The sequence below is a fragment of the Stenotrophomonas nitritireducens genome, from assembly GCF_001700965.1.
Taxonomy (GTDB): domain Bacteria; phylum Pseudomonadota; class Gammaproteobacteria; order Xanthomonadales; family Xanthomonadaceae; genus Stenotrophomonas; species Stenotrophomonas nitritireducens_A.
In genome coordinates, this window is the sequence record NZ_CP016756.1 from 3,133,780 (window position 1) to 3,249,122 (window position 115,343).

The window sequence follows — 115,343 nt, forward strand, 5'->3', positions numbered from 1 at the left end:
CATGGCCGGTGCATTTGGCGGTGACCGGCCGGCGGTGGTGGCGCGCGAACTGACCAAGCTGTTCGAGACCGTGCTTGATGGCAACCTGGACCAACTGCTGGCCAAGGTGTTGGCCGACGACAACCAGCGCAAGGGCGAGTTCGTGGTGATGGTGCAGGGCGCCGGCGATGACGAAGAAGCCAAGATTGCCGAAGGACGGCGCCTGTACGCCAAATTGAACGAGCATCTGCCGCCTTCCACCGCTGCCAAACTGGCGGCTGAACTGAGCGGTGCGCCGCGCAAGGCTTTGTATGGACAGGGCAGCAACGACTGAGGCGGTGTGGGCGGCGGCCGATGCCGCCAGCCTGCGCGCGCAGCTGGACCTGCGCGAGCAACCGTTGGCCGGTGGCTCGGGCGCCGAGATCAAGACCCAGCGCGAGCGCTGGATGATGGTGCGCTGGTTGACCGTCTGGGCCTCGCAGCTGGATTACCCGCTACGGGTGAACAAGCGCGAGAGCCCGGATTTCATGGTCGACACGGGCAGCGGCAGGATCGGACTGGAATGCATGGAAGTGGTGCCGGAGGCCTTCAAGCAATTGCAGGCCAAATTGAACGACATCAATTCCGGCTGGGTGCGGCCGGTGCCGGACCCACGCGGCGGGGAAGTGCGCAACGAATGGGACAGCCCGCTGCTGCGGCAGTTGCTGGCTGACACCTATGAAGGCAGCCCTTGGGCCGGCGACGAGCCGGAACGATTGTGGGTGGAAGTGATGCGCTGGGCGGTGGAGAAAAAACGCCAGGTGCTGCACAAGCCGGCCTATGCCCGCCAGCCGCGCAATGTGTTGTTGCTGTACGACAACTGGCCGTTGCCGGCGGTGGCGTTTGTCGAAGATGCCGACCCGGCCGCATTGCGGGGGTGGGCGTTGGCTGCGCTGGAAGAGCTGTCGCGGCAATTGCGCGACAGCGATGCGCATGCGGACTTCCAGCAGATCGACATTCTGCATGACGGCTGGTTGCTGTCGTTCACCGATGCAGGGGTGCAGCCCTTGCGTTATCGGATGCCTGCGGCTGAATGAAATGTTCGGCCAGTGGCAGGCTGGACGTGCGACAATACGCGCGGCGGAGTCGGCCAGACAGTCGCGTCATTCCTTCGGGAATGCCGAGGAAAGTCCGGGCTCCACAGGGCAAGGTGCCAGGTAACGCCTGGGCGGCGCAAGCCGACGGAAAGTGCAACAGAAAGATACCGCCGAACGGCCTTCGGGCGCGTGGTAAGGGTGAAATGGTGCGGTAAGAGCGCACCGCGAGTCTGGCAACAGACCGGTACGGCAAACCCCACCTGGAGCAAGACCAAATAGGGACCTAATGGCGTGGCCCGCGTCGGGTCCGGGTAGGTTGCTTGAGCGTTACGGTGACGTAGCGCCTAGAGGAATGACTGTCCACGACAAAACCCGGCTTATCGGCCGGCTCCGCCGCTTTTTCTGCCCGCCGGGCAGAAAAAGCCCCAAAGTTTTGCATGGTAAAACTTTGGGCCCCAGGCCTTTAGCCTTCCAATTCCCCGCGCCTGTCGGCGCGCCCCCTTTACTAAAGGGGGCTGTTGCTCTTCGGATTTATTACTTGGCTCGCTGCGCATCGTGGCTGGGAGAGGTGCGGCTGTGGCTTTGGGCTGCGCTTTGGCTTTTGTTGCGCCTTGGCTTTGGCTTTGACTGTGGCCGTGGCTGTGGCCGTGGCCGTGGCTTTGGGTCTTGCTGTGGCTTTGGCTTTGGCCGTGGCTCCTGCCTTGCTGTTCTCTTTCCCTTCTCCCGCTTGCGGGGGAAGGTGCCCGGAGGGCGGATGGGGGGTGATCTTGCTTTGGCTGTCGGCCAAAGCCAAAGCAAGGCCAAAGCCAAAGCAAGGCCAAACTCACCCCTCCCCAACCCTCCCCTTGGCCCTCGGCCAAAGGAAGGGGGTCAGGAGCCAAAGCCTTCTTTTCCAATCTCCACGCGCGTCTCCCCCAGGAAAACACCCTCCGGTCCGAAACGGCGTTCGTGGATGAAGCCGCCGCCGTCATGGTTGATCGCCAGCAGGGTGCTGGCACGGGTGCCGTAGTCGGTGCCGCGTATGAACGCGCTCGACAACCGTCGTTCCAACTCCAGTGGAACGCCGGTAGCAGGCAACTGCGCATCCGCAGCCTGCTGCTCATCAGCCAGTGCCGCCCAAAGTGGCTCCAGGCCGTCATTGCCGGTGGCCAGCCAATCCTCAAGCACGCCCATCAAACGCCGGGTTTTGGGCCAGGGTGCGTCCAGGGCACCGTTGGACATGCCGTGCACGCCTGGCGTCAGCTCGCTGCGGGCCTGCGGGTGGTTGCCCAGGTAGCTGCAGCTCTCCGCGTCCGCGACCAAGAGATTGAACGGTGCAAATGCCGGAGCCCTGCCGCCCAGCTGGTCGGCATAGTCCGTAGCGGACTGTCGGCCAGCCAGGTAGCCGGCGATCAGTTCGCCCCGCGAGGGGCCGCCCGCTGCTGCGGTTGGGTCCCGCACATTGGTCACCACTGCGGCCTGACCGTGAAGATTTACCCCCATCCAGCTGCCGCCCGAGCGCAGGTCGCGGCCGGCGATCAGTTGATCGTGGGGTGCGGGCCAGCGCCCGAGGGGTGCAGTGGGGCGGGCGTGGAACTCGTCACGATTGCCCGCCATGAGCAGGCGCCAATGCGGGTGGGCTTTCCAGGCGATGGCAACCAGACACATGCAGCAAGTGTGCCGTTTTGCGCGCGCGGCGGCCATAAGAGGCTGAATGGCTGCTGGGTTGAGGGCGCATTTTCACGCCACCTCTACACCACTGAATTTCATACAAATCTCAAAATTTGAGACGAAACAGTAACTTGTGGATAAACCTTGAACAACTCTCTAAACATCGGCGCAAACCATTGATGCGACAGGCGATTTTGTGCGCGGAAAGTTGTTGACAACCCTAGGCTCGCTGCTAAGGTGGGCATCAGAGGGAAAACCGGGTTTTTTGTGGTTTTTCGTGGTTCAATGACTTCCCAAGCAAAACGGACGAAAGGGTGCCATAGGCGTGTTCCAGGGTGAGACTGCCATCACGGTTGACGACAAGGGGCGCATGGCGGTGCCAACCGCCTACCGCGACCTTGTTGCGCGTGCCAGTGGCAACCGCCTGGTGCTGACCTACAACCCTTTCGAAGCCGGTTGCCTGTGGTTGTATTCAGAGCAGGAGTGGGAGCGGGTGCGGGACGACGTAATGGCAAAGCCCAATACCCAGCGTGTAGTGCGCACCCTGCAGCAGAAGCTTGTCGGCTCGGCCGCCCATCTGGAACTGGATGGCAATGGCCGTATCAGCCTGCCTTCCAGTCACCGCAGTGCGGTGGGCATCGAGAAGAAAGCAGTGCTGATGGGCATGGGTGAAAAATTCGAATTGTGGAGCGAGCAAGCGCATCGCGCACTGATCCAGCAGACGTTGTCTGACGAGGATCTGGGCGATGGGCTTCTCGATCTGAAGTTGTGAGCCGGGGTGCCCGGGTGCGCGGTGAAGCGCAGGCCGGTCACCCAACGGTGTCGCAGCCGCCGGCGGCTCACCTGCCGGTGCTGTACACCCAGGTCCTTGATGGCCTGAGGGTGATCGAAAACGGTACTTATCTGGATGGCACGTTTGGCCGTGGCGGCCACGCCGGCGGCGTGCTGCGCCAGCTCGGCCCGGACGGCCGTCTGCTGGTCATGGACAAGGACCCCGAAGCCATTGCCGTGGCCGAGCGCGACTTCGCGCCGGATGGCCGTGTCGCCATCTATCGCGGCAGCTTCGCCGATCTGCTGGATTGGGACGCAACCGCCGCCGGGCTGGATGGCGTGCTGTTCGACCTGGGCGTGTCCTCGCCGCAGCTCGACGTGGCCGAGCGTGGTTTCAGCTTCGGCAAGGACGGCCCGCTGGACATGCGCATGGACCCGGACTCGGGCGAGAGCGCTGCACAGTGGTTGAACCGCGCCGACGACCGCGAGATCGCCGACGTGCTGTTCACCTATGGCGACGAGCGGCAGAGCCGCCGTATCGCGCGGGCCATCGTTGCCCGCCGCGACAGCCAGCCGTTCACCCGTACCGCCGAACTGGCCGAACTGATCGCCTCGGTGATGCCGCGTGGCAAGGACAAGATCCATCCGGCCACGCGCAGCTTCCAGGCCATCCGCATCCATATCAACCGCGAACTGGCCGACCTTGAGGCCGGCCTGGACGCGGCGATGGCGCGGCTCAAGCCCGGTGGCCGCTTGGCGGTGATCAGCTTCCATTCGCTGGAAGACCGCATCGTCAAGCAGTTCATGAACCGCCACGCCAAGGCGCCGCCGACCAATCGTCGTCTGCCGGAACTGCAGGCCTTCGTGCCGACGCTGGATCTGATCGGCGGTGCCATCAAGGCCGATGACGACGAGCTGGCAGTCAACCCGCGAGCACGCAGTGCCGTGCTCCGCGTTGCACAGAAGCGCGAGGTGGCCGAATGAGCCGCCTGCTGTTGATCGTCCTGCTGGCGTGCACGATTGCCTCGGCCATCGGCGTGGTGTTCATGCGCCACCGCCACCGCCAGCTGTTTGTCGAACTGTCCAAGCTGGAGCACGCACGCGACGAGCTCAACATCGAATTCGGTCGCCTGCAGCTGGAGCAGGCCACGCTGGCCCAGGCCACGCGCGTGGACCAGGAAGCACGTGGCCGGCTGGGCATGAAGTTCCCCGAAGCCGCTGACATCGTGGTGATCCGGCCATGAGCAAGCCCGGACGCAACCGCACCCGCACGCAGTTCAACCTGCGTAACCGCATGCTGATGGTTGGCGTGGGGCTGGGTCTGTGTGCGTTCACCCTGGTCGGGCGCGCGGCATACGTGCAGCTGATCAACAACGATTTCTACCAGCGCGAAGGCGAAGCCCGCTTCCTGCGCGATGTGCCGATCCCGACCTCGCGCGGCATGATCACCGACCGCAATGGCGAGCCGGTGGCGGTGTCCACGCCGGTGGCCTCGATCTGGGTCAACCCGCAGGAACTGCTGCGTACGCCGGAGCGTATTCCGGAACTGGCGCGCGCGCTGTCGCTGCCGGTGGACGAGCTGACCACCAAGCTGACGCAGAAGGCCGACAAGGAATTCATGTACCTGCGCCGCCGGATCAATCCGGATGTGGCCGAGCAGGTGGTGGCGATGAAGATCCCGGGCGTGTTCTCGCAGCGCGAGTTCCGTCGCTATTACCCGCAGGGTGAGGCGATGGCGCATGTGCTGGGTTTCACCAATATCGATGATCTGGGCCAGGAAGGGCTGGAGCTGGCCTTCGACGAATGGCTGCGCGGCAAGCCCGGTGCCAAGAAGGTCATCCGCGACCGCAAGGGCGCCATCGTCGAGAGCATCGACCTGGTGCGGCCTGCCGAGCCCGGCAAGGACCTGACCCTGAGCATCGACCGCCGCATCCAGTTCCTGGCGATGCGCGAGCTGCGCAATGCGGTCACCACCAACAAGGCCGCCGGCGGTTCCATCGTGATCATGGATGTGGCCACCGGCGAAGTGATGGCCATGGCCAACCTGCCGACCTACAACCCCAATTCGGTCAGCGGTGCCACCCCGGACACCCGTCGCAACCGCGCGGTCACCGATCTGGTCGAGCCTGGTTCGACGATGAAGCCGCTGACTATCGCCACCGCGCTGCAGAACCACGTGGTTACCCCGGATACGGTCATCGACACCAACCCGGGTTACATGTCGCTGGGCCGCTACACCATCCGCGACGTGCCGCGTAACAACGGCGTGCTCAATGTCACCGGCGTGATCACCCGCAGCTCGAACATCGGCGCGGCCAAGATCGTGGCGCGCATTCCGGACCAGACCTTCTACGACTCGGTGCGTGGCTTTGGCTACGGCGTGGCCCCGCACAGCGGCTTCCCGGGCGAATCGGCCGGCGTGGTCGCGCGTCCGGGCAGCCCGAGCTGGTACGGCACCACCAAGACCACCATGTCCTACGGCTACGGCCTGTCGGTGACGCCGCTGCAGATCGCGCAGGCGTATTCGGCGCTGGGCAATGGCGGCCAGGTCATCCAACCAACTTTCATCAAGGGCCAGCGCAATGAAGCGCGTCAGGTCGTTGATCCGGAAGTCGCGCGCGAAGTGGTGCGGATGATGGAAACCGTGGTCACCAACGGCGGCGCCAAGCAGGCGGCGATCCTGGGTTACCACGTCGCCGGCAAGACCGGTACCGCCCGCAAGAACGGCCCCAACGGTTACGAACGCGGCCACTACAACCTGCTGTTCGCCGGCCTGGTGCCGGCCACCGCACCGCGCTATGCCGCGGTGATCGTGGTCAACGATCCGCAGGGCTCGCTGCAGTACGGCGGCCTTGTGTCCGCGCCGGTGTTCCATCATGTGATGGAAGGCACGCTGCGCTTGATGGACGTGCCGCCGGATGACATCCAGTCCTGGCTGGCGGCGCAGGCCGCGGGCAAGGTGGGTGGCAAGCCGGGCAGCAACATGGCGCCGCTGCCGATTCCGCAGGACCCGGACGAGGCACCCAATGCCGCGGCCGAATTTGATGCCGCACTGCCGACGGCCGTCGCTCCGACGCCTGCCGCCACGGAGGTGCGCCAGTGAGTCACACAATGAAGTTGTCACAGCTGCTGCCTGATCTGGCCCTGTCGCAGGACCCGCAGATCGGCGGCCTGGTGTTGGATTCACGGCATGTCCGCGCCGGTGATGCGTTTGTCGCAATCGCCGGTTTTGGCGCGCACGGGCTGGGTTTTGTCGAGCAGGCAAAGGCCGCCGGCGCGGCCGCGATCCTGTTTGATCCGCCGGCACCGGCGGAGCTGCCGGCACCGGCCGATGCCATCGCCGTGCCCGGCCTGCGTTCGCGCATGGGCGCGATGGCCGACCAGTTCCACGGCCAGCCATCGCGGGCGATGACCATGGTTGGCGTCACCGGCACCAACGGCAAGACCTCGACCGTGCAACTGCTCGGCCAGGCCTGGCAGTTGCTGGGCACGGTCAGCGGCTCGATCGGCACGCTGGGCGTTGGCCTGTACGGCGCGGTGGTGCCGACCGGCTTCACCACGCCGCTGGTACTGCAGATGCACGAGGTGCTGGCACAGCTGCGCGATGCCGGCGCCAATGCCGTGGCGATGGAAGTCAGCTCGCATGCCTTGGATCAGGGCCGCGTCGATGCCGTGCATTACGACGTGGCGGTGTTCACCAACCTCACCCGTGATCATCTGGATTATCACGGTGACATGGAGGCCTACGGCGCGGCCAAGGCCAAGCTGTTCCACCGTCCGGGACTGAAGGCAGCGGCGATCAATCTGGACGATGCGTTCGGCCGTGAGCTGATCACCACCCTGGCTGCCGACGTACAGGCCATTGGCCTGAGCTCGACCGGCCAGGTCGGCGCCAGCATCCGCGCCGAGAAACTGGTGCTGGACGGGCAAGGCTTGGGCTTTGACCTGGTCATCGCTGATGAGCGGCATGCGCTGCGTTCGCCGCTGCTGGGCCGCTTCAACGTCGACAACCTGCTGGCCGTGGCCGGTGCGCTGCATGGCCTGGGCGAGTCCAGCGCCAACATCTCCAAGGTGCTGGGCCAGCTGCAGCCGATCCGTGGCCGCATGAACCGCCTCGGCGGCCATGGCGAACCCACCGTGGTAATCGATTACGCGCACACCCCCGACGCGCTGGAACAGGCGCTGCGCAGCCTGCACGGTCACCTCGATGGCCGCCTGCTGTGCGTGTTCGGTTGCGGTGGCGAGCGCGATACCGGCAAGCGCCCGCAGATGGCCGCCATTGCCGAAGAATTGGCCGACGTGGTGTTCGTCACTGACGACAATCCACGCGGCGAGAATGGCGACGTGATCGTCGCCGACATCATGGCTGGCTTCGTGACGCCTGCGCAGGTGAACGTGGTGCGCGATCGCGCCCGCGCCATCGCTGCGGCTGTCGCACAGGCAGGGGCCGGCGACATCGTGTTGATCGCCGGCAAGGGCCATGAGCCCTACCAGGAGATTGCAGGTATCAAACATCCCTTCGATGACACCGATGTGGCATCGCGCGCGCTTCAGGCGCGCCGGTACACGAATGCGGAGGTGCGCCAGTGAAGCGCGCGCCCCTGTCGCTGATCGCCCATTGGGCCGGTGCCGAAATCCACGGCGACGACGTCAGCATCGATGCAGTCAGCAATGACAGCCGCAGCTTGAGCGCCGGCAACCTGTACGTGGCCCTGCGCGGTGAGCGTTTCGACGGCCATGACTTTGCCGCCAACGCGGTCGAGCAGGGCGCCAGCGCCTTGCTGGTCGAGCGCCTGTTGCCGTTGGAAGTGCCGCAGATCGTGGTTGCCAACACCGAGCTGGCGTTGGCAAAGATTGCCGCAGCGATGCAGCAGCAGCGCACCACCCGCGTGTTCGCTATCACCGGCAGCAACGGCAAGACCAGCGTGAAGAACCTGCTGCTGGCCGTCATGCAGCATGCCGCTGCGGTTGCCGGTCAGCACGTGTATGCCACGCCGGGCAACCGCAACAACGAGATCGGCCTGCCGCTGGCGGTGATCGATGCGCCGGAAGATGCCGATTTCGCCATCTACGAGATGGGTACCGGCAAGCCGGGCGACATCGCCTACCTGACCGCCATCGCCGCACCGGACGTATCCATCGTCAACAACGTCGCGCCGGCACATCTGGAACGCATGGGCAGCCTGCTGGAGATCGCCAACACCAAGGCGGCGGTCTATGACGACCTGCGCGATGGCGGTGTTGCGGTGATCAATGCCGACGATGCGTTCTCGCCGTATTTCGCTGCGCGTGCGGGTGACCATCAGTTGATCCGCTTCGGCCTGGAAGTCAGCGCCGACGTCACCGCTACCGGCATCGTGCTGGACGAGGCTGGTTCACGCTTCCAGCTGCGCACGCCGCACGGCGATGCCGAAGTCGCGCTGCAGTTACCGGGCCGTCACAACGTGCTCAACGCATTGGCTGCCGCTTCGATGGCACTGGCGGCCGGTATTGCATTGCCGCTGGTGGTCGAGGGCCTGGCGCAGGCGCGCCCGGTCGCAGGCCGCCAGGTAGCCCATGTGCTGGAAAACGGCGCGGTGTTGATCGACGACAGCTACAACGCCAACCCGGGTTCACTGGCTGCGGCGATCACCGCGCTGGCGGCGGGCAAGGGCGAGGGCTGGTTGGTGCTGGGCGACATGCGCGAGTTGGGCCCGGACGCGCAGGCGCTGCATGCGCAGGCTGGCCTGCGTGCGCGCGAAGCCGGGCTGAAGCGCCTGTACGCGCTGGGCCCGCTGAGTGCAGCGGCAGCGGCAGCCTTCGGCGATGGCGGGCGTCACTTCGACTCGCATGCCGCGCTGGCCGCCGTGTTGCAAACCGAACTTCATGCTGGTGTGCGTTGCCTGGTCAAGGGCTCGCGCGGCAGCGCCATGGACAAGATCGTGACCGCGCTGTTGGCGCGCGGCGAGGACACTACACATGTTGCTTGAATTGGCCCGTTGGCTGCAGCAGTTGGACGGCCTGTTCCGGTTGTTCAACTATATTACTTTCCGCGGCATCCTGGCGGCGCTGACCGCCTTGTCGCTGTCCCTGTGGCTGGGGCCGATGGCGATCCGTCGCCTGGCCCAGCTCAAGGGTGGTCAGCCGATCCGCAAGGATGGCCCGCAGTCGCATTTCTCCAAGGCCGGCACGCCGACCATGGGTGGCGGCTTGATCCTGACCACGGTGCTGGTATCGGTGCTGCTGTGGGGTGACCTGCGCAACCGTTATGTGTGGCTGGTGTTGGTGGTGATGCTGTGCTTTGGCGCCATCGGCTGGTATGACGACTGGTTGAAGATCGCCAAGCGCGACCCGAACGGCCTGAAGTCGCGCTGGAAGTACGCGCTGCAGTCGATCTTCGGCCTGGCCGCTGGCATCTTTCTGTACAAGACCGCGGTGGTGCCGGCCGAGCTCACCTTCTACATCCCGATGTTCAAGTCGATTGCGCTGCCGCTGGCAGGTTTCAGCTTCGTCGCGATTGCCTACTTCTGGATCGTCGGTTTCTCCAACGCGGTCAACCTGACCGATGGCCTGGATGGGCTGGCGATCATGCCGACGGTGCTGGTGGCCTGTGCGCTGGGCGTGTTCGCCTATGCCTCGGGCAATGCGGTGTTCTCCAGTTACCTGCAGATCCCGCAGATTCCCGGTGCCGGTGAACTGGTCATCATCTGCGCGGCGATTGCCGGCGCGGGCCTGGGCTTCCTCTGGTTCAACACCTATCCGGCCATGGTCTTCATGGGCGACGTCGGCGCGCTGGCGCTGGGGGCGGTGCTGGGCACCATCGCGGTGATCGTGCGCCAGGAACTGGTGCTGGTGATCATGGGCGGTGTGTTCGTGATCGAAACCCTGTCGGTGATGATCCAGGTGGCCTCGTTCAAGCTCACCGGCAAGCGTGTGTTCCGCATGGCGCCGATCCATCACCACTTTGAACTGAAGGGCTGGCCGGAGCCGCGCGTGATCGTGCGCTTCTGGATCATCTCGGTGGTGCTGGTGCTGATCGGCCTGGCAACCCTGAAGGTGCGGTGATGGACGATTACTCGCGTCAGGCAACCCGACTTGAAGCCATTGGTGGCAGCTACGACAAGTGGCTGCTCGGTGCCGCCGTGGCGCTGGCTTCGATCGGGATCGTGATGGTGGCTTCCAGCTCCATCGCGCTGACGCAGAGTCCGTTCTATTACCTCACCCGCCACCTGATCTTCATCGCCATTGGCGTGGTTCTCGCGGCGGTGACGATGCGGGTGGAGCTGAAGGAAATCGAGAAGTACAACCAGCTGCTGTTGCTGGGCTGTTTCGCGCTGCTGATCGTGGTGTTCATTCCGGGCCTGGGCAGCAGCGTCAACGGTGCGCAGCGCTGGATCAACCTGGGCTTCTCCAAGTTCCAGACCGTGGAAGCGGTCAAGGTGCTGTACATCGTCTGGTTGTCCAGCTACCTGGTGCGCTTCCGCGACGAGGTCAATGCCACCTGGCAGGCCATGCTCAAGCCGGTCGGCGTGGTCGGCGTGCTGGTCGTGCTGCTGCTGCTGCAGCCTGACTTTGGTTCCTCGATGCTGCTGCTGGGCATCACCACCTGCATGCTGGTGCTGGGCGGCGCGCAGATCACCCGCATCATCCTGCCGGTGCTGCTGTTGCTGCCGGGCCTGATCGCGCTGGTGATCTTCGAACCCTACCGCATGCGCCGCGTCACCTCGTTCATGGATCCGTGGCAGGACCAGCTGGGCTCGGGTTACCAGCTGTCCAACGCGCTGATGGCCATCGGCCGCGGCGAGTGGACCGGTGTGGGCCTGGGGGCTTCGATCCAGAAGCTGAACTATCTGCCCGAATCGCATACCGACTTCATCTTCTCGGTGATTGCCGAGGAACTGGGTTTTCTGGGCGTGTGCGGCATTATCAGCCTGTACGTGCTGCTGGTTGGCCGTGCCTTCTGGCTGGGCATGCGCTGCATCGAGATGCGCCGCCACTTTGCTGGCTACATCGCCTTCGGTATCGCGCTGTGGATCAGCCTGCAGACCTTCGTCTCGATCGGCGTCAATCTGGGCATGCTGCCGACCAAGGGCCTGACCCTGCCGCTGATCTCCTCCGGCGGTTCCAGCGTGATGATGACCTGCGTGGCAATGGGCCTGCTGCTGCGCGTGTCTTATGAATACAACCGCGCGGTGCGCCGCCAGGAAGTGCGCGAGGACCTCGACGGGGCCGAGCTGGATGTGGCCGAAGTACACGAGAACGAACCGGCCGAGCCGCGCAGCGAAACCGCTACCGCAGTTGCCGCCGCCATGCAGAGCAGCGCCGCGCGCGGCACCAGCCGCATGCAACAGCGGGTCGAGCCGACCTTCGGGAGGATCGCCTGATGGCCGGCCCGATCACCAAGCAGGACCTGCGCCCGGTGATGATCATGGCCGGCGGAACCGGCGGGCATATCTTCCCGGGTCTGGCCGTGGCCAAGGTGTTGCGCGAGCGTGGCATCCCGGTCACCTGGCTGGGCGCCGACGGTGCGATGGAAACCCGACTGGTGCCGCAGCACGATATCCATGTCGATACGCTGGCCATCTCCGGCCTGCGCGGCAAGGGCAAGCTGGCCTTGCTGGGTGCACCGATGCGTGTGCTGCGTGCGATCCGGGGCGCGGGCTACGTGTTGCGTGATCGCCAGCCGCGTGCTGTCGTCGCGTTTGGCGGTTTTGCATCCGGTCCGGGCGGCATCGCCGCACGCCTGCACGGCTTGCCGCTGCTGGTGCACGAACAGAACCGCGCGCCGGGCATGACCAACCGCATTCTGTCGCGCTTTGCGCGGCGCGTGCTGAGCGGCTTCCCGGGCAGCTTCGCCGGCGGCAAGGAAGAAGTGGTCGGCAATCCGGTGCGCGCTGAAATCGCCGCATTGGCAGCGCCGGAACAGCGTCTGGCCGGTCGTAGCGGCCCGATGCGGGTGCTGGTGCTGGGCGGCAGCCAGGGCGCACGTGCACTGAACAACGCCATGCCCAAGGCTTTGGCCGCGCTGGGTGACAGCGTCGCCATCGAAGTCTGGCACCAGTGCGGCGAGAAGCTGCACGAAGAAGCACTGCAGGCCTATCGCGCCGCAGGTGTGGAAGGCCGCGTCGACATGTTCATCAAGGACATGGCCGCCGCCTACAGCTGGGCTGATCTGGTGGTGTGCCGTTCCGGCGCGTCGACCCTAGCCGAGTTGTGCGCGGTGGGCATTGGCAGCGTGTTGGTGCCGTTCGCCGCAGCGGTCGACGACCACCAGACCCGCAATGCCGAATATCTGGTTGAACGCGGCGCTGCCGAACTGCTCAAGCAGGACGACGCGCTGGCGATCAACCTGGAAGGCGTGCTGCGCACGCTGGCAAACAATCCCGGCCACCGCATGCAGATGGCGCAAGCCGCGCGTGGGTTGGCCAAGGTCGATGCGGCCGAACGCATCGCAGACATCATTCTTGAGGAAGCAGCATGAACACGGCATCGCGCACCCGCGCCAGCCACACCGGAGGCCAGGCATGATCCGCCGCCTCAACGACACCACCGACCTGGTCCGTGCGTTCCCGCGCGTGCATTTCGTCGGTATCGGCGGCACCGGCATGAGCGGCATCGCCGAAGTGATGCTGACCCTGGGCTATGAAGTCTCTGGTTCTGACAACGCTGACAACGCTGCAACGCGCCGTCTGGCACGGCTGGGTGCGCGCGTCATGCGCGGTCATTCCGCCGCCAACGTGCTGGGCACCGATTGCATCGTGGTTTCCAGCGCCATCCGCGAAGACAACCCTGAGCTGATGGAAGCGCGCAGCCAGCGCATTCCGATCATGCCGCGCGCGGCGATGCTGGCCGAGCTGATGCGTTTCCGTCGCGGCATCGCCGTCGCCGGTACGCATGGCAAGACCACCACCACCTCGCTGACCGCTGCGATCCTGAGCGAAGGCAAGCTGGACCCGACCTTCGTGATCGGCGGACAGTTGCTCGCTGCCGGTGCCAACGCCAAGCTTGGCGGTGGCGAGTGGTTGGTGGCCGAGGCCGACGAAAGTGATGGCAGCTTCCTGCGCCTGAATCCGTTGGTGGCGGTGATCACCAATATCGATGCCGACCATCTGGAAAACTACGGCAACGATTTCGCCCGCGTGCAGGCAGCGTTCGCCGAGTTCCTGCAGCGCCTGCCGTTCTACGGCTTGGCCGTGCTGTGCATTGATGATCCGGAAGTGGCTGCGCTGGCTGCCAAGACCCCGCGTCACGTGATGAGCTACGGCCTGAGCAGCAACGCCGACGTGCGCGCTGAGGACGTGGTGCAGGATGGCCCGCGCATGCGCTTCACTCTGCGTTTGCCGGAAGGCAGCAGCGTGCCGGTGACGCTGGCGCTGCCGGGCAAGCACAACGTGCTCAATGCGCTGGCCGCCGCTGCGGTTGCTTGGCAGCTGGGCGTGGCACCGCAAGACATTGCCGCTGCGCTGGAGAAGTTCGAAGGCGTTGGCCGTCGCTTCAACGACCTGGGCGAAGTCACCACCCACAAGGGCGCCAAGGTGCGCGTGATCGACGATTACGGTCACCACCCGCGCGAACTGGAAGCGGTGTTCGCCGCTGCCCGTGGCGGTTGGCCGGACAAGCGTCTGGTGGTTGCGTTCCAGCCGCACCGTTACAGCCGTACCCGCGATCAGTTCGATGCCTTCGCCGCCGTGTTGTCGGAAGTGGACGCACTGGTGTTGAGCGAGGTCTACCCGGCTGGCGAAGCGCCGATTCCCGGTGCCGATTCCAAGTCGCTGGCACGCGCCATCCGCGCGCGCGGCCGCAGCGAGCCGGTGGTGGTGAGCCATTCGGCCGATCTGGCCTCGGTGCTGCCGGACGTACTGCAGGACGGCGATCTGCTGTTGATGATGGGTGCCGGCGACATCGGCGCCGTTGTCCAGCAGGTGGTCACCGACGGCTTCCAGGAGTCCAAGGGCGAATGATGCTTGCCGCGCTGCCGCTACGCCGTACCCACGCAACCGCACTGCGGGCTGCGGCGGTCGCGTGCGGCTGCGCTGCCGGGGAGGGCGCACGATGAATGCCATCCTGCGCATGCTCGCCTGGCTGCTGGCCATCGCCCTGGTGGTGCTGCCGGTGGTTGCGGTGGTCAATGGCTGGGTCGGTGCCGAGGGCTGGCCGCTGGCCAAGCTGCGTGTGCATGGCGAGTTCAAGCGCGTGCCGGCCGAAGAGTTGCAGAAAGCCTTGCTGCCATATGCACGCTCGGGCTTCTTCGCGGTGAAGTTGCAGGACGCGCAGGCGGCAGTGGAAAAACTGCCATGGGTGGAGAGCGCCCAGGTCCGCAAGCAATGGCCGGATGTGCTGGAAGTGACCATCGTCGAGCACCGCCCGTTCGCACGTTGGGGCAAGGACCGCTTGCTGTCAGAGCAGGGCCGCTTGTTCGCGGTGCCGCACGGGCTGGAGAACGCGCCGCTGCCCGAACTCGATGGCCCCGATGGCATGACCACTGAAGTGGTCGAGCTGTACAACGATTCACGCGCACTGTTCGCACCGGCCGGTGTGGACGTGCAGAAAGTGGCGATGGACGCGCGCGGCAGCTGGTCGCTGGCGTTGGACAACGGCACCGAAGTAGTCATTGGTCGCAACGATGCACGCTCACGCTTGGGCCGCTTCGTGCGCGTATTGCCACAGCTGACCCGTACCCAGGTGCCGATCGTGCGCGCCGACCTCCGCTATACCAATGGTTTCACGCTGAGCTGGGGAACCCCACCGCCGGCAACAAAGCAGACGCAGGACAGGACATGAATCGCAAGGGAGACAAATCACTGATCGTTGGCCTGGACATCGGCACCTCCAAGGTGGTGGCGCTGGTCGGCGAGTATTCGCCGGGCAGCCCGATCGAGGTCATCGGCATCGGCTCGCACGAGTCGCGCGGTCTCAAGCGCGGCGTGGTGGTGGATATCGAATCCACCGTGCAGTCGATCCAGCGCGCCATCGAAGAAGCCGAGCTGATGGCCGGTTGCGAGATCCGCTCGGTGTACGCCTCGATTTCCGGCAACCACGTGCAGTGCCGCAACTCGCAGGGCATCACCCCGATCCGCGAAGGCGAAGTGAGCTGGGGCGATCTGGATCGCGTGCTGGAAGCGGCCAAGGCCGTTGCCATCCCCGCCGACCAGAAGATCCTGCATGCGATCCCGCGCGAATACGTGCTGGACGATTCGCAGGAAGGCATCCGCAACCCGGTCGGCATGACCGGCGTGCGCCTGGAAGTGCATGCCCACCTGGTGGTGTGTGCACAGTCGGCCGCCGCCAACGTCAGCAAGTGCGTGCAGCGCTGCGGCCTGCAGGTGGATGACCTGGTGCTGTCCTCGCTGGCCTCCAGCGTAGCGGTGCTGACCGCCGATGAGCGCGAGCTGGGCGTGGTGATGGTCGACATCGGCGCCGGTACCACCGATATCGCAGTGTTCATCCAGGGCGCCATCTGCCACACCGCTTCGTTGCCGATTGCCGGTGACCACGTCACCAACGACATCGCCCACATGCTGCGCACGCCGACCCCGGAAGCGGAGCAGATCAAGGTGCGTTACGCCTGTGCGCTGGCACAGCTGGCAACGGCCGAAGAAAGCATCCAGGTGCCGTCGGTTGGCGACCGCCCGCCGCGTCGCATGCCGCGTCATTCGCTGGCGCAGGCAGTGCAGGGCCGCTACGAGGAAATTTTCGAGATGGTGCAGGCCGAACTGCGCCGCTCGGGCTTCGAGGAAATGGTCCGCGCCGGGCTGGTGCTCAGCGGCGGTGCTTCGAAGATGGAAGGTGTGGTCGAGCTGGCCGAGGAAATGCTGCAGATGCCGGTACGCGTGGGCATTCCGCAGCACGTCACCGGCCTGGGCGAAGTGGTCGGCAATCCGGTGCATGCCACCGGCGTTGGCCTGCTGCTGATGGGCAGCCAGATCGAACACCCACGGCGTCCGTCGCTGCCCACCGGGCGCGCCGGCAGCATGTTCAACAAGTTGAAGAACTGGTTCCGCGGCGAGTTCTGAGCGCGGTGCCGGTGGTAGAGCAGTGAGGCAGTCAGAACAGCAAGCAGTAAGGCAAGACGAAGTGCAGTAACGCAGTCATTGAAGCAGGCAACAACCACCGTGCAGGGGCAACCCGAAGCGGTATACCTAAAACAACTCGCCGGTGCAGGCGGGCGCAGAAGGAGAAGGATTCTTCCCGGATGCTCGACCCAATCACGGCAATAGAGAGGACATGGACATGGCGCATTTCGAACTGATTGAAAAGATGGCACCGAACGCGGTGATCAAGGTCGTTGGCGTGGGCGGCGGCGGCGGCAACGCCGTGGCGCACATGGTCAACAGCAGCGTGGACGGCGTGGAATTCATCACCGCCAACACCGACTCGCAGGCCATCAAGAATTGTGGTGCCAAGCTGCAGCTGCAGCTGGGCACCAACGTAACCAAGGGTCTGGGCGCAGGCGCAAACCCGGAAGTCGGCCGCCAGGCCGCATTGGAAGACCGTGAGCGCATCATGGACGCCCTGCAGGGTGCGGACATGGTGTTCATCACCGCCGGCATGGGCGGTGGCACCGGTACCGGCGCTGCGCCGGTGGTGGCACAGCTGGCCAAGGAAATGGGCATCCTGACCGTGGCCGTGGTCACCAAGCCGTTCCCGTTCGAAGGCCGTCGCCGCATGCAGGTGGCACTGAAGGGCATCGAAGAACTGAGCCAGCACGTCGATTCGCTGATCACCATCCCGAACGAAAAGCTGATCACCGTGCTCGGCCGCAACGCCACCATGGTGCAGGCTTTCCGCGCTGCCAATGACGTGCTGCAGGGCGCCGTGCAGGGCATCGCCGATCTGATCGTGCGCCCGGGCCTGATCAACGTCGACTTCGCCGACGTGCGCACCGTGATGTCGGAAATGGGCCTGGCCATGATGGGCACCGGCACCGCACGCGGTGATGACCGCGCCCAGGCTGCTGCCGAAGCCGCCATCCAGAACCCGCTGCTGGACGATGTGAACCTGGCCGGCGCCAATGGCGTGCTGGTCAACATCAGCGCCGGCACCGACATCACCATGAGCGAGTTCGACGAAATCGGCCGCACCGTGCACGCTTTCGCTTCGGAAGATGCCACTGTGGTGATCGGTACCGTGATCGATCCGGATCTGGGTGACGAGATCAAGGTGACCGTGGTCGCCACCGGCCTGAACCGTGCCGTTGCCAAGAACGCACAGCGTCCCGGCGAACGCGGCCCGATCAAGCTGGTCCGCAATGCCACCACCGGCCAGGCCGAGTTTGAAGAGTACGAAAGCCCGGCCGATGCCGTGGCCAAGGCCGTGGGCAACACCATGGGCATGGGCCTGCGTCGTCCGAGCTCGGACACCGTGTCTGCTTCCACCTCGTCGGCGTCGCCGGCCGCTGCAGAGCTGCCGAACGACTACCTGGACATCCCGGCGTTCCTGCGCCGCCAGGCTGACTGATGCGTTAGCAGGGGCCGCTCAGGCCCGGTCATCGCGTACGCCGGCGACGGCGCCGTGGTCCGGGCAGGGCAGGCTCCGGATACAGAACCGAGACGCCGGGGCTGTCCACCCCGGTGGGAATACCATGTCCTTTATCGCCGGGCCAAGGCCGGCCCGGCGATATTTTGGTGCTGGACGGTCGCTGACGCGCGGTTTTTGCTGCGCACAGGGCCTGTGTTAACGCGTGTTATTCTTGTTTGTCCCCCTGGCTGCGCCTGCGCGGCCCCTCCGGCCTTACACACATGATCCAGCAACGCACTCTCAAGAACACGATCCGCGCCACCGGCGTCGGCCTGCACAGCGGTGACAAGGTCTACATGACCCTGCGTCCCGCGCCGGTCGACCATGGCATCGTGTTCCGGCGGGTGGATCTGGACCCGGTGGTGGAAGTGCCGGCGCGTGCCGATCTGGTCACCGAAGTCACTTTGTGCACCGGTCTGACCTGTGAAGGCGCCAAGATCCAGACCGTTGAGCACCTGATGTCGGCACTTGCCGGCCTTGGCGTGGACAACGTCATCGTCGAGCTGTCCTCGGCCGAGCTGCCGATCATGGACGGCTCCTCCGGCCCGTTCGTGTTCCTGCTGCAGTCCGCAGGCATCGTCGAGCAGGGCGCGGCCAAGCGCTTCCTGCGCATCCTCAAGACGGTGGAGGTACGCGACGGTGACAAGGTCGCCCGTTTCGAGCCGTACGAGGGCTACAAGCTCGGTTTCACCATCCAGTTCGATCACCCGATGATCCCGGCCAAGCAGTCGCGGGTGGAGATCGAGTTCTCCTCGGCGGCCTATATCAAGGAAATCTCGCGCGCCCGCACCTTCGGCTTCATGCGCGATCTTGAATACATGCGTGAGCGCAACCTGGGCTTGGGCGGCTCGATGGACAATGCCATCGTGCTCGATGAATTCCGTGTGCTGAACGACGACGGCCTGCGCTACACCGACGAGTTCGTGCGCCACAAGATCCTCGACGCCATCGGTGACCTTTATTTGGCCGGCGGCCAGGTGCTGGGTGCCTACGAGGGCTTCAAGTCCGGCCACGCGCTCAACAACAAGTTGGTGCGGGCCCTGCTGGCCGACCAGAGCGCCTGGGAATGGGCCAGCTACGACTCACCGGTGGCTGCCGATCCGGTCCTGTACGGCGTCCCGGCCTACGCCTGAGTTCTGGCCGGGCGGGTCGTAAGAGAATTGGTGCTTGGGACTACGACTAGTCCTAAATGTCATCAATTTGTGAACCCCATCGGGGTTCAAGTCTGAATTTAACGAATAATTAACAAAAGACTAACTCCTTCGCTGCATTCCGCGGCTAGGATTCCTGCGGCCTCCAATTCTGTCCTTGCGGCGTGAAGATGGAGACCGGGGCCGATCAGGTTCCCGGTGGCCTTCAGGATTTTGTGGATTTCACATCCTGCAGGGCTGCCAATGCGTCGCGCAGTCCTTTATGCGTGGCTTCGCTTACTGCGGTACTGCGTTGGTCGTTACGCACTGGGGAGTGCGCGGACGCGGTCGCAGTCTTGACGGTCACTCGGGTGGCCTTCAGCCCGATGGATCGGGCCGCGTCGAGCAGCTGGTCTTCGGCAAGCCTCACTTTGGCGTGCCACACCGGCGATTCGACGAGAAAAACGAGGTGTTCGCCGTCCACATTGGCCAACCGGCAACGGTTAGCCAGCGCCGGCGGCAAATGGGGGCGCAATTGCCGGTCCATCGCATCGAGCCACAAGGCCCGGCGCAGCGGATTTCCTGCTTTGTCCGCCATCGCCGCTTCCAGCGCCTGTTTGGGCGCGGAACGGGAACGAACACTGGATTTCGGCTCTGACATAAGAATTCTTCAATGACATTTAAAAAGATCGTAATCAAAACGCGTGAACAGAAGGCCAAGACGCCCTTTTCCCGCGTTCAGATGTTTTTCGAGGACCGCCCGCAGGCATTGCTGGGTAGCGTACTCGGCGTCGGTTGCCTGATGGGCGTGGCGCTCAGCCTGGCCATCGGCATGGTGGGTGATTCGGCCCTGCAGTCCAAGGTTGATCATCAGCAGCAGGAACTGGCCAAGGTACGCGCTGATGCGCAGACCCAGGTCAACGCCCTGGCCGCCCGCCTCGGCGAGCTGCAGGCGCAGGCCACCCGGCTCAACGCCCTGGGCGAGCGCCTGACCCAGATGGGCAAGCTGGAAGACGGCGAGTTCGACTTCCAGGAAACCCCGGGTATGGGTGAAGGCGAGCCCGGCCCGACCCAGGATATCCCGGTGAGCGCGGTAAACAGCGACTTACAGGTGCTGGAGCAGCGTTTTGCTGCTTCAGGCAAGCAGTTGTCGGTGATGGAATCGCTGCTGTTCGATCACCAGCTCGAGCTGAACGCCGTGCCTTCGCGCATGCCGATCCGCAACACCTACATCACCTCCAACTTCGGCGGCCGCGCCGATCCGTTCGGCCGTGGTGCCGGCAACCACAAGGGCATGGACTTCCACGCCCGCGTCGGTGACCCGGTGCTGGCCGTGGCCGATGGCGTGGTCAGCTTTTCCGGTGTGAAGGGCGGCTACGGCAATGTGGTCGAAATCGACCACGGCAACGGCTACAAGACCCTGTACGCGCACAATTCGCGCCTGACCGTGCGTGAAGGCGGGCTGGTGCGGGCCGGCCAGGAAGTGGCCAAGGCGGGCTCTACTGGCCGTTCCACCGGCGCCCACGTGCACTTCGAGGTCTGGCAGAACGGCATGGTGATGAACCCGCGCAAGTTCCTCGGCGAGGGCGGCAATACGCCGGTCGGCCGTCTCAGCCGTGGCTGATCGGGACCGGCAGGTCAGCTGCGGCTGACTTGTTGCGGGGCGCTTGAAACCCAAGCGTCCGCCCCAAGCTACAATAGGCGTTGCCATCGACAGGGCGCATTGCGCCCTGTTTCGTTTGTGACCGGTGAACCCAGGGGGTGAGCCAGGTCGCACGGCATTTCATTCAAACCGGTTCCTTCAATGATCAACAGCCTGCTTACCCGCGTTTTTGGCAGCCGTAACGAGCGCCAGCTTCGCCAGCTCAACCGTATCGTCGCCAAGATCAATGCCTTGGAACCGGAGATGCAGAAGCTCTCCGATGACCAGCTGAAGGCCAAGACCCCCGAGTTCCGTGAGCGCATCGCCGCCGGCGAAGCCCTGGACAAGGTCCTGCCCGAAGCCTTTGCGGTCTGCCGCGAAGCCTCCCTGCGCGTGCTGGGCATGCGCCACTACGACGTGCAGCTGATCGGCGGCATGGTGCTGCACCTGGGCAAGATCGCCGAAATGCGTACCGGTGAGGGCAAGACCCTGGTGGCTACGCTGCCGGTCTACCTCAACGCGCTGGAAGGCAAGGGCGTGCACGTGGTCACGGTCAATGACTACCTGGCCCGCCGCGATGCCGCGCAGATGGGCAAGCTGTACAACTGGCTGGGCCTGAGCGTGGGCGTGGTCTACCCGGGCATGCCGCACAGCGACAAGCGCGAGGCCTACGGCAGCGACATCACCTACGGCACCAACAACGAATTCGGTTTCGACTACCTGCGCGACAACATGGCGTTGTCCAAGGCTGACCGCTACCAGCGCGGCCTGCACTACGCCATCGTCGACGAAGTCGACTCCATCCTGATCGACGAAGCACGTACGCCGCTGATCATCTCCGGCCCGGCCGACGATTCCCCGGAGCTGTACATCCGCGTCAACCGCGTGGTGCCGAGCCTGATCAAGCAGGAAACCGAGGAAGGCGAGGGCGACTACTGGGTCGACGAAAAGGGCAAGCAGGTCTTCCTGTCCGAAGCGGGCATGGAGCACGCCGAAGAATTGTTGCGCGAAGCCGGCATCATCGGTGCGGACAACGACAACGGCCTGTACGCCGCGCAGAACCTCACCGTCGTCCACCACCTCAACGCCGCACTGCGCGCGCACGCCATCTACCAGCGTGACGTGGACTACATCGTGCGCGACGGCGAAGTGGTCATCGTCGACGAATTCACCGGCCGTACCCTGGCCGGTCGCCGCTGGTCCGACGGCCTGCACCAGGCGGTGGAAGCGAAGGAAGGCGTGCCGGTACAGCGTGAGAACCAGACGCTGGCCAGCATCACCTTCCAGAACCTGTTCCGCATGTACAAGAAGCTGTCCGGCATGACCGGTACGGCCGATACCGAAGCGTTCGAGTTCCAGAGCATCTACGGCCTGGAAGTGCTGGTCATTCCCACCAACAAGCCGACCGTGCGCAAGGACTACCCGGACCAGGTGTTCCTCAACCGCAAGGGCAAGTTCAATGCGGTGCTGGCGGACATTGAAGAATGCGCCAAGCGCGGCCAGCCGGTGCTGGTGGGTACCACCTCGATCGAAACCTCGGAGATGCTCTCCGAGCACCTGCGCAAGGCGGGCGTGAAGCACGAAGTGCTCAACGCCAAGCAGCATGACCGCGAAGCGACCATCGTTGCCAACGCCGGTCGCCCGGGCTCGGTCACCATCGCCACCAACATGGCCGGCCGTGGTACCGATATCGTGCTCGGCGGCTCGCTGGAAACCGAACTGCACGAGCTGGGCGAAGACATCAGCGCCGAGCAGAAGGCTGCGGTCAAGGCGGCATGGCAGGAACGTCACGAAGCGGTCAAGGCTGCTGGCGGCCTGCACATCGTCGGCACCGAGCGCCACGAATCGCGCCGTATCGACAACCAGCTGCGCGGCCGCTCCGGCCGTCAGGGTGACCCGGGTTCGTCCCGCTTCTACCTGTCGCTGGAAGACAACCTGATGCGCATCTTCGCCTCTGACTGGGTGCAGAAGGCGATGCGCATGATGGGCATGAAGGAAGACGACGTCATCGAAGACCGCATGGTCAGCCGTCAGATCGAGAAGGCGCAGCGCAAGGTGGAAGCGCACAACTTCGACATCCGCAAGAACCTGCTCGATTTCGACGACGTCAACAACGATCAGCGCAAGGTGATCTACGGCCAGCGCGATGAACTGCTGGACGCCGAGTCGGTCAAGGAAAACATCGACGGCATCCGCGGCGACGTGATCTACGACCTGGTGACCCGCTTCGTGCCGCCGAACTCGGTGGACGAGCAGTGGGACCTGCAGGGCCTGCAGGCCACGCTGGAAGGCGAGCTGGGCGTGGAGATGGACGTGATCGGCCTGGTCAAGGCACACGAAGAACTCGATGCCGAAGCGATCGCGCAGAAGGTCATGGACCACATGGACGCGCACTTCGCACAGAAGGAGGCGGCCGTTGGCGCCGAGACCATGCGCGCACTGGAAAAGCACGTCATGCTGACCGTGCTCGACCAGAGCTGGAAGGAGCACCTGGCGCGCATGGATTACCTGCGCCAAGGCATCTACCTGCGTGGTTACGCGCAGAAGCAGCCCAAGCAGGAATACAAGAAGGAAGCCTTCGAGCTGTTCTCGGAAATGCTGGAGAACGTCAAGTGCGAAGTGATCACCATGCTGTCGCGCGTGCGCGTGCGCAGCGAGGAAGAAGTGGCGGCGATGGAAGCGCTGGAGCGCCAGCAGGCCGAAGCCCGCCTGCAGATGTCGCAGTTCCAGCACCAGGACAACGGCGGCTACAGCGCCGACGAGGAAGCGGCGGAAGTGCTCGACGAGGCCAACGCGCCCAAGGTCGGCCGCAACGACCCCTGCCCGTGCGGAAGTGGCAAGAAGTACAAGCACTGCCACGGCCAACTGAACTGACCAAAAGCCCCGCCAAGCGCGGGGCTTTTTTTTGGGCCTTTGCCCCGTAGTGCCGAGCCATGCTCGGCAGGGGCATTACCGATAAAGCCTTTGCCGAGCATGGCTCGGCACTACAGGGCCGGGTTTTTGTAGGAGCGGCGTAAGCCGCGAAGCTGATGAGCCTTCCGACGCATCGCTTGTAAATCCCCTGCCGAGCATGGCCCGGCACTAGCTGGTCGGATTTTGTGGGAGCGGCGTCAGCCGCGAAGCTCACAATCCCGCCGAACCGATCATTTACGCACTCCGACGGTGCGCCAGCTTCGCGGCTGACGCCGCTCCCACAAAAGCGGGGTCGCACTGAACGATTGCACCAAGTGCCCTGTTTTCGGCATGCTCAAGCCATGACACCCCCTTCACGCTCAATCCACGTCGTGGCCGCCGTCATCACCGACGCGCGCGGCCGCATCCTGCTCAACCGACGCACCGGCGACAGTGACATGGCTGGCCTGTGGGAATTCCCCGGTGGCAAGCGCGAGCCGGGCGAGACCTCCGAGCAGGCGCTGATACGTGAATTGCGCGAGGAGCTGGGCATCGAGGCCGAGGTGGGCGAATGGCTGATGGACGTGCCGCAGCTTTACCCGGACAAGCGCCTGCGCCTGGAAGTGCGTCGTGTGCAGCATTGGAAAGGCACCGCGCGCGGCCGGGAAGGCCAGGCCATCACCTGGGTGACGCCGGACAAGCTGTCGCGCTACTCGATGCCGCCGGCCGACCTGCCGGTGGTGGCTGCACTGCGCCAACCGTGCCACTACCTGGTCACGCCCGAACCGGGCGAGAACGAGGACGCCTGGTTGGCTTCGCTGGAAGCCGCCATCGCTGGCGGCATCCGCCGTATCCAGCTGCGCACGCCAATGGCGGCGGGGCGCGAAAGCTTGGCCAGAACCGTGGTGGAGCGCTTCGGCAAACACGCTGAAATCCTGCTCAATCGCGATATCGCGCTGGCCCGCGAGCTGGGTGTCGGCGTGCACCTGGGCAGCGAGCAACTGCTGCAGTTGCAGGCACGGCCGCTGCCGGAATCATCGCCGGTGGCCGCATCCTGCCATGACCTGGTGCAGCTGCAGGCGGCACAGCAATTGGGCTGTGATTTCGCCGTGCTGGGGCCGGTCCGGGCCACCGCCAGCCATCCTGATGCCGCCGGCTTGGGCTGGGACGCATTCGTCGCGCTGCGCGAGCGGGTCTCGCTGCCGATCTACGCCATCGGCGGCATGGCCGCTGACGATGTCCAAACCGCACGCCGGCACGGGGCTCTGGGCGTCGCCGCGATCCGTGCGTTATGGCCGCAGCCTTGAGCTGAGCGGCTGTCAGCGTTGCACAACGCGCTTACAGGGTGATCCAGAAGCAGTTGTATTGGCGGCGCAAGCGCAGGATGGTCCGCGTCGGCGTGGCGCTGCGCGGCAGGGTCTGCTCCAGCCGCAACGCAATGGGGCGGCGCGGGCCGCTGGCGACAGGGCTTACTACCTGCGCCTGCGGGTCGGTGGCGTTGCTGCCCACCTGCGTTGCATCGACCGGCGTGCCATCGGTGTAGGTGAACGGCTCGTTGGGTGCCGGCACGTAGGCGGGTTCTTCTGGGAATACCGGTGCGATATCTATCAGCGGCCGCTGCACGATTTCATCCAGCCGGTCCATGACCCGGGTGGCGGCTGCGTTGGAAAGCCCGTTCCACAGATAGATGCCCGATAGACGGTTGGGGTCGCGCGTATCGGCCGCTGACTGGATCTGCGCGACCAGTTCGCTCAGCCGCCGCGCGCAGCTGTCACGGTATAGCCCGCTGCCGCCAGCGCTGCGTGTGTTGGGCAGCAGCCGTGCGCGCGCGCCCATCACTTCGCAGGGTTTGTCGCCGTAGACGGTCTGGCCCTGCGTATTGGTGCAGCGGTTTACCTGCTGCGCGCGCACGTTGAACACCGCCAGGGCGGAGCAGGTAATCAGCAGGAGCAGCAGCAGACGCATCGGCCAAGCGTAGCGGTTGGCCGAGCGCGCAGGAAGGAAAAACTGCTCAGCTGCGGCCGAGGCGTTCGAGCACGGCGTTGGTCGGCTTGGCCAGGTTGAGCGTGTAGAAATGCAGTGCCGGTGCGCCACCGACGATGAGCCGCTCGCATAGCCCGGCAACCACATCGGCACCGAATTCGCGCACCGCCTCGGCGTCATCGCCGTAGGCCTGCATGCGCTTGCTCACCCAGCGCGGGATTTCGGCGCCGCACTGCTCGGAGAACCGCCGCAGCTGGCTGAAGTTGGAGATCGGCATGATGCCGGGGATGATCGGCACTTCCACGCCCAGCTTGCGCACGGCATCGACGAAGTGGAAATACGCATCGGCGTTGTAGAAGTACTGGGTGATGGCGGCATCGGCGCCGGCATCGATCTTGGTCTTGAAGTGCTGCAGATCGGCCAGGGCATCGCTGGCCTGCGGGTGGGTTTCCGGATAGGCACCTACTTCGATGCGGAAGGCGTCGCCGTGTTCGGCGCGGATGAAGGCGATCAGTTCGGAGGCGTAGCGCATGTCACCGGGGAAGCCCATGCCCGAAGGCAGATCGCCACGCAGGGCGACGATGCGCTTCACCCCGATGGCGCGATACAGCTTGAGCAGCTCGCGGATTTCCTCGCGGGTCCCGCCGACGCAGGACAGATGCGGCGCCGCGTGCAGGCCATGGTGCTGGTTGAGGTGACGTACGGTTTCGGAGGTGTAACTCAGCGTCGAGCCACCGGCGCCGAAGGTACATGACACGTATTCGGGCGCATGCGGCTTCAGTTTGACAGCGGTGCGGTCCAGCTGGGCGCGCTGGTCATCGGTCTTGGGCGGGTAGAACTCGAAGCTGATCGCGGTCATCGGAAACGGCCGGCTGTGACGGGTTGCCGGAAATTATATCTCTCCATCAAGATGGATGTGCAATTGTTTCAGGCGAGACTGGAGGCAGGCCGCGGAATGAGGCTCAGTGGGCCACGCTGGCAGGGCGTTGTGGCAGCAGGGCGATGCAGGCAACGATGGCCAGCAGCAGCACTGCAGAGGCGGCATAGCGGCTCAAGGCCAGGCCGCCATGGTCAAGCGGTTTGTCGAGGAAGTCGCCGACCACCGCGCCCAAGGGCCGGGTAAGGATGAAGGCGGACCAGAACAGGGCGGTGCGGGAGATGCGGGTGCGGGCGTACAGCAGGGCCACCAGCGTCAGCAGCCCGGCAAACAGGGCAATACCGCCGGTATAGCCCAGCCCCTGGGTGTCTGCGGCCCAGTCGCCCAGGGCGGTGCCCAGGGTTTGCGAGAAGGTGATGGTCAGCCAGTAGAACAGCTCGCTGCGCGGTGAGTTGATCCGGGTCACCGAGATGCTGCCGGTGCTGCGCTGCCAGACCAGCAGGGTGATCAGCAGCAGGCCCAGCAGCAGGGTGGTGCCGCCGGTGTAGCCAATGCCCAATGAGCGATCAACGTAGTCGGCCAGGGTGGTGCCGACGGTGGTGCTGGCGACTATGGCGAACCAATAGATCCAGGGGCGGAAGCGCGGTGAACGGATCTGGGCGAATACAGCGCCGGCGAAGACCGTGGCAAACAGCACCGTGCCCAGCAGGTAACCCAGGTTCATCGACATGGTGACCGCGTCACCGCCCACCTCACCCAAGGTGGTGGCGAGGATCTTGGTGACCCAGAAGCCCAGCGTGATGGCAGGGACTTTACTGAGGGCTTCGGTGGCAGACATGGCAGCGCTCGTGCGGGTGTGGCCTAACTTTCGATGGACAGTTGTCGGAGGCGCGTCGTAGTCATGTAGGCGGTGAAGCGACGGTTCATTGCCCCGTGCAGCAGATTGCAGCCGGCGCCCCCTCCCTTTCGCGCAGCGAAGGGGAGGGTTGGGGAGGGGTTGGCTTTTGACTTGGTAGAGCCGAGCCATGCTCGGCTAGGGCTCTACCAGGAAAGCCCCCTGCCGAGCATGGCTCGGCACTACCGCTTCGCTCCCTCCCTTTCGCGTAGCGAAGGGGAAGGTTGGGGGGGCTTTTGACTCGGTAGAACCGAGCCATGCTCGGCTAGGGCTCTACCAGGAAAGCCTCTGCCGAGCATGGCTCGGCACTACCGCTTTGCGCCCTCCCTTTCGCATAGCGAAGGGGAGGGTTGGGGAGGGGTTGGCTTTTGACTGGGTAGAGCCGAGCCATGCTCGGCTGGGGCTCTACCAGGAAAGCGTCTGCCGAGCATGGCTCGGCACTACACGGCACCGCGCAGCGAAGATGAGGGAGGCCTGGCTTTGCCGTTGCCGGCATATCAATAAACCGCGGCCATGCGCTACCTGTGCCAGTTCTGGCCGCAACATTTTTCCGCGCAAAACGACGCCTCACTTAACATCCGGTTTGCGATGATCGGCCGCCAGCACCGTACCGGTGTCGCCCTATCTGGAAAGCCACCATGAACGCCTCCAGCGCCATCCGCCGCGACGTCGGCCCCATCGCCCTGATGCTTACCGGCCTGGGCTCGATCATCGGCTCCGGCTGGCTGTTCGGCGCATGGCGCGCGGCGGGCCTGGCCGGGCCGGGGGCGATCTGGGCCTGGGTGCTGGGTGCGGCCATCATCCTCACCATCGCTCTGACTTATGCCGAACTCGGCGCGATGTTCCCCGAATCCGGCGGCATGGTCCGTTACAGCCATTACTCGCACGGCTCACTGGTGGGTTTCATCGCCGCCTGGGCCAACTGGATCGCCATTGTCTCGGTGATCCCGGTCGAAGCCGAAGCCTCGGTGCAATACATGGCGTCATGGCCGTGGCAGTGGGCGCAGAACATGTATGTGCAGCAGCCCGGCGGCATGGGTGAGCTCAGCCACGCGGGGCTGATGATCGCGGCGGTGCTGGTGGTCATCTATTTCCTCATCAACTATTGGAGCGTGAAGCTGTTCGCGCGTTCCAACAGCATCATCACGATGTTCAAGCTGATCGTGCCGACGCTTACCGGTGTGGCGCTGATCGCCAGCGGCTTTCATGCCGAGAATTTCTCGGTCGGACTGAAAGGGGCGGGCACGCCGATACTGGATTTCTCGGCGATCCTCACCGCCATCGCGACGGCCGGCATCGTTTTTAGTTTCAATGGCTTCCAGAGTCCGGTGAACCTGGCGGGTGAAGCGCGCAATCCGGGCCGCAGCATTCCGTTTGCAGTAGTGGGCTCCATCCTGCTGGCAGCGGTGGTTTACGTGCTGCTGCAGGTGGCCTACATCGGCGCGGTGCCGACACAGATGCTGGCCGAGCATGGTTGGCATGGCATCGATTTCCGTTCGCCTTTCGCTCAACTTGCCCTGATCGCTAACCTGCATTGGCTGGCGGTGCTGCTGTATGTGGATGCTTTCGTCAGCCCTAGCGGCACTGGCATGACCTATACCGCCACCACCGCACGCATGATCTACGGCATGCAGCAGAACGGCACCGCGCCCAAGCTGTTGGGCAACATCCATCCGCGCTGGGGCGTACCGCGCCCGGCAATGTGGTTGAACCTGGCGGTGTCGTTCCTGTTCCTGTTCTTCTTCCGTGGCTGGGGCACGTTGGCGGCGGTGATTTCGGTAGCCACGGTGATCTCGTACATGACCGGGCCGATCAGCGTGATGTCGCTGCGTCGCACCGCGCCGAATCTGCATCGCCCGCTGCGGATCATCGGCCTGCCGCTGCTGGCGGGCGTGGCCTTCGTGATGGCCACCGAACTGCTGTACTGGGCGCGCTGGCCGTTGACCGGCGAGATCATCTTATTGATGGTGGTGGCGCTGCCGATCTACATCTATTACCAGCGCAAGATCGGCTGGCATGATTTCTCGCGGCAGCTGAAGGGCGCGCTGTGGTTGATCTGCTATCTGCCGCTGCTGGCGCTGGTGTCTTGGGCGGGCAGCACCGCGTTCGGCGGTGCCGGCTACCTCAGCTACGGCTGGGACCTGCTGCTGGTGGCGGCTATCGGCGTAGTGTTCTACTTGTGGGGCGTCCATTCGGGTTGGCGCACGCCATCGATGGATGTGGCAGAGCGCGAAGCGCGGGCGCATGGCTGATGGGAGATGATCGTGGCTGCGCGGCTACACTGAGACAGGCGCGGCGGTTCCGGTCTTCGTGGTGATCGTCGACAATATCGGCATTCTTTGCTGGAAGCGCTGATGTCCATCTACCTGACGCCGTTTGCACGTACCCGCCTGTTTCCGCGCACTCCGCGTGCCAACACCATCCAGGACAGCAGCGCAGAGGCGTTCGAGCAGTATTTGAACGCACATGCCGCCGACAAGGTGCTCGATGGTTACGCGCCGTTCTGCAAGCTGCATGTCTACCGGAACTGGACCAGCACCCGCTGCCTGACCGTGCCTATTACCGAGCAGAACCGCCATCTGCTGCGCTCCGGCTACGAGGCGCGCAGCCGCGAGGAGTTGCCGGTGCTGGTGCGCTGGTTCGAGGGCGTGGAGCCGGCCGTGGCCGACTACCTGGTGGTCATCCTCTACAGCCGCGAGCAGCTGCAGAAGGAAGGTTCGCCGATCGAGGCAGATTGGGGAGTGGTGGGTTGCCTGTATACCGCCACGCCCGAAGAGATACCAATGGCGCCGATCACCATGATGCGCAACGCGTTGGGCGTGGAAGAGGGCGGCTCCGGTGTGCCGATTGACCGTGCGGCGTATGCGCGTGCGGTGGAGTTCTGGGGTGCCAATGCAAACTGGCGCTGATTCGTTGCTGCATACATCCAGACCGACGCGTCTATTTGGCCTGAGTGGTTGGCACATTTTTTTGGCGATGCTGGTGTTCGCGATTGAAGTGGTGATCGCCACGCGTCTGCCACATGTGTCGTGGGTGCGTGCCTATCTGGGCGATGTGCTGGTAGTGGTGCTGCTGTATGCAATGGTCCGCAGCGTGCTGCGCATCAACGACTACCTGGTGCTGCTGATGGTGTTCGTATTCGCCTGCGGTATCGAGATGGCCCAGTATTTCCACGTCGCCGAGCGTCTGGGCTACGTGCGCGGCGATGTGATGTATACGGTAATCGGCAATACCTTCTCGTGGGGCGACATCATCTGCTATGCAGTGGGTTGCATCGCCACCGGCGTGATCCTGCTGCTGGCGCGCGCTTTGTTGCGCATTCATCGTTGATGTCCAACGCATGACGCGTCTGCCTGACGTGCGGCGGACGCGTCTTTAACAAGCCTTAACGGCTGTTCGCGTAGAATGAGCCGGCTCAGCATCATCCAGCGCTCGCGCTCAGGCAACCTGCCTGTTGATGCTTGGACAGCCGGCACTACGCCTTACCGGGATGATCCCGGTTTTTTCTGTCCCTGACCGTTCCCGTGGCCTTTGTCGCGGGGCATTCCTTCGTGCGCATTACGGCCTGCGCGAGCTCATGCAAGCCATGGCCAAGCACGCAAACCACTCAGTAAGGGGAGGACTGGTCCTGTCATGTCTACAGGTGAATCCACTATCCGCAATGAGCCGATGCAAATCGACGACATCACCGTCATCGATAAGGCGAAAGTAAAGAAAGCAGTCACCGCCGCGGCGTTGGGCAACGCGATGGAATGGTTCGATTTCGGCGTGTACGGCTTTGTCGCCTACGCGTTGGGCAAGGTGTTCTTCCCCGGGGCATCGCCCAGTGTGCAGACCATCGCCGCACTGGCTACGTTCTCGGTACCGTTCCTGGTGCGGCCGTTGGGTGGCGTGTTCTTCGGGGTAATGGGGGACAGATTCGGCCGGCAGAAAGTGCTGTCGGCAACCATCATCCTGATGGCCATCAGTACCTTCTGCATCGGCTTGATTCCTTCCTATGAAAGCATCGGCATCCTTGCGCCGATCCTGCTGCTGTTGTGCAAGCTGGCGCAGGGCTTCTCGGTGGGCGGTGAATACACCGGTGCGGCGGTCTTCGTTGCAGAGTTCTCACCTGACCGGCGGCGCGGCTTTCTGAGCAGTTGGCTGGACTTTGGCTCCATCATTGGTTTTGTCTCCGGTGCCGGTGTGGTGGTGCTGTTGAGCAGCATCGTCGGCGAAGAACAGTTTCTGGAATGGGGCTGGCGTATTCCATTTTTCCTTGCTGCGCCGCTTGGCCTGATCGGCCTGTACCTGCGCCACGCCGCTGAAGAAACCCCGGCATTCACCGAGCAATTGGAGCGCATGGAGAAGGACGACCAGGATGCGGTAGGCAGTGCGCCGCGCATCTCGTTCAAGGAAATCGTCAGCAAATACTGGCGTTCGCTGCTGGTCTGTGTGGGCATCGTGCTGGTCACCAACGTCACCTACTACATGTTGCTGACGTACATGCCTACCTATCTGTCGCACAACCTGCACTATTCGGAAGACCACGGTGTGCTGATCATCATCGTGGTGATGGTGGGCATGTTGTTCGTGCAGCCCTTCGTCGGCATGGCCAGTGACCGCATCGGCCGCCGGCCGTTCATTGCTGCTGGCAGCCTGGGTTTGTTGGTTGCGGCGATACCGGCCTTCCATCTGATCACCAGCGGCAACACCGGTTGGATCTTCGTTGGCCTGTTGCTGTTGGCGGTGCTGTTGAACTGCCTGATCGGCGTGATGGCTTCAACCTTGCCGGCAATGTTTCCGACGCGCGTGCGCTACAGCGCGCTGGCCAGTGCCTTCAACATCTCGGTGATCATTGCTGGTGTGACGCCGACGCTCGCCGCCTGGTTGGTGGAAACCACCGGTGACCTGATGATGCCGGCTTACTACCTGATGGTGGTCGCAGCCATCGGCCTGGTTACCGCGTATTTCATGCACGAAACAGCCAACAAGCCGATGCGCGGTGATACGCCGAATGCGGGTAGCCGCCGCGAGGCGCGCGAGCTGCTGCAGGAGCAATACGACCATATCGAGGCCAGCGTTGATGGCCTGGACGTGGAGATCAACGATATGCAGGACAAGCTCGCTAACCTTGAGCGACGCAAGCAGGCCTTGATCGATCGGCATCCTGATCTGGTGTGATCAGGATGCCGCCCCTTGCACCGAAGGTGCAGGGGAGGGCCGGGGAAACGTTGGCTTTTGCTTGGGTAGAGCCGAGCCATGCTCGGCCAGGGCCTTACGGGAAAGCCTCTGCCGAGCATGGCTCGGCACTACCGCTTCGCCCCCTCCCTTTCGCGCAGCGAAGGGGAGGGTTGGGGAGGGGGTTTGCTTTTGCCCGGGTAGAGCCGAGCCACGCTCGGCCAAGGCCTTACCAGGAAAGCCTCTGCCGAGCATGGCTCGGCACTACCGCTTCGCCCCCTCCCTTTCGCGCAGCGAAGGGGAGGGTTGGGGAGGGGTTGGCTTTTGACTGTGTAGAGCCGAGCCATGCTCGGCTGGGCTCTACTAGGAAAGCCTCTGCCGAGCATGGCTCGGCACTACCACTTCGTTCCTTAGACAGTCTGAAAGATCGCAGGATCATTTCCCCGGGTGCGCTGCGCTTACCCGGGCTATGTGCTTGCGCTATGCCTTCGCAAATCAAACATTGCAACGGAAGCGCAACGCATTGAGCTGCGGGAAGCGCGCGATGATGGCGATGGCTTCCTTCCAATGCGTTTCAAACGCATCTTCCTCCACCGGCAGAAACGTCGGGGCGACATCATCGAAGCGGAACTCGACCCCTTGCTCCGGCAATCGCTGGCGGCTTATCGCAGTGGGCGTGCGGCCGTTGCGCAGGTGCCAGACAAGTTCTTCAATCACGGTGTTCCAGGCATCCACTTCAAGATCATCAATCCACTGCATGTGGCGGGTCCTTGGCTCGGTGGTAGTGCAGGGCAACGCGGGTGGGTGAAGTGCTGGATACGGCTGAATCCGGATGATGGCGAGCCAATCATCGCGCAATTGCGCTTGCACCGCTTGATCTGCGCAGATGCGGTGTCAGAGCATCCGCCGGACATTGGATCGTTCCCTTGTTCGGACATTCGGGACGAATCTCAATTCCATGGCTGATCGTTACCGATATTGCGCGTCAGAAGGCTTATCTGACCGACTCCAGAACATCGGTAACCATTGAAAACAAAAGATTCCATGACTTTACGGCGACTGCCGTAGTGGTGATGGGGCGTTGGCAAGGTACGGTGGCTGCAGTACCGTGCCGTGAAAACCCGCGCCGCTGACTTCTGGTAAATTCCGCGAAAGGAATCCGATTTGTGTCTGCAGATTGCAGACAGTCATCACATCTGGAATAGGCATGGATAAGCTGAATAACCTGATGGTGCAGGTCGCTGTGCTGGGCAATGCACAACGCCAGTACCAACTGCAGTGCGACGACTTTGGCAGCAACGTGGTCGAACGTTGGCGGGGGCGCGATGCTTTGTCCGCACATGCCGTTACCGAGGTGGACATACTTTCCACTGACCAAGGCGTTGATCTGCAGGCACTGATCGCCAAGCCGGCAGTGTTGTTGATGCGCACCGCGCAAGGCGACGAACAACGCCGCAGCGGCCTGATTGCATCGGCTAGCCGCATTGGCAGTGATGGCGGCTTGGTGCGCTACCGTCTGTCATTGCAGTCTTGGACCTGGTGGTTGCAGCACGCGCGGCATAGCCGCGTATTCCAGGACAAGACTGTTCGCCAGATTGTGGACAGCGTGCTCGAGGACTACCCGGATCTGGCCAACTGGCGCTGGGCCGAAGGTTGCGATGACTTCATTGCTTCGCGCGTGCGCAGCTATTGCGTGCAATACCGCGAAAGCGATCTGGCATTCGTGCAACGGCTGCTAGCCGAGGAAGGCTTGGGTTGGCGCCTGTGTCAGGACGAACAAGCACCCTGCGGCAACAGTATTGAGATCTTCGCTGACAGTGTGGCGCTGCCGCAGGACGCGGCCAGTGCCACAGTCGGTGTGCGCTTCCATCGCAGCGATGCCACCGAGTCCAGCGACAGCATCCAGGTGCTGGGGCGGCGGCGTGCGCTGCGCAGTACCCGGATCAGCCTGCTCAGTGACGACTACCGCTCCGTGCGCGGCATCAGCGCGCAGCTGCCGCTGGATGGCGGCGGCGATCAATCCCAGCGTGAAAGCTACGACCCGGTGGGGGCGTACGCCTTCAGCAATGCCGCTGCGGCAGCGTGGTACGCCAAGCTGCAGGCGCAGGCGCATGAAGTGCACGGCCGCACCTGGTTGGGGCAGGGTACGGTGCGTGGCTTCCAATCCGGCACCTGGTTGCAGGTACAGCAGGCGCCGTTTGCTGAAGCACCGGAACTGCTGTTGACCGAAGTGGATCACGCCGGCATCAACAACCTGCCCACCGATGTTCGTCAGGCAATGGACGCGGCGCTGGGCAAGGCGCCCACCGCCGATGCGGATGCCGTGCTATGGCAGCAGGCCGAGAAGGTGGGCTACGCCAACCGCTTCCAGGCGACTGAACGCGCGATGCCGTGGCGGCCAGCACTGGTGGACGGCACCGGCCAGCGGCTCAATCCGCGGCCCACCGCGCCCGGTTACCAGACCGCACGCGTGGTGGCATCGCACGGCTGCAAGGGCCAGGACGTGCACGCGGACAGCATGGGCCGCATCCGCGTCTGCTTCCATTTCCAGAATGGCGAGGCCGATACCACATGGTTGCGCGTTGCCCAGCGTTACGCCGGCCCCGGTGTCGGCGCGCAGTTCCTGCCGCGCATCGGCCAGGAAGTGCTGGTGGGCTTTCTGGACGGCGATATCGACCGGCCCATCGTGTTGGGCGCGCTCTACAACGGCCGCGGTGAGGCCGGCGTTGCGCCGACGCCGGCGGGCGCCAAGGCCGATGCCGAGCGCAGCGCCTACGCACAGGCACGTGATGGCAGCAGCAGTGCGCAGGGCAACCTGAGTGGTGGGCAGGCGCCGGCATGGCACGCCGCTGGCGCGGGTGACGACGCCCACCGCAATGCGGGCGCTGTCTGGGGCATCCGTTCGCGCGAATGGGAGGGCGGCCAAGGCAGCAATCACCTTCTGTTCGACGACAGCGACCAGCAACTGCGCGTGCAGCTGGCCAGCAGCCAGCAGACCTCGCAGCTGAGCCTTGGTCATCTGCGCCACCAGGCCGACAACTTCCTCGGCAGCCTGCGCGGCACCGGCTTTGAACTGCGCAGCGACGCCTGGGGCGCGGTGCGCGCCAGCTCCGGCGCATGGTTCAGCGCCTACGCGCACCGCAGCGACACCCCGGCTGGCGAAGTCGTACAGCCAGCGGCCCTGCTCAACCAACTGCAAAGCCTGAGCACCCGTTTCAGCCAAGCCGCACGCACCCACCTGACCAGTACGCTGGTGATGAAGGAGGGCGCGCGTGGCAAGGAGCGCTCCAGCATCGTGCCGGATCAGGCGCCACTGGCCGCAATGCTGGCCAGCGCCAAGACCACGGTAGCCGGCGCGGCATTCGACGCCGCCAGCGGCGAAGCCGCTCAACGTCAGGCCACAGCAGGCAGCGGCCGCGTCCCGCACAGCGGCGACCCGCTGCTCGGCTTTGCCGCGCCCGCAGGCATCGCACACGTCGCAGGGCAGGCCCTGCACTGGTCGGTGGGCGAAGGCCTGCTGCTGGCCAGCGGTGGCGACAGCGACACCGCGGTGATGGGCAACGCCCGCCTGCACGCTGGGCAGGCCATCGGCATGTTGGCCTGTGCGGTAGAGGGCGGCGCCGAAGGCGGAAGCGCTTTGAGCGTGGTGGCCGGCACCGGCGAGTTGAACGTGCAGGCCCAACACGACGAAGTGCGCCTGCAATCGCGGCAGGCGCTACGCGCAGCCAGCGCGCAGGGCGTGGTGGAGCTTGCTGCAGGCAAGACGATCCACATTGCTACGTCGGGCGGCGCCAGCCTGACCATCGAAGGCGGGAACATCACGTTCAACTGTCCGGGCACGATTACAGTGCATGCGAGCAAGAAGTCGTTTGTTGGGCCGGTGCAGAAGGCCTATCCATTGCCTGCTTTCCGCGAGTCGATTTGTTGGGAGTGCTTGCTGCAGGCAATGAAGAAGGGTCAGGTTTTGGCGGCCAAAAATGGTTGATGGAGTACTCAAATGAATCGTCACTACATCGATCTGTTTTCGTCTTCCGTTGTTGACGACGTGATGGAATTTCTTCCGCAGGATCGTCCAGTTTTCGCATTGCTTGATCTGGCGTTCTGTGGGGCTCGCGAACGGGCGCGGCTGGAGGGGAACTTTCTGACACTTCGCTTGTACGAGCGCTTTGGCAGCGAAGGTCCTGCAGCGGAGCTGACTCCTTCATTGTTGGAGTTGCCGCTGGATCTCGAGCAGCGCCGGAAAGCGTTGGTGGAACTATGTACCTTGTCGAGCGGTTGTCCGATGCTCTCGTTGCTGCTGTTCAACGGAGGATTGGATGAGGCCTATATGCATCTGCAAGCACAAATGGAGGCGCGCGCGGAGGGCGGGAGCTTTTTGGTGAGGCTGGCAGATACGCGGTGCTTACCAACCTGGGTTGCCGCACTATCGACATCGCAGAAGGAACGGTTCCTTGCAGGGGTCGAGAGCTGGTGGTACGTGACTCGGGATGGAAAATTTGCGCGAATCGACGGGCTGGGGCATGCCCGATCTTGGACCGAGGTGCGGCCCTATGATTTGACGATTGAGCAGCGTCGTCGGCTTCAAATTGCGGCTGTTCCGGATATGGTTATCGCCTATCTACATTCGCGGCCTGATGCATTTGGCACCTTGGGACCGTTCCCGGCGCGGATCCATGCTGGCGTTCAAGCGGTGCTTGATGAGTTCGAGGGCGATCCGTTGATGCTGTCCGCGGCAGTCTACCGCTCGATTCTGGAAGCATTACATTCGCAATCACTGCTAGTTCAGCGGGATGATGTCGCTTGAACGCCGCAGGGAAACTCTTCCTTGTAAACGGTATGGTGGGCCGCCTAAGTCGTGGCAGACAACGGTGTTGCAGCAGTACTACATCCCAGTGGAAAACCGTGGATTTCCGAGTCGTTATGCAGGCTCTCGCTCTTTCCATTTTGACTTTGTTCGGCGGCCTGATTGCATGCAAGCGGCAAGAGGTGAGTGCAGAGCAACTGGTGCCGAATGAAATCGGACTCAGCCTTTCAGGCTTGAACTACACGGACATGCCCATTGGGGCAATGTATGTGAATGGGTCTTGGGGCGGTGGAATTCAGGCGTATAACAATGGCAACAGTTCGGCCGGTAGTGTCGCGTTGCCCTATCCATGGCGACCTGGTACGAAGGTCACGGTGAAGTGGAGTGATGATGTTCTATACGAACGCGACAAGAACACGCTTTATTCTGTAGACGTTGAAGTTCCTCCCTATTCGATGATTTACTCGGGCTATCTGTGGGTGGCATTTTTCCCCGATGGGGAGGTGAAGGTTTATGCATCTGGATATTATCCTGGACACGCCAATTTCCCTGCTGGGATGCTGACTCCGGCTGATACTTGCAAACGTACGGTCGGCTGCGTTGAGTGGTATCGCAGTGGCGAACCTCCACGGGAGGGATATTACTGATGTGTGGAATTAAGATGGGCGATATCTATTTGATTGGTTTATGTGCCAGTGGTTAACTTATTTACCGCGTTCTGCGGCATGCCGTTTTCCATTGGTCTTATGCGTGATTTAACCCTTATTAGGAGTGCAAAGTGGGTGGAGTGAATGGGGGTTTCCAGTCGCTACGGTTTTCCAGAAATTGCAATTGATACTCTGTTGCGGAAAAGGCTATTGCTGAAAGAATTGGAGGGTCTATGTACTCGTGGTCGGCTATCTTAAATAGATTTTTGTTCAAGTGGATAGCTCAAGGCAGCGTGAGAGTTTTTGTTCTCCTTGTTATAAGTAGTGGTGTCGTCGCCTGTCAACGCCAAGAAGCCCACGCTACCGGGCCTTTGCCCAAGACGGTCGGCTTAACCTTGTCTGGATTGAACTACACCGACATGCCAATAGGCGCCATGTATGTCAACGGAAGCTGGGGCGGTGCGGTCAATGCCCACAACGGGTGCTGCGGCTTCGCAGGAGGGGTGAGTTTGCCCTACCCATGGAAGCCAGGTACAAAAGTGATGGTTAAATGGAGCGATAACGAATTGTATCGGAAAGATCCTGGGGCTCTGTACTCGGAGGAAGTTGAGGTTCCTCCATATGAGATGATTTACTCAGGATTTTTGTGGGTTGCTTTTCTTCCTGAGAAGAAAGTAAAGGTCTATGTTTCTGATTTTTTACCAGGCCATCCTGATTTTCCAAGCGGGCTGCAAATTCCTTGGAATGAATGTAACGAATCTCCAGAGTGTAAAGCTTGGTATGTCAGTAAGTTGCCGCCGCGAGAGGGGTATTATTGATGGCAAGGAATCAAACGGTTGGCCCTCCATCTTCACATTTGAATGCCCAGCAGCAAGTGGAGTTGCTCGCGTGCGATATGAGTGATCCCGAACAGGATTGCTACGTGGACCTGAAGTGGGGGTTTTTCTTTGATGGGACTAATAACAATCTTGGGCGCGATCGCCCACATTTAGCTCAAAGTAATATAGCTCGTTTGTACGATGTTTTTGATTTGGGTCGTGCCGGGTCGGAGAATATAAAGCAGTACATAGCGGGCGTCGGCACCCCTTTCGAGGAAGAAGTGGGCGATCAAGGTAAAGGGGTTCATCAAGCCGCTGGTCTCTCTGCTGGTTGGGGAGGAGAAGCGCGCATAAATTGGGCGCTTTTGAAAGTGCTGGACAACTTGCACCAATATTATGAAGGCGTCGGGTTGGGCAGAATGTTGGGGGTTTTGGATCCGCAAGCTGTCAAGGGTATGTCCGCGGATATGAATATTCCAATTCATCAGTTAAGAAAGCTGACTGGCGATGAAGTTGAATTGCTTCGGGAAATTGGAATGCCAAAGTCGGTTCGGCTCATTACATCAACCGCCGCGACTTCGCCGAATGACCCAGCTAGACGTGCAACATTGAAGGCTCGTCGGGAAGTTTTGGCCAGCAAGCTTTCCGCTTGGCGACGAACGCGAAAGCCTAGGGTAAGGGTAATTCGTATATCTGTATTCGGTTTTTCGAGAGGGGCTGCCGAGGCGAGAGTATTCAGTAGTTGGCTGAAAGATGCACTTGACCCTGATTTTACCCTGTGTGGGATTCCTGTTCAGGTCGATTTTCTGGGAATCTTTGATACGGTAGCTTCAGTTGGCTTGGCGAATAGCAGTATTGCTTTTGATGGTCATGGTGGTTGGGGTCGTGAACAAGATATGGAGGTTCCTGATTACGTAAAAGAATGTGTGCACATGGTTGCTGCCCTTGAGGTTCGAGCATCTTTTCCGTTAGATGCCTACAGAGGCTTGGCAAAAAGAGCTACCCAGTTAGTGTATCCGGGGGTGCATTCGGATTTAGGCGGCGGCTATATTCCCTCGGAGCAGGGGAAAGGGTACGTAGGGGCCGAGGGCCGGGATGCTGCGAAATTCTCGCAGATTCCGCTACAAGAAATGTACCAGCGGGCGCGGGCTGCTGGCGTTCCATTGAATAAAGACAACGGGATGTTGGCTGAATCCGCCCGAGAGGCAATGGAGGTTGATCAGGCTCTAATAAGTGCTTACTCGGACTACTTTGAGGCCACTGGGGGCGTGTCATACGGCTCGTTGCAACAAATAATGCACGATCACTATGGCCGTTACCTTCAATGGCGGAAGCTACGGCTCGGCGATGACGCTCCAGCAGGCTTGAAGCATCAGCCATTTGTTAGCCGTGCAGGGAAGAAGAGTGGTCAAGATGTTGTTGATCTTGTAATGGCCAACTATGAGCTTAAATGGGAATACGAAGCGCTTTTGAAGGACGAAAGGAGCGATCCTGCGCTGCGAATTCCAAATGGTCTTTCAGACAATATCAGCAAGTTTATCGGGCTGAGGGCACGCAATATTTTTCCCCTTGCTAGTCTGCGCGATGCGGCGGTCAGCTACGTCTGGGGCTACAAGATGAAGTGTTGGCAAGAGATCAAACCGATCTGGGAGGATACCAGCGATGTTGATCCTAGGATTTCTCGCTTGATGGATGACTATATCCACGACTCCAGGGCGTGGTTCAAGCCATTCGGAGCGCCGAATGAAGCCGCTTGGAAACGGCAGCAAGAAGAGAGGATGAAGCTCTTGGAAGCGCAAGATGCGCGATACAAGGAGTGGGAGCGCATCAAGCAGGAAGATGAAAGAATCCTGCGCGAAGGGAATGCGTTGGAGCGCATGGCTGCAGCTCACAGAAGATCTGCGATGAATTCTACCCCGCAGGCTTGGCCAAAGCGTTTGGAAGGCGCTGATCGCAAGGATCTTGATGCTTGGAAGAGCAATAGGCAGTTGCCATATGAAATTGAGGGGCGTGAGAGCTGGTCAATATTTGGCTATTTGCGCTGGCGCATGGTTTACGAGGATGAAGCAAGCTGGCTTCAGCAAGTCGGTGATTTTGCTGGTGCCCAAGCTCGGGCTGTCAAACGAGGGATTAAGGATAAGGTGGATGATGCAGTCGACCGAGCGGCAGAAGCAGCCGGGCGCGCCATCGGGAATGGCGCTAAGAAGGGCGCCGACTATTTGTTGGATAAAGCAAAGGACGCGCTATCCAATGGTGTTCCAAGAACTCGATTGTAGAGGGTTCGGTGGTAATTCGAATGCCTGTTTGTGATCGGCGCCGCTGTGCAAGAAAGAACGCAGTCTGTGCAAGTGGTAAAGGAGAACCGCCGAGAGTTGAAGCTTACAATAGCCCTGTCATTGTAGGTCTTGCGTAAAGAACTGAACTCACCGACTGCCGGGGGCATGGACGCGCGCCGTTACGTTTTGATGGCCCACGAGAAGCGGCTGTGGGCATGGCGCGTATTTCACGTGCCAACGTCTTCGCCCAAGTAAGCGAGGGTAGCAGTTCCTTTCGCGTAGTGAAGGGAGGGCTGGGGAGGAGTGCTTTTGACGTTGCGCACGCATACAGCGATCCCTTTCCAGCCTCGCATGTTACGAGGAGTGAAGTGTTCAGAATTTTGCTAGGTGTTAACGGTTAATTGAATTGCTTGTCTCGCGATACGATTGCCTTGTATTGACGTTCTTGCGCGACTTGCTCCTTATTAGCGGTGGAGAATGAGCAAAGCGGAGGTTCTATGTTCTCTCGCTCGGCAATATTAAATAGTTTGTTGTTCAAGTGGATCGCTCACGGCTGTGCGAGGGCTTTAATTCTTCTTGTTTTATGTAGCGGCACCGCCGCCTGCCAACGCCGAGAGGCCCACGCGACCGGGGCCGTGTCTGGGGAAGTTGGCTTAACCCTGGCCGGATTGAACTACACCGACATGCCAATAGGCGCCATGTATGTCAACGGAAGCTGGGGCGGTGCGATCAATGCACACAACGGGTGTTGCGGCTTTGCAGGAGGGGTGAGTTTGCCTTATCCATGGCAGCCAGGTACGAAAGTGCTGGTTAAATGGAGCGACAACGAATTGTATCGAAAGGACCCTGCCGCTCTGTACTCGGAGGAAGTTGAGGTTCCTCCGTATGAGATGGTTTACTCAGGATTTTTGTGGGTTGCTTTTTATCCCGAGAAAAAAGTAAAGGTCTATGTTTCAGATTTTTTGCCAGGCCACCCTGACTTTCCAAGTGGGCTGCAGATTCCCAGGAAGGAATGTGACGAATCCCCGGATTGTAGGGCGTGGTATGTCAGTAAGTCGCCGCCGCGAGAGGGACATTATTGAAGGTAGAGAGTCCGTGCGTCTTAGCCTATTCAGGTGTGCTGCTGATAACGCTGGCAGATGACGTGCAGCGGCGCGATGTTGTCAAACCGGGTGGAATTCTGGCCGGCGGGTTGAGCTTCGATAGAACCGGTATTGCCATCACCCGCGAGGGAGATACCAAGCGCGATCCCAGTGTGCGCACTTACCAGTTGTATGCAGGCATGCCGGGGATTGAAGGCGTTCAGGCGATGCCGTTCGTTTCGATGACGATGCAGGGTTGGTCGCAACAGACCTATCCGCAGCTGAAGCAGCAACCGCCGCCGCTGGAGGAAAGTGAAAAGCGTTTCGACGCGATCCTACATAACCTGCACCTACGGCACACCACGCCGGAGATGCCGGATTATGAGCGTCTATTGGGCAAGCAGACTGCTTCGCCAGAGTAGGTGGGGCAGCAGCTCTGCTCCCTCCCTTTCGCGTAGCGAAGGGGAGGGCTTGGACCGGTCGCTTGTGACGCATCAACGCGGCCGTTTGCGCCGCACTCCGGGGCTGTGGTTGAAGAGCGCCTGCAGCGGCATATGCCGCGTTTGCAGACAACGAACGATCACGAAAGCGTGATGGCAGTCGCTCAACGCGCTGACTAACCAGTCATTGCACATTTCTGAATAGGCCAAGCGCCTTTATGTTTACCTGTGCCAAACCCAGAAATTCCGGCAGATTTCCCGCTGTTCCCCTCAATCCAGCCCCTCCAACCCGTAACACGGGCTATAGGAAAGTTCTGATAGATTCGGACTGGGGGATCTGATTGCGTCTGCTGAATGGCGGGCGGGAATGGCATTGGGTTGGCATGGATAAGCTGAATAGCCTGATGGCGCAGATTGCTGCGCCGAGTGATGCACAACGGCAGTACCAGTGGCGGTGCTCGGGATTTGAGGAGGGCATGGTTGAACGCTGGTGGGGCCGCGATGGCCTGTCTGCGCATGCGCAGACGGATGTGGATGTGTTGTCCACCGATCAGGGTGTCGCGCTGGACGCGCTGCTGGGTACGCAGGCGGTGCTGCTGATGCGCATGGCCGATGGTGGCGAGCAGCAACGTAGCGGCTTGATCGCGCAGGCGCAGCGGATGGGCAGCGACGGTGGGCTGGTGCGATACCGGCTGTCACTGCGCTCGTGGACCTGGTGGCTGCAGCATGCGCGGCACAGCCGTGTATTCCAGGACAAGAACGTGCGCGAGATCGTCGACACGGTGCTTGCCGACTATCCGGACCTGGCCAACTGGCGTTGGGCCGAGGGCTGTGACGAATTCATTGGCACACGCGTGCGCAGCTACTGCGTGCAGTACCGCGAGAGTGACCTGGACTTCCTGCAGCGGCTATTGGCCGAGGAAGGGCTGGGGTGGCGTTTGTACGCCGAGGAACAGGCGCCCTGCGGTAATGGCATGGAGATCTTTGCCGACAGCCTGGGCCTGCCTGAAGACGGCAGCAGTGCTGCGGTCGGGGTGCGTTTTCATCGCAGCGATGCCACTGAATCGACTGACAGCATCCAGGCCCTGGGCCGGCGCCGCGGCTTGGGCAGCACCAGCCTGAGTCTGCTCAGCGATGATTACCGGCAGGTGCGCAGCATCAGCGCGCAGCTGCCCTTGGATGGCGGCGGCAACGCCTCCAAGCGTGAAAGCTATGACGCGGTGGGCCCGTATGCATTCAACAATGCCAGCGCTGCGGATTGGTATGCGCGCCTGCAGGCGCAGGCGCATGAGGTGCATGCCCGCAGTTGGCAGGGGCAGGGCACAGTACGGGGCTTCCGCTCCGGCACTTGGCTTGAAGTGCAGCAGGCGCCGTTTGAAAGCGCACCCGAGCTGTTGTTGGTGGAGGTGGAACACGCCGGCATCAACAACCTGCCGACCGACGTACGTCAGGCCATGGATGATGCGCTCGGCGTTGCCGCGATGACGGACGGCGATGCCGGGCTTTGGCAACAGGCGGAGAAAGTTGGCTACGCAAACCGTTTCAAGGCGACCGAACGGTCTTTGCCGTGGCGCCCGGCCTTGGAGGATGGCAACGGCCATCGTTTGAATCCGCGGCCCACCGTGCCCGGTTACCAGACGGCGGTGGTTGTCGCAGGGCAGGGCGGCAACAGCCAGGATGTGCACGCAGACAGCCTGGGCCGGGTTCGGGTGCGTTTCCATTTCCAGGACGAACAGGGCGACACCACGTGGTTGCGGGTGGCCCAGCGCTATGCCGGCCCGGGTGTCGGTGCGCAGTTCCTGCCGCGTATCGGCCAGGAAGTGCTGGTCGGTTTTCTCGATGGCGATATTGACAGGCCCATCGTGTTGGGCGCGCTCTACAACGGCCGTGGCGAAGCGGGCGTTGCGCCCACGCCCGCCGGCGCCAGCGCCGATGCCGACAACAGCGCGTATGCGCAGGCACGCGATGGCACGCCCAGCGCACAAGCCAATTTGAGCGGTGGCCACGCGCCGGCATGGCATGCGGCGGGCGCGGGTGATGATGCGCATCGCAACGCAGGCGCCGTGTGGGGCGTCCGCTCACGCGAGTGGGAGGGCGGCGAAGGCAGTAACCACCTCTTGTTCGATGACAGCGACCAGCAGCTGCGCGTGGAGTTGGCCAGCAGCCAGCAGACCTCGCAGTTGAGCCTTGGCCATCTGCGCCATCAAGCGGACAACTTCCTCGGCAGCCTGCGTGGGACCGGTTTCGAGCTGCGCAGTGATGCTTGGGGGGCGGTGCGCGCAACGTCGGGTGGCTGGTTCAGTGCCTATGCGCATCGTGCCGATAGTCCCGCCGGTGAAGCGGTGCAGCCAGCGGCGCTGCTCAATCAGCTGCAGGGCCTGGGCACGCGTTTCAGCCAGGCCGCGCGCACGCATCTGACCAGTGCCTTGGCGATGAAGGAAGGCGCACGCGGCAAGGATCGCTCCGCCATCGTGCCGGATCAGGCGCCGTTGGCAGCAATGTTGGCCAGCACCAAGACCACGGTGGCCGGCGCGGATTATCAAGCTGCCAGCAGCGAGGCGGGGCAACGGCAAGCGTCTGCAGGCGACGGTCGGGTGCCGCATAGCGGTGATCCGCTGCTGGGCTTCGCCGCACCCGCCGGCATCGTCCACGTGGCCGGGCAAGCCCTGCACTGGTCGGTGGGCGAAGGCCTGTTGCTGGCCAGCGGCGGCGACAGCGATACCGCGGTGATGGGCGATGCACGTCTGCATTCGGGCCAGGCCATCGGCCTGTTGGCCAGTACGGTGGAAGGCGGTGCTGAAGGTGGCAATGCCTTGAGCGTGGTGGCCGGCACTGATGAGTTGAACGTGCAGGCTCAGCACGACGAGGTGCGCCTGCAATCACGGCAGGCGCTGCGCGCTGCCAGTGCGCAGGGCGTGGTGGAGCTGACGGCGGGCAAGACCGTGCATATCGCCACCACCGGTGGCGCCAGCGTCACCATCGAAGGCGGCAACATCAGCTTCAACTGCCCGGGCAAGATCACCGTGCATGCAAGCAAGAAAAGCTTTCTCGGTGCCACCCACCTGTCCACTGAAATGAACAGTTGGCCCGAGGCGCAGTTCGATGATGTGTACGTGGTGCGGCACCGGGCCACTGGCGAACCCATGCCCAATACGCGGGTGCAGATAACCCGCGGCGATGGTGGGCGCAGCGAGGCCGTTACCGATGCGCAGGGGCGTCTGCCACGGCAGCGTGGGCAGGGCATCGATGAGGTGCTCATCAAGATTCTGGGGAAGGTCTGACGCATGGAAGAGAAACAGGACGTTGTACTGCCCAGCGGAGACTGGGACGAGGATGGGCGGCCGGTCGCGCGTGCACGCTTGACCCAGGTCAAGGACAAGCGCGACAAGGTGGTAGAGGCCGATACCGATGCGGTGATCCCGGTCATCTTCCTACCCGGCATCATGGGTACCAACCTGAAGTCCAAGATCACCGGCGATCCGGTGTGGCGGCCACCGAATACCGATGGCGTGGGTGCGGTGCTTGGCGCGATCGGGCAGATGTTCGTGTTCCTGTTCCGTGGCGCGGCCACGCGGCAACGGCTGTTGAACCCGTTGACCTCGGAGGTTGATGACCGCGGCCCGCTGGATGCGGAAGACGTGATTCCCGAGGCGCTGGCGCGCGAGCGCGGCTGGGGCCAGTTGATGCGCTCGGCCTACAACCCGGTCATGGCCGAGATGCACCGAAAGCTCAATGACCTGATGTCGGCCGGCAAGCTGCAACCGTGGTGGGCTGAAGACGGCGCGCGTGCGCCGGCCGAGTATGGCGAGATGGTTGGCGGCAACCCAGCGCTGACATTGGAGCAGGCCAAGCATGCGGCGCACTACCGTTTCGAGGTGTGGTCCGGCGGCTACAACTGGCTGCAGAGCAATCGCAGTTCCGCGCAGGACATCATCGAGCGCATCGACAAGGTGGTGCTGCCGTATTACGCCGCGCGCGGCATCCGCGCGGAAAAAGTGGTGCTGGTGACCCATTCCATGGGCGGGCTGGTGTCACGTGCGGTGTCGCAGCTGCACAACTACGGCAAGTTGCTGGGCATCTCGCATGGCGTGATGCCCGCGACGGGCGCGGCAGCCACTTACCATCATTGCCGCGCCGGTTATACCGGTGCATCCAGCATCATTCTTGGCCGCAACGCCGGCGAGGTGGTGGCGATCCTGGCCAAGTCGCCGGGCGGGCTGGAGCTGTTGCCTGCGGCGGACTACAACGAAGGCAAGGCGTGGCTGCAACTGGGTGACGAGGGCGCGCGGCTGCCTGTTGGGGGCGATCCTTACAACGAGATCTACCTCAACACCAAATGGTATGGGCTGGTTCCCGAGGGCAATACCGAGTTGCTCGATCCGAGCGCACCAACGGCCGCGGCGGCTTCGGCGCGCGAAGAAGAGGATGGGCCTGCGCTCACGCCGCGCACCGGTTTCCAGATCAATATCGAAGGCGTGCGGGATTTCCACAAGGACATCATGCGCAAGTACCACAAGCCGACCTTCGCGCATTACGGCGATGATGCCAAGCAGCTTGCTTGGGGCTCGCTGGGCTGGAGCGGCGGCCGCATGACGGGCGCGGATTCAGTGACGCCGGTGTCGGACAACCGCAACGGCAAGATCAAACTGCAGGACCCGGTTGGGGTGATCAAGCTGGAGATCGCCGATCCTGCCGATCCCGGTGATGGCACAGTCCCGGCGTGTTCAGGTGCGGCCCCCAAAGCTGAGGTCACAGGATGTTTCCGCCAAGGCAGTTTCGGCACCGGGCAGTACGCGCTGAAAGGAAAAAAAGGCTATGACCACCAAGGCAGCTACAACGACGAGCGCACCCGCTGGGCAACCCTCTACGCCGCCGTGCGGTTCGCCCAGGGCGCGGACTGGGCGTGAGGTGTTGCACGCGATGACGCGCCGGCCGCTGTTGCATGGCTTGCTGGCTGCAGTACTACTGACCTTTGCCTCGGGCGGCGTTGCCGGCGCGGCACCGAAACGACAGGGAAGCGAAATGAAGACTTTGTGCGTTGGGCGATTCCTGCTGGATGTCCCTGCTGCGACCGCGATCCAGCCCGGCTATGTATATGCACGCAAGAAGGTGGAGACGAGCACCGGCGTATCTGCGGAGGCCTTCCGTCAGCGTGTGGCTGCGCGTGTGGCCACGCTGAAGGCCGCACGGCACCGCGCTGGCGAGTCCATGTCGGTCAGCGAAACGCGTTTCGACGATGATGCGGTACTGGTGACGTCATGGCTCAGCGAGAGCAGTCGCGCCGGTCATCGCCAGGAACTGTATGTGCTGGATCCAACGCACAATGTGCAATACCTGGTCAGTGGCGAGACCGAAGCGGCGAAGCTGCCCGCTGCGATCGAGAACTACCGCGCCCTGCGTCCACGCATCAGCTACCGTGATCCCAACAGCATTCCGACCACGGCGGGGTTCTGCATCGATTCGGGTTTCATTGCCGGCAACCGCATCAACAGCGAGGAAATGACCATAGGCCTGCGTCCGCGCGCCTATCCGGGTGTACGCATGACGTTGATGTCCTATGTCACCGGCAAGCCGGACCAGCCGCTGTTGCAGCGTGCGTCCGACCTGCCGCCGGAATATGCCGCCGCCGCAGCGCGGATGCGTAATCTGCGCCGTGGCGAACGCAACGTCGGGTCAATCCAGGGGCAGGAGATACTGGCGGGTGCGGAAGAAGGCGGGCGCAGGATGTACGCGTTCCTGTGGGAATCGCAGGGCCGTGCGGAGTCTTTGCAGTTCCCGTTCCTGTCGCTGCAGTTGCTGACCGAAGAGAAGGCCGATGCACCGGCATTCCGCGATGACGCACAGGCGCTTGGGTTGTGGGACCAGGTGTTGGGTAGCCTGCGTCTAAGGCCGGGCGCGATCTAAGCGATTCGTGTTGTGGGAGCGGTGTGAACCGCGAAGCTGGTGTTGTTGAGGGTCTGGGATTTTTTGCGATCTGATGGAGCATCTGCTTCGCGGCTGACGCTGCTCCCACAGAAAATTAATTGTCGTGGTAAGGCGCGATGCCGCTTTTGTAGGAGCGGCGTAAGCCGCGAAGCCGGTGTTGCTGAAGCCATGGATATCCTTGCGATCTGACGATGTGTCAGCTTCGCGGCTTACGCCGCTCCCACAACAACCTTGATGCCTGGCATTGCGGTTTGTTTAAGCGCAGCGCAGTCAGGCTGCGTTTGCGACTAGGCGCAATCTGCTTTTGTAGGAGCGGCGTAAGCCGCGAAGAATATGGTGCTGAAGCCACGATTATTTTGCGATCTGACGATGTGACGGCTTCGCGGCTTACGCCGCTCCTACAGCCACCGTGCGGCCTCAGGCATCGTGGCAAAGCCTCAAAGCTCCTGGCCGAACATGATTCCGTGGCCGTCGATCGTGTGCACGCCGAACTCGCGCATGTCACCTCCTGCGGCGTGAAGCCGGTCATCGTGCATTGCGTCCTGAGGCGGTGCCGGCTTATCGGCTTTGTTGTCCGAATCTGGCGGGCACCGATGCGGTGGTGGGCGCAGCATGCAGCTTCTTTCGTTGATTGGAGCTTACATGAAGCAGTTGCAGGAAAAGGTTGTGATCATCACCGGTGCCAGTTCCGGCATCGGCCGTGCCGCCGCATTGATGTTTGCCGCCGAAGGTGCGGCGCTTGTGCTGGGCGCGCGCCGTGCGGCTGAACTGGAAGCGCTTGTTGTGGAGATTGCAGGCAGTGGCGGAAGCGCGGTCTGCCTGCCGGGTGATGTCTGCGAAGAAGGCTATGCAAAGGCCTTGGTACAGCTGGCATTGGACCAATACGGCCGGCTGGATGTGGCTTTCAACAACGCGGGTACGATGGGGCCATTGGGGCCAACGCCGCAGCTGGAGCTGGCTGATTGGCAGCGCACGCAGGACACCAATCTCACCGCGATGTTCCTGGCGGCCAAGTACCAGGTGCCGGCGATGCTGCGCGGTGGAGCCGGCAGCCTGATATTCACCTCAACCTTCGTCGGCCACACGGTGGGCTTCGCCGGTGCTGCCGCGTATGCGGCCAGCAAGTCCGGCATCATCGGGCTGACCCAGGCGTTGGCTTCGGAGTTCGGGCCTCAAGGGCTGCGGGTGAATGCTTTGTTGCCTGGCGGCACCGATACCCCGATGGCGCGTGAAATGAATGGCTCGCCGGAAGCGATGGCGCAGGTGGCGCAGTTGCATGCACTGAAGCGTATTGCTGATCCACGCGAGATGGCTGCGGCGGCGATGTTCCTGGCCTCGGACCAGTCTTCATTCATGACCGGCACGGCGATGCTGGTGGACGGCGGTGTCTCCATTCATCGCGGCTGACGTTGGCGCACACGAAGCGGGCACCGTGCGGCGTCCGCTTCGCTTTTGCTCAGACGAACTGCGGTAGCTGCTGAAGGGCGCTACTCCGCGACAGGAGTTCGCGTGCAAGCTGCCTGCGTTGCCATCCTCGCCTTCGCGGAAGAGGGTTTCCATGCCGAAGACGGTAAAGGTTTGGCGCTCGAACAGGGGGGGGCTGCATGTTGGAGCCTCTTGTCTCGGAGAGGCTTGCGTGTAGCGAGAGTTCTGCCGTGTTGGGCGCTTGATGATTGCTTGTCAGCCGCCGTTCTGCGCGCGTTGGTAAGCGACCAACGCGTTGGCATGGCCGTGGCCGATCTTGTGTTGTTCCTTGAGGAAGGCCACCTGTTCCATGTGCTTCCTGTCCTTGACCGTATCCAGCAGCTGCAGCCAGTGCTTCACCGGCTTGCCATAGGTCTTCTCGATGGACGGGAAGTACGAAGCGGGGCCCTGGACTTTTTCGCTGCTGGTCATATGCGTTTCCGGGAAGGAGAGAGGCAGGGCAATGATGCGGCAAAGGCCGGGCGTTGGCGACTCAGTGGGTGCTTGGCGGCAGCATCTCAGTGATGCGTGCCTTGGCTGCGTGGATGAAAGCGGCCAATGGCGCAGCCGGCCAAGGCAGTGTGCTGCCGGTCGGTGCGAGATACTCCTGCCGTGCCCGGCTGACGATGGCCTGATGCTGCGCCGGCAGATGCTGCAGCAGCCAATCAGCGGCGACATCCTTCGGCGCAATGTTTCCCGTCTGCGCGCTGTACCAGATGCGCGCCAGGGTGAGCACGATGTTGGCTTCTTCACCGTGCCAGTCCTCTACGGTATTCCACAGCTTCAAGGTGTCGGCCAGGGCCTGCTGGAAGTCGTGCTCGGGCACTGCTGGAAGCAGCTCGGTGATGTCCGGGCCGTGCAGGGCGATGCTTTGCTGGCGTGCCTTGGTCAGGAGAATGGCGAGATCCGGGTCGTATGTTGGCGGCTCCAGGATGCCGGCCAGGATGTCCTGCCGCAGCCATTCACCGAACTGCAGTTCGCGGCGTGCTGGATGGCGCCAAGGCGTCACTTCGGCGTGTGCGATTACCGTCGCTTCCAATGCACGCAGTGTTGCGTGCTGGCCGGGTGGGGCCGAGATGGCCAGCAGGTCGCGTTGCAGATAACGCAGCGTGGCGGCGTCGGGATGCGTGGCCACGATCACCAGTAGATCGATATCGCTGTGTGGTTTTAGGCCGCCATCCAGGGCCGAGCCATAGAGATGGATGGCAAGCAGGTTGGCCGCCAGATGGCGCTGGATCGCTTCGCAGGCGAGGGCGAGCTGGGTGGTGATGGCTTCGGGGATGGGGGCTGTCATGGCGGCGGCAGGTAATCGTGTAGGGCCGATTGTGCCGTAAACAGAACGGGCGCCTTGCGGCGCCCGTTCTTTGCATCTTGCCTTTGCTCCAATCCTTCCCGCGTGCGCGGGGGCTTGTAGTGCCGAGCCATGCTCGGCAGGGGCTTTACCGGCTAAAGCTGCCCTCACCCCAACCCCTCTCCCGCGGGCGGGAGAGGGGCTTGAGCAAAGGCTTTGCCGATCAGTAGCGGTAATGGTCCGGCTTGAACGGGCCGTCGACCGGCACGCCGATGTAGTCGGCCTGTTCCTGGCTAAGGGTAGTCAGCTTGACGCCGATCTTTTCCAGGTGCAGGCGGGCGACTTCTTCGTCCAGCTTCTTCGGCAGCAGGTACACCTTGTTCTCGTAGCTGTCCTTGTTCGCCCACAGGTCGATCTGTGCGAGCGTCTGGTTGGCGAACGAGTTGGACATCACGAAGCTCGGGTGGCCGGTGGCGCAGCCCAGGTTGACCAGGCGGCCTTCGGCCAGCAGGAAGATCGCGTTGCCGTTCGGGAAGATGTACTTGTCCACCTGCGGCTTGATGTTGACGTGCTGCACGCCCTTGTAGCCCACCAGTGCATCGACCTGGATCTCATTGTCGAAGTGACCGATGTTGCAGACGATGGCCTGGTCCTTCATCGCGCTCAGGTGCTCGATGCGGATGATGTCCTTGTTGCCGGTGGTGGTGACGTACAGGTCAGCGCGACCCAGAGTGGATTCGATGGTGTTGACTTCGAAACCTTCCATCGCCGCCTGCAGGGCGCAGATCGGGTCGATTTCGGTGACCACCACGCGTGCGCCATAGGCACGCAGCGAAGCCGCGCAGCCCTTGCCCACGTCGCCGTAGCCGCAGACCACGGCAACCTTGCCGGCCAGCATCACGTCCATTGCGCGCTTCAGGCCATCGGCCAGCGATTCGCGGCAGCCGTACAGGTTGTCGAACTTGCTCTTGGTGACCGAGTCGTTGACGTTGATGGCCGGGATCAGCAGGGTGCCGGCCTGGGCCAGCTGGTACAGGCGGTGCACGCCGGTGGTGGTCTCTTCGGAGACGCCCTTCCAATCCTTGACCACGCGCGCCCAGTAACCCGGGCGCTCGGTTGCAACGCGCTTGAGCAGGTTCTTGATGACCTGTTCTTCGTGCGAGGAAGCCGGCTCGTTGACCCAGTTGCTGCCGTTCTCCAGCTCGTAGCCCTTGTGGATCAGCAGGGTGACGTCGCCGCCGTCATCGACCACCAGCTCCGGACCGGTCAGGGTGCCGTCGGCCAGGGTGAAGGTCAGCGCGTCCAGGGTGCAGTCCCAGTACTCTTCCAGCGACTCGCCCTTCCAGGCGAACACCGGCGTGCCGGTGGCGGCAATCGCGGCGGCTGCGTGGTCCTGGGTGGAGAAGATGTTGCACGAGGCCCAGCGCACATTGGCGCCGATGTCCTTCAGGGTCTCGATCAGCACCGCGGTCTGGATGGTCATGTGCAGCGAACCGGTCACGCGCACGCCCTTCAGCGGCAGCTCGGCCTGGTACTTGCGGCGGATCGACATCAGGCCCGGCATTTCGTGCTCGGCGATGTCCAGTTCCTTGCGGCCCCAATCGGACAGCGAGATATCGCGGATCTTGTAATCACCTTCCTGCGAGAAGGTAGAGGCAACAGCGTTCATTTAGAGCTCCGGTGTGGTGCGAGCAGGCTCGCGTTCGCCGGGCGCCGTTGTTGCGTGAAAGCCGTCCGAGCCTGGCCGTTTGGGAAGTCCGTGCAAGAACACGGGCTGTAGTGGACGGGTCCACCCAACGGTCGCAGCGCCCCTCGGAACGGGCCGGCCATTATATCGCGCCGGCGGGCCTGCACTGCCGGCCCAACCAAAGGCAGGGGCCACGGGCGATGGGGATTGTTAAGTTGGGCGATTGTTTCCGTCCAAGAGGATTGCGCCATGAACCTGTCTTCCCGCCGCCCACGCCGCGCTTCCGCGGCCCTGGTGCTGTGCGCCGGCCTGCTGCTGGCCGTCCCGCCGGTCATGGCGCTGGCCCCGCCGGTGCAGAAGGGGGCGCAGCAGGGCGAGGGTTACCGGCTGCCGTCAGCGGCCCTGCAGGCGGTAGTTGACGCCCCGCGCGCACCCAGCCTGTACCTGTCCCCCAAGCGCGACCTGACCGCGCTGCTGCAGACCCCGGCGCTGCCCTCCATCGCCCAGGTGGCGGCCCCCGAGCTGAAGCTGGCCGGGCTGCGCATCAACCCCAAGACCGTCTCCGACAGCCGTTTCTCGTTCGGCAGCAAGCTGTGTTTGGCGTCCACCGTTGATGGCAAGGAGCGCCAGATCAGCGGCTTGCCGCAGCCCTTGTCGGTGGCGTCGCTGGCCTGGTCACCGGACCAGAAGTACCTGGCCTTCAACCAGTTGGACCCGGCCACGGGCAGCAACGAGCTGTGGCTGGTGGATGTGCAGAGCGGCAATGCACGGCGCATCGCCGAGCGGCTGAACAGCATCGTGGGCAATGGCTACAGCTGGCTGCCGGGCAGCGACGCGCTGCTGGTGCTGCAGCGTCCGGCCGGGCAGGGCGAGCCGCCGCAGAGCGACGGCATTCCCACCGGGCCGGCCGTGCAGCAGACCGAAGCCGGGCAGGGTGTGCGTTCGGTGCGGACCTACCAGGATCTGCTCAAGAACGAAGACGACGCGCGCCTGTTCGCCTACTACATGCAGGCACAACCAGTACGGGTGTCGATCAGCGGTGACAGCAAACCGGTCGGCGCTGCGGGCATCTACCTCGGCTTGTCGGCCTCGCCGGATGGCAGCTACCTGCTGAGCCAGCGCGTGCAGCGGCCGTTCTCGTATGCGGTGCCGGTCAGCCGCTTCCCGCGCCATATCGAGGTGCTGGATGCGCAGGGCAAGCTGGTGCATACGGTGGCACGCCTGCCGCTGGTGGATGGCCTGCCCACCGGCAACGACGCAGTGCCCACAGGCGTGCGTTCGATCAGCTGGCGTGCCGATGCACCGGCAACCCTGGTATGGGCCGAAGCGCAGGACGGCGGCGACCCGTCGCGCGAGGCCAAGGTGCGCGATGCGGTGCTGATGCAGGCCGCGCCATTTGAAAAGCCACCGGTGACGCTGGCGCAGCTGGGCTCGCGTTATGCCGGTGCTACCTGGGCCAACGGCGAGTTGGCGCTGCTGGATGAGTACTGGTGGAAGAACCGCCAGATGAAGCAATGGAAGATCGCGCCGGACCATCTCGACCAGGCCGCGACGCTGCTGGTGCAGCGTTCGGAAGACGACCGCTACAGCGACCCGGGCGAACCGTTGCTGCAGATGGACGATGGTGGCCGCTCGCGTCTGCAGCTCACTGCCGATGGCGGTGGCTTCTACCGCATTGGCGACGGTGCATCGGCCGAAGGCGATCGCCCGTTCCTTGACCGCGTCGATCTGGCCAGTGGCAAGAGCGAGCGCCTGTTCCATTCGCAGGCGCCGTATTACGAAATGCCGTTGGGCATCATCGAAGGCGAGGCTGGCCGCATCCTGACGTACCGCGAATCCAACGACGTGCCAGCCAACCTGTTTGCCCGCGGTTTGGCGGCGGATGCGCAGCCGGTTGAACTGACCCACTTTGCTCATCCGCTGCCGCAGCTGAAGGGCGTGAAGAAGGAGCAGATCCGCTACAAGCGCAACGATGGTGTTGAACTCACCGCCGACCTGTTGCTGCCACCGGGCTACGACCCCAAGAAGGATGGCCCGCGCCCGCTGCTGATGTGGGCATACCCGGCCGAGTTCAAATCTGCTGCCGATGCCAGCCAGGTCAGCGGCTCGCAGTACCGCTTCAACGCCATCAGCTATTGGGGCCCGCAGGCGTTCCTGGCCAAGGGCTATGTGGTGTTGAACAACCCGACCATGCCGATCATCGGCGAGGGCGACACCGAGCCGAATGACACCTATGTGCAGCAGCTGGTTGCCAGTGCGCAGGCAGCGGTGGACGAAGTGGTCAAGCGCGGTGTTGGTGACCGTGAGCGCATTGCCGTGGGTGGCCATTCCTATGGTGCTTTCATGACCGCCAACCTGCTGGCGCATACGCGTCTGTTCAAGGCCGGTATCGCGCGGTCAGGTGCTTACAACCGCACGCTGACGCCGTTCGGCTTCCAGGCCGAGGAGCGCAACTACTGGCAGGCGCAGGACGTGTACCAGAAGATGTCGCCGTTCAATTATGCAGACAAGATCAAGGATCCGATCCTGTTCATCCATGGCGTGGACGACAACAACTCCGGCACCTTCCCGATCCAGAGCGAGCGCATGTTCGCAGCGGTGAAGGGTTTGGGCGGCACCGCGCGGCTGGTGATGCTGCCGAACGAATCGCATGGTTACCGCGCACGCGAATCGATCATGACGATGCTGGCCGAAAGTGAGGACTGGCTCGACCGTTGGTTGGGTGCGGAAGCTGGCAAGAAGCGCTGACGTATTGCCCGCCCTTGCGCCTCCGGCGCAAGGGCGGGTGTAGTGCCGAGCCATGCTCGGCACGGGCATTACCGGTAACGCCTCTGCCGAGCATGGCTCGGCACTACAGGTCCGCGAATGACCTATCCAGCACGTATTCCTGTCCAAAAGGACAGCTGCCAGACAACATTCAAATGCAACTGTTTCAGGTTTGGTGCACTGCAAAACTATGCCGATTTTTGCGGTAGGCTTGACGGGTTTCCGCTCTCCAGGCTCTCCGTCTTAGATGAACGAGTACCGCAGCAGCGTTGTCTTCGCCACCCCCGATCTGCCCCTGCGCGACGATGTGCGCCGCCTTGGTGCGCTGGTCGGTGATCTGATTTCCGAACAGGTATCGCCCGCCTTCCTCGATGAGGTGGAAGATGTGCGTACCGCCGCCATCGCCCGTCGCGAAAGCCAGGCACCGTTGGCGCCGCTGAACACGCAGTTGGCCGGCCGTTCGCCGCGCGATGCCGAAGCGTTGGTGCGTGCCTTCAGCACCTACTTCCAGGTGGTCAATATCGCCGAGCGTGTGCACCGCATCCGCCGTCGCCGTGATTACCAGCGTGCAGGCACCAAGCGGCCGCAGCCCGACGGCCTGCATGACGCGCTGCTTGCGCTCAAGGCGCAGGGCGTGACCCCGGAAGAACTGGCGCAATGGCTGCCGCAGATCGATATCGAGCCGGTGTTCACCGCGCATCCCACCGAGGCCGTGCGCCGTGCCTTGCTGGAAAAAGAACAGTTGATGGTTGCCGCCCTGGTCGACAACCTCGACGGTCAGCGCACGCCGGGCGAGCAGGCAGCCGATGCTGCGCGTTTCCGCATGGCGCTGACCGCGTCCTGGCAGACCGCCGATTCCTCGCCGGTACGCCCCACCGTGGATGACGAGCGCGAGCACGTAGGCTTCTACCTCACCCGCGTGTTGTACCGGGTGATCCCGGTGTTCTACGAATCGCTGGAACAGGCCCTGCGCGACACCTGGGGCCGAACCCTGCCACTGCCGCGCCTGCTGCGCTTCGGCACCTGGGTGGGCGGCGACATGGATGGCAATCCCAATGTCGATGCCGGGACCATCACCGCAACCTTGAATGCGCAACGCAGCGCCGTACTCGGCCTGTACCTGAAAGACATGGTCGCGTTGGCGAGCCTGCTCAGCCAATCGACCGAACTTGTCGGTGTCAGCGATGCGGTGAAGGCGCGCTTGCAGGAATACCAGCAGCTGCTGCCGCAGGTGAAGTCGCGCCCGCGTCATGCCGACATGCCCTATCGCCTGCTCAACGACCGCATGCGCGCGCGCCTGCAGGCCACGCTGGAAGATGCGCCGGGCGCCTATGCATCACCGGAAGAATTCATCCACGACATCCAGCTGATCCTGGACAGCCTTGAGGCCAACAAGGGCAAGCACGCCGGTTGGTTCTCGGTACGCCGCCTGCTGTGGCGCGTGCGCACCTTCGGCTTTCACCTGGCGCGCCTGGACGTGCGCCAGGAATCCAGTGTGCACTCACGCGCGCTGGCCGAAGTGCTGGGCGGGCAGGAGGCATTCGATGCGCTCGACGATGCCGCCCGCGCGCAGCTGTTGTCGCCGTATGCGGCAGGCACCGAAGTACTGGCGCAAGGTGAGGATGAAGCCGGCCAGCGTCTGGACAAGGTATTCGCCGCGCTGGCCGATGCGCGCCGCCGCCACGGCGCCGATGCGCTGGGCAGCTACATCATTTCGATGGCGCATGATCGTGGCGATGTACTGGCCGTGCTGGCCTTGGCACGACGTGGTGGCCTGGTGGATGCCGACAACGCGGTGCCGCTGGATATCGCACCGCTGTTCGAAACCGTTGACGATCTGCAGCGCGGCACTACAACGCTGCACGACCTGCTGGCCGACCCGGTCTATCGCGCGCATCTGGCTGCACGCAACGATGTGCAGATGGTGATGCTGGGCTATTCGGACAGTGGCAAGGATGGCGGCATCGCCGCCTCGCGTTGGGGCCTGCAGCATGCGCAGGTCGAACTGCTGGACGCTGCTGCCGAGTACGGCGTCAAGCTGACCTTCTTCCACGGCCGCGGCGGCTCGATCAGCCGCGGTGGCACCAAAACCACACATGCGGTCAACGCATCGCCACGCGGCAGCATCGGTGGCCGCCTGCGCGTTACCGAGCAGGGCGAGGTGATCCACCGCAAGTACGGCATCCGCGCATTAGCGCTGCGCTCGCTGGAGCAATCGGCCGGTGCGGTGTTGCGCGCCAGCTTGCGCCCGCGCGCCAGCGAGCCGCGCGAAGAACAGTGGAAGCCGGTGATGGCGCTGGTGGCCGAGCAGAGCTCGGCGGCCTATCGCACGTTTGTCGGCGACGCGCAGTTCATGAACTACTTCCGCAAGGCCACGCCGATCGATGTGATCGAGCGCATGACGCTGGGTTCACGCCCCTCGCGGCGGCTGGGCCAGGACGCGGCGCTGACCAATCTGCGTGCGATCCCCTGGGTATTTGCCTGGAGCCAGGCACGCGCGGTGATCCCTGGTTGGTTCGGCGTGGGCAGTGGCCTGCAGGCCGCTGCCGATGCCGGGCATGAACAGACGCTGCGCGAGATGGCGCACGATTGGCCGTTCTTCGAAACCTTCCTCGACGACATGTCGATGGTGCTCAGCAAGGGCGACATTCATATCGCCGAACAATTCTCCAAGCTGGCCGGCCCGCTGCACGAGCACTTCTTCCCGTTGATCCGCGAAGAGCTGGCGCTCACCGCGCATTGGGTGAAGCGCTTGAGCGGCCAGCAGGAGCTGCTGGAACAGGACCCACGGCTGGCCCTGTCCATCCGCCTGCGCAACCCCTACATCGACCCGATCAGCATCCTGCAGGTGGATCTGTTGCAGCGTTGGCGGGCAAGTGATCGCCAGGACGAAGGCCTGCTGCGCGCCCTTGTAGCCTGCGTGAACGGCGTATCGCAAGGCGTACAGAACACCGGCTAAGCCCCCTCCGTAGTGCCGCGCCATGCTCGGCAGAGGCATCACCAGCAATCCAAAACGGTAGTGCCGAGCCATGCTCGGCAGGGGCATTCCCCAGCAATCTCAAACCGTAGTGCCGAGTCGCGCTCGGCAGAGGCATTCACTAGTAAAGCCTCTGCCGAGCATGGCTCGGCACTACATGTCACCGGACGCACCGCCAGCTTCGCGGCTTACGCCGCTCCCACAAAAACCTAGGCCGAAGGCAACGAAAGGTCCGCCTCACCCGAAGGATTGCTCTTGAGCAGTTCCAGATGCCGCTGCTCCATTTCCTGGCGCAACTGGCGGCGGATCTGGGCGGCGGCAAAGCGGCGCTTCTCGTCGCTGTTTGCCGGCTCCAGAGCCGGCACCGGTGTCGGCCGGCCGTTGTCATCCACCGCCACCATGGTGAAGAAGCAGCTGTTGGCGTGGCGTACCGCGTTCTTGCGGATGTCCTCGGCCACCACCTTGATGCCGACCTCCATCGAGGAGTTGCCGGTGAAGTTCACCGAGGCCAGGAAAGTAACCAGTTCGCCTACAGCAATCGGCTGGCGGAATGTCACCTGGTCCACCGACAAGGTCACCACGTAGTTGCCGGCATAGCGGCTGGCACAGGCATAGGCAACCTGGTCAAGCAGGCGCAGGATCGCGCCGCCGTGAACCTTGCCGGAGAAATTGGCCATCTCCGGGGACATCAACACGGACATCGATAGCTGGTGGGCTTTATGGTCGTTCATGGGACTTGCTGCCACTGCGGGAAGAGCAGGCTACTCCAGCCGGCGTGCAGACGGTAGGCACACCGGTGCTGTGATGCAGAGCCGAGCCATGCTCGGCTGGAGCCCTACCGGTAAAGCCTCTGCCGAGCATGGCTCGGCACTACAGGAACCTGGCATTTGTAGAGCCGAGCCATGCTCGGCTGGAGCGTTACCGGTAGAGCCTCTGCCGAGCATGGCTCGGCACTGCAGGAGCCTGGCATTTGTAGAGCCGAGCCATGCTCGGCTGGAGCCCTACCGGTAAAGCCTCTGCCGAGCATGGCTCGGCACTACAGGGATCCGGCATTTGTAGGGCCGAACCGTCGTGGGCTTACTGGAAGTTGTAGCGCACCACGTGGAAGAACACCGGCGCGGAGAACACCACCGAATCCAGACGGTCGAGGATGCCGCCGTGGCCTTCGATCATTTCACCCCAGTCCTTGGCGCCCAGGCTGCGTTTGACCGCTGACAACGCCAGTCCGCCGAGGAAGCCGCAGACCACGATCAGCAGCGACAGGTACGCGGACTGCAGCGGCGAGAACGGGGTGATCCAGTACAGCGCGGCGCCGACGCCAGTCGCCGCCAAGCCGCCACCGACCAGGCCTTCAACCGTCTTGGACGGGCTGACCAGCGGGGCCAGCAGATGCTTGCCGAACAGCTTGCCGAACACGTACTGCAGCACGTCGCTGAGCTGTACCACCAGCAGCAGGTAGAACAGCAACATCAGGTTCTGGCCTTCGTAGCCGGGGATGCGCAGCAGCATCAGCGCCGGTGCATGGCTGAGGCAGAACACGGTGAGCATCACGCCCCACTGGATCTTGGTGTTGCGTTCCAGGAAATTCTCGGTGTCGCCGGACAAGGCCGATATCGCCGGCAAGGCCAGGAAGCCGTACACGGGAATGCACATGACGAACAGGCCATACCAGTCGATGCCGATCAGCCAGTACTGCAGCGGTATCGCGATGTAGAAGCAAAGACACAGCGCCAGGTGATCGCCGCGCCGTGTTGGCGTCAGCGAAATGAATTCACGCAGGGCGAAGAACGACAGCAGGCCGAAGAACACCAGCGTGGCGATTTTGCCGAGCAGGAAGCAGAACAGCAGCACCCCGGCCATCACCCACCACGCGCGAATGCGTGCGTTGAGGTTGTCCACCACCGAGCCGGGCTTGATCCGGCCGAGGATGAAGCCAATCAGGCTGGCCAGCACCAGTACCCCGATCACGCCGCCGATCATCCACCAGAAACTGGCCGGCGCGCGCTCGATGGCCTGCTGCACGAAGCTGCCCAGCGGCAGTTGTTGGAAGACGTTGTTCATGCCAGCTCCACCACGGCGTTGCGGGCGCGTTCGAGAAACTGCGCCTTGTCCTCATCGGCGATGCGGTTGAGCGGCGCACCGAAGCGCGCCGTGCATACCAGCGGCACAGGTACCAGACTGCCCTTGGGCAGCGCGCGTCGTGCGTTGTCCAGGTACACCGGTACCAGCTCCACATGCGGGTAGTGCTGTGCCAGGTGGAACAGGCCTGCCTTGAACGGCTGCGGCAAGGGGTCGTGGTTGCGCGTACCTTCCGGAAACAGGATCAACGAGTCACCGGCATCCAGCGCGTCATGCAGCGGTTGCAGAGGATCACCAACGCATTTGTTGCGGTCGCGTTCGATCAACACCGCATTGAAACCCTTGTCGGCGATGAGCTTGCGTACGCCCTTGCTCCAGTAGTCGCGCGCGGCGACCGGGCGGGTGTGCTCGCGCAGTGCCGGCGGCAGTGCCGACCACAGCGCCACCGTATCCAGGTGACTGGAGTGGTTGGCGAAGTAGATGCGCTGGGTGTCGTTGGGGCGGCTGCCAACCCAACGCGGGTAGGCACCAATGAAAACCTTGACGGCGGCGACCAGCAGGCTTGAAAGCATCAGGTGCTTGCCTTGAGTTGCGCGGCGATGGCGCGGGTGCGGGTAATGCAGGTCAGCAGCGAGCCGGCGGCGATGATGATGGCCGCAGCGGGCAGGACGTAGGCGGTATTGCCGATCAGCTGTTCGATGATGGCCAGAACACAGGCGGCGGTAAGCGCGAACATGCGGTGCTGTTTGGCCATTGGCCCGCGAAAATCCTGCGGCAGGCCGAGGCTGGCACCGGACAGGCGTACGTAGGCGGTGAGTGCTGCCAGCAGGGCACCAAGCCAACCCAGCCAAGGCATGCCGGCGGCGTAGCCGAGGGCGATGATCAGCAGTGAGTCGGCAATGCGGTCGGGGTATTCGTTGTAGAGCGCGCCGGTAGGAGTCTGCTTGCCGCCTTCCATTGCGACCATGCCGTCGAGCAGGTTGCAGACAAGGCGGAGCTGGATGCAGATGGCGCAGGTCAGCAGGCCGATCAGGTTCGGGGCTGCCAGCAGTCCTACCGCAGCGATGGCGGCGAAGAACACGCTGAGCACGGAGATCTGGTTGGGTGTGATGGAAGAACGTGCCAGCGCGGCGCTCAGGCGTTGGGCCCAGCCGGCGGAACGGGCGGCAATTGGTCTACGGTCATTTTTCCCCATGGGCCGATGGTAGTGCATTGCTGGTGAGGGCGGGCAGGGTGAGTGGCAGAAGGTGGTAACAGTGGTCTTGCCGGAGATGCTGCTTGAGCCTTCGCCTTCGCCTTCGCCTTCGCCTTCGCCTTCGGCGGAGGCTTTGCCTTGGCCTTGGCCTTGGCCTTTGCTTTTGCTTTTGCCGTGGCCGTAGTCGTAGCCGTAGCCGGAGCTTTGGCTCTGGTCTTGGCTCTGGTCTTGGCTCTGGCTCTGGCTTTGGCTTTGGCTGTTGCTTGGCTGTCCCTTCTCCCGCTTGCGGGAGAAGGTGCCCGAAGGGCGGATGAGGGGGTTTTAGATTTCTAGCCGTTGCTTTTGCTGAAGCCAGATCCAGGCCCAAAGCCAAAGCCACAAAGCTAAAGCTGCCCTCATCCCAACCCTTCTCCCGCAGGCGGGAGAAGGGCTAAATCAACGGCTCAGCCAAAGCCAAGCCGAAGCCAAAGCCAAAGCCAAAGCCAAGCCGAAGCCAAAGCCAAAGCCAAAGCCGAAGCCAAAACCAAAACCAAAACCAAAACCAAGCCGAAGCCGAAGCCGAAGCCGAAGCCAAAAAAGAAGCCGAAGCCAAAAAAGAAGCCGAAGCCAAAAAAGAAGCCGAAGCCAAAAAAGAAGGCCGCCCTTGCGGGCGGCCTTCTCTGTTCAAACTGTGTTGCTGCCGGACTCCGGCCCTGCAGCCTTATTTCAGCTTCGCAGCCTTGCGCAGGGCTTCGGCACGGTCGGTGTTTTCCCAGGAGAACGCAGTTGCGTTCTGGGTCTTGCCGTCGCCGTCGACGTACGAGAAGTCCTTCGGCTTGCGGCCGAAGTGGCCGTAGGCAGCGGTCTGCTGGTACATCGGGTGGATCAGGTCCAGCATCTTGATGATGCCGTACGGACGCAGGTCGAAGTGGGCGCGGATCAGCTTCTCGATCTGTGCGTCCGGAATCTTGCCGGTGCCGAAGGTGGTGACCGAAATCGAGGTCGGCTCAGCCACGCCGATGGCGTAGGAGACCTGCACTTCGCACTTGTCGGCCAGGCCAGCGGCAACCACGTTCTTGGCGACGTAACGGGCAGCGTAAGCGGCCGAACGGTCAACCTTGGACGGGTCCTTGCCGGAGAACGCACCGCCACCGTGACGGGCCATGCCGCCGTAGGTGTCGACGATGATCTTGCGACCGGTCAGGCCGCAATCGCCCACCGGGCCGCCGATCACGAAGATGCCGGTCGGGTTGATGTGCACCTTGTTCTTCGCCAGCTTGTCCAGCCACGCCTTCGGCAGCACCGGCTTGAGGATGTGCTCGCGCACGGCCTCGACCAGGTCCTTCTGCTTCACGCCCGGATCATGCTGGGTCGACAGCACCACGGCATCAAGACCTTCGATCTTGCCGTCCTGGCCGTAACGCAGGGTCACCTGGCTCTTGGCGTCCGGGCGCAGCCACGGCAACGGCGAGTTCTTCTTCTTGCGGACCTTGGCCTGCTGCTCGACCAGACGGTGCGAGTAGTAGATCGGCGCCGGCATGAATTCCGGGGCTTCATTGCAGGCATAGCCGAACATCAGGCCCTGGTCGCCAGCGCCTTGCTCTTCCGGCTTCTTGGCCTTCTTGTTGGTGCCGTCAACGCCGGCAGCAATATCAGGCGACTGCTTGCCCAGCATGTTGATGATGGCGCAGGTGTGGCCGTCGAAGCCGACATCGGAGTTGTTGTAGCCGATCTCGTTGATGACGTTGCGGGTCAGTTCTTCGATATCGACCCACGCCGAGGTGGTCACTTCGCCGGCGACGATTGCCGCACCGGTCTTGACCAGGGTTTCGCAGGCCACGCGGGCGCGTTTGTCCTGGGTCAGGATCGCGTCCAGCACCGCATCGGAGATCTGGTCGGCAATCTTGTCCGGATGGCCTTCGGAGACCGATTCGGAGGTGAACAGGTAGCTGGACATCGGGCTATATATCCCTTGATTCGGATGGAAAGATGGTCGCGAATGATACACGCTCGGCACCTTGACGGAATAGTGCCGATGCGTTTGTTGCCATACGGTTAAGGCGGGGTCACCGAATTGCCGCAAAACCGCCATCGGCCTGCCTTCTGGCGGGCGCAGGCTCCCGGCCAATGGGCCGTCAGGGAGACTTCACCATGCACCAGATCGCGTACCGCCTGCAGCAGCGTTACCCGCAGTGGTTCCACGGCCCGCGCGGGCATCTGGCCCGGCCGCTGTTGCGCACAGTGGGACGACTATCTCGTTTCGAGAAGCTGGATGCCTTCCTGCGGCGCAGCGCCGGGCTACAGGGTTTCGCCTTTGTCAGCGCCGCGCTCGGCTTCCTGGACGCCGACTACACGGTCGATGCTGCGGCCTTGGCACGGGTACCGGCCAGCGGCCGCCTGCTGATAGTCGCCAACCATCCCTCCGGGGCATTGGATGCGCTGGCCTTGCTGGATGCGGTGGGCAAAGTGCGCAGCGATGTGCGGATCATCGCCAACGACCTGCTGCTGGAGCTGGAACCGCTGCGCGAGCTGCTGCTGCCGGTGCGCATCCTCGGCGGCCGTGCCCAGCGGGCCAGCCTTCAGGCGGTGGAGCAGGCGCTGCAGGCCGAGCAGTGCGTGATCGTGTTCCCTGCCGGCGAGGTCTCGCGCTTGTCGCTGCAGGGCATCCGCGATGGCCGCTGGAACCGCGGTTTTGTCCGCTTTGCCCGCGCCTGTGCGGCGCCGGTGCTGCCGGTGCGGGTGCAGGCGCGCAACTCGGCCTTGTTCTATGGCGCCTCGGCGCTGTTCAAGCCGGCCGGGACTGCCTTGCTGGCGCGCGAGATGTTCGCCCGTGGCAAACGGCCGCTGCGCTTGCAGGTTGGCGAACTGATGCAGTTGGACACGCAGCAGGAACCAACCCAGCAGCTGCAGGCGGTACGCGATGCGCTTTATGCCTTGGGCGGGCAGCGGCAGGGGGGCGAGACGCAGGGCAGCGGCCCGCAACCTCTTGCTGAACCGATTGCCGCCGCCCAGCTTGCCGCCGCCATTGCGGAGGCTGAACTGCTTGGTCAGACCGGCGACGGCAAGCAGATCCGGCTGGCCCGATGCAGTGCCAAATCGCCGCTGCTGCTGGAACTGGGCCGGCTGCGCGAGCTGACCTTCCGCGAGGTGGGCGAGGGCACCGGCCGCAGCCGCGACCTGGACGACTTCGATCCGCTCTACCAGCACATCGTGGTCTGGGATGCGCCGGCCCAGCGCATTGCCGGTGCCTACCGGGTCATGCGCGGCGCCCCGGCGCTGGCGCGCAGTGGCCTGCAGGGGCTGTATACCGCCGGCCTGTTCCGCTATTCGGACGATGCCATTCCGCGCATCGCCGAAGGCATGGAGCTGGGCCGCAGCTTCGTGGTGCCCGACTACTGGGGCAGCCGCAGCCTGGATTATCTGTGGCAGGGCATTGGTGCCTACCTGGCCAGCCAGCCGGGCATCCGTTATCTGTTTGGTGCGGTGTCGATCAGTGCCGCGCTGCCACGTGCGGCGCGTGAACAGTTGGTGGCCTATTACCAGCAGTACTACGGTGCCGGCCGCAGCCTGGCCGAGTCGAACCGGCCGTTCCAGTACTTCGCCGCGCCGCCGAGTTTTGGTGCCCTGGATGCAGCGGCTGCATTCGACGTGCTCAAGGCCAATCTGGCAACGCTGGGCACCAGCGTGCCGACGTTGTACCGGCAGTACACCGAACTGTGCGAACCCGGCGGTGCGCGCTTCCTTGCATTCGGCGTGGATCCGGATTTCAGCGATTCCATCGACGGACTGATCGAAGTGGACCTGCAGGCCATCCGCCCGCACAAGCGCAAACGCTATCTGCGCGATGCCGGAGCGCTGGCATGAGCACGGTGCCGGTGCTGCCGCCATACCGGCGTGCGGTGTTCATCTCCGACACGCATCTGGGCGCGCGGCATTGCCATGCCGCCGAGCTTGCACGCTTCCTCGGTAGCCTGCGCTGCGAGCGTTTGTACCTGGTGGGCGATATCGTTGATCTATGGTGGCTTTCGCATAAGCGCGCCACCTGGCAACAGGCACACAACGAGGTGATCGAAGCGCTGCAGGCCCTGCGCCGTGCCGGCACCGAGATCATCTACATCCCCGGCAACCACGATGCACCGCTGCGGCGCACCTGTGGCTTGATGCTGCCGGCCATGCAGGTGCGTCGCCGCGCCATCCATACCACCGCTGATGGCCGCCGCCTGCTGGTGGTGCATGGCGATGACTACGACGCCGCCACCCATTTCGGCGGGCTGCAGGAGCGCTTCGGGGATTGGCTCTACTACCGCATCCTTGGCGGCAACCGTCTGCTCAATGCTGCCCGGCGTCGGCTCGGCATGCGTTACTGGTCGTTGTCGGAGTTCCTCAAACGGCAGAGCGGTGCGGCTGAGCGCTACATCGAACGTTTCGTGCAGGCGGGCCTGGCTGACGTGCGCCGGCGCGGCCTTGATGGCATCGTCTGCGGCCATATCCACCGTGCCGCGTTGATCGAGCGCGATGGCCTGATCTACGCCAACGACGGTGATTGGGTGGAAAGCCTGACCGCTCTGGCCGAAGACCCGGATGGCAGCCTGCGCCTGCTCGACCATGGCGGGCGCACGCTGGCCTGCCTGGCCGGCGTCCAGCCGCTGGCACGGGCGGCCTGATCTGACGGCCTGACTTCTTCCTCACTGCCGGGGCCGCTATGCTGGGGCCGGCCGACGAGCAGGGAGTATCGGGTGGCAGCCAAGCAGCCAGGCACGATGACGATATGGGCAGGTGCACTGTGGGTGCTGCTGGCCCCGGCTGCGGTGGCCGCCGAGGCGGTGCCGGCGCTGAGCTACGAGCAGGCCCGGCAACGCCTGGAGCAGGTCTCCGATGCATTGGCCGCAGCCGATGCCGGGGTGCGCAACAAGCAGGACCTGCAGGACGCCAGCCGCTATCTGCGGTTGCCGGAAATCACCGCCGATGTGCGCCGCATGCAGTTCCAGAAAACCCTGAGCCTGCCGCTGGGCTCGTTGGCGCCGGTGGCCGAGGCCTTCGGCATCGAGTCGCCGCTGGAGTTCGGCGAGCGTGACTGGCGCACCCGCCCCATCGTCACCGCCAGCGTGCCTTTGTACAGCGGTGGCTTGATACCCGCCGCGCAAGGGGCTGCGGAGGCCGCCACCGAGCTGGCCCAGGCCGAACGCGAAGTACAGCGGCAGTCATTGTCGCTGCAGCTGGTGCAGGCCTACTTCGGCCAGCAGCTGGCCGAGCAGGCACTGCAGGTGCGGCGCGAAGTGCGTGACGGCCTGCAGCGTCACCTTGAAGATGCCCAGAAGCTTGAGCGCGAGGGCTTCGCCACCAAGGCGCAGCGCTTGCAGGCCAATGTGGCCCGGGACAAGGCCGAGCGCGAATACCAGAAAGCGGTCAACGATCTGTCCACCCTGCAGCAGGCGCTGGCCACCCTGCTGCGCAGCGGTGGCACGGTCGGCACCACTTCGCCGCTGTTCGTGATCAGCGGCCCGGTCGGGGCGCGCGAGGAATTCGAACGCAGCGCGCAGCAGCGGCATCCGCAGATCGGTCGGTTGCGCGCGCTGACCGCGCAGGCCGAGCAGGGCGTGCGTGCCCAGCAGGCCAAGCTCAAGCCGCAGATCTACCTGTTCGGCCAATACGACCTGCGCCGCCGCGATGCGTTGCTGACCGATGCCGACTGGGCGTTTGGCATCGGCGTGCGTTACACCTTCCTCTCGCCCACGGCGCGGCCCTTGCAGGTCAGTGCGGCGCGGGCGCAGCTGGAACAGGCGCAGTCGGGCCTGGACGAGGTGGAAAACCAGTTGCAGCTGGGCGTGGGAAAGGCGTGGAATGAACTGGAGACCGCACGCGCACAGTTCCAGCTGCTGGACAGCAGCATCGCCCAGGCCGAGGAGAACCAGCGGCTGCAGGAATTGTCATTCCGCGAAGGGCAATCCACCTCGCTGGACGTGATCGACGCGCGTCTGGCGCTGGGTGCCGCACAGGTGGAACGTGCGCAGGCCGCCTACCAGTTCGACGTGGCCTTGGCGCAGTTGCTGGAAGTGAGTGGGCAACTGCAACGTTTTGATGACTACCGCCAACGCGCGGACAAGGTGCTGGAATGAGCGATTCGCTGCAGGTGGAAACCAGCCCGCGGCAGCGCCGCGTGTTTCTGATTGCCGGCGTGGTGCTGCTGGTGCTGGTGGGGGTCGGCCTGTGGTTGGGGCTGCGCAGCCCGCAGGACCAGATACAGGGCATGGCCGATGCCGACAACGTCAATGTCGCCGCCAAGGTCACCGCGCGCCTGCGCCAGCTGCATGTACGCGAAGGTGACCGGGTGAGTGCCGGGCAGGTGCTGTTTGAACTGGACAGCCCGGAAGTGGCCGCCAAGGAGCGCCAGGCCGACGCGGTGGTGGCGGCGGCCAAGGCGATGGCGGCCAAGGCCGAGGATGGCGCGCGCAGCGAGGACATCCGTGCCGCCGAGGCCAACTGGAAGCGCGCGGTGGCGGGTGCGGAACTTGCCACCAGTACTTTCCGGCGGCTCGACAACCTGTATGCCGAGGGCGTGGTGAGCCGGCAGAAGCGCGACGAGGCGCAGGCCCAGGCGCGCAGTTCCAATGAACTGGCGCGCGCGGCGCGGGCGCAGTACGACCAGGCCCTGGCCGGCGCGCGGGTCGAGGACAAGGAGGCAGCGCAGGCGCAGGTACGGCAGGCCGAAGGCGCCAAGGCAGAGGTTGACGCGGCCCGCCAGGAAACCGAGGGTCGCGCACCGTTGGCAGGCGAGGTGGGCAAGCGCATGGCCGACATCGGCGAACTGGTGCCGGCCGGCTACCCGGTGTTCACCCTGGTCGACATCGACCATCTGTGGGTGGCGCTGAACCTGCGCGAGGACCAGATGAACGGGCTCAAGCCCGGCGCGCGCCTGCGCGGCACCATTCCGGCGCTGCAGGGTCGCGATGCCACCTTCGAGGTCTACTTCATCAGCCCGGCCGGTGACTACGCCACCTGGCGCAGCACCCGCCAGTCGTCCGGCTACGACGTGCGCAGCTTCGAGGTGCGGGCGCGGCCGCAGCAGCCGATCGAGGGTTTCCGGCCGGGCATGAGCGTGCTGTTTGCATGGCCGCAGGGCTGACACCGGGCAAGGCCTTCGCCGGCTCAGTGCGGCGTGAGCTGCGGCATTGGCGCAGCGACCGCTGGGAGCTGGCGCTGGTGACGGTGCTGCCGCTGCTGCTGATGGGGCTGATGATGTGGTTGTTCTCCGGCTCGGTGCTGCGGCAGGTGCCGATCGCCGTGGTCGACCTGGACCACAGCCCGATCAGTCGCGGCCTGGCCCGTGCGCTTGATGACAGCCCGGGGTTGCGGGTGGCGACCGAGCCGGTCTCGCTGCAACAGGCGCAGGCGCAGCTGCGCGCGCTGGATGTGTTTGCCATCGTGCTGTTGCCGCGCGACCTCAGCCGGCGTGCGCTGCGTGCTGAACCGGCGCCGGTCTATGCTTTCTACAACGCCACCTACATGGCCACCGGGCAATCGGCCGGGCGCGATATCGCCGATGCGGTGAGTGCCTACAACGCGCAGCTGCTGAAGGGACAGATCGGCCTGCAGGTTGGCCCGGCAAAACTGCGCGGTGCACCGGTGACGGTGCAGGCCACAGTGTTGTACAACCCGGCGCGTAGCTACGAGTTGTTCCTGTTGCCACTGATTTTGCCGGCGATACTGTCCTTGTTGGCGGCGCTGGCAGCCGGTGCCGCGTTCGGTCGCGAGCAGCGCGACGGCCTGCTTGCGGGCTGGCTGCAGCAGCGGCCGTGGGCGGCGATGGCCGGCAAGCTCTTTCCCTATGTGGCGCTGTTTTCGCTGTACGGCACGTTGGGGCTGATGTACGTGGCCTACGTGCGTGGCGACGGCGTGGCAGGCAGCCTGTGGCTGATGTTGTTGGCACAACCGCTGTTCTATCTGGCCAGCTGCAGTTTTGCCGTGCTGTTCATCGCGGTGACCCGCGACATGTGCACCGGGCTGTCGGCGGTGGGTCTGACCATCGGCACCGCGCTGGCGTTTTCCGGCGCGACTTTCCCGGTGATCGAAGCACCGTTGTTCACCCGTCTCTGGAACGCGCTGCTACCGCTCACCGCCTATGTGCAGGTGCAGATGCAGCAGTTGTTCATGGGCTCACCTTGGCAGCTGTCGCTGCGCCCACTGGTGATCCTGCTGTTGATGACGCTATTGGCGGGCGGACTCGGCGCAGCCTTGCTGCTGCGCTTGTCACGGCAACCGCAGGTGCGCGCATGAGTGCTTTCACCGCCAGCTTCCGGCGCACGCTGCAGGCGATGTTCGCCGACCCGGCGGCGCGCGCGGTGATGATAGGTGCGGTGCTGCTGTATTCGTTCTTCTACCCGGCGGCCTACCGTCACCAGGTTGCCAGCGACCTGCCGATCGCGGTGGTGGATGACGACCACAGCGCGACCAGCCGCGATCTGATCCGCCACGTGGATGCGCTGCGTGCGGTGCGCGTGGTCAGCCAGCCAACCGATCTGGGCCAGGCCCGGCAGCAATTGCTGGCTGGCGAGGTGGATGGCATCGTGCTGATCCCGCAGCGGCTGGAGCGCGACATTCTGCGCGGTGGCAGCGGCCAACTGGTCTTGCTGGGCAACGGCGCCTACCTGAGCCGGGCCAGCGCCATCCTCAGTGGTCTTGCCGAAGGCATCACCGCTTTCGGTGGCGAGCAGGCGCGGCGCCAGGCCGCCTTCATGGGTGCACCGCAGGCGCCACCGCTGCAACTGGTGCAGCGGCCGCTCTACAACACCCGTGAAGGCTATGGCAGCAGCGTGGTGCCGGGGGTATCGGAACTGATCGTGCACCAGACCCTGCTGCTCGGCATCGGCGTTCTCTTAGGCAGTCGCCGTGCGCAGTTGGGCCGGCGCCTGCACTTCGACCTGCCGACCCTGTCAGGTATGGCCGTGGCGTTCGCGATGGTGGCACTGTGCGGGCTGCTGTACTACGTCGGTTTCACCGCCTGGGCGCAGGATTATCCGCGTGGCGGCAACATCCCCGGCCTGTTGTTGGCCGTGCTGTTGTTCGCGCTGGCGACGGTGCCGTTCGGGATGTTCATCGCCAGCTTCTTCGATACCCGTGAGCGCGCCTTCCAATACATCACGGCGGTGTCGATCCCGCTGTTCTTCCTGTCCAACCTGTCGTGGCCGGCCTTGGCGTCGCCACCGGCCCTGGTGGCGCTGGCCAAGTTGTTGCCCACCACCGCCGGCATCAATGCCATCGTCCGCACCCAGCAACTGGGTGCGCGCGTGCCGGAAATTGGCGGCGAGCTGCTCAATCTGCTGTTGCTGGCAGTGCTGTACAGCGGCCTGATGCTGTGGCGGCTGGCTGGCAGGCGGCAGCACTGAACGCAGCGGCGGCTGCTAGCATCGGCGCATGGATTCCCTCAGCCAGATCGTTCTCGGCGGCGCCATTGCCGCCGCCATCACTCCCGCCGGCCATCGCCGCGCGGCCCTGCTCGCCGGCGCAGGGCTGGCCACTTTGCCGGATCTGGACGGGCTGCTGATCATGGCCTTCACCGACAACCCGGTGAGCCTGATGACCGTGCATCGCAGCTTCAGCCATTCGCTGTTCGTGCTGCCCTTGCTGGGCACGCTGATCTGGTGGCTGTACAAGCGCTTCGGCCATGGCCGGGTTGCGCAGGCGCCCGCGCGCTGGTGGTGGGCGATGGTGCTGGCCTTGGTCACGCATCCGCTGCTGGATGCCTTCACCGTTTACGGCACACAGTTGTGGTGGCCGCTGACGCCGCCACCGACGATGTGGTCAAGCGTCTTCATCATCGATCCGCTGTATACGATCTGGCTGCTGCTCGCCTGCGTGATCGCCTGGTTCGCCCGCGCCCGGCCATTGGCGCAACGCGCGCTGGTGGCGGGATTGGTGTTGAGCACGGGTTATCTGGGCTGGTCATTGATTGCCAAGGCGCAGGTCGACCGCGTTGCCGCACAGTCGTTGGCACATATGGGGCTGGCCGATGCGCCACGCTTCTCGGTGCCGATGCCGTTCAATACCTTGCTGTGGCGGGTGGTGGCGATGACTCCGCAGGGTTATGTGGTCGGTGATCGTTCGCTATGGGCCGATCACGGGCCGATGCAGTTCCAGGGCTATCCGTCGAACGTGCAGGCCTTGCGCCAGGCCGGCGAGGTGCCGGCCGTGCAACGCCTGGATTGGTTCAATCACGGCTTCATGCGCGCGCAGGTAGTGGATGGCGAGCTGGTGCTCAGCGATCTGCGCATGGGGCTGGAGCCGGATTACAACTTCAACTTCGCCGTCGCCACCGAACGCGATGGCCAGTGGCAGGCGATGCCGCCACGGCAAGTGCAGCCTGCGTATCGGCAGGCCGGCAATCGCGACGTGCTCAAACAGCGCCTGGCGCAAATGTGGCAACGCATCTGGCGGGCACCGGCGAGCACCGGTGCCGCCAGCACTCAGTAGACCGTGGCGCGGGCCTGCACGAAGGAATAGAAGAACACCGCATTGGGGTCGTTCTGTACCTGGGTGAATTCGCTGCGCATGCCTTCGACGGTGGCCTGGTCAACCTTGCCAGCCTCCAGCAGCTGCTCGGCCGCTGACAGCAGCAGTTCTTCCCATAGCGCGAACATCACCTTGCGCCGCGCCGGCTCGCGGTTGTCCAGATGCACGGTCTTGGTCTGGGTCTGCACATCACGGAAGCCGCCGGCCAGCAGCAGGTTGCCGAGCTTCGCGCCGACAAACGGATCGCCACCGCTGTCGATCTGGAAATCGTTGAAGGCCATCCAGTAGCGCCACAGGTTGGGCGAGTAGGGATCCAGCAGGAAGGATGCATTCATCACCTCGGTGACGAATACCGGCGAACCGGGACTCAACACCCGCCGCACTTCGGCCAGGGCGCGGGCAGGCGAGGGCACGTGCTCCAGCACCCAGCACAGGAAGGCGCCGTCGAAGCTGCGCGGCTCGAACGGCAGGTCGGTGGCATTGGCGCGCTGGAACTCGACGCGTTCGCGCAGCCACGGCATTTCCGCCAGATGGGCATTGGCGGCGGCGAGCTGACGTTCGTTCAGATCGATGCCGGTGACCCGCAGGTCGGGGAAGCGGCGCAGCAGGATTTCGGTCTGCGCACCGACGCCACTGCCCACTTCAAGGATATGCCGGGCATTGCGGAAATCGATGTCGTGGAAGATGGCTGGCTCGAACAGGCGCGCCTGTTTACGCAGCCGGGTCTGTTCGGTTGCGGAGAAGCCATGCAGGTAGGGGAAGTCGTTGAGGGTCATAAAACGGTGTCATGCAGTGATCGCACAAGTATCGCCAGCAGGTGTTACTGCGGCGCATGCGTAACGGAACCCAGTATTGCGGTGCCGCAGGCAATGTCGCTGCGCTGCGGGTTTGCGGGCAGCCGCTGCTGATCACGATTGCTTATGGAAATTGACGATTTTGGAATAAGGGTTTGGCGCGACTCTGCATCGGGTTTGTCCTGGCAGGTCGCGGCTTGGTGCACATTTGTTCCGAAATTGAAACGATTTATTGAAATATAAGTAATTGTTCTAAATTTGATGGCAAATACAATGGGCGCCATCAAGCAAAAACCGGCGCTGTTGCCGGCCTGCTTTCTCTTCAGGAAACGCCCATGAACAGCCAAGTCATCTCCCTGTACAAGAAACGCCGATCCCAGTACGCCCTGGGCAAGCAGCTGCCGATCAGCCAGGACGACACCAGCAACCTGATCAAGCAGGCCATGCGCGAAGCGCCGTCGGCCTTCAATGCCCAGTCCTCGCGCGCGCTGATCCTGTTCGGTGACCACAGCCAGAAGTTCTGGGAGCTGACCAAGGAAGAACTGCGCAAGATCGTTTCCGCCGAGGGCTTTGCCGCCACCGAGGCCAAGCTCAACAGCTTTGCCGCCGGCGCCGGCACGGTGCTGTACTTCGTTGATACCGACGTGGTGAAGGGCCTGCAGGAGCAGTTCGCCCTGTATGCAGACAATTTCCCGGTGTGGGCCGAGCAGTCCAACGGCATGGCCCAGTTCGCGGTGTGGACCGCGCTGGCCGATGCCGGCGTAGGCGCCAGCCTGCAGCACTACAACCCGCTGGTCGACGAAATGGTGCGCAAGCACTGGGGCGTGAACAGCAACTGGCAGCTGCGCGCGCAGATGCCGTTCGGTTCCAATGAAGCGGCCCCGGGCGAAAAGACCTTCATGGAAGACGAAGCACGTTTCAAGGTTTTCGGCTGATCCACGCCGGCGCGGTTCTCTCCCCCGCGCGCCGATGGCAGTCGAACGGGCCCACCGGCTAACGCCGGTGGGCCTTTTTTGTAGTGCCGAGCCTTGCTCGGCAGGGGCTTCATGCACAGTCCGGACGTTGTCGGTAAGGCTCCAGCCGAGCATGGCTCGGCTCTACAGACGCGGGATTGGGTAGTGCCGAGCCATGCTCGGCAGGGGCTTCATGCACAAATCCCGACGTTGCTGGTAACGCCCCAGCCGAGCATGGCTCGGCTCTACAGAAGCTGGGTTGCGTAGTGCCGAGCCATGCTCGGCAGAGGCCTCATGCACAAATCCAGATGCTGCCGGTAACGCCCCAGCCGAGCATGGCTCGGCTCTACAGAAACTTGGATTGCGTAGTGCCGAGCCATGCTCGGCAGAGGCTTCATGCACAGTCCGGACGTTGCCGGTAAGGCTCCAGCCGAGCATGGCTCGGCGCTACAAAAGCTGGATTTCAGGCCGTTTGCTGCATGCCTGCGGTTTCACCGGCTATCAGTGCGTCGAAATAATCGCGGGTCAGGCGTATCTGCGCGTCTGCGCTTTCCGCTGCATTGACCACCACGCGGAAGGCGGCGTTCTCGGGCCGGTCTTTGGCGTACCAGCCGAGGTGCTTGCGGGCGATGCGTACGCCCTGCGGCTCGCCGTAGAAGGCGTGCAGGTCGTTGAGATGGCCGAGCAGAATGTCGCGCACTTCCTCCACCGAGGGCGGTGGCAGCTCCTCGCCGGTGGCCAGGTAGTGGGCGATTTCGCGGAAGATCCACGGCCGGCCCTGCGCGGCACGGCCTACCATCACCGCATCGGCGCCGGTGAGCTTGAGGACATGTTCGGCCTTGCGCGGTGAATCCACATCGCCATTGGCCAATACCGGAATCTTCAGCATCGCCTTGATCGCGGCGATGGTCTCGTATTCGGCTACACCGGTGTAGTGCTGGTCGCGGGTGCGGCCATGGATGGCCAGCGCGGCGATGCCACTGTCCTCGGCGATGCGGGCGATGCTGGGCGCATTGCGCACATCGGCGCACCAGCCGGTGCGGATCTTCAGCGTGACCGGCACCTCGACGGCGTTGACCACCGCTTCCAGGATGCGTGCCACCAGGGCTTCGTCACGCATCAAGGCCGAGCCGGCCCAGGCATTGCACACCTTCTTGGCAGGGCAACCCATATTGATGTCGATGATCTGCGCGCCGTTGTCGACGTTGTAGCGCGCGGCCTCGGCCAGCTGCTGCGGTTCGGTGCCGGCAATCTGCACGCTGATCGGTGCCGGTTCGCCGGCATGGTCCATGCGATGAAGCGATTTGCGGGTATTCCAGAAGCGCGGGTCGCTGATGGTCATTTCCGAGGCGGCCAAGCCCGCGCCCAGCCGTTTGCACAGCTGACGGAAGGGCTTGTCGGTGACGCCGGCCATGGGCGCGAGCACCACATTGGGTGCAATGGTGTAGGGGCCGATCTGCATGGGCGGTATTGTACGGCGCTGGCTGCAACCCAGGCTGTAGGAGCAGCGTCAGCCGCGAAGCTGGGAGTGCTTGAAAGGCCTCAGAGCCTACCCCTCCCCAACCCTCCCCTGCTGCGCAAGGGAGGGAGCAAAGCCGTGAAGTCGGGAGTACTTGAAAGGCCGTAGGCCTACTCATCCCCAACCCTCCCCTGCTGCGCAAGGGAGGGAGCAAAGCCGTGAAGCCGGGAGTACTTGAAAGGCCGTAGGCCTACTCATCCCCAACCTCCCTTGCTGCGCAAGGGAGGGGGCAAAGCCGAGCCTCAGGCGTCGGCCGGGGTCATCTTCGGCATCGACAAGGCGGCGCCTTCGCTCTCGGTGGAGCGGGCGGCGTACTGGTTGGCGAAGCGCACGTGCTTGATGAACGAAGCCTCCGGTGCCTGCGCCAGTGAGGCGGCCAGGGCGCCGTTGAAGGCATCGCCGGCGCCGGTGGTGTCCACCACCTGCACCGATTCGGCGGCCACCCGGTAGTACGGCTGGCTGTCGCTGCGCAGCTTGTCTTCATCGTGCGAGACAAACACGCCGACCGCGCCCAGCGTCACCACCACGGTGTTGCCGGACAGCTTGCGGCACAGCGCGTGCAGGCTGGCGCCATCCAGCGTTGCCACATCGTCGGCCTCGATGCGCTCGCCGACATGACGGCCCAGCAGGGCGGCAAACTCGGTTTCGTTCGGGGTCAGTACATCGGCCAGCTTGAGCAGGCTGATGGTGGATGGGGCATTGGCCGGGGCGGCGTTGAGCATGGTCAGCACGCCGGCCTCGCGGGCCTGCGCCAAGGTTGCTTCGATGGTTTCCACCGGCGATTCCAGCTGTGCCAGCAGCACCTTGGCGCCGCTGATCAGCGCAGCGTTGGCGGCGACGAAATCGGTGCTCAGCGAGGCGTTGGCGCCGGCGCCGATCACGATTGAGTTGCGGCCGCGGCCATCGACGTAGATGCCGGCAGTGCCGGTGGGTTCGTCGCTGGCTTCGGCCACCAGCGCGATGCCGTCGGCAGCAGCCAGCTGGCGGGCGAGGTCGCCGCCGGCATCAGAACCCAGCGCGCAGACAAAACTGGTCTGCGCACCGGCGCGCTGTGCGGCCACGGCCTGGTTGAAGCCCTTACCGCCGGGGCCGGTGCTGTAACGGCCAGCAATGGTCGCTCCCGGTGCGGGCAGGGCGTCGCAGCGCCAGACGTGATCGACATTGAAGGAACCAGCAACGACAACAGAACTCATGGAATCTACGTCTCTAAGGTGGCGATGAAGCAGTAACGGCGATGAACGCGCCGAATTGAATCAACAGGAGTGGTTCTACAGCGTGGATCAACCGAAATGGGTCAGTACGCCGGCGATGGTGGCGGTCATCAAGGTGGCAATCGTGCCGCCCAGGACTGCGCGCAGGCCGAACTTTGCCAGATCCTGGCGACGGTCAGGGGCGAGCCCGCCGATGCCGCCGATCTGGATGGCGATGGAGCTGAAGTTCGCGAAACCGCACAGGGCGTAGGTGGCGATCAGGCGGCCTTCTTCACTCAGGCTGACGCCCGGGACGTTGCCCTTGATGATCTCCGACAGGTCCATGTAAGCGACAAATTCGTTGATCACGACTTTCTGGCCAATCAGCGAACCGACAGTGGTGGCGTCAGCCCACGGCGTGCCGATCACCCAGGCGATCGGGGCCAGCACGTAGCCGAAGATGGTGGCCAGGTTGGTCGGCTTGCCGATGGCGGCAGCCAGGCCGGTGATGTCACCGATCCAGGTCAGCGGCGCATTGAGCAGGGCGATCAGGGCGATGAAGGCCAGCAGCATGGCGCCGATGTTCAGCGCAAGGCGCAGGCCGTCAGCGGCGCCACCAGCGGCGGCGTCGATGATGTTGGAGGAGGTCTTTTCCACTTCCATCTTGACCGTGCCGCGCGTCAGCGGGGTACCGGTTTCCGGTACCAGCAGCTTGGCGACCACCAGCGTGGCCGGCGCGGCCATGATCGAGGCGGCCAGCAGATGCTTGGCGTAGAAGGCCTGCGAGGCCGGATCACCACCGCCGAGCATGCCGACGTAAGCGGCCAATACGCCGCCAGCGATATGCGCCATGCCGCCGATCATCATCGTGATCAGTTCGGACTGGGTCATCTTGGAGATATACGGGCGCACGGTCAGCGGCGCCTCGGTCTGGCCGATGAAGACGCTGGCACAGACGCTGGTGGTTTCAGCACCGGACACTCGCATCACCTTGGTGATGGCCGCAGCCATGACCCGCACGATGGCCTGCATCACGCCCAGGTGGTACATCACGCCCATCAGCGCCGAGAAGAAGATGATGGTCGGCAGCACCTGGAAGGCGAAGATGAAGCCGTACTTGGGAATGTCCATCAGGCTGCCGAAAATGAAGTTGGAACCTTCATTGACGAAGCTCAGGATCTTGACGAAACCCTTGCCCAGCCAGTCGAACACGTCACGACCGCCCGGTACCAGCAGCACCAGCGCGGCAAAAGCGATCTGCAGGGTGATACCCGTGGCAACCAGCTTCCAGTCAACGGCTTTCTTGTTGTTGGAGAACAGCCAGGTGATGCCCAAAAGCACCGCCAGGCCGAACAGGCCGAAGCCGATTCTGCCCAAACCTTCGAACATGAGTAATCCCCGGGCGTGCCCGCAAAAGACGCAAGCCTAGAGCAGCGGCTGATGCCGGGCAAGAATATAGATGGCATGAGCCAGCAATTACGGCGAATGCGCCGGTATCGGCAAGGTCCGCGGGGCGGCCCAATGCGCAGTCAGGGTTACACTGGCGGCCAATCTGCGCGAGTGGCGCGCAGGGTCCTATGTTGGAGCCAGCCATGCAATACCGTCGTCTCGGGTCGTCCGGCCTGCAGCTGTCCGCCTTGTCGTTTGGTGCCTGGGTGACCTTTGGCAGCCAGATCGGGCGGGACGAATCGCGCAATCTGATTGCGGCGGCCTGGGACAACGGGGTCAACTTCTTTGACAACGCCGAGGGCTATGCAAAAGGCCGCGCCGAAGAGGTGATGGGCGACGTGATTGCCGACCTGCGCCTGCCGCGCGACGGCTACTGCGTGTCGTCCAAGGTGTTCTTCGGCTCGGCTGAAGACCCGGCGCCGACCCAGCGCGGGCTGTCGCGCAAGCATGTCACCGATGCCTGCCACGCCGCGCTCAAGCGCCTGCGGGTGGATTATCTGGACCTGTACTACTGCCATCGCCCGGATGCCGAGACGCCGATCAGCGAGACTGTGCTGGCCATGGACACCCTGGTCCGCCAGGGCAAGGTCCTGTACTGGGGCACCTCGGAGTGGTCGGGCGCGCAGATCGCCGAAGCGGTGACCTTTGCCCGTGCCAACCATCTGTACGCGCCGAGCATGGAGCAGCCGCAGTACAACCTGCTGCACCGCAGCCGGGTGGAGCGCGAGTACGCGCCGCTATATGCCGACGCAGGCCTGGGCACCACCATCTGGTCGCCGCTGGCCTCGGGTCTGTTGACCGGCAAGTACAACGACGGCATCGCTGAAGATTCGCGTCTGGGCCAGTCTTCGCTGGGCTGGCTGCAGGCCTCGGTGCTGGGCGAACCGGCGGATGATCGGCTGGGCAAGGTGCGTCGTTTCACCGCGTTGGCGGCCGAGCTGGGCGAATCGCCGGCGCAGCTGGCCATTGCCTGGTGCCTGCGCAATCCACAGGTATCCAGCGTGATCTTGGGTGCAAGCCGGGTGTCGCAGCTGGAAGAGAACCTGCGCGCGCTCGACGTGCTGGCACGGGTGGAAGAGGGCGCCTGGCAGCAGATCGAGGCGATTTTCGCCTGAGTTTTGGCTGTAGGAGCGGCGTGAGCCGCGAAGCCGGTGTCGCACCGGTGCACGCTTGCGGGTGATTTCAGCAGGCTGTACCGGTGCTTGCAGGGCGCTGGTAGAGCCCCTGCCGAGCATGGCTCGGCACTACAGTGCCGCTGTGCTTTTGGTGGGAGCGGCGTGAGCCGCGAAGCTCATGCGCCATCAGTGCGCGTACATGCCTGTGATTTCAACGCAGTTGGCGGCCTTTGGTTTTGCGGGTTTGCCAACGCTGGAAGGGCCACTGGTAGAGCCCCTGCCGAGCATGGCTCGGCACTACAGGGCTGATGGGCTTATGCGGTTTTGTAGGAGCGGCGTCAGCCGCGAAGCCGGTGCGGCGGGTAGAAGATGCAAATAGTTCTTGCATCGTTGTTGAGAATCATTATCATCAACTCCGTCCCCAGCACGGAATCACGATGATGTCGGCCAACCCCGTTCTGCTTCGCCCGCGTACCCTCCACCTGCCGCAGCGCTCGGTCCAGTTGTTGCCGGTTGATGGCGTTATCGATAGCGGTGCCTTGCTCAAGGGGCAGCGCGAAATCGTCATCCAGCACGGCGACAAGTTCTATCGCCTGCGCCATACCAGCAACGACAAGCTGATCCTTACCAAGTAGTCGCAACACCCCGCATTCCCGGCAGCATTCGCCGCCAGCCGGCGCGTTCCCGCGCCAAGCACGCCTGAATCGCACAGTTCTCTCCCCCCTTGGCTACAGCCGGGTCGCCCGCGCGGCCCGGCTGCCTGCCAGGGGCTCTGTTCACTCGATGATTCCAGGCTTCCATGATCCGTCCAACTGTCTTGAGCGCTGCCCTGTGGGCGGTGCTGTCACCCGCGCATGCGGAAAACGCTGCGCCTGCCGTCGCGCAGGAATTTGATCGCGTCCAGGTCACCGCCACCCGCACCGAACGCGCACTTGGCGACGTCGCTGCCACCGTCGATGTGATCGATCGCGAGCAGTTGGACAAGCAGTTGGCCAACGACATCGCCGACCTGGTGCGCTACGAACCGGGTGTGTCGGTCACCCGCAGTGCCACGCGCTTCGGTTTGGGCGGTTTCCGCATCCGTGGCCTGGACGCCAACCGCGTGCTGATCCAGACCGATGGCATCACCATGCCGAAGAGTTTCGCCATCGGCAGCTTCGCCAACAGCAACCGCAACTTCACCGATCTGGAAACGCTCAAGCGGGTGGAGATCGTGCGCGGCCCGGCCAGTTCCCTGTATGGCTCCGATGCATTGGGCGGCGTGGTGGCCTTCGTCACCAAGGACCCTGCGGATTATCTGAAGGACGGCAAGGACAGCTATGTCGGCCTGAAATTCGGCTACGACGGCGACTGGAAAGGGCTGCTGGGCAGCGTGACCACGGCCTTTGGCGGGGAGCACTGGAGTGGCATGGTCAACGTCAACCATCACCAGGGCCAGGAAACGGTCAACAAGGGTGATGTGCGCACGCAGGACTACACCCGCACCGCGCCCAATCCGCAGGAGCGCGATGGCCGCAGTGTGCTGGCCAAGCTGGTCTATGCGCCAGACGAAAGCCAGCGCTTTCGCTTGACAGTGGAAGGCAACGAGGACAGCACCGATACCGACGTGTATTCGGCGGTCAATGCCGGCCATCCAGTGGCGGCGTCGCGTACCACTACCGACATGACCGCACATGACACGCAGAGCCGCACGCGGCTGTCCTTCGCCCATGAAATGGATGCGCTGGACGCTGCCTTTGCCGATAGCCTGAACTGGCAGATCTACAGCCAGAACAGTGAAACCACCCAGGTCACCAACGAAGGCCGCACCAATGGCAGCCGTCGTCATCGCGCCTTCCATTTCGACCAGCGCGTCAACGGCGCACAACTGCAGTTCAACAAGCGCCTGCAGTCGGGCAGCGTCGAACACGCGCTGACCTGGGGCTTCGATGGCGCACTGACCGATATCCGCCAGAAGCGCGATGGCTACCAGGTGCTGGCCAACGGCAATATCAGTTCCAATATCTCGCCGGACAATTTCCCGGTGCGCGATTTCCCGATCAGCAAGACCACCGAACTCGGCCTGTACGTGCAGGATGAAATGCGCCTGGCCGATGGCCGGTTGTCGCTGGTGCCGGGGCTGCGCGTTGACCATTACCGTCTCAAGCCTGAGCTCGACAGTATCTTCCGCGACGACAACCCGGACATGGCGGTGGCCTCGCTGACCAAGACCAGCGTCTCGCCCAAGCTGGGCATGGTGTGGCGCTTCGATGCGCAATGGTCGCTGTTTGCCGGCTACGCACACGGTTTCCGTTCGCCGCCGTACAACGACGTCAATCTGGGTTTCACCAATCTGATGTTCGGCTACACCGCCATTCCCAACCCGGACCTGAAGCCGGAAACCAGCAATGGCCTGGAACTGGGCGTGCGCTACGTCAGCCCGGTGGCCTACATGAGTGTCAGCGGCTATTGGAACGACTACCGCGACTTCATCGAATCGCAGCGCTATGTGGGTGTCAATGCGCAGGGCCTGATGGTGTTCCAGTCGCAGAACATCGCCGATGCGCGCATCTACGGCGCCGAGTTGAAGGCCGGTGTTGATTTCGGCCAGCTCAGCGATGCCTTGCAGGGCTGGGGCCTGCGTGGCGCCGTGGCTTGGGCGCATGGGCAGAACCGCACAGAGGATGTACCGCTGGATTCGGTGGATCCGCTGCGCGGCACTGTCGGCCTGATGTATGACCGCGACGACTGGGGTGTGGAGCTGGCCGGTACCTTTGCCCGCCGCAAGGACCGTGTCGCTGCTGCCACCGCCTACCGTCCGGCGGGTTATGGCGTACTGGATCTGATGGCGCATTGGCAGTTCGCGCCGGGCGCCAAGTTCAATGTGGGCGTGTTCAACCTGGCGGACTGCAACTACATCGACTGGTCCAGCATCACCTCCACGCTGGCGTCCAACAGCAGCGTGATCGATCGCTACAGCAACCCGGGCCGCACCGTATCGGCGAGCGTCTCGGTGTCCTGGTAAGCGGCAACGTTAGCGGTTCCTCCAGGAGCCGGCGATGGAACGCAGAACCGGCCATGGATGGCCACCCTTTCACACGTTCAAGGAAATCCCATGAAGCTGCTTTATGCCAGCCTGCCACTGCTGTTGCTTGCCAGCACCGCCACCGCTGCCGATGTCGCCCGTGACCACGACAGCATCCTGAAGATGCAAGGCGAGTACACGGTGGATTTCGCCTTCGACGAGACCGTGCTGCTCAAGCCCGGCTACGAGCGTGCAGCGGCGATGCGGAGCGGCGGTGACGAAGTGGTCATCGTGGTTGAAGACACGCCGCGCCGCATCGTGCTGCAACACCTGCTGGTCGATACCAAAAGCGGCCATGTCACCAAGCATTGGCGGCAGGACTGGGTCTATGAAGCGGCGCAACGTTTCGAGTTCAGCGCTGACCAGACCTGGACGGTGCGCGCCATCCCGGCTGCGCTCAATCAGGGCGCCTGGACGCAATGCGTCTACGAAGTCAGCGACGCCCCGCGTTACTGTGGCACCGGCCGCTGGAGCTACAACAACAACGTACCGACCTGGACCAGCGACCTGAGCTGGCGGCCGCTGCCGCGCCGTGAATACACCCGCCGCAGCGATTACAACGCGCTGGCGGTGGTGAACCAGCACACGCTCACGCCGAACGGTTGGACCCACGAGCAGTTCAATACCAAGGTGCAGCGCAATGCCGACGGCAGCCAGGTGGAGATTGCACGCGAGTTCGGTTTCAACGATTACATCAAGACCACGGACGTGGATTTCACGCGGGCCCGTACTTACTGGGCGGCCACCGCGCCGTTCTGGGCGCAGGTGCGCCAGCGTTGGCAGGGCTTCCTCGGCCAGGCGCCGGGCGTGCACCTGAAGACCAAGCTCGATGGCATGGCGATGATCATGCCGCTGTTCCAGCAGGCCGAAGAAATTCAAGGCGGCGCAGCGCTGGATACCGGCAAGATCGACGCGGTGTTCGCGCAGTTCGTGGAGCCGGCCAAATAAATTGGCGCCTGTTTGAGCTTGCGGGATTTATGTAGGAGCGGCGTCAGCCGCGAAGCTGATGATCGATCAGGTCGCCGATAGAGCCGCGACTTCATTGATGCCGGCTTCGCGGCTGATGCCGCTCCCACATCCGTCGTGGGAAGACGCGCCGGCCTTACTCCTTGAACATCAGCAGGGCGGCCAGCAGGATCAGCGCGAACGCCGCCCAGTGGTTCCACTTCAGCGGTTGCCCCAGATAGGTGGCAGAAAACACTGCGAACACCACCAGGGTAATCACTTCCTGCATGCCCTTGAGCTGCGGCGCCGAGTACACCGCGCTGCCCATGCGGTTGCCCGGCACCTGCAGGCAATATTCGAAGAACGCGATGCCCCAGCTGACCAGGATCACCGTCATCAGTGGCGCGGTCTTGAACTTCAGGTGGCCATACCAGGCCACGGTCATGAACACATTGCTGGCAACCAGCAGCAGTACCGGGTACAGATAGGCGGTAAAGGACGGGGCGACCATAGCCAGATTCATCGATGCGGGCCGTTAGCATAGGCCCGGCGCTGCGGAACCTGCAGGGCTGAAAACAAGTTGCAGATGAAACCGTTGTGATGAGGGTACGCGTCTTCACACGGAGTCCACCAGGAGTACGGCATCTTTCACAAAGCTGAAGACTAAGGAGGCTCCATGCGACAGACAAAGGAATCGTCCGGATTGGTACTGGTCGTCGAGGACAACCGCAATATTTCCGAGATGATTGGCGAATATCTGGAAGGCAAGGGGTTCGAGGTGGATTACGCAGCCGATGGCCTTGACGGCTACCGGCTCGCCGCCGAGAACAGTTACGACGTTGTGGTGCTGGACCTGATGCTGCCGCGGTTGGACGGCATCGAGGTGTGCCGGCGCCTGCGCAACGAAGCCCGCAAATCCACCCCGGTGCTGATGCTCACCGCGCGCGACACCCTGGACGACAAGCTCACCGGCTTGGGCTACGGTGCCGATGACTACCTGACCAAGCCGTTCGCGATCCAGGAACTGGAGGCGCGCCTGCGTGCCCTGATCCGACGCGAGCGCCGCCAGGTGGGTGCCGAGGTGCTGAAGGTGGCCGATCTGGTGCTGGACCCGGTAAGCATGCGCGCCACCCGCGCCGGCAGCGAGCTGCAGCTCTCGCCGATTGGCCTGCGCCTGCTCACCATCCTGATGCGCGAATCGCCACGCGTGGTGACCCGGCAGGAGATCGAGCGCGAGATCTGGGGCAATGGCCTGCCCGATTCGGACACCTTGCGCAGCCACCTGTACAACCTGCGCAAGATCATCGACAAGCCATTTGATCGGCCGTTGCTGCACACCGTGCAGAGTGCGGGCTACCGGATCGCCGACATCGGCCAGTCAATGGGCTGAGCGGCGGCCGCGTGTTGGGTAGCTGGACTGGAAAAACCGCCGCAGGACATGGGTCGCGGCGGTTTTTTTTCCTGCCAGGTATTGCTGCGGCAGCGTCGGTTCAGTCCCTATAATCACGCGGGCTTCGAGGGGGGCGCATGCCGTACGGTTTACCGCGCAAGATCAGGAAGGCATTCATCGTGCAGGCGCTGCTGGCGAGTCTGGCCGTGCTGCTGGGCGGCTATCTGATGGCGCTGGTGCTCAAGTACGGTTTGCTCAATGCCGTTCTGCACAATGAAGCGCAGTACTACTGGCAGCAACGCGCGCTGAGCCCGGGCCTGGCCCCCCCCAATACCTACAACATCCGCGGCTATCTGCAGCCGGCCGGGCAGGGGCAGGACGCGCTTCCCGAGCCCCTGCGCGTGCTGCAACCGGGTTTCCATGAACTGCTGGCCTTCGATCAACTGGTGCTGGTCGACCAGCAGGCCGGCGAACGTCTGTATCTGGTGTTCCAGCGCGTACCGCTGTATCGGGTGGTGTTCTGGTCCGGCGTGCTGCTGGTGCTGTTGACCATCCACGCGGTGTCCTGGATGACCTACCGTGCCTCCTGGCGGCTGGTTGCGCCGGTGAGTTGGCTGGCACGGAAGGTGTCGCTGTGGGACCCACGTCATCCCGACGCCTCCGAGCTGGCGCCGGACCGCCTGCCGCCCGAGGTACAGGGCGAGACCCGGCAATTGGCGCTGGCGCTGCATCGCATGGCCGGAAAGGTCACCGCGCATGTCGCCCGCGAACGCGATTTCACCCGGGACGCCAGCCATGAGCTGCGCACCCCGCTGACCGTGATCCGCATGGCCAGTGACATGGCCTTGACCGATTCCGGCCTGACTCCGCGGCTGCAACGCAGCCTGCAGCGCATCCAGCGGGCCGGGCGCGACATGGAGGCGGTCATCGACGCTTTTCTGTTGCTGGCCCGGGAAGTGGACGTGGAGCCACAGTCGGAGCTGTTCGATGTGGGCGAGGTGGTGCGCTACGAGGCGGCCAACGTCGAGGAGCTGCTGCAGGGCAAGCCGGTGCAGCTGCGGGTGCGGATCGAAGGCGGCCAGATGCTGATGGCGCCGCCGCGGGTGATGCATGTGGTGGTGGCCAACCTGCTGCGCAACGCCTGCCTGTACACCGATGCCGGCGAGGTGGAGGTACAGGTGACGGCCGGCCGGGTGGTGGTCCGCGATACCGGCATCGGCATGAGCCGCGAAGCGCTGGCGCGTATTTTCGAACCGTTCTACCGCGCCGAGGGCGGCCGTGAGCAGGGCGTGGGGCTGGGCCTGCCGATCGTCCGCCGGCTGTGCGAACGTTGCGGCTGGCGGATCGAGCTGGACAGCCATGAAGGGCAGGGCACCACCGCGACCCTGCACTACCGCTGAGGCCCGGGTCCAGGCCGGGCTGGCGGTAAGCAACGGCCAGATGTGGCAAAATTGGCGGCTAATTCCACGCTACCGGTGTCATTCCATGAGGGGTTATTCAGGCTCCACGCTGTCGTTCGGCCGTGATCGCGCAGCTGGCAAGGTGTCCCATGGCTGACGAAATCGGGCATATGCCGCGCGGTCCGGCGCGCATCCTCAAGGCCGCCAAATGGTCCTGGCAGGGCCTGTGCGCGGCCTGGCTGCATGAATCCTCGTTCCGGCTGGAAGTGTGCCTGTTTGTGCTGCTGGCGCCGGTGGCGCTATGGCTGGGCCACGGCCCGGTGGAGCAGGTGCTGCTGATCGGCTCGATGCTGCTGGTGATCGCCATGGAGCTGGCCAATTCGGCCATTGAAGCGGTGATCGAACGCTATGGCCCGGAGTACCACGTGCTGGCCGGCCGCGCCAAGGACATGGGCTCGGCGGCGGTATTCGTGCTGATGATGAACGTGTTGCTGTGCTGGAGCCTGATCCTGCTGCCGCGTGTTTTTTGACAAGTCAGCCGCCGGTTGGCGGTGACGTAATGGTTTTATTGAAGGATTGATCGCATGTCTTTTGAGTTTCTTGCCGACCCGAACGTCTGGCTCACCCTGTTCATGCTCAGCGCACTGGAAATCGTGCTCGGTATCGACAACCTGGTCTTCATCTCCATCGCGGTAGGCCGCCTGCCGGAAGAAAATCGCCCGATGGCGCGTCGGGTCGGCATCGCGGTGGCCTGTATCACCCGCATCATGCTGCTGATCTCGCTGGCCTACCTGGCGCACATGGAGAACAACCTGTTCACCGTGGCCGGCATGGGTATTTCCATCCGTGACATGGTGCTGGTGGTGGGCGGTTTGTTCCTGCTCTACAAGGGCATCAAGGAAATCCGTGAGCTGGTCAGTGGTGGCGAAGACGCCGACCCGACCACCACCAAGGCGACCGCCAGCTTCGGCATGGTGATCGCGCAGATCGCGGTGATCGACATCGTGTTCTCGCTGGACTCGGTGATCACCGCCGTCGGCATTGCCGACCACGTGCCGGTGATGGTCTGTGCGGTGCTGCTGTCGGTGGCGGTGATGCTGCTGGCGGCCAACCCGCTGGGCCGCTTCATCGATGCCAACCCGACCGTGAAGCTGCTGGCGCTGGCCTTCATCCTGCTGGTCGGTGCGGTGCTGGTGCTGGACGGCCTGGACGTGCACGTGCCCAAGCCCTACATCTATGCGGCGATGGGTTTCTCGGTGCTGGTGGAGTGGCTGAACCTGCTGATGCGCCGCAACGCCAAGGCGCACCACGTTCCGGGTTCGGACAACTGGTAAGCGTCCAGTGGGCCGGCATTGTCGGCCGCTGACAGGACCCGAAGGGCCGGCTCTGCCGGCCCTTCGTCTTTTTGTCCTTTGTCTTTTGTAGGAGCGGCGTCAGCTGCGAAGCCGGTGCAGCTGTAGTTGCGGGATGCCTCCAACCTGACGGATGGCCGGCTTCGCGGCTGACGCCGTTCCCACAACCGCCTGGTCCAGGAACTTTGGCGGTTCACCGGTCTTTGCATACCTTGAACAGGCAACGTGGCATGCTCGGCATTCCCGCCATCCAGGGTCCGACCCATGCGCCAGTACCTTCGCCTGATGTTGCTTGTCATTGCGGTGATTTCCATTTCCGGCTGTGGCTACAACGCCATCCAGCAGAAGGACGAGGCGGTCAAGGCCGGTTGGTCCGAGGTGGTCAACCAGTACAAGCGCCGCGCCGATCTGATCCCCAACCTGGTCAATACCGTGCAGGGCTACGCCCAGCAGGAGCGGCAGGTGCTGACCGAGGTCACCAACGCTCGTTCCAAGGTCGGGCAGATCCAGGTCAACGCCGACGATGCCGATTCGCTCAAGCAGTTCCAGCAGGCCCAAGGCGAGCTGGGCAGTGCGCTGTCGCGCTTGCTGGTGGTCAGCGAGAACTACCCGACGCTGAAGTCGGACCAGAACTTCCGTGACCTGCAGGCGCAGCTGGAAGGCACCGAGAACCGCATCACCGTGGCCCGCGGCCGCTACATCCAGCTGGTGCAGGACTACAACACCTACATCCGCTCGTTCCCGCAGGTGATCACCGCCAAGATGTTCGGCTATGCGGCCAAGCCCAACTTCACCGTCGACAACGAGGCGCAGATCGCCCAGCCGCCGACCGTGAGCTTTGGTACCCAGCCGGCCGTGCCGCAGCAGACGCCGCCGCAGCCCGCACCGGCACAGTGAGCAGCGCGCGATGAGCGCGATGCTGCAGCGCTTTGGCCTGTTGCTGTGCCTGCTCGGCCTGGGCTGGGCGGGCGAGTTGCAGGCTCAACAACTGGCGCCGATTCCGCCGCTGGATTCGCCGGTGGTCGATACCACCGGCACCCTCGGTGCGGCGCAGAAGCAGGCGCTGGAACAACAGGCGCTGGCCCTGCAGCAGCGCAAGGGTGCTCAGCTGCAGGTGCTGATCGTGCCGACCACCCAGCCCGAGGACATCGCCCAGTACAGCACGCGGGTCTTCGACCAGTGGGCGATCGGCCGCAAGGGCGTTGATGACGGCGTGCTGCTGCTGGTGGCCAAGGATGACCGACGGGTGCGGATCGAGCCCGGTTACGGTCTGGAAGGTGCCATCCCCGATGCCATCGCCAACCGGGTGATCCAGGAATACCTGGTGCCGCATTTCCGCCAGAACGATTACGCCGGTGGCATCACCGCCGCCAGCGGGGTGCTGGTCAGGATCATCGATGGCGAGGAGCTGCCGGCGCCGGTCAGCAGCAACCGTGATGGTGGTGGCAGCGGCGGCGGGGATTCGATCTTCATGTTCGCGATCATGATTGGTGTGGTTGCCGCCACCTTCATGCGCGTGTTGCTGGCCAAGCTGCCACGGCCGATACGTGGTCTGGTCGCCGGGCTGGTTGCCGGTGCCGGCGGTTGGTTGCTGTTGTCTGTGTTCGGTGGCGGCCTGGCTGCGCTGGTGGCGTTCGTGTTTTCCTTCGCCAGGGGCTCCAGCGGTGGTTTTGCCAGCGGCGGTGGCTGGGGCGGCGGAGGCGGCTTCGGAGGCGGAGGCGGAGGTTTTGGCGGAGGCGGTGGAGGCTTCGGCGGAGGCGGTGGTTGGGGCGGTGGTGGTGGGCGTTCGGGAGGCGGTGGCGCCTCGGGGAGCTGGTGATGCGCTGGTTACGACATTTCTTTGCTCCCTCCGCGCATACCGCATTCCCGGAACCCAGCCTGGACCGGATCGCCCACGCCATTGCCGACGGCGAGCGCCTGCACGGCGGGCAGGTGATGTTCGCGGTGGAATCCGATCTGCCGCTGACCTTGCTGTGGAAGGGCACCACCGCACGCGCCAGAGCCGAACATGCATTCGCCTTGCTGCGTACCTGGGATACCGAAGCCAACAACGGGGTGCTGATCTACCTGTTGCTGGCCGACCATGCCATCGAAATCGTGGCCGACCGAGGCCTGCAGGCGCGCGTGGATGCCGCGCAATGGCAACTTATCTGCGACCACCTGCGTCAGCAGCTGAACGGAAACAGCCAGGAGGCGGCGGTATTGGCGGCAGTGGAAGAGGTCTCACAGTTGCTGGCCATGCACTTTCCGCCTGATCCGGCGGGGCGTCAGCGCAACGAGCTGCCTGACCGCCCGCAGGTCTTCGGCTGAACCATGGGTTGAGTGGCAAGGGCTGCTACCCCGAGAATAGGGACTGGTTCGCCTGACAGTGCACACATGCTCTTTCTACATGACATAGATCCCATCGCTTTCTCGCTGGGGCCGATCGATGTGCACTGGTACGGCATCATGTACCTGCTCGGCTTCGCCGCCGCCTGGTGGTTGGGCCGCTCGCGCATTCTTGCCGGGCGCCTGCCGGGCGTGGACATGAACGGCTTCTCCGACCTGCTGTTCTACGCGATGCTGGGCGTGGTGCTGGGCGGACGCATCGGCTACATGCTGTTCTACGCCACTGCCGATTTCCTCAACAATCCGCTGATCCTGCTGCGGGTCTGGGAAGGCGGCATGAGTTTCCACGGTGGCCTGCTCGGTGTGCTGATCGCCGGCGCTTGGTGGACGCGCAAGTACAAACTGCATTTCTTCGACACCATCGACTTCGTCGCGCCGCTGGTGCCGCTGGGCCTGGGCTTCGGCCGCCTTGGCAACTTCATTGGTGGTGAGCTGTATGGCAAGTTCACCAATGGCGGTTGGGGCGTGGTGTTCCCGCATTCGCCGCTGAAGGACATCCCGGCCGGCTTGCCGGCGATGGAGCAGCTGCTGTCCGCTGCGCAGATCCAGCAGGATTACGCTGCCGGCCTGCTCACCCAATACGCACGCCACCCCTCGCAGCTGTATGAAGCGCTGCTGGAAGGCCTGGTGATGTTCCTGGTGCTGTGGTTCTACTCGATGAAGCCGCGCCCGCGTTATGCGGTGTCCGGCCTGTTCGCGCTGATGTACGGTTGTTTCCGCTTCCTGGTCGAGTTCGTGCGCATGCCCGACAACGGCATCTATGTCGCGTTCGACTGGTTGACCCGTGGCCAGATCCTGAGCCTGCCGTTGATCGTGCTGGGCTTGGTGCTGCTGGCAATGTCGCGGCGTGCGCCGGTATTGCAGCCGGTGCTCCCACTGGAAGAGAAGAAGGCATGAAGCAATATCTGGATCTGCTGCAGCATGTGATGGAGCACGGTACCGAGAAATCGGACCGCACCGGCACCGGCACGCGCAGCGTGTTTGGTTGGCAGATGCGCTTCGACCTCAACCAGGGTTTCCCGCTGGTCACCACCAAGAAGCTGCACCTGCGCTCGATCATCCATGAGCTGTTGTGGTTCCTGAAGGGCGATACCAATATCGCCTACCTGAAGGACAACAAGGTCAACATCTGGGACGAGTGGGCCGATGCCAATGGCGATCTCGGCCCGGTGTATGGCAAGCAATGGCGCAGCTGGGCTACCGCCGATGGCCGCGAAATCGACCAGATGCAGTGGCTGGTGGAAGAAATCAAGCGCAATCCCGATTCGCGGCGGCTGGTGGTCAGCGCCTGGAACGTGGGCGAGCTGTCGCAGATGGCGTTGATGCCCTGCCACAACCTGTTCCAGTTCTATGTGGTCGACGGCAAGCTCAGCTGCCAGTTGTACCAGCGCAGCGGTGACATCTTCCTCGGCGTGCCGTTCAACATCGCCAGCTATGCCTTGTTGACGCACATGGTGGCGCAGGCCACGGGCCTGGGCGTGGGTGATTTCGTGCACACGCTGGGCGATGCGCACATCTATTCCAACCACTACGAACAGGCACGCGAACAGCTGTCACGCACGCCGCGCGCGCTGCCCAAACTGTGGTTGAACCCGGACGTGACCGACCTGTTCGGCTTCCAGTTCGATGACATCCGCATCGATGGCTACGATCCGCATCCGGCCATCAAGGCGCCGGTGGCGGTGTGAGCGGGAAAATGAAGCTGTCGATGATCGCCGCACTGGATCGTAATCACGGCATTGGCCATGACAATGCGATGCCGTGGCATCTGCCGGATGACTTCAAGCACTTCAAGGCGCTGACCTTGGGCAAGCCCATTGTGATGGGGCGCAAGACCGCGCAGTCGCTGGGACGCGCGCTGCCGGGGCGGGCCAACCTGGTGTTGACCCGCAGCGGCCAGGTGCCGTTTGCCGGCATGCAGGCGGTGGCTTCGCTGGATGAGGCGCGCGCGATTGCCGGCGGCGAAGGTGCTGATGAGTTGTGCGTGATCGGCGGCGGCGAGATCTATCGCCTGCTGATGGATCAGGCCACCGATCTGTACCTGACCTTGGTGGATACCGAGGTGGTGGCCGATACGCATTTCCCGGAGGTTGATCCGGCGTTGTGGCGCGAAGTGGATAGTCAGGTGCATGCAGCCGATGAGCGGCATGCGTTCTCTTTCCGGTTCGTGCATTACGTGCGGCGCTGAGCCGGTTTCGAGCTGAAGCTCAAAGCTTACCCCTCCCCAGCCCGTCCGGCCCGAAGGCTATGCCTTCGGGCCGGACGGGCTGGGGAGGGGTAGCTTGTAGCTTGTAGCTCGTTGCTCTCAGCTCCCAGCGCTTCACTGAACCCCAACCCCAACAATCATCCCGGCATCCGGTAATGCCCAATGATCGTGTGCCGGAACAGCAGGTCCTGCTCCTGCGTGCCCTGCACAATATTGTGCAGTACCAGCGGCGTGCCGTCGGCCAGTCGCCGATCCGAGACGATGCCCACGTGCAGCAGGCCGTTGCCATTGAGCTTCCAGGCCACGATGTCCCCGGCGGCGTAGTCGTCTGCGCGGGTGCTGATAGGTAGCTCCCAGCCTTGGCGCTGGAACCAGCGCATCTGGTTGGGGACGCGGCGGTGGTCGATGTTCCGGTCTGGCCGCGACAGGCCCCATAACTGCGGATAGGCAGCGAAATCCCCACGCATGTCTTCGTGGATGCGCTGCTGCAGATCCAGCTGCTGCGTGCGCAGGGCGCGGATCACCACATCGGTGCAGACGCCGCGATCCGATGGCGGGTCGCCATTGGGATAGCGCAGGGAAAAGTACGCCGGGTCGTAGCGGGTGGTGATTCCGATCTGTGTGCGGGCGGCCGCAACCAGCGGCGGCGAAGCGCGCGGCGCAGTGGCCGGTTCGGGCTGGGATTGTGCTTGCGGAGCAGTATCGCTGCCTTCGCTTTGCGGACGGCAGCCAGCAAGCAATGCGCTGGCCATCAGCAGCAAGGCTGATGGCCAGCGAGTCATGCGGCCGGCCCGTTGTTGTCGGGCGTGGGCGTGCTGTTGTTGCCGTTCCTGCCGCGCGGGCGGTGGCGACGCGGGCGACGGCGTTGCTCGCCGCTGCGGGTTTCGGGTTTGGGCTCTGGCTTGGCTTCCGTTTTTGCTTCGGTCCGTGGCCTGCGCGGTGGGTGCTGGCCCGGCACCGGTGCCGGCACATCGCGGCCCGGAACCTGCACCACGCGCAGGTCTTCACTGTCCAACTGCAGGGCGGTGAGCTTGCCGCCCCAGACTGCACCGGTATCGATGGCGTGCACGCCCTGGGTGATGGTCAGGCCCAGCGCCGACCAATGGCCGCAGACCATCTTCAGTTCGCGCTCGACCCGCCCCGGTACTTCAAACCAGGGGTACATGCCCTGCGGCTGGGTGCCGGGCGTGCCCTTGTCTTCCATGCCGATACGCCCACTCGGGGTGCAGTAACGCATGCGGGTGAAGATGTTGATGATGGCGCGCGAGCGGTCATAGCCACTCAGGCCCGGCGACCAGGCCGGCTTGTCGCCGTACATGTTGCGGAACAGTTTGCGGTAGCCGTTGCCATGCAGCTGCTGTTCGACTTCGCGGGCATGCTTTTCGGCCAGCGCCACGGTCCACTTGGGGGCCAGACCGGCATGGAACATCATCCAGCCCAGTTCGCGGTCCACGTGCACCAGCTTCTGCAGGCGCAGCCAATCCAGCAGTACGTCGCGGTCCTCGGCCAGCACGATGCGCTGCAGGTCCGGGTTGACCTTGCGCTGTTCCTCTTCGCTGCGCGCACCGATGGCCAGCAACGACAGGTCGTGGTTGCCGAGCACGGTAACGCTGTGCTCGCGCAGTGAATGCACCAGCCGCAGCGTCTCCAGCGATTGCCCGCCACGGTTGACCAGGTCACCGGCAAACCACAGTTTGTCCGCAGCCGGGTCGAAGTTGATTTTCTCCAGCAGCCGCTGGGTGACGTCGTAGCAGCCCTGCAGGTCGCCGATTGCCCAGGTCGCCATCAGTGCAGCGTCCTGGGAATGGCCAGCACGAACGGCGCGATCGGCGCGGCAAACTCGGTGCCGTCGTCGGCGATCATGTCGTAGTGCCCTTGCATGGTGCCGCGCTCGGTGCCGAGCATCACCCCGGAGGTGTAACGGAATTCTTCGCCGGGGCGCAGCCGTGGTTGCTCGCCCACCACGCCTTCGCCATCAACGTGCTCGACCCGGCCTTCACCGTCGGTGATGCGCCAGTGGCGGCTGATCAGCCGGGCCGGCATGGTGCCGCGGTTGTGGATGCGGATCGTGTAGGCGAACGCAAAGCGCCCGTCTTCAGGGGCCGACTGGTCGTCGATGAAACGAGGCGAGACCTCGATCTCGATCGCATAGTGGCGGGTGTCTTCCATGGGGGGAGTGTAAGCAAAAGCGGGTGATCGGTTTGCGTGTGTGCTGCGCTTATTCGTGCGGCAGGTTGGCAAGCCTGATGAAATCGGCAACTTCCAGCTGTTCGGCGCGGGCATCGCTGCGTACGCCGGCAGCTTCGAACTGTGCCTGGTCGATGACGCCGTTGAGCGCATTGCGCAGCGTCTTGCGGCGCTGGCCGAAGGCGGCCCTGACCACGTCGGCAAAGCGCTTGCGGTCGTTGATGCCCACCGTGGCCGGATCACGCGGCACCAGCCGCACCACGGCCGAATCCACCTTCGGCGGCGGCCGGAACGCGCCCGGCGGCACCACGAACAGTGCGCGTACCTCGCAGAACGCCTGCAGCATCACGCTCAGGCGGCCGTAGACCTTGCTGCCCGGGCCGGCGGCCATGCGGTCGACCACTTCCTTCTGCAGCATGAAGGTCATGTCCGAGATCGCGGCGGCGTGGTCCAGTGCATGGAACAGGATCGGCGAGGAGATGTTGTAGGGCAGGTTGCCTACCAGGCGGATGGTGCCGCCGGCGGCCAGCTCGGTGAAGTTCACCCGCAGCACGTCGCTGTGGACGATGGTCAGCTCGCCCAGCGGGGCGGCGGCTTCGGTCAGCGGCGCGATCAGGTCGCGATCGAACTCGATCACGGTCAGCCTGGGGTGGCGGCGCAGCAGCGGGAACGTGATGGCGCCCTGACCCGGGCCGATCTCGACCAGACGGTCGTCGCCCTTGGGGTCAACCGCCAGCACGATCTTCTCGACGTAGTACTTGTCCGCCAGAAAGTGCTGGCCCAGCTGCTTCTTGGCCGGGGCGGTGAAGCCGGTGCGCGGGGAATAATCTGAATTCATGCGGTGATTTTACGTTGTGCAGCCAGCTGCGCGCATAAAGCGGTGGCAGCCAGCAGGCTGGAAGGGTCGGCCAAGCCCTTGCCGGCCAGGTCCAGGGCGGTGCCATGGTCTACCGCGACGCGCGGGTAGGGCAGGCCCAGGGTGATGTTTGTGGCCTGCTCGAAGCCGCTGTATTTGAGCACCGGCAGGCCTTGGTCGTGGTACATCGCCAGCACCGCGTCGAATCCGGCCAGTTTGGCCGGCAGGAAGGCGGTATCGGCCGGGAGCGGCCCGATCAGATCCAGGCCTTCGCCGCGCAGCTGCTCGAGCAGCGGGATGATCAGGTCCAGCTCTTCGCGGCCCAGATGCCCGTCTTCACCGGCATGCGGGTTCAGCCCGAGCACGGCAATGCGCGGCGCGGCCAGACCGAAGTCGCGGCGCAGGGCGCTGTGGATGGTGTAGATGACCTTGCGTAGGCTGTCGGCGCTGATGGCATCGGCAACCTCGCGCAGCGGCAGGTGGGTGGTGGCCAGCGCGACGCGCACGATGTCATTGGCCAGCATCATCACCACCTCGACACCGGCCTGGTTGGCCAGCAGCTCGGTGGTGCCGCTATAGGCGATGCCGCCCTGGTTGATCACCGCCTTGTGCACCGGGCCGGTGACCACGCCGTCGAGGCTGCCATCCAGGCAGGCCTGGCCGGCGCCGAGCAGGGCATCGATCACCGCCCGCGCGTTGCGGGGGTCGGCCTGGCCGAACCGGGAGGGCGTGGCGTTGCGGACTTCACGCAGACGCAGGTCGCCGGGGTGGCGGGCGTGTGCGTGTTCAGGCAGCAGCTGCAGCGGCAGATTCAGCGCGCGGGCGGCGGCCTGCAGGGTATCGGGGTCCGCAAACGCCAACAGCCGGCAGTCACTGCGCGGCTGTTGGGCAAGACGTATGCAAAGTTCCGGGCCGATCCCGGAGGGCTCGCCCGGAACCAGAGCGAGCTGGGCAGCCATGGATCAGGGCTTGGCCGGTTCAGCCGGCGTGCTGGCTGGCGTACTTGCCGGAGTACTGGCTGAATCTGCGTTGCCTTCGGCACGGTCACCGCTGCGGAAGCTGACGTAGGCTTCGCCACGCAGCTCCTGCAGGAAGCGGTTGTACTCGTCGTCCAGCTTGCGGCGGCCGATCTGTTCACGGATCTGCGCACGCTTGTTGTTGTCGCTGACGTCGGTCTGGCGCGAACCCACGCGCTGCACGATGTGCCAGCCGGCGTCGGTGCGGAACGGGGTGCCTACGCCGTTGTCGGCCAGGCCTTCAACCTGCTTGCCGAACTCCGGACCAAACGCATCGGCCGGGAACCAGCCCAGGTCACCGCCCTGGCCACGGCTGTTGGTGTCGTCGGAGGACTCCTTGGCCACGGCCTGGAAGTCGGCACCGCCGTTGATGCGTGCACGCAGGGTCTCGATCTTGGCCTTGGCGGCGGCATCATCGACCTGGTCGGTGACCCGCACCAGGATGTGGCGGGCGTGGTATTCGGTGACCTTCTGGCCGTCGCCGCCGGCGTTGCCGTCACGCACTTCCACCAGCTTGAGCAGCTGGAAGCCGCTCGGGCCACGGATCGGGCCAAGCACGTCGCCGGCCTTCATGGTCTTGATCTGGTTGGCGAACGCATTGGGGATTTCGTCGGCACTGCGCCAGCCCAGGTCGCCGCCTTCCAGCGCGTTGGGGCTGTCCGAGTAGCGGACGGCGGCAGCGGAGAAGTCCAGCTCGCCCTTGTCCAGCAGGCCCTTGACGCCGTCGACCTTGCTCTGGCCGGTGGCGATCTGCTCGGCGCTGGCGCCTTCCGGCAGTGCGATCAGGATATGTGCCAGATGGAACTGGGCACCGCCGGCGTTCTGCTGGGCCAGTGCGGCATCCACTTCACCTTCGCTGACGCTGATGCGGCTCTGCGCGAAGCTCTGACGCAGGCGCTGGGTGATGATTTCCTCGCGCACCGAGTTGCGGAAGTCGGAGAAACCGATGCCGTCCTGGGTCAGGCGCTGGCGCAGGCCATCGACCGTGGTGCCGTTCTGCTGGGCGATGCTGCTGATGGCGTGGTTCAGTTCCTCGTCGCTGACGCGGATGCCACTGCCGTCGGCGCGTGCCACCTGCAGCTTGACCAGCACCAGGCGCTCGAGCACCTGCCGTTCCAGCACCGCGTCAGGCGGCAACTGGGCCTCGCGGCCGGCGTACTGGCTCTTGATGTTGGCAACCGCACGCTGCAGTTCGCTCTGCAGGATCACGCCCTCGTCAACGACGGCGGCGATGCGATCCAGCGGTTGCGTCTGCTGTGCAACAGCCGGGGCGGCAACGCCGGAGAACGCCAGCAAGGTGGCGAGAACTGCAGGAAGGGTCTTGGTCATGGAATCTGGTTGGGATCGTAGTCGTCGTCGTTCGCTTCGATGTTGCTTGGCGGAACGAGGTAGAGGTCGTCTCGGTTGTAGCCGAGAATAGCACGGCGCAAGGTGCGGTCCGTGTCCTGTCCAACCGAGCTCAGGCCCTTGAGCACGAACTCGATCTGGAACGAATTGTTGAGGTCACCTTCGCGGTTTTTGACGTAACGGCGGGCCAGTGCGCGCACGGCCAGGCAGCAGCTGTCCCACTGCACGCCACCAATGATTTCCAGCGGCTTGCTGTCGAGCATGGAGTAGTAATAGCGGCCGACGATGCTCCAGCGCGGGTTGATCGGGTACAGGAAGGAGAAGTCCGCCTGCTTGAGCTGTTCCTGGCCGGTGGTCGGGTTGCCGCGGTAGCGGTAGCTCAGGTTGATCACGCCGTCGTCGGGCAGCAGGTAGCGCGCACGCACGCTGGCCAGGTCTTCCTTGCGGAACTTGGGATTCCACTGGTAGGTGGAGCCGAGGGTCCAGCGGTCGGTCAGCGCCCAGTTGAGGTCGGCCACCCAGGCGGACTTGCTTTCGGCAACCACCGGGTCGCCGGGGTTGACGGTGACCCGGGAGTCTTCGAAATAGGTGATCTGGCCAATGCTGGCGGAGAGCTTTTCGCGGCCATCGGCCTGGCGGATCAGGCGCGTGGTCAGCGCCGCGGTCAGCTGGTTGGCATCGTTCTGGCGGTCGGCGCCGGTGAAGCGCGAGTCGCGGAACAGCTGGCCCCAGCTGAAGGTGAAGGCGCGGGTGTCGAACAGCGGCAGATCCGACTGGTCGCGATACGGCGTGTTCAGGTAGAACAGGCGCGGCTCCAGCGTGTTCAGGTAAGACTTGCCCCCCAGCGTGGTCTCGCGGTCGAAGAACAGGCCCATGTCGAGGCTGGCGATGGGCATGCTGCGGGTCGGCGAGGTATTGCCGCGCAGCTGCTCCGGAGTGGCGGTGGCCGGGTCGATGCCGGCGGCCCGCAGCTGCTGGGCGCGGATGTCATCGGCCAGTCCGCGTTCCAGGTCATAGGCGGTGTAGCGCCAGGCCAGGGTCGGGGTGATGTACCAGGACGCGCCGCCCAGCGGCATCGAGATGTAGGGCTTGATGTCCAGGCGGGAACCACCGTACACCTTGGCAACATCGCCGGTCCGGATGTATTCGCCATCGGCATCCTGCGTCTTGTAGCGGATATCATCGTGGGTGAAACGCACCGCTTCGGCATATACGCCGGCTTCAAACCAGCGGCCGAAGGTCTCGTCCCAGGTGGCGAATAGACGCGGTTGGCGGCTGTAAGGCAGCGACGCTTCGGTCAGCGTGTAATCGGTCAGCTGCCACTCGTCGGCCATGATGCCGGCGGTCCAGGCGCGGCCGGTGCCGTACAGGCCAGCAGTGCTCTGCATGTTGGAGGCGGTGATGCCGTTGAGGCGGTTGGCGAAGTCCTCGACGTAACGTTCGTCGCTGACCCAGGCCAGGTTGGCGCGCGCCTGCCAGTGCTTGTCGATGTTGTGGTAGCCGTTGAACGACAGGCTGCTGCGATCGCGATCGCGCAGCGAGTCGTTCGGCAGGTAACTGGTGTCGAGCTGGCCACGGCCGCCGGAGTACAGGTAGCGGAACTCGTTGTTGAGCATCAGCCCGCGCTTGCTCATGTAACGCGGGGTCAGGGTGTCGTCGTAGTTCGGCGCCAGATTGAAATAGATCGGCTGCGCGTAGTCGAACCCGTTGCGCCCGGACATGCTCAGCTTGGGATAGAGCAGGCCGGTCATGCGGCGGTCGTCGATCGGGAACTTGAAGTAGGGCGCATACAGCACCGGCACCTTGCCGATGCGCAGCACCGCGTTGCGCGCGGTGCCGAAGCCTTCGTCGTTGTCGACGTCGATCTGCGGCGCCACCAGCTTCCAGATCGGCTGCGAGGGATCGCAGGTGGTGTAGCTGGAGTGGTGCATCTGCCCGGTCGAACCCTGCAGGTCCACCGAGTCGGCCGAGCCATTGCCGCGGCGGGATACCAGCTGGTAGCGGATATCGCTGATCTTGTGCGAATCGGTTTCCTGGTTGCCCTCGGCGCGCTCGGCCACCATGCGGATCGATGAATCCGAATAACGGACATTGCCTTCGGCGATGTAGTTGCCGGTTTCGGTGTCCATGCGCAGGGTGTCGGCGCCCATGAACTGGTCGCCACGCTTGAGCAGCACGTTGCCCTGGTATTGCGGCACGGTGCTGGTGCCGGTGAGCTCGTTGCCTTCGATATCGGTCGGCAGCTGCTCGCGGTTGGCGGCCGCCGCGGGATCGACAGGTGGTGCCTCGTCAAAGGCCGGCAAGGTGTCGGTGGCCGGGCATAGGCCCCAGTTCACCGGCTTCTCGTCAGCCCAGGCGGGCAGGCAGATGGCAATGCCCAAGGGCAGGGGAAGCAGGCGGAGAGCTCGGCGCACGCGGTTCGCATTCGGGGGAAAACGGCCGCTAGCTTGCCGCATCGACTGCATGGGGGCAATGAAAGCCTGCCGGGCGGGCCGGGCAGGGTTCATCCATCAAGGGGTTGCGAGCAGTTCCTGGACGTGGGCGACGCTGCATTCGCGCAGCGCCTGCAGGTCGTAGCCGCCTTCCAGCATGGACACCACGCGGCCGCCGCAATGGCGTTCGGCAAGCTTGGCCAGTTCGGCGGTCAGCCAGCCGAAATCCTCGGTTTCGACCATCAGGTCGGCCTGGGGGTCGCGCATGTGGGCGTCGAAGCCGGCCGAAATGAACAGCAGTTGCGGCCGGAAGGCCTCGATCTGCGGCAGCATTTCATCGGCCCAGGTGTTGCGGAAGCGGAAGCCGCCGCTGCCCGGTGGCAGCAGGATGTTGCAGATGTTGCCGACCCCACGCTCGCGCATGGTGCCCGAGAACGGGAACAGGCCGGACTGGTGGGTGCTGTAGTAGGCGACGTTCGGGTCGGCCTCGAAGATGGCCTGGGTGCCGTTGCCGTGGTGCACGTCGAAATCGACGATTGCCACCCGCTCCAGGCCGTACTTGTCGCGGGCGTAGGCGGCGGCCACGGCGATGTTGTTGAACAGGCAGAAGCCCATCGCGGTATCGGCGGTGGCGTGATGACCGGGCGGGCGCACCGCGCAGAACACGTGCCGATTGCCTGGCTCCAGCATCACTGCATCCACCGCGGCCACGCCGGCGCCGGCCGCATGCAGGGCGGCACTGGCCGAGCCCGGCGAGGTGAAGGTGTCCAGGTCCACGCGCCGCAGCGGCGCGGTCTGCACCTGCAGCACGGCGTCGATCAGCTCGCGGGTATGCACCCGCGCCAGCTCGCCGAGCTTGGCCGGCGGGGCATTGCGCCATTCCAGCTGGTCGGGGAACGCCTCGCGCAGGGCCGAAATGACGGCGTGCAGGCGCTCCGGCGACTCGGGGTGGTCGATGCCGGGGTCGTGTTCAAGGCAGGCGGGGTGGGTGAATACCAGCATGGCCGCACTGTAACCGGCGCCGCCGCGCAGGCGCGGCGGCGTCTAGGAGGGAGGGATCAGCCGTGACGGCGCTCGTGGTTCCACAGCACCTCGCCCTGGCCATCGGCCCGGGCAAGCACGCGGGACAGCACGAACAGCAGATCCGACAGGCGGTTCAGATAGCGCACCGCCTCGGCCCGGATGTCCTCGACCCGGGCCAGGGCCACGGTTTCACGCTCGGCCCGGCGCACGATGGTGCGGGCCAGGTGGCAGCGCGCGGCACCTTCGCCGCCGGCCGGCAGGATGAAATCCTTCAGCGGCGGCAGGTCGTCGTTGTAGCGGTCCAGGTGCTGCTCCAGCGCGTCGATATCGGCGGCATGGATGGCGGCGTGGCCGGGGATGCACAGCTCGCCGCCCAGGTCGAACAACTGGTGCTGGATGATGGTCAGCAGGTCGCGCACGTCCTGCGGCAGCGTGACGGCCAGCAGCACGCCGATGGCCGAGTTGGCCTCATCGACGGTGCCGTAGGCGTTGACGCGCAGCGAGTCCTTGCCGGTACGGCTGCCATCGCCCAGGCCGGTGCTGCCATCGTCACCGGTGCGGGTGTAGATCTTGGAGAGGCGGTTACCCATTGCTCAGCGCCGCCTTAGTGGGCAATGCGGCCAGCGGCCGACTGCTTGTGGGTGGCTTCAACGGCAACCTGTACCAGCGCGGCGGCACCGATGTACATGGCGGCACTCTGCATGTACGGCAGCAGCCAGTCGCTGTAGTTCTTGGCCCAACCGGCGAAGCTCGGCTCGGCGACCGAGGCGCTGATCCAGTAGAAGCTGCCCTGCGCGATCAGGTGGCACAGTGCCACCGAACCGATCACGGTGACCGCCAGCAGGCCCAGCGACTTGAGGCTGGCGCCGCTGTAGCAGCGGCGCAGCAACAGGCCACCGGCCCACATCGCGAAATAGGCCGGGATCAGCATCCAGTAGGCGGCCGAGACGCAGTAGTGCTGCCAGAAGTTCATGCCCTGGCTGGAAATCACCGCCCAGTCGACCACCACGGCCAGACCCATCAACAGCGGGAACGCCCAACGGGTCCAGTTGCGCAGGTAGAAGCCGCCGATGAAGAACACCGCCCACGACGCGTCCGGGACCGGTGCAAAGTGGTTGATGCGGGTGCCAGCCATCAGCAGCACGAGCAGGGACAGGATGAAGGCGCGTTGGACGTTGGCGGTCATGGGTGGCGGTTTCCGTTAATCAGACCACCATTCTAGCCGCAGTGGCGGTGAACCTGCGGTTGCGCTGCGGCATGGGCCCACGCAACCGCAACAGTGATCCCCGTATCATTGGCCCATGAGCAAGAACCATGACGTAGTGATCGTCGGTGGCGGACTGGTCGGTGCCAGTCTGGCCATCGCACTGGACCGGCTGGGGCTGGACGTGGGTCTGGTCGAGGCCACCCCGGGCGGGGTGATGCCGGCGGTATTCGACCAGCGCAACCTCAGCTTTGCCGCGGCCACGGTCAATGCCCTGACCGCGCTGGGGGTGATGCAGAAGCTGGCCAACCCGCCCGGCCCGATCCGCCGCATCCATGTCAGCCGCGCCGGTGATTTCGGCCGGATGGTGATGCAGGCCAGCGATTACGGACGAGAGGCCTTCGGCCAGGTGGTGGTGGCGCGTGACTTCGGCGAGGCGCTGGAAGCCCGGCTGGCCGAGCTGCAGCACCTGACCCGCTACCGCCCGGCCCGCTTCGTCGGCCTGGGTGCGAGCAGCGCTGGCCGTCGCGAGCTGATCCTCGCCGACGAGTCCGGCGAACAACGCCTGCAGGCGCGGCTGGTGGTCGGCGCCGATGGCACCCGCAGCGCGGTACGCCAGGCACTGGGCATTGACGTCAGCGAACACGATTACCAGCAGACCTTGTTTGTGGCGCGGGTGCGCGCGGCCAAGGCACCGGATGGCAGCGCCTATGAGCGCTTCACCGATACCGGCCCAACCGCTCTACTGCCGCGTGGCGACCGTCACTACGGCGTAGTGCACGGTGTGGCCCGCGACCAGGCCGATGCGGTGATGGCACTGGACGACGCGGCGTGGCTGGCGCGGCTGCAGGGCGCAGTGGGCTGGCGTGCCGGGCGGCTGCTGGAAAGCGGCCCGCGCAGCGCCTACCCGTTGATCCAGGTGCTGGCACAGAAGCTGGTGGGAGAGCGCGCGCTGTTGCTGGGCAATGCCGCGCAGACGATCCATCCGCTGGGTGCGCAGGGCTTCAACCTGGGCCTGCGCGATGCGCTGACCCTGGCTGAGTTGATTGAAGATGGCGCACAGGATGCGGGCAGTGATGCACTGCTGCATGCCTATGTGGCGCGGCGTGGCCCGGACCGCGAGCAGACGCTGGCGTTCTCCGACGGGCTTGCGCGTTTGACCAGCAATGCCACATCGCTGATACGCCCGCTGCGCAGCCTGGGCTTCGTCGCTGCGGCGCAGGCCCCGGCGCTGCAGTCCTTCCTGGTCGGCGGAGCAATGGGCTTCCGTGGTCAGGTGCCCGAACTGTGCAGGAGCGAAGCGCGATGAGCCGACGTGGGCAATGGGATGCGGTGATCGTTGGCGGTGGCGTGGTGGGCGCAGCCTGCGCGCTGGCGTTGGCCCAGGAAGGCCAGCAGGTGGCGCTGGTGGAAGGCCGCGAGCCGCCGCCGTGGTCGCCGCACAAGCCGGACCTGCGGGTGTTCGCCTTTGCCGCGGACAACGCTGCTCTGCTGGACACCCTGGGCGTATGGAAACAGGTGGACCAGTCCCGCGCGCACGCTTATCGGCGCATGCGGGTATGGGATGCCGCTGGCGGGGATGATCTGACCTTTGACGCCGATACACTCGGTCGCCGCGAGCTGGGCTGGATCGTCGAGAACGGCCTGCTGGTGGACCGTCTGTGGGCGGCCTTGCCGGCGGCGGGGGTACAGCTGTACTGCCCGGCGCGGGTGGAGGCGATGGAACAGGATGCGCAAGGCGTGCGCCTGCGCCTGGACGATGGTCGCCGCGTCGAAGCTTCCATCGCGATTGCCGCCGACGGCAGTGAATCCACCCTGCGTACCCTGGCCGGTCTGGATGTCAGCCGGCATGACTACGGCCAGCGCGGCGTGGTTGCCTACGTGGACAGTGCCTTGCCGAACGAAGACACCGCTTGGCAGCGTTTCCTCGCTACCGGCCCGCTGGCGGTGCTGCCGTTTGCCCGCAACCGCAGTTCCATCGTCTGGACCTTGCCGGATGCAGAAGCCGAGCGCGTGCTGGCACTGGACGAGGACAGCTTCAACCGCGAACTGACCAATGCCTTTGCCGGGCGTCTGGGCGAAATGCGGCTGGCGTCGGCGCGGGCGGCATTCCCCTTGCGTCGGCAGCTGGCCAAGGCCTACGTCGCCGGCCGTGTGCTGACCCTGGGTGATGCCGCGCATGTGGTGCATCCACTGGCCGGGCAGGGCGTGAACCTGGGCCTGCGCGATGTGGCCGGCCTGCGTGATCTGGTACGCGCGGCAAAACAGCGGCGTCAGGAGTGGAGTGCTCCGCACCGGCTGCAACGCTGGGCGCGGATGCGCCGCAGTGAGAACACCGTGGCCGCCTACAGTTTCGATGCGATCAACAAGGTGTTCTCCAATGACGAGATGCACCTGACCCTGGCGCGCGGTGCGCTGTTGGGCTTGGCAGGGAAGATGCCGCCGTTGGTGTCGCTGTTCTGGAAACGCGCGTCGGGGCTATAACCGGCCGCGGAGCACCGCGATTCCTGTAGTGCCGAGCCATGCTCGGCAGAGGCTTTGCCGGTGCACCGTGATGTAGTGCCGAGCCATGCTCGGCAGAGGCTTTACCGGTGCACTGTGACGTAGTGCCGAGCCATGCTCGGCAGAGGCTTTACCGGTAATGCCCCAGCCGAGCATGGCTCGGCTCTACACGGTTTGGATGTATTGCCGGCTTCGCGGCTTACGCCGCTCCCACAATCCACACCCGCGTCAGCGTAGCCAACCGGCCAACTGCGCGCGCGACAGCTTGCCGCGACGGCCGCTATCCAAGGCATTGAACTCATCTGCCAGGGCCGGATTGGCCTGCGCTTCTTCGCGGCTGATGAAGCCATCGCCGTCCACATCCATTGCGTCGAAATCGATGCGGTAATTGCCGATCACGCTGTCGGGCTGGATCGAACGCACGGTGACTTGCGCTTGGTCGCTCGGCATCAGGATCTGTGTCGCGTGGGTGACCTTGCCGGTGGACAATGGTTGCTCGCGCACATGCACCGGCACATCCACCAGCGGGGCGGTGACCGCGCCTTGTGGGGGCGCGGTCTGCGCATGCAGCGTGGTGAATGGCAGGGCGGCACACAACAGCAGGGCAAGGCGTGGGGCGGTGGACACGGGGCACCTCTGGGTCAGGGGAATTGCCAGCTTGGCACCGCACCCGCCGCTTACTTCTTCAGCCAGCCTTCCAGTTGGGCCTTGCTCAGGCGGCCGCTGTGCTGGGTGTCGATGGCATCGAATTCGCGTTCCAGGGTTGGGTCGGCCTTGGCTTCCGCACGGCTGATATAGCCGTCGTGGTTGCGGTCCAGCTTGGCGAAGTCGATATGGTAATCGCCTTTGATCGAGTTCGGTTCCTCGGAAGTCACGGTGACCGGGGTGCCGTTTTCATCCAATGTGACCTTGCCGGTCTGCTGTGCAAATGCAGGGACGGCGGCGACGCAAAACAGCAGTGTGGGCAGCAGGCGGAGCATGTTCATGATGAATGTCCTTCCTCGCGGTGACGGCATGTCACCGCGCCGATGCTGGTCCCTGCAAAGTTAATTGCCGCTCAAAATTACATGCGTCTAATGCGGCCCGTTGCTGAAGGTTCAGCCCGGAATGAAGGGAAAAACCAGCTTCAGCAAGCCTTTCAGGCCGCCTTCGGCGGTGGAGCTGATGGCCTTTGCGCCCAGGCTGTTGAGCGCACGGCGCAGATCGTCCCAACGCAGTTGGGTGACATCCTTCTTCAACAGATCGGCGACTTCCTCCGAGGCCGGTGCGAGTTTCTTCAGCGCATCCAGCGTGGCCTGCGGATCGGGCTGAAGGTAGTTCCAGCGTTCGGCGATCTTGAGCAGGGTATCGAAGCGCACCGCCACTACTTCACGGTTGCGCTCGTACACCGGAATGGCCCCGACATCGAGAATGGCCTGTTCGAAGCGCTGCGCATCATCCGGGTGTTCGATGCGGATGGCGAGGAAGCCTTCCTTGCGGCTGCGCTCGGTGACATGTTTGGACCCGGAGCGCAGGTTGGCTTCGGTCAGCACCGCGGCGACGATGCGCTGCAGGGCGGCATCGCCTTCTTCCGGAACCAGGGCGCGCCAGCGCGCATAGCCATCGCGACGCAGGCCCTTGACCTTGGCCGGCGTGACCCGCAGTTGCAGCGCAACGGAGGCATTGGAGTCGCTGCGGTTGATGGCACCATCGCGTTCGATCAGCACGAAGATCAGCAGTTCCAGGTCGCGTTTGGTCAGCGACTGGAAACCCTGCATCAAGGTCAGGCGCAGGAACTCGTTGCCGAAGCTGGCCGGGTCTTTCAGTTCGATGGTGTGCATGGCTTTCCTCCCATGGCTACAGCATGCCTGATATGGATTGCAGCAGCTGAGACTGCAGGCTTCAGGGTTTGCCTGATGGCTGCAGCCCGTATTCACGACCGGGGCGATCCGCCTGGAAGGTCTCCACCGCGCCCCGGTCCTGCAGGGTGACGAAGACCTGGCGGCCATCATTGCCACCGAAGGCGAGGTTGCTGGGCTTGCGGCCTTTGAGCGGAACCTCGCGCAGCAGCGCGCCTTGCGGTGACACCACCGCAATCACCCCAGCGTCGTAGCGGGCGATGTAGAGGTTGCCATCGGCATCGCAGCGCATGCCGTCCATACCGTGCTCGTCGAAGCGGATCAGCAGACGCTTGTTGGCGAGGCTGCCGTCGTCGGTGCGGTCGTAGACCCAGACAGTGCGTTGCACGCTTTCGTTGACGTACACGCGCTTGCCGTCGGGGCTGACTTCGATGCCGTTGGTGGTACCCATCCCGGTTTCCAGCAGGTGCACCTTGCCGTCGCGGTCGATGCGCCATAACTGGCCTTCGTCGATCTTGGTCCAGTTCGGATCGCTGGCGTAGAGCGTGCCGTCCGGAGCCAGCGCGATGTCGTTGGGCTGATGCGCGTCCGGCAGGTGGGCGAACAAACTGACGGTGGTGCTGCCCGGCGCGACGCGCAGGATGTTGTGGCGTGCGTAGTCGGCGATATACATCGTGCCATCACGGCCAAAGCGGATGCCGTTGCCGATGCTGCCGTCGGGCAGGGTGAGGAACAGCGTTGCCTTGCCGTCTGCGTCGACGCGGCCGATGGTGCCGTCCTTGCCGATATTGACTACATATAGCGCACCGTCAGGACCGGTGGCCGGGCCTTCGATGCCGCTGGTGAAGATGCCATCGCTGACGTGGTCGCGGGCGATGAAGTCTTCGGCTGCAGTGGCGGCGCTGCTCAGGGTGATGAGCGTGGCGGCGGCGAGGCGGGCAAGGGTGATCTGGCGGGCGATGGCGGCAGCCTCCGTGTTGGTGGAAGCCGGAGTGTGCCAGAGGGTTGGGGTGGAGCGGAGTGTGGTTGCGTGGGCAACCATGGCAGTGGCTTGTTGTTTCCAGGTGTTGCTGCGGCTTTTGCTTCGGCGTTGGCCGTTGGCCGTTGGCCGTTGGCTGTTGCCGTTGCCGTTGCTGTTGCTGTGGCTTTAGCTGTTGCTCTTGTCCCTTCTCCCGCAAGCGGGAGAAGGTGCCCGCAGGGCGGATGAGGGGGCTTTGGCTTTGCTGTTGTCACTGGCTCAAGGGGCCAAAGTCCAAGCAAAAGCTGAAAGCACGAGCAGGAGCTGCCCTCACCCCAACCCCTCTCCCGCTGAGCGGGAGAGGGGCTTCAATCAAAAGCCCTTGGCTCTTGGGGTCACAAACACCGTGATTTCCTCACGGTCGTGATACAGCTGCTTGGCGCGGATGGTCAGCGGCTTGCCGGCCTTGTCGGCGAACAGGTCCAGGCACAGGCGGGTTTCATCCCAGCGCTTCTTCATCGGCAATTTCAGATTGAAGATGGCGTGCTTGCACCAGCCCTCGCGCAGCCAGGTGCCCATGCGCTCGGCAACGCGGCGTGGCTGTTCGACCATGTCGCAGACCATCCAGTCCAGGGGCGTTTCCGGCTGCCAATGGAAACCATCGGCACGCAGATGCTCGACCAGACCGGTATCCAGCACGTGCTGGCGCAACGGGCCGTTGTCGATGCTGCTGACACGCAGGTGTTGGCGGGTCAGTACCCACGTCCAGCCACCGGGTGCCGCGCCCAGATCGGCCGCGCGCATGCCCGGTACCACCAGTGCTTCACGCTCTTCAGGCGTAAGCAGGGTCATGAAGGCTTCTTCCAGCTTCAGGGCCGAACGCGAGGGCGCATCCGGCAGCAGCTTCAAGCGCGGGATACCGAGCAGCCAGGGCGCACTGTCGCGGGTGTCGGCCACGCAGACGAAGGCGTGCGTGCCATCCACAAACACCACATGCAGGCGCGGCAGCTTGCCGTTGGGCTTGTCGGTGAGCAGGCCGGCCTTGCGCAATGCCGGGCGCAGCGCATTGCCGAAGGCGCGGGCTAGCCCGGCCAGCGGCTTGCCGGCGTCCGAATCGGGGTGTTCCACCCACAGATCGCCAAAGCGCTGCTGGCCTTCCAGTGCGGCAAGGATCGGGGTGATGCGGTCGGTGGCATCGAGCTGCGGCAGCTCGGCCAATACCCGCAGCTTCTGGCGGGCGAAGATCAGCTCGCGCCAGGGCAGGCGTTGGTCCAATGCTTCGGCTTCATCGGTGACAAACACCACGTAGCCATCGTTGCGCTGGGTGCGGGCATAGCCGGCAATACCGGCCAGACCTGCACGTTCGTTGAGTTCGCCGGCCAGTTCCGGTTCAAAGCCTTGGCGGCAGTAGCAGAGCAGGCCGGTCATGGAATTCCTTGGTGTATTGCGGGTGGGCTTGCTTCTCCCGGCGGGAGAAGCAAGCCCGTAGGGGCGGATGAGGGTAGGTCAAGCTTGATAGCAGACAGCATGCGGCCTGCCGGACCCTCATCCCAAGCCCTCTCCCGGAGGGAGGGGCTTTGAGAATCAGTAACGTGCGCCGTCGTTCTTGCCGTAGCTGTGCAGTACCGCGCGGGCGTCGTCGCGGTTGATGCCCTGCACGACCTCGATGCCGCGCTTGTTCAGTTCACCGGCCCAGTCTGCGGGCAGCGGGCCTTCGTCGAACGGGGTGAGTTCTTCCACGTCGGCGGCGCTGGCACCGATCAACAGACGGTCGATACCGGCCCAGACGGTGGCGCCGTAGCACTGGCAGCAGGGCTGCGAGGAGGTGGCCAGGGTGATCGGCGACAGCAACGCGTTCAGACGCGGCGTGTTGAGCTTCTGCTGGGCCAGCATATAGGCCATGTTCTCGGCGTGGGCCAAGGAGGTGGCATGCGGCACAACGCGGTTCACCGCAGCAGCAATCACCTTGTGATCCGGACCGAACACCACCGCGCCGAACGGGCCGCCGCTGGCGTGTTCCACGTTCAGGCGCGACAGCTCGATTGCCAGCGCTACCTTGTCCGCATCGCTGGTATAGGCACGGTCGGCATCGACGGCGTCGTGGATCCAGACGGGGAGGGTGAGGTGAACCTGGGCGTGCAGCATGATGATGACCGGCGTTGTGGCAAAAAACGGCGGTCAGTTTAGCGGACTGGGGGGTTGGGGCGGGTTTGCTGGTGGGGGTTGTTCAGGTGGGGAAGCCTGAAACGCCGCTTGAGCGTGAGCGGAGGAGTGCTCAGCTCCTCCCCTTTGGCCTAGCCAAGGGGGAGGTTGGGAGGGGGTGGCTTTTGTCTGTGACTTTCAGGATTGCCTCGAAAAGCACCCCTCCCCAACCCTCCCCTTCGCTTCGCGAAAGGGAGGGGGCAAAGGCTTAAAACTCCGCACCTACCGTCATGAAGATCTGCCGTGGCGCGCTGGCGTGAATCGCGTAACGGGTGCCGTTGGGGTCGGTCGGGGCGAACGAGCTCAGCTGGCCGGCGTAGCGCTTGTTGCTCAGGTTGGTCACGTTCAAGGAGACCTTGACGTTCTGCAGTCCCAGCCCGGGGCCGAAGCTGTAGCCGCCGCCGGCATCGAAGGTGGTCACGCCGGGCACCGACTGGTCGTTGGTATAGGTGTAGTAGCGCTTGCCGGTGTACTTGCCGCGCAGGCTGGCAAACCACCCGTCGCGGTTCCAGCTCAGCTCGCTGGAGGCCATGCGTTGCGGCGTGTCGACGGTGATCTTGCCGGCGACCGGCACTACCGCGCCACCGGAGACATAGTCGTCCTCATAGGTGGTCTTGTTCCACGACAGCGCGTTGTACCACTGCAGGCCATCCACTGGCTTGAAGATGAAGGTCAGCTCCGCGCCCTGGCTTTTCACCGAGCCGACGTTGATGAAACGGGTGATGCATTCTGGGCGCGTGCCTACTTCAATGCTGGTGCAGGGATTGAGCGAGAGCAGGCGGTTGTCGAACTTCACATGGTAGGCCGCCAACGAGGCCTGGTACTTGTCACCGAAGCTGCGGAAGCCGGCCTCGAAGGTCTTGGATTTCTCCGGCTCCAATCCGGCACTGGCGGCAAAGGATTCCGGTGAGACCTGCAGCGGACCACCGCTGCCACCACCGACGAAGGCGGCGATGTTCTCGGCATAGGACGCAAACAGCTCGTTGTTGGCATTGAGCTTGAAGCCAACGCCGAGCTGCGGCAGCAGCGATTCCTTGGCGGTCAGCGTGCCCGAAGCGAGCTTTTGCTCGGTGCCGGGTTTGGCGGTGGCGCGCATGCGGGTGTTCGGGCTCTTGATGCCGACATCCACGGTCAGACGCTGGTCAAGGAAGCGCATGCGGTCCTGCACGTAGAACTGGCGGGTGCGGATATCGAAATCCTGGTCGAACAGGCGACGGTCCGGATTCTTCAGGTAGGTGTCGTCGAGGAAGGGGCCGTCGATGTAATAGAAGTTGCGTTCGACGTTGTGGTCGTTGTGCTCGAACCACAGCCCGGCTTCCAGCTCATGGATGCCGACATTCCACGCCAGCGCCGCGGTGATGCCCTGGCGGTCGATGGTGTAATTGGTGCTGCGGATGGAGATCGGCAGCATGCGATCGGTGCCCGGATAGGACGGTTGGCCCGGCGCCCACCAATGGCCCTGGCCCCGGTTGTCGTGGTGATAGGCCAGCAGCTTCAGGTTGAGTTCGTCACCGAGATGCAGGTTGGCATCGAGCGAATACAGGTTGTCATCGCGCAGCGCACGGCTCTGGTAGTAGGCATCGTCGATGCTGTTGACGCCGCCGGAGAACGCGCAGCGGTCCGCATTGAAGGTGGCGGGGGCGCAATAGGCTGCCGCCACGGCGCGGTCCCAATCCGGCGCGTAGATGTTCCAGTCGTAGCCAAGCCCACGCTGCAGCATGCTCTTGGACAGATAGGCGTAGTTGGCCTGGCTGACACGCGAAGTGGCGACGAAGGCACCGAAGCGATGATCGCCCACGTTCCATACCGCCTTTGCGTTGAACTGGCGCGTGGTCTGGTTCTGGTGGGGTGCGGCCCACATGTCGGCATCCTGGTGCACGCCGGACACATACGCCGAGAAGCCGTTGATGTCGCCGGTATCCACGCGCAGATAACCGCGGCGCTGGTTGTCATCGCCCACCGTTACGCTGGCGCGGCCGCCGAACACGCTGGACGGGTCCTGCGAAAAATACTGGATTGCCCCACCCAGGTTGCTGGTCGATGCCACACCCAGCGAGCCGATACCCTGCGACAGCTCGGCACCGCCCAGGTTCTCGGCGATGATGGCGCGGGCAATGCTCAGACCGTTGTAGTTGCCATAGCTGTTGTCGCCCAGCGGGATGCCATCGAGCGTATAGCCAAGGCGGGTCTTGTCGAAACCGCGCAGGCTGATGGTCTGCGATTCTTCATTGGCGCCGAAGGCATCATTGGACTGCACCGAGACGCCGGGCAGGCGGTCAAGAATCTTCTGGCCGCTGCTGCCCGGCGGCAACACCTGCTTGTCGACCTCGCCGATGCGCTGCACCTGGCGGGTCTGGCCCTGGCCGATCACCGAGATGGTGTCCAGTGTGTGGGCGGTGTTTTCCGCGTTGGCATCTGCTTCGGCAAGGGCCTGGCTGCTGCAAAGGGCGAGGGTGATGGCGAAGCTGAGGCGTTGGACGTTCATTGGTTACCGGATCCATGGAAAGGCCGGCGTGTGCGCCGGTCCAGCAAGGGTGTCCGACGATTGTTAAAGCTAGTTTACGTAACGGCTTATCCACGGCGTTGTGCCGCATCGCGCTGACCTTGTCGTATTGAAAGCGCGACGCGGTCGAGTTTTCTGTCGTGTTGGCATCGTCAAGCTGCGGCTGCAGCGGGCCTGGAACAGCAAACGCCGCGACAAGCGCGGCGTCTGCTGTGACACCCGGCAATCGTGGTGTCAGCCCATGTACAAGCCGCCGTTGACCGGATAGTCGGCACCGGTGACATAGGCCGCATCGTCGCTGGCCAACCAGGCACACAAGGAAGCTACTTCCTCCGGCTTGCCGAGGCGACGGATCGGCACCGAGGCGGCCAGCCGGTCCAATACATCCGGCGGAAAGCTGCTGATCGCCTGGCTGGCGATATAGCCCGGCGAAATGGTGTTGACGGTGACGCCGCGCGCTGCAACCTCCGCAGCCAGGGCGCGGCTAAAGCCGTGCATTGCCGCTTTCGCGGTGGCGTAATTGACCTGGCCGATCTGGCCCTTCTGTGCGCTGACCGAGCCGATGTTGATGATGCGGCCCCAGTTCTGGCTGGTCATGCCATCCACCACCTGCTTGCTCAGGTTGAACAAGGTGTTGAGGTTGGAGGCGATCACCGCGTTCCAGTCTTCACTGGTCATCTGCCGGAACAACATGTCGCGGCTGCCACCGGAGTTGTTGACCAGCACATCCACTTCGCCAACTTCCGCGCGCACCTTGGCAAATGCGGCGGCGGTGGAGTTCCAGTCGGCGGCGTTGCCTTCGGAGGTGATGAAATCGAAGCCGAGTTCGCGCTGTTCGCGGATCCAGTTGGCTTTGCGCGGTGAATCCGGCGCGCAACCGGCCACCACGGTGTGGCCGGCGCGGGCCAGGGTCTGGCAGATGGCAGTGCCTACACTGCCCATGCCACTGGTGACGTAAGCGATACGTAGCGTCATGCTGCTCTCCAATGCGTCAGGTGGTGCCGCTTACGCGGCCAAGGGATACAGGGCGAACAGCAGGCTGCCAGCCATCAGAATCAGTGAAATCAGCACCGCCCACTTCAGGGTGAACTTCTGGTGGTCGGCAAAGTCGACCTTGGCCAGACCGACCAGCAGATAGGTCGAAGGCACCAGCGGACTCAACAGATGCACCGGCTGACCGGACAGCGAGGCGCGCGCCATTTCCACCGGAGTGATGCCGTAGTGGCCGGCGGCTTCGGACAGGATGGGCAGCACGCCGAAGTAGAAGGCGTCGTTGGACATGAAGAAGGTGAACGGCATCGATGCCAAGGCGGTGATCACCGCCAGGTATGGGCCCCAGGCTTCCGGAATCACCGCCAGGAAACCACGCGACATCGCCTCGACCATCCCGGTGTTGGACAGGATGCCGGTGAAGATGCCGGCAGCGAAGATCAACGACACCACCGACAACACATTGCCGGCATGGTTGACCACGCGGCGGCGCTGTTCGGCCAGGTTCGGGTAGTTGATCACCAGCGCGATGGCGAAGCCGACCATGAACAGGATAGGCATCGGCAACAGGCCGATCACCAATGCCGCCATCAGCGCCAGCGTCAGCACCAGGTTGACCCACAGCAGCTTCGGACGCTTGGTGTCCTCGGCATCTTCCACCGTCGGCAGCGCGTCGCTGTCGTCGGAGACGCTCGCGTCCATCCACGAGCCGCCCTGCGGCAGGCTGACCACGCCCAGGCGACGGCGCTCCTTCATGCCCAGATACCAGGCCAGCGCGAGGATGCCGGCGCAGGCCAATACCATTGCTGGAATCAGCGGCACGAAGACATCGGCCGGGTCCACATGCAAAGCGGTGGCCGCACGCGCGGTGGGGCCGCCCCAGGGGGTGAGGTTCATCACGCCGCCGGCGAGGATGGTCACGCAGGTCATGCTCAGCGCGTTCATGCCCAAGCGCCGATACAGCGGCAGCATCGCCGACACGGTGATCATGTAGGTGGTGGAACCATCGCCATCGAGCGAGATCAGCATGGCCAGTACAGCCGTGCCCATCACGATCTTCAGCGGATCGCCCTTGACGATGCGCAGGATGGTGCGTACCAGCGGGTCGAACAGGCCGGCGTCGATCATCACCCCGAAGTAGAGGATGGCGAACATCAGCATCACGCCGGTGGGCGCGATCTTCTTGATGCCATCCAGCATCATTTCATCGAGGCCGGCACCGAAGCCGCCAATCAGGGCGAACACGATGGGCACGGTAATCAGGGCGACCAGCGGCGACAGTCGTTTGCTCATGATGAGATACATGAACGTCAGAACCATGCCGAAGCCGAGGATGGTCAGCATCATCTGCAGACTCCTTGAAAATGAGGAACGGGGAAAAGGGGCTTAGAAATCGAACTGCAGGCGGCCGGTCACCGCGCGGGTGCGATCCAGCGTGGTATCGGCAAGACGGTTGCGGTTGCGGCTGTCGATCAGGTTGAGCATGAAACGCAGGTTGTCGCGCAGGTACCAGTTGCCGGCCAGGGTCCAGGCTTCGGTGCTGCCATTGCGAAGGTCGGCCTGGCCATCCAGATGCTGGCTGCCGCGCATCTGGTCGTAGCGCAGGGCGAGCTCGAACGCGCCAGGCTTGTGGCGGATGTCCTTGATGCGGGCGAAACGGCCGGTCTTGCGGTCGTAGCTGCGCGACTCGCCGGTGACGAACCAGCTGAGCATGCCGTAGGCGGCCATTACTTCGCCGCGCTGTGCGCCATCATCGAAGGTGGCGCCGCTGAACTCGCCCTGCCATGACAGCGGGCCTCGCACCTGCGCGTATTCCAGCGACCATTTGTTGACATCGGTATCGCGGCCGGCCGAGAAGTCGACCAGCGTCAGGCGGCTTTCGTCGGACAGATGCCCGGCCGGGCGTGGGCGGATCCGCAGGGCGGGGACCCCATTCACGCCGGGGTTGTCGTAGGCCTCGCGCGCCAACGACAGGCCCAGGTGCAGCACGTCGCCGGCAGCGGGGCTTGGCGCCCAGGTGACGCGGCCGCCAG

At 63.9% G+C, this 115,343-nt stretch carries 101 protein-coding genes, 1 other RNA gene and 1 riboswitch (2 of these 103 only partly in view); of the genes, 62 read left to right on the plus strand and 40 right to left on the minus strand.

The genetic code is table 11. The features are described from left to right. The 3 genes from rsmI to rnpB all read left to right on the plus strand — a co-directional run. Positions 1–313 carry the final stretch of a 16S rRNA (cytidine(1402)-2'-O)-methyltransferase gene (rsmI, locus tag BCV67_RS13150; RefSeq protein ID WP_062169302.1) on the plus strand. Its footprint begins 524 nt before the window's first position, so only the last 313 of its 837 coding nucleotides appear in the window; the start codon falls outside the window, past its left edge; it ends in the stop codon at positions 311–313. Further along, positions 291–1,055, plus strand: a complete 765-nt coding sequence (locus BCV67_RS13155; RefSeq protein ID WP_156455870.1) for a hypothetical protein — start codon at positions 291–293, stop codon at positions 1,053–1,055. Before rsmI ends, BCV67_RS13155 begins: the two co-directional genes overlap by 23 nt. A gap of 45 nt (positions 1,056–1,100) precedes the next feature. Then, an RNA gene (gene rnpB / locus BCV67_RS13160) (RNase P RNA component class A) lies at positions 1,101–1,451 on the plus strand. 474 nt (positions 1,452–1,925) lie between these two features. Here the strand turns inward: rnpB and BCV67_RS13165 are convergent. Continuing rightward, the gene (locus tag BCV67_RS13165; RefSeq protein WP_062169298.1) at positions 1,926–2,702 is read right to left on the minus strand and encodes an NRDE family protein; all 777 of its coding nucleotides are present in this window, start codon (positions 2,700–2,702) and stop codon (positions 1,926–1,928) included. 328 nt (positions 2,703–3,030) lie between these two features. Between BCV67_RS13165 and mraZ the strand changes: the two genes are divergently transcribed. The 14 genes from mraZ to lpxC all read left to right on the plus strand — a co-directional run bounded on the left by mraZ (position 3,031) and on the right by lpxC (position 19,105). After that, positions 3,031–3,477 carry a division/cell wall cluster transcriptional repressor MraZ gene (gene mraZ, locus BCV67_RS13170; protein WP_057627453.1) on the plus strand — a complete coding sequence of 149 codons (447 nt, stop codon included), beginning with the start codon at positions 3,031–3,033 and terminating at the stop codon, positions 3,475–3,477. 14 nt (positions 3,478–3,491) lie between these two features. Beyond that, positions 3,492–4,460 (plus strand): 16S rRNA (cytosine(1402)-N(4))-methyltransferase RsmH, encoded by a 969-nt coding sequence (gene rsmH, locus BCV67_RS13175; protein ID WP_062169296.1) that lies wholly within the window; start codon positions 3,492–3,494, stop codon positions 4,458–4,460. After that, on the plus strand, positions 4,457–4,720 hold the full coding sequence (ftsL, locus tag BCV67_RS13180; RefSeq protein WP_057633384.1) for a cell division protein FtsL: 264 nt from the start codon (positions 4,457–4,459) through the stop codon (positions 4,718–4,720). Before rsmH ends, ftsL begins: the two co-directional genes overlap by 4 nt. Further along, a complete protein-coding gene (locus BCV67_RS13185) occupies positions 4,717–6,579 on the plus strand; it encodes a peptidoglycan D,D-transpeptidase FtsI family protein (RefSeq protein ID WP_062169294.1) in 1,863 nt (620 codons plus the stop codon). The genes ftsL and BCV67_RS13185 overlap by 4 nt, the downstream gene beginning before the upstream one ends. Positions 6,580–6,587: 8 nt before the next feature. After that, a complete protein-coding gene (locus tag BCV67_RS13190; RefSeq protein ID WP_231732392.1) occupies positions 6,588–8,066 on the plus strand; it encodes a UDP-N-acetylmuramoyl-L-alanyl-D-glutamate--2,6-diaminopimelate ligase in 1,479 nt (492 codons plus the stop codon). Next, a complete protein-coding gene (locus BCV67_RS13195; protein ID WP_062169290.1) occupies positions 8,063–9,445 on the plus strand; it encodes a UDP-N-acetylmuramoyl-tripeptide--D-alanyl-D-alanine ligase in 1,383 nt (460 codons plus the stop codon). The genes BCV67_RS13190 and BCV67_RS13195 overlap by 4 nt, the downstream gene beginning before the upstream one ends. After that, positions 9,435–10,520, plus strand: coding sequence for a phospho-N-acetylmuramoyl-pentapeptide-transferase (gene mraY, locus BCV67_RS13200; RefSeq protein ID WP_062169288.1), 1,086 nt, complete (start codon positions 9,435–9,437; stop codon positions 10,518–10,520). Before BCV67_RS13195 ends, mraY begins: the two co-directional genes overlap by 11 nt. Next, a complete protein-coding gene (gene ftsW / locus BCV67_RS13205) occupies positions 10,520–11,839 on the plus strand; it encodes a putative lipid II flippase FtsW (protein ID WP_062169286.1) in 1,320 nt (439 codons plus the stop codon). Before mraY ends, ftsW begins: the two co-directional genes overlap by 1 nt. Continuing rightward, positions 11,839–12,936 (plus strand): undecaprenyldiphospho-muramoylpentapeptide beta-N-acetylglucosaminyltransferase, encoded by a 1,098-nt coding sequence (gene murG / locus BCV67_RS13210; RefSeq protein WP_062169284.1) that lies wholly within the window; start codon positions 11,839–11,841, stop codon positions 12,934–12,936. The genes ftsW and murG overlap by 1 nt, the downstream gene beginning before the upstream one ends. Before the next feature lie 43 nt (positions 12,937–12,979). Then, a complete protein-coding gene (murC, locus tag BCV67_RS13215) occupies positions 12,980–14,416 on the plus strand; it encodes a UDP-N-acetylmuramate--L-alanine ligase (RefSeq protein WP_062169282.1) in 1,437 nt (478 codons plus the stop codon). Between the two features lie 91 nt (positions 14,417–14,507). After that, the gene (locus BCV67_RS13220) at positions 14,508–15,236 is read left to right on the plus strand and encodes a cell division protein FtsQ/DivIB (protein ID WP_062169280.1); all 729 of its coding nucleotides are present in this window, start codon (positions 14,508–14,510) and stop codon (positions 15,234–15,236) included. Then, the gene (gene ftsA / locus BCV67_RS13225; RefSeq protein ID WP_057627474.1) at positions 15,233–16,468 is read left to right on the plus strand and encodes a cell division protein FtsA; all 1,236 of its coding nucleotides are present in this window, start codon (positions 15,233–15,235) and stop codon (positions 16,466–16,468) included. Before BCV67_RS13220 ends, ftsA begins: the two co-directional genes overlap by 4 nt. A gap of 217 nt (positions 16,469–16,685) precedes the next feature. Beyond that, on the plus strand, positions 16,686–17,912 hold the full coding sequence (gene ftsZ, locus BCV67_RS13230) for a cell division protein FtsZ (protein WP_057627546.1): 1,227 nt from the start codon (positions 16,686–16,688) through the stop codon (positions 17,910–17,912). Between the two features lie 281 nt (positions 17,913–18,193). Further along, a complete protein-coding gene (lpxC, locus tag BCV67_RS13235) occupies positions 18,194–19,105 on the plus strand; it encodes a UDP-3-O-acyl-N-acetylglucosamine deacetylase (protein ID WP_062169278.1) in 912 nt (303 codons plus the stop codon). Between the two features lie 223 nt (positions 19,106–19,328). Here the strand turns inward: lpxC and BCV67_RS13240 are convergent, their stop codons facing one another. Further along, on the minus strand, positions 19,329–19,763 hold the full coding sequence (locus BCV67_RS13240; RefSeq protein ID WP_062169276.1) for a DciA family protein: 435 nt from the start codon (positions 19,761–19,763) through the stop codon (positions 19,329–19,331). 12 nt (positions 19,764–19,775) lie between these two features. Here BCV67_RS13240 and BCV67_RS13245 point away from each other — a divergent pair, with 12 nt between their 5' ends. From BCV67_RS13245 to BCV67_RS13255, 3 genes are all read left to right on the plus strand, one after another. Then, positions 19,776–20,726, plus strand: a complete 951-nt coding sequence (locus BCV67_RS13245; protein ID WP_062169274.1) for a M23 family metallopeptidase — start codon at positions 19,776–19,778, stop codon at positions 20,724–20,726. A gap of 180 nt (positions 20,727–20,906) precedes the next feature. Next, positions 20,907–23,618, plus strand: coding sequence for a preprotein translocase subunit SecA (gene secA, locus BCV67_RS13250; protein ID WP_062169272.1), 2,712 nt, complete (start codon positions 20,907–20,909; stop codon positions 23,616–23,618). A gap of 380 nt (positions 23,619–23,998) precedes the next feature. After that, complete coding sequence (locus BCV67_RS13255) at positions 23,999–24,943, plus strand: Nudix family hydrolase (RefSeq protein WP_062169270.1); 945 nt, start codon at positions 23,999–24,001, stop codon at positions 24,941–24,943. 31 nt (positions 24,944–24,974) lie between these two features. Here the strand turns inward: BCV67_RS13255 and BCV67_RS13260 are convergent, their stop codons facing one another. From BCV67_RS13260 to BCV67_RS13270, 3 genes are all read right to left on the minus strand, one after another. Beyond that, positions 24,975–25,601, minus strand: a complete 627-nt coding sequence (locus tag BCV67_RS13260; protein ID WP_062169268.1) for a DUF4124 domain-containing protein — start codon at positions 25,599–25,601, stop codon at positions 24,975–24,977. Positions 25,602–25,647: 46 nt separating this feature from the next. Continuing rightward, entirely contained in the window at positions 25,648–26,478 is an 831-nt protein-coding gene (metF, locus tag BCV67_RS13265; protein ID WP_062169266.1) for a methylenetetrahydrofolate reductase [NAD(P)H], read from the minus strand. A gap of 103 nt (positions 26,479–26,581) precedes the next feature. Then, the gene (locus tag BCV67_RS13270) at positions 26,582–27,334 is read right to left on the minus strand and encodes a COG4705 family protein (protein WP_062169264.1); all 753 of its coding nucleotides are present in this window, start codon (positions 27,332–27,334) and stop codon (positions 26,582–26,584) included. Between the two features lie 695 nt (positions 27,335–28,029). On the opposite strand from BCV67_RS13270, the gene BCV67_RS13275 reads away from it, so the two are divergent. The 4 genes from BCV67_RS13275 to proP all read left to right on the plus strand — a co-directional run bounded on the left by BCV67_RS13275 (position 28,030) and on the right by proP (position 32,554). Then, complete coding sequence (locus BCV67_RS13275; protein WP_062169262.1) at positions 28,030–29,643, plus strand: APC family permease; 1,614 nt, start codon at positions 28,030–28,032, stop codon at positions 29,641–29,643. 102 nt (positions 29,644–29,745) lie between these two features. Continuing rightward, positions 29,746–30,300 carry a DUF3228 family protein gene (locus BCV67_RS13280; protein WP_062171772.1) on the plus strand — a complete coding sequence of 185 codons (555 nt, stop codon included), beginning with the start codon at positions 29,746–29,748 and terminating at the stop codon, positions 30,298–30,300. Between the two features lie 73 nt (positions 30,301–30,373). Continuing rightward, a complete protein-coding gene (locus BCV67_RS13285) occupies positions 30,374–30,721 on the plus strand; it encodes a DUF2809 domain-containing protein (protein WP_197430012.1) in 348 nt (115 codons plus the stop codon). A gap of 339 nt (positions 30,722–31,060) precedes the next feature. Further along, complete coding sequence (gene proP, locus BCV67_RS13290) at positions 31,061–32,554, plus strand: glycine betaine/L-proline transporter ProP (RefSeq protein WP_156455869.1); 1,494 nt, start codon at positions 31,061–31,063, stop codon at positions 32,552–32,554. Between the two features lie 492 nt (positions 32,555–33,046). On the opposite strand, the gene BCV67_RS13295 is transcribed toward proP, so the two are convergent. Beyond that, entirely contained in the window at positions 33,047–33,310 is a 264-nt protein-coding gene (locus BCV67_RS13295; protein ID WP_062169256.1) for a hypothetical protein, read from the minus strand. Positions 33,311–33,477: 167 nt separating this feature from the next. On the opposite strand from BCV67_RS13295, the gene BCV67_RS20360 reads away from it, so the two are divergent. The 12 genes from BCV67_RS20360 (at position 33,478) to BCV67_RS13335 (ending at position 49,950) form a co-directional block, all read left to right on the plus strand. After that, entirely contained in the window at positions 33,478–33,684 is a 207-nt protein-coding gene (locus BCV67_RS20360; protein ID WP_156455868.1) for a hypothetical protein, read from the plus strand. Positions 33,685–33,758: 74 nt separating this feature from the next. Further along, positions 33,759–36,536, plus strand: coding sequence for a type VI secretion system Vgr family protein (locus BCV67_RS13300; protein ID WP_062169254.1), 2,778 nt, complete (start codon positions 33,759–33,761; stop codon positions 36,534–36,536). Positions 36,537–36,548: 12 nt separating this feature from the next. Further along, entirely contained in the window at positions 36,549–37,355 is an 807-nt protein-coding gene (locus tag BCV67_RS13305; RefSeq protein WP_062169252.1) for a DUF4123 domain-containing protein, read from the plus strand. Between the two features lie 98 nt (positions 37,356–37,453). Then, positions 37,454–38,002: a DUF3304 domain-containing protein gene (locus BCV67_RS19625; protein WP_172837746.1), complete on the plus strand. Its 549-nt coding sequence runs from the start codon at positions 37,454–37,456 to the stop codon at positions 38,000–38,002. 233 nt (positions 38,003–38,235) lie between these two features. Next, the gene (locus tag BCV67_RS19630; protein WP_082746609.1) at positions 38,236–38,820 is read left to right on the plus strand and encodes a DUF3304 domain-containing protein; all 585 of its coding nucleotides are present in this window, start codon (positions 38,236–38,238) and stop codon (positions 38,818–38,820) included. A 77-nt stretch (positions 38,821–38,897) separates the two neighbouring features. Beyond that, the gene (locus tag BCV67_RS13310; RefSeq protein ID WP_231732391.1) at positions 38,898–41,096 is read left to right on the plus strand and encodes a T6SS phospholipase effector Tle1-like catalytic domain-containing protein; all 2,199 of its coding nucleotides are present in this window, start codon (positions 38,898–38,900) and stop codon (positions 41,094–41,096) included. Positions 41,097–41,626: 530 nt separating this feature from the next. Continuing rightward, entirely contained in the window at positions 41,627–42,178 is a 552-nt protein-coding gene (locus BCV67_RS19635) for a DUF3304 domain-containing protein (RefSeq protein WP_172837747.1), read from the plus strand. 35 nt (positions 42,179–42,213) lie between these two features. Beyond that, a complete protein-coding gene (locus BCV67_RS13315) occupies positions 42,214–42,600 on the plus strand; it encodes a hypothetical protein (protein ID WP_062169246.1) in 387 nt (128 codons plus the stop codon). A 401-nt stretch (positions 42,601–43,001) separates the two neighbouring features. Further along, positions 43,002–45,899, plus strand: coding sequence for a type VI secretion system Vgr family protein (locus BCV67_RS13320; RefSeq protein ID WP_065868128.1), 2,898 nt, complete (start codon positions 43,002–43,004; stop codon positions 45,897–45,899). A gap of 3 nt (positions 45,900–45,902) precedes the next feature. Continuing rightward, positions 45,903–47,525 carry an esterase/lipase family protein gene (locus BCV67_RS13325; RefSeq protein ID WP_062169244.1) on the plus strand — a complete coding sequence of 541 codons (1,623 nt, stop codon included), beginning with the start codon at positions 45,903–45,905 and terminating at the stop codon, positions 47,523–47,525. A gap of 115 nt (positions 47,526–47,640) precedes the next feature. After that, positions 47,641–48,522 carry a T6SS immunity protein Tli4 family protein gene (locus BCV67_RS13330; protein ID WP_156455866.1) on the plus strand — a complete coding sequence of 294 codons (882 nt, stop codon included), beginning with the start codon at positions 47,641–47,643 and terminating at the stop codon, positions 48,520–48,522. A gap of 663 nt (positions 48,523–49,185) precedes the next feature. Next, on the plus strand, positions 49,186–49,950 hold the full coding sequence (locus BCV67_RS13335; protein ID WP_062169240.1) for an SDR family oxidoreductase: 765 nt from the start codon (positions 49,186–49,188) through the stop codon (positions 49,948–49,950). Between the two features lie 273 nt (positions 49,951–50,223). Here BCV67_RS13335 and BCV67_RS13340 read toward each other — a convergent pair whose 3' ends face one another. The 3 genes from BCV67_RS13340 to ahcY form a co-directional block, all read right to left on the minus strand. Continuing rightward, complete coding sequence (locus tag BCV67_RS13340; protein ID WP_062169238.1) at positions 50,224–50,439, minus strand: DUF4287 domain-containing protein; 216 nt, start codon at positions 50,437–50,439, stop codon at positions 50,224–50,226. A 61-nt stretch (positions 50,440–50,500) separates the two neighbouring features. Next, positions 50,501–51,301, minus strand: a complete 801-nt coding sequence (locus BCV67_RS13345) for an aminoglycoside adenylyltransferase family protein (RefSeq protein WP_062169236.1) — start codon at positions 51,299–51,301, stop codon at positions 50,501–50,503. Between the two features lie 220 nt (positions 51,302–51,521). After that, positions 51,522–52,967, minus strand: a complete 1,446-nt coding sequence (ahcY, locus tag BCV67_RS13350; protein WP_062169234.1) for an adenosylhomocysteinase — start codon at positions 52,965–52,967, stop codon at positions 51,522–51,524. A 32-nt stretch (positions 52,968–52,999) separates the two neighbouring features. Next, a riboswitch (S-adenosyl-L-homocysteine riboswitch) is annotated at positions 53,000–53,118 on the minus strand. A gap of 116 nt (positions 53,119–53,234) precedes the next feature. Here ahcY and BCV67_RS13355 point away from each other — a divergent pair. Further along, on the plus strand, positions 53,235–55,733 hold the full coding sequence (locus tag BCV67_RS13355) for an alpha/beta hydrolase family protein (RefSeq protein ID WP_062169232.1): 2,499 nt from the start codon (positions 53,235–53,237) through the stop codon (positions 55,731–55,733). A 265-nt stretch (positions 55,734–55,998) separates the two neighbouring features. Beyond that, positions 55,999–58,710: a phosphoenolpyruvate carboxylase gene (ppc, locus tag BCV67_RS13360; RefSeq protein ID WP_062169230.1), complete on the plus strand. Its 2,712-nt coding sequence runs from the start codon at positions 55,999–56,001 to the stop codon at positions 58,708–58,710. A 227-nt stretch (positions 58,711–58,937) separates the two neighbouring features. Here the strand turns inward: ppc and BCV67_RS13365 are convergent, their stop codons facing one another. The 5 genes from BCV67_RS13365 to metK form a co-directional block, all read right to left on the minus strand. Continuing rightward, complete coding sequence (locus BCV67_RS13365) at positions 58,938–59,459, minus strand: acyl-CoA thioesterase (protein WP_062169228.1); 522 nt, start codon at positions 59,457–59,459, stop codon at positions 58,938–58,940. Positions 59,460–59,805: 346 nt separating this feature from the next. Beyond that, positions 59,806–60,708, minus strand: coding sequence for a phosphatidate cytidylyltransferase (locus BCV67_RS13370; RefSeq protein ID WP_062171764.1), 903 nt, complete (start codon positions 60,706–60,708; stop codon positions 59,806–59,808). Between the two features lie 77 nt (positions 60,709–60,785). After that, entirely contained in the window at positions 60,786–61,379 is a 594-nt protein-coding gene (locus BCV67_RS13375; protein ID WP_197430010.1) for a lysophospholipid acyltransferase family protein, read from the minus strand. Then, the gene (locus BCV67_RS13380) at positions 61,379–62,002 is read right to left on the minus strand and encodes a CDP-alcohol phosphatidyltransferase family protein (RefSeq protein ID WP_062169226.1); all 624 of its coding nucleotides are present in this window, start codon (positions 62,000–62,002) and stop codon (positions 61,379–61,381) included. Before BCV67_RS13380 ends, BCV67_RS13375 begins: the two co-directional genes overlap by 1 nt. Before the next feature lie 700 nt (positions 62,003–62,702). Then, complete coding sequence (gene metK, locus BCV67_RS13385; protein ID WP_062169222.1) at positions 62,703–63,938, minus strand: methionine adenosyltransferase; 1,236 nt, start codon at positions 63,936–63,938, stop codon at positions 62,703–62,705. Between the two features lie 194 nt (positions 63,939–64,132). Here metK and BCV67_RS13390 point away from each other — a divergent pair, with 194 nt between their 5' ends. From BCV67_RS13390 to BCV67_RS13420, 7 genes are all read left to right on the plus strand, one after another. Then, complete coding sequence (locus BCV67_RS13390; protein ID WP_062169220.1) at positions 64,133–65,845, plus strand: GNAT family N-acyltransferase; 1,713 nt, start codon at positions 64,133–64,135, stop codon at positions 65,843–65,845. Further along, positions 65,842–66,645, plus strand: coding sequence for a UDP-2,3-diacylglucosamine diphosphatase (locus BCV67_RS13395; RefSeq protein WP_062169218.1), 804 nt, complete (start codon positions 65,842–65,844; stop codon positions 66,643–66,645). Before BCV67_RS13390 ends, BCV67_RS13395 begins: the two co-directional genes overlap by 4 nt. A 96-nt stretch (positions 66,646–66,741) precedes the next feature. Next, the gene (locus tag BCV67_RS13400) at positions 66,742–68,097 is read left to right on the plus strand and encodes a TolC family protein (RefSeq protein WP_082746606.1); all 1,356 of its coding nucleotides are present in this window, start codon (positions 66,742–66,744) and stop codon (positions 68,095–68,097) included. After that, complete coding sequence (locus tag BCV67_RS13405; RefSeq protein ID WP_062169216.1) at positions 68,094–69,104, plus strand: HlyD family secretion protein; 1,011 nt, start codon at positions 68,094–68,096, stop codon at positions 69,102–69,104. The genes BCV67_RS13400 and BCV67_RS13405 overlap by 4 nt, the downstream gene beginning before the upstream one ends. After that, on the plus strand, positions 69,089–70,255 hold the full coding sequence (locus BCV67_RS13410; RefSeq protein WP_062169213.1) for an ABC transporter permease: 1,167 nt from the start codon (positions 69,089–69,091) through the stop codon (positions 70,253–70,255). Before BCV67_RS13405 ends, BCV67_RS13410 begins: the two co-directional genes overlap by 16 nt. Then, positions 70,252–71,364, plus strand: coding sequence for an ABC transporter permease (locus tag BCV67_RS13415; RefSeq protein WP_062169211.1), 1,113 nt, complete (start codon positions 70,252–70,254; stop codon positions 71,362–71,364). The genes BCV67_RS13410 and BCV67_RS13415 overlap by 4 nt, the downstream gene beginning before the upstream one ends. 28 nt (positions 71,365–71,392) lie before the next feature. After that, entirely contained in the window at positions 71,393–72,448 is a 1,056-nt protein-coding gene (locus BCV67_RS13420) for a metal-dependent hydrolase (RefSeq protein WP_062169209.1), read from the plus strand. Here the strand turns inward: BCV67_RS13420 and BCV67_RS13425 are convergent. Next, a complete protein-coding gene (locus tag BCV67_RS13425) occupies positions 72,442–73,263 on the minus strand; it encodes a methyltransferase domain-containing protein (protein ID WP_057630735.1) in 822 nt (273 codons plus the stop codon). The two genes, BCV67_RS13420 and BCV67_RS13425, sit on opposite strands and share 7 nt — an antisense overlap. A 44-nt stretch (positions 73,264–73,307) precedes the next feature. Further along, positions 73,308–73,628, minus strand: coding sequence for a hypothetical protein (locus BCV67_RS20160; RefSeq protein ID WP_156455865.1), 321 nt, complete (start codon positions 73,626–73,628; stop codon positions 73,308–73,310). Here BCV67_RS20160 and BCV67_RS13430 point away from each other — a divergent pair. Beyond that, the gene (locus tag BCV67_RS13430; protein ID WP_062169206.1) at positions 73,617–74,216 is read left to right on the plus strand and encodes a nitroreductase family protein; all 600 of its coding nucleotides are present in this window, start codon (positions 73,617–73,619) and stop codon (positions 74,214–74,216) included. The two genes, BCV67_RS20160 and BCV67_RS13430, sit on opposite strands and share 12 nt — an antisense overlap. Positions 74,217–74,697: 481 nt before the next feature. Here the strand turns inward: BCV67_RS13430 and dusB are convergent, their stop codons facing one another. The 3 genes from dusB to BCV67_RS13445 all read right to left on the minus strand — a co-directional run bounded on the left by dusB (position 74,698) and on the right by BCV67_RS13445 (position 78,332). Beyond that, entirely contained in the window at positions 74,698–75,696 is a 999-nt protein-coding gene (dusB, locus tag BCV67_RS13435; protein ID WP_062169204.1) for a tRNA dihydrouridine synthase DusB, read from the minus strand. A gap of 299 nt (positions 75,697–75,995) precedes the next feature. After that, the gene (locus tag BCV67_RS13440; RefSeq protein WP_062169202.1) at positions 75,996–76,946 is read right to left on the minus strand and encodes a ribokinase; all 951 of its coding nucleotides are present in this window, start codon (positions 76,944–76,946) and stop codon (positions 75,996–75,998) included. 87 nt (positions 76,947–77,033) lie between these two features. Beyond that, positions 77,034–78,332: a NupC/NupG family nucleoside CNT transporter gene (locus BCV67_RS13445; protein WP_062169199.1), complete on the minus strand. Its 1,299-nt coding sequence runs from the start codon at positions 78,330–78,332 to the stop codon at positions 77,034–77,036. 203 nt (positions 78,333–78,535) lie between these two features. On the opposite strand from BCV67_RS13445, the gene BCV67_RS13450 reads away from it, so the two are divergent. The 4 genes from BCV67_RS13450 (at position 78,536) to BCV67_RS13465 (ending at position 83,519) form a co-directional block, all read left to right on the plus strand. Continuing rightward, entirely contained in the window at positions 78,536–79,507 is a 972-nt protein-coding gene (locus tag BCV67_RS13450) for a potassium channel beta subunit family protein (RefSeq protein ID WP_062169197.1), read from the plus strand. Between the two features lie 440 nt (positions 79,508–79,947). Then, positions 79,948–80,142, plus strand: coding sequence for a hemin uptake protein HemP (gene hemP, locus BCV67_RS13455; protein ID WP_062171758.1), 195 nt, complete (start codon positions 79,948–79,950; stop codon positions 80,140–80,142). A gap of 164 nt (positions 80,143–80,306) precedes the next feature. Then, positions 80,307–82,511, plus strand: coding sequence for a TonB-dependent hemoglobin/transferrin/lactoferrin family receptor (locus tag BCV67_RS13460; RefSeq protein ID WP_062169195.1), 2,205 nt, complete (start codon positions 80,307–80,309; stop codon positions 82,509–82,511). A 90-nt stretch (positions 82,512–82,601) separates the two neighbouring features. Continuing rightward, on the plus strand, positions 82,602–83,519 hold the full coding sequence (locus BCV67_RS13465) for a DUF6607 family protein (RefSeq protein WP_062169193.1): 918 nt from the start codon (positions 82,602–82,604) through the stop codon (positions 83,517–83,519). Between the two features lie 154 nt (positions 83,520–83,673). On the opposite strand, the gene BCV67_RS13470 is transcribed toward BCV67_RS13465, so the two are convergent. After that, complete coding sequence (locus BCV67_RS13470) at positions 83,674–84,027, minus strand: DMT family protein (RefSeq protein ID WP_062171756.1); 354 nt, start codon at positions 84,025–84,027, stop codon at positions 83,674–83,676. 165 nt (positions 84,028–84,192) lie between these two features. Here BCV67_RS13470 and BCV67_RS13475 point away from each other — a divergent pair, with 165 nt between their 5' ends. From BCV67_RS13475 to BCV67_RS13520, 10 genes are all read left to right on the plus strand, one after another. Continuing rightward, positions 84,193–84,906 carry a response regulator transcription factor gene (locus BCV67_RS13475; RefSeq protein ID WP_057630720.1) on the plus strand — a complete coding sequence of 238 codons (714 nt, stop codon included), beginning with the start codon at positions 84,193–84,195 and terminating at the stop codon, positions 84,904–84,906. A 137-nt stretch (positions 84,907–85,043) separates the two neighbouring features. Next, positions 85,044–86,306 (plus strand): sensor histidine kinase, encoded by a 1,263-nt coding sequence (locus BCV67_RS13480; protein ID WP_065868129.1) that lies wholly within the window; start codon positions 85,044–85,046, stop codon positions 86,304–86,306. A 149-nt stretch (positions 86,307–86,455) separates the two neighbouring features. After that, on the plus strand, positions 86,456–86,836 hold the full coding sequence (locus BCV67_RS13485) for a diacylglycerol kinase (protein WP_062169190.1): 381 nt from the start codon (positions 86,456–86,458) through the stop codon (positions 86,834–86,836). 54 nt (positions 86,837–86,890) lie between these two features. Next, a complete protein-coding gene (locus tag BCV67_RS13490; RefSeq protein WP_062169189.1) occupies positions 86,891–87,640 on the plus strand; it encodes a TerC family protein in 750 nt (249 codons plus the stop codon). A 282-nt stretch (positions 87,641–87,922) separates the two neighbouring features. Next, a complete protein-coding gene (locus BCV67_RS13495) occupies positions 87,923–88,555 on the plus strand; it encodes a LemA family protein (RefSeq protein WP_062169187.1) in 633 nt (210 codons plus the stop codon). Positions 88,556–88,565: 10 nt separating this feature from the next. Beyond that, a complete protein-coding gene (locus BCV67_RS13500; protein WP_156455864.1) occupies positions 88,566–89,477 on the plus strand; it encodes a TPM domain-containing protein in 912 nt (303 codons plus the stop codon). Next, positions 89,477–89,968, plus strand: coding sequence for a TPM domain-containing protein (locus tag BCV67_RS13505; RefSeq protein WP_062169185.1), 492 nt, complete (start codon positions 89,477–89,479; stop codon positions 89,966–89,968). The genes BCV67_RS13500 and BCV67_RS13505 overlap by 1 nt, the downstream gene beginning before the upstream one ends. Before the next feature lie 66 nt (positions 89,969–90,034). Beyond that, the gene (gene lgt, locus BCV67_RS13510; protein ID WP_062169183.1) at positions 90,035–90,943 is read left to right on the plus strand and encodes a prolipoprotein diacylglyceryl transferase; all 909 of its coding nucleotides are present in this window, start codon (positions 90,035–90,037) and stop codon (positions 90,941–90,943) included. After that, on the plus strand, positions 90,940–91,734 hold the full coding sequence (locus BCV67_RS13515) for a thymidylate synthase (protein WP_062169181.1): 795 nt from the start codon (positions 90,940–90,942) through the stop codon (positions 91,732–91,734). The genes lgt and BCV67_RS13515 overlap by 4 nt, the downstream gene beginning before the upstream one ends. Before the next feature lie 8 nt (positions 91,735–91,742). Continuing rightward, positions 91,743–92,234 carry a dihydrofolate reductase gene (locus BCV67_RS13520; protein WP_062169179.1) on the plus strand — a complete coding sequence of 164 codons (492 nt, stop codon included), beginning with the start codon at positions 91,743–91,745 and terminating at the stop codon, positions 92,232–92,234. Positions 92,235–92,389: 155 nt separating this feature from the next. Here BCV67_RS13520 and BCV67_RS13525 read toward each other — a convergent pair whose 3' ends face one another. The 10 genes from BCV67_RS13525 to BCV67_RS13570 all read right to left on the minus strand — a co-directional run bounded on the left by BCV67_RS13525 (position 92,390) and on the right by BCV67_RS13570 (position 102,299). Next, positions 92,390–93,034, minus strand: coding sequence for a DUF1287 domain-containing protein (locus tag BCV67_RS13525; protein ID WP_062169178.1), 645 nt, complete (start codon positions 93,032–93,034; stop codon positions 92,390–92,392). Beyond that, a complete protein-coding gene (locus BCV67_RS13530) occupies positions 93,031–94,038 on the minus strand; it encodes a symmetrical bis(5'-nucleosyl)-tetraphosphatase (protein WP_062169177.1) in 1,008 nt (335 codons plus the stop codon). Before BCV67_RS13530 ends, BCV67_RS13525 begins: the two co-directional genes overlap by 4 nt. Beyond that, entirely contained in the window at positions 94,038–94,421 is a 384-nt protein-coding gene (gene apaG, locus BCV67_RS13535) for a Co2+/Mg2+ efflux protein ApaG (RefSeq protein WP_062169176.1), read from the minus strand. The genes BCV67_RS13530 and apaG overlap by 1 nt, the downstream gene beginning before the upstream one ends. 49 nt (positions 94,422–94,470) lie before the next feature. Continuing rightward, positions 94,471–95,277, minus strand: coding sequence for a 16S rRNA (adenine(1518)-N(6)/adenine(1519)-N(6))-dimethyltransferase RsmA (gene rsmA, locus BCV67_RS13540; protein ID WP_062169175.1), 807 nt, complete (start codon positions 95,275–95,277; stop codon positions 94,471–94,473). Further along, positions 95,274–96,254: a 4-hydroxythreonine-4-phosphate dehydrogenase PdxA gene (gene pdxA / locus BCV67_RS13545; protein WP_062169174.1), complete on the minus strand. Its 981-nt coding sequence runs from the start codon at positions 96,252–96,254 to the stop codon at positions 95,274–95,276. Before pdxA ends, rsmA begins: the two co-directional genes overlap by 4 nt. A 3-nt stretch (positions 96,255–96,257) precedes the next feature. Next, complete coding sequence (locus BCV67_RS13550) at positions 96,258–97,640, minus strand: peptidylprolyl isomerase (protein WP_062169173.1); 1,383 nt, start codon at positions 97,638–97,640, stop codon at positions 96,258–96,260. Next, positions 97,637–100,072, minus strand: coding sequence for an LPS-assembly protein LptD (gene lptD, locus BCV67_RS13555; protein ID WP_062171749.1), 2,436 nt, complete (start codon positions 100,070–100,072; stop codon positions 97,637–97,639). Before lptD ends, BCV67_RS13550 begins: the two co-directional genes overlap by 4 nt. A 96-nt stretch (positions 100,073–100,168) precedes the next feature. After that, complete coding sequence (locus BCV67_RS13560) at positions 100,169–101,092, minus strand: histone deacetylase family protein (RefSeq protein WP_062169172.1); 924 nt, start codon at positions 101,090–101,092, stop codon at positions 100,169–100,171. 56 nt (positions 101,093–101,148) lie between these two features. Next, the gene (locus BCV67_RS13565; protein WP_062169169.1) at positions 101,149–101,703 is read right to left on the minus strand and encodes a cob(I)yrinic acid a,c-diamide adenosyltransferase; all 555 of its coding nucleotides are present in this window, start codon (positions 101,701–101,703) and stop codon (positions 101,149–101,151) included. Between the two features lie 14 nt (positions 101,704–101,717). Continuing rightward, complete coding sequence (locus tag BCV67_RS13570; RefSeq protein ID WP_062169166.1) at positions 101,718–102,299, minus strand: hypothetical protein; 582 nt, start codon at positions 102,297–102,299, stop codon at positions 101,718–101,720. 115 nt (positions 102,300–102,414) lie between these two features. Between BCV67_RS13570 and ubiH the strand changes: the two genes are divergently transcribed. Both ubiH and BCV67_RS13580 read left to right on the plus strand, forming a co-directional pair. Beyond that, the gene (gene ubiH, locus BCV67_RS13575; protein ID WP_062169164.1) at positions 102,415–103,626 is read left to right on the plus strand and encodes a 2-octaprenyl-6-methoxyphenyl hydroxylase; all 1,212 of its coding nucleotides are present in this window, start codon (positions 102,415–102,417) and stop codon (positions 103,624–103,626) included. After that, positions 103,623–104,801, plus strand: coding sequence for a UbiH/UbiF family hydroxylase (locus tag BCV67_RS13580; RefSeq protein ID WP_062169162.1), 1,179 nt, complete (start codon positions 103,623–103,625; stop codon positions 104,799–104,801). The genes ubiH and BCV67_RS13580 overlap by 4 nt, the downstream gene beginning before the upstream one ends. Before the next feature lie 246 nt (positions 104,802–105,047). Here BCV67_RS13580 and BCV67_RS20365 read toward each other — a convergent pair whose 3' ends face one another. The 10 genes from BCV67_RS20365 to BCV67_RS13630 all read right to left on the minus strand — a co-directional run. Next, positions 105,048–105,464 (minus strand): EF-hand domain-containing protein, encoded by a 417-nt coding sequence (locus tag BCV67_RS20365; RefSeq protein ID WP_428999520.1) that lies wholly within the window; start codon positions 105,462–105,464, stop codon positions 105,048–105,050. A gap of 32 nt (positions 105,465–105,496) precedes the next feature. Continuing rightward, positions 105,497–105,805 (minus strand): hypothetical protein, encoded by a 309-nt coding sequence (locus BCV67_RS13590; protein ID WP_231732390.1) that lies wholly within the window; start codon positions 105,803–105,805, stop codon positions 105,497–105,499. Between the two features lie 111 nt (positions 105,806–105,916). Next, complete coding sequence (locus BCV67_RS13595; RefSeq protein ID WP_062169158.1) at positions 105,917–106,639, minus strand: hypothetical protein; 723 nt, start codon at positions 106,637–106,639, stop codon at positions 105,917–105,919. 61 nt (positions 106,640–106,700) lie between these two features. Then, positions 106,701–107,606 (minus strand): SMP-30/gluconolactonase/LRE family protein, encoded by a 906-nt coding sequence (locus BCV67_RS13600; RefSeq protein ID WP_062171745.1) that lies wholly within the window; start codon positions 107,604–107,606, stop codon positions 106,701–106,703. Between the two features lie 381 nt (positions 107,607–107,987). Beyond that, positions 107,988–109,043, minus strand: coding sequence for a 23S rRNA (cytidine(2498)-2'-O)-methyltransferase RlmM (gene rlmM / locus BCV67_RS13605; protein WP_062169156.1), 1,056 nt, complete (start codon positions 109,041–109,043; stop codon positions 107,988–107,990). Positions 109,044–109,199: 156 nt separating this feature from the next. After that, positions 109,200–109,760, minus strand: coding sequence for a nucleoside deaminase (locus BCV67_RS13610; RefSeq protein WP_062169154.1), 561 nt, complete (start codon positions 109,758–109,760; stop codon positions 109,200–109,202). A 265-nt stretch (positions 109,761–110,025) separates the two neighbouring features. Then, on the minus strand, positions 110,026–112,302 hold the full coding sequence (locus tag BCV67_RS13615; protein ID WP_062169152.1) for a TonB-dependent receptor: 2,277 nt from the start codon (positions 112,300–112,302) through the stop codon (positions 110,026–110,028). Positions 112,303–112,554: 252 nt separating this feature from the next. Next, complete coding sequence (gene phbB / locus BCV67_RS13620) at positions 112,555–113,295, minus strand: acetoacetyl-CoA reductase (RefSeq protein WP_062171742.1); 741 nt, start codon at positions 113,293–113,295, stop codon at positions 112,555–112,557. Positions 113,296–113,325: 30 nt separating this feature from the next. Continuing rightward, positions 113,326–114,654: a CitMHS family transporter gene (locus BCV67_RS13625; RefSeq protein WP_062171739.1), complete on the minus strand. Its 1,329-nt coding sequence runs from the start codon at positions 114,652–114,654 to the stop codon at positions 113,326–113,328. 42 nt (positions 114,655–114,696) lie between these two features. Beyond that, positions 114,697–115,343, minus strand: partial view of an OprO/OprP family phosphate-selective porin gene (locus BCV67_RS13630; RefSeq protein ID WP_062169150.1) — the 3' portion only. It continues 499 nt past the right edge of the window; 647 of the gene's 1,146 nt are visible here — the last part of the coding sequence; its start codon lies beyond the right edge, outside the window; its stop codon occupies positions 114,697–114,699.

Coding starts and splice junctions, on each gene's coding strand:
- rsmA (WP_062169175.1), bottom strand. CDS start 95,277: ATGAATTCAGATTATTCCCCGCGCACCGGCTTCACCGCCCCGGCCAAG.
- mraY (WP_062169288.1), top strand. CDS start 9,435: ATGTTGCTTGAATTGGCCCGTTGGCTGCAGCAGTTGGACGGCCTGTTC.
- BCV67_RS13430 (WP_062169206.1), top strand. CDS start 73,617: ATGAACAGCCAAGTCATCTCCCTGTACAAGAAACGCCGATCCCAGTAC.
- BCV67_RS13310 (WP_231732391.1), top strand. CDS start 38,898: ATGAGTGATCCCGAACAGGATTGCTACGTGGACCTGAAGTGGGGGTTT.
- BCV67_RS13370 (WP_062171764.1), bottom strand. CDS start 60,708: ATGATCGGCGGCGTGATCGGGGTACTGGTGCTGGCCAGCCTGATTGGC.
- lpxC (WP_062169278.1), top strand. CDS start 18,194: ATGATCCAGCAACGCACTCTCAAGAACACGATCCGCGCCACCGGCGTC.
- BCV67_RS13300 (WP_062169254.1), top strand. CDS start 33,759: ATGGATAAGCTGAATAACCTGATGGTGCAGGTCGCTGTGCTGGGCAAT.
- BCV67_RS13165 (WP_062169298.1), bottom strand. CDS start 2,702: ATGTGTCTGGTTGCCATCGCCTGGAAAGCCCACCCGCATTGGCGCCTG.
- secA (WP_062169272.1), top strand. CDS start 20,907: ATGATCAACAGCCTGCTTACCCGCGTTTTTGGCAGCCGTAACGAGCGC.
- BCV67_RS13335 (WP_062169240.1), top strand. CDS start 49,186: ATGAAGCAGTTGCAGGAAAAGGTTGTGATCATCACCGGTGCCAGTTCC.
- BCV67_RS13255 (WP_062169270.1), top strand. CDS start 23,999: ATGACACCCCCTTCACGCTCAATCCACGTCGTGGCCGCCGTCATCACC.
- ppc (WP_062169230.1), top strand. CDS start 55,999: ATGAACGAGTACCGCAGCAGCGTTGTCTTCGCCACCCCCGATCTGCCC.
- metK (WP_062169222.1), bottom strand. CDS start 63,938: ATGTCCAGCTACCTGTTCACCTCCGAATCGGTCTCCGAAGGCCATCCG.
- BCV67_RS13450 (WP_062169197.1), top strand. CDS start 78,536: ATGCAATACCGTCGTCTCGGGTCGTCCGGCCTGCAGCTGTCCGCCTTG.
- BCV67_RS13405 (WP_062169216.1), top strand. CDS start 68,094: ATGAGCGATTCGCTGCAGGTGGAAACCAGCCCGCGGCAGCGCCGCGTG.
- BCV67_RS13320 (WP_065868128.1), top strand. CDS start 43,002: ATGGATAAGCTGAATAGCCTGATGGCGCAGATTGCTGCGCCGAGTGAT.
- BCV67_RS13390 (WP_062169220.1), top strand. CDS start 64,133: ATGCACCAGATCGCGTACCGCCTGCAGCAGCGTTACCCGCAGTGGTTC.
- BCV67_RS13505 (WP_062169185.1), top strand. CDS start 89,477: ATGCGCTGGTTACGACATTTCTTTGCTCCCTCCGCGCATACCGCATTC.
- BCV67_RS13570 (WP_062169166.1), bottom strand. CDS start 102,299: ATGACCGCCAACGTCCAACGCGCCTTCATCCTGTCCCTGCTCGTGCTG.
- BCV67_RS13245 (WP_062169274.1), top strand. CDS start 19,776: ATGACATTTAAAAAGATCGTAATCAAAACGCGTGAACAGAAGGCCAAG.
- ftsW (WP_062169286.1), top strand. CDS start 10,520: ATGGACGATTACTCGCGTCAGGCAACCCGACTTGAAGCCATTGGTGGC.
- BCV67_RS13190 (WP_231732392.1), top strand. CDS start 6,588: ATGAAGTTGTCACAGCTGCTGCCTGATCTGGCCCTGTCGCAGGACCCG.
- BCV67_RS13355 (WP_062169232.1), top strand. CDS start 53,235: ATGAACCTGTCTTCCCGCCGCCCACGCCGCGCTTCCGCGGCCCTGGTG.
- BCV67_RS13275 (WP_062169262.1), top strand. CDS start 28,030: ATGAACGCCTCCAGCGCCATCCGCCGCGACGTCGGCCCCATCGCCCTG.
- BCV67_RS13420 (WP_062169209.1), top strand. CDS start 71,393: ATGGATTCCCTCAGCCAGATCGTTCTCGGCGGCGCCATTGCCGCCGCC.
- ftsA (WP_057627474.1), top strand. CDS start 15,233: ATGAATCGCAAGGGAGACAAATCACTGATCGTTGGCCTGGACATCGGC.
- BCV67_RS13610 (WP_062169154.1), bottom strand. CDS start 109,760: ATGCTGCACGCCCAGGTTCACCTCACCCTCCCCGTCTGGATCCACGAC.
- BCV67_RS19630 (WP_082746609.1), top strand. CDS start 38,236: ATGTACTCGTGGTCGGCTATCTTAAATAGATTTTTGTTCAAGTGGATA.
- pdxA (WP_062169174.1), bottom strand. CDS start 96,254: ATGGCTGCCCAGCTCGCTCTGGTTCCGGGCGAGCCCTCCGGGATCGGC.
- ahcY (WP_062169234.1), bottom strand. CDS start 52,967: ATGAACGCTGTTGCCTCTACCTTCTCGCAGGAAGGTGATTACAAGATC.
- lgt (WP_062169183.1), top strand. CDS start 90,035: ATGCTCTTTCTACATGACATAGATCCCATCGCTTTCTCGCTGGGGCCG.
- BCV67_RS13500 (WP_156455864.1), top strand. CDS start 88,566: ATGAGCGCGATGCTGCAGCGCTTTGGCCTGTTGCTGTGCCTGCTCGGC.
- BCV67_RS13515 (WP_062169181.1), top strand. CDS start 90,940: ATGAAGCAATATCTGGATCTGCTGCAGCATGTGATGGAGCACGGTACC.
- BCV67_RS13240 (WP_062169276.1), bottom strand. CDS start 19,763: ATGTCAGAGCCGAAATCCAGTGTTCGTTCCCGTTCCGCGCCCAAACAG.
- phbB (WP_062171742.1), bottom strand. CDS start 113,295: ATGACGCTACGTATCGCTTACGTCACCAGTGGCATGGGCAGTGTAGGC.
- BCV67_RS13460 (WP_062169195.1), top strand. CDS start 80,307: ATGATCCGTCCAACTGTCTTGAGCGCTGCCCTGTGGGCGGTGCTGTCA.
- BCV67_RS13550 (WP_062169173.1), bottom strand. CDS start 97,640: ATGACCAAGACCCTTCCTGCAGTTCTCGCCACCTTGCTGGCGTTCTCC.
- BCV67_RS13440 (WP_062169202.1), bottom strand. CDS start 76,946: ATGAGTTCTGTTGTCGTTGCTGGTTCCTTCAATGTCGATCACGTCTGG.
- apaG (WP_062169176.1), bottom strand. CDS start 94,421: ATGGAAGACACCCGCCACTATGCGATCGAGATCGAGGTCTCGCCTCGT.
- BCV67_RS13465 (WP_062169193.1), top strand. CDS start 82,602: ATGAAGCTGCTTTATGCCAGCCTGCCACTGCTGTTGCTTGCCAGCACC.
- dusB (WP_062169204.1), bottom strand. CDS start 75,696: ATGCAGATCGGCCCCTACACCATTGCACCCAATGTGGTGCTCGCGCCC.
- metF (WP_062169266.1), bottom strand. CDS start 26,478: ATGACCGCGATCAGCTTCGAGTTCTACCCGCCCAAGACCGATGACCAG.
- BCV67_RS13580 (WP_062169162.1), top strand. CDS start 103,623: ATGAGCCGACGTGGGCAATGGGATGCGGTGATCGTTGGCGGTGGCGTG.
- BCV67_RS13185 (WP_062169294.1), top strand. CDS start 4,717: ATGAGCAAGCCCGGACGCAACCGCACCCGCACGCAGTTCAACCTGCGT.
- BCV67_RS13260 (WP_062169268.1), bottom strand. CDS start 25,601: ATGCGTCTGCTGCTGCTCCTGCTGATTACCTGCTCCGCCCTGGCGGTG.
- BCV67_RS13485 (WP_062169190.1), top strand. CDS start 86,456: ATGGCTGACGAAATCGGGCATATGCCGCGCGGTCCGGCGCGCATCCTC.
- BCV67_RS13270 (WP_062169264.1), bottom strand. CDS start 27,334: ATGTCTGCCACCGAAGCCCTCAGTAAAGTCCCTGCCATCACGCTGGGC.
- BCV67_RS13280 (WP_062171772.1), top strand. CDS start 29,746: ATGTCCATCTACCTGACGCCGTTTGCACGTACCCGCCTGTTTCCGCGC.
- BCV67_RS13380 (WP_062169226.1), bottom strand. CDS start 62,002: ATGGGGAAAAATGACCGTAGACCAATTGCCGCCCGTTCCGCCGGCTGG.
- proP (WP_156455869.1), top strand. CDS start 31,061: ATGCAAATCGACGACATCACCGTCATCGATAAGGCGAAAGTAAAGAAA.
- BCV67_RS13415 (WP_062169211.1), top strand. CDS start 70,252: ATGAGTGCTTTCACCGCCAGCTTCCGGCGCACGCTGCAGGCGATGTTC.
- BCV67_RS13445 (WP_062169199.1), bottom strand. CDS start 78,332: ATGTTCGAAGGTTTGGGCAGAATCGGCTTCGGCCTGTTCGGCCTGGCG.
- BCV67_RS13560 (WP_062169172.1), bottom strand. CDS start 101,092: ATGCTGGTATTCACCCACCCCGCCTGCCTTGAACACGACCCCGGCATC.
- BCV67_RS13530 (WP_062169177.1), bottom strand. CDS start 94,038: ATGGCGACCTGGGCAATCGGCGACCTGCAGGGCTGCTACGACGTCACC.
- BCV67_RS13480 (WP_065868129.1), top strand. CDS start 85,044: ATGCCGTACGGTTTACCGCGCAAGATCAGGAAGGCATTCATCGTGCAG.
- BCV67_RS13365 (WP_062169228.1), bottom strand. CDS start 59,459: ATGAACGACCATAAAGCCCACCAGCTATCGATGTCCGTGTTGATGTCC.
- BCV67_RS13525 (WP_062169178.1), bottom strand. CDS start 93,034: ATGACTCGCTGGCCATCAGCCTTGCTGCTGATGGCCAGCGCATTGCTT.
- BCV67_RS13395 (WP_062169218.1), top strand. CDS start 65,842: ATGAGCACGGTGCCGGTGCTGCCGCCATACCGGCGTGCGGTGTTCATC.
- BCV67_RS13495 (WP_062169187.1), top strand. CDS start 87,923: ATGCGCCAGTACCTTCGCCTGATGTTGCTTGTCATTGCGGTGATTTCC.
- BCV67_RS13330 (WP_156455866.1), top strand. CDS start 47,641: ATGAAGACTTTGTGCGTTGGGCGATTCCTGCTGGATGTCCCTGCTGCG.
- BCV67_RS13470 (WP_062171756.1), bottom strand. CDS start 84,027: ATGGTCGCCCCGTCCTTTACCGCCTATCTGTACCCGGTACTGCTGCTG.
- BCV67_RS13425 (WP_057630735.1), bottom strand. CDS start 73,263: ATGACCCTCAACGACTTCCCCTACCTGCATGGCTTCTCCGCAACCGAA.
- BCV67_RS13325 (WP_062169244.1), top strand. CDS start 45,903: ATGGAAGAGAAACAGGACGTTGTACTGCCCAGCGGAGACTGGGACGAG.
- BCV67_RS13375 (WP_197430010.1), bottom strand. CDS start 61,379: ATGCTTTCAAGCCTGCTGGTCGCCGCCGTCAAGGTTTTCATTGGTGCC.
- BCV67_RS13590 (WP_231732390.1), bottom strand. CDS start 105,805: ATGAACATGCTCCGCCTGCTGCCCACACTGCTGTTTTGCGTCGCCGCC.
- BCV67_RS13155 (WP_156455870.1), top strand. CDS start 291: ATGGACAGGGCAGCAACGACTGAGGCGGTGTGGGCGGCGGCCGATGCC.
- BCV67_RS13220 (WP_062169280.1), top strand. CDS start 14,508: ATGAATGCCATCCTGCGCATGCTCGCCTGGCTGCTGGCCATCGCCCTG.
- murG (WP_062169284.1), top strand. CDS start 11,839: ATGGCCGGCCCGATCACCAAGCAGGACCTGCGCCCGGTGATGATCATG.
- BCV67_RS13475 (WP_057630720.1), top strand. CDS start 84,193: ATGCGACAGACAAAGGAATCGTCCGGATTGGTACTGGTCGTCGAGGAC.
- BCV67_RS13295 (WP_062169256.1), bottom strand. CDS start 33,310: ATGCAGTGGATTGATGATCTTGAAGTGGATGCCTGGAACACCGTGATT.
- BCV67_RS13615 (WP_062169152.1), bottom strand. CDS start 112,302: ATGAACGTCCAACGCCTCAGCTTCGCCATCACCCTCGCCCTTTGCAGC.
- BCV67_RS13595 (WP_062169158.1), bottom strand. CDS start 106,639: ATGCACACCATCGAACTGAAAGACCCGGCCAGCTTCGGCAACGAGTTC.
- BCV67_RS13305 (WP_062169252.1), top strand. CDS start 36,549: ATGAATCGTCACTACATCGATCTGTTTTCGTCTTCCGTTGTTGACGAC.
- BCV67_RS13490 (WP_062169189.1), top strand. CDS start 86,891: ATGTCTTTTGAGTTTCTTGCCGACCCGAACGTCTGGCTCACCCTGTTC.
- BCV67_RS13565 (WP_062169169.1), bottom strand. CDS start 101,703: ATGGGTAACCGCCTCTCCAAGATCTACACCCGCACCGGTGACGATGGC.
- BCV67_RS13345 (WP_062169236.1), bottom strand. CDS start 51,301: ATGACAGCCCCCATCCCCGAAGCCATCACCACCCAGCTCGCCCTCGCC.
- BCV67_RS13340 (WP_062169238.1), bottom strand. CDS start 50,439: ATGACCAGCAGCGAAAAAGTCCAGGGCCCCGCTTCGTACTTCCCGTCC.
- ftsL (WP_057633384.1), top strand. CDS start 4,457: ATGAGCCGCCTGCTGTTGATCGTCCTGCTGGCGTGCACGATTGCCTCG.
- BCV67_RS13400 (WP_082746606.1), top strand. CDS start 66,742: ATGACGATATGGGCAGGTGCACTGTGGGTGCTGCTGGCCCCGGCTGCG.
- ftsZ (WP_057627546.1), top strand. CDS start 16,686: ATGGCGCATTTCGAACTGATTGAAAAGATGGCACCGAACGCGGTGATC.
- BCV67_RS13410 (WP_062169213.1), top strand. CDS start 69,089: ATGGCCGCAGGGCTGACACCGGGCAAGGCCTTCGCCGGCTCAGTGCGG.
- BCV67_RS13625 (WP_062171739.1), bottom strand. CDS start 114,654: ATGCTGACCATCCTCGGCTTCGGCATGGTTCTGACGTTCATGTATCTC.
- BCV67_RS13520 (WP_062169179.1), top strand. CDS start 91,743: ATGAAGCTGTCGATGATCGCCGCACTGGATCGTAATCACGGCATTGGC.
- hemP (WP_062171758.1), top strand. CDS start 79,948: ATGTCGGCCAACCCCGTTCTGCTTCGCCCGCGTACCCTCCACCTGCCG.
- rlmM (WP_062169156.1), bottom strand. CDS start 109,043: ATGACCGGCCTGCTCTGCTACTGCCGCCAAGGCTTTGAACCGGAACTG.
- murC (WP_062169282.1), top strand. CDS start 12,980: ATGATCCGCCGCCTCAACGACACCACCGACCTGGTCCGTGCGTTCCCG.
- ubiH (WP_062169164.1), top strand. CDS start 102,415: ATGAGCAAGAACCATGACGTAGTGATCGTCGGTGGCGGACTGGTCGGT.